Below are 115,343 nucleotides of genomic sequence, written 5' to 3'. Positions count from 1 at the left end.
CGCCGCGTGGCGGTATCTGGCGTGCTCATTGCCGCCATTACCGGCGTAGGCAGCTGGTTTTTCGGTTATCCGTTTTTGACCTCAACCTTCAGCCATATTCACTGGCCCATTGTGGGCGATTTTGAGCTGGCCTCAGCCATGGCCTTTGACACCGGTGTGTACATCACCGTGGTGGGCGCCACCATGCTGATTCTGGCGCACCTGGGTAAGCTGGCGCAAACCAGTCACTCGCCGCGCCCAGCCACCAGTAAAGTTTATAAAAACACCGAAGTGACCAGAGGAGAAGACTGATGGAAATTCTGGTAGCCGTGGTGATTGCCGTACTCACCAGCTGCGGGGTGTACCTGCTGCTGCGCGGACGCACCTTCCCGATTATTCTCGGCCTGACACTGCTCACCTATGCGGTGAATATCTTTATTTTTGTCTCAGGTCGTTTAAACCCGGGCAAAAGCACCATTATCGGTGTGGGTGAAGGCTATACCGACCCACTGCCCCAGGCGCTGGTGCTAACCGCCATTGTGATCAGCTTTGCCATGACAGCCTTCGTGATGGTGCTGGCCCTGCGCGCGCGGGCCGAGCTGGGCAACGACCATGTGGATGGACGCATTAAGGTGGAGGACGTGAAATCGTGAGCCACCTTATTATTGCTCCGGTATTAATACCGCTACTCACCGCCATTTTATTGCTGCTGGGCACAGGCCGCCCGCTGCGGGTGCAGCGCAGCATCAGTTTTTTAAGCATTATCGCGCAATTGGGTGTGGCCACAGCGCTGCTGCTAAGCGCCGCTGAAGGCAGCATTACCGTGTACGCCCTGGGCAATTGGGCACCGCCGTTTGGTATTGTGCTGGTGCTGGATCGCTTAAGCGCCCTCATGGTGTTTGTCACTGTAGTACTGGCCTTTTTCTGCCTGTGGTATGCCGTGCGCGGCAACGACAAACCCGCCGACAGCTTACACAGTGTGTTGCACTTTTTGCTCATGGGTGTGAACGGTGCCTTCTTAACCGGCGACCTGTTCAATCTGTTTGTGTTTTTTGAAGTGTTATTAATTTCTTCTTACACACTGCTGCTGCACGGCGGCGGCGCGGCGCGCATTAAATCGGGCCTGCACTATGTGTTGCTCAATTTAGTCGGCTCAAGCCTGTTTTTGATTGCCGCCGCACTTTTGTACGGCTTGACCGGCACCTTGAACATGGCCGACATGGCCGAGAAAGTGGCACAAACCACCCCCGCTGAAGCCCCGTTAATGAACGCCGCCGCCCTGCTGTTGCTGGTGGTGTTCGGCCTCAAGGCGGCCATGGTGCCTCTGTATTTCTGGTTGCCGCGCGCCTATGCCTCGGCCTCGGCACCGGTGGCGGCGATGTTCTGCATCATGACCAAAATCGGTGTTTACTCGATTATCCGCATGTACACTCTGGTGTTTGGCGATACCGCTGGCACGGTGGCGAACCTGGCCGAGCCCTGGCTGTGGCCGCTGTCGCTCATCACTCTGGGCTTTGGTGTGGCTGGCGCCTTGGCTGCGCGCGAGCTGCGTTTGCAAGTTGCCTACCTTGTGATTGTCTCGGTGGGCACCATGCTGGCCGGTGTAGCACTTAATACCGAGCAAGCCCTCAGCGCCACCATGTACTACTTAATTCATTCCACCTGGGTATGCGGCGCACTGTTTTTATTGGCCGATTTAATTGTGCGCCAGCGCGGCGCCACCTCTGACCGCATTATTACCGGCCCCGCCCTGCGCCAGCCGGTTAAATTAGGGGCGCTGTTTTTTATTGCCGCCGCCGCAGTTATTGGTATGCCTCCGCTGTCGGGTTTTGTGGGTAAAGTCATGTTGATGCAGGCGGCCACCACCGACGAGCGCACCTTCTGGCTGTGGTTTATGTTATTGGCGGCGGGCTTTGTCACCATTACCGCGTTAAGTCGCAGCGGCAGCACCATCTTCTGGCGTACCGAAAACCGAGTGGCCAAAGCCGAAAAAGCCGACCGTGGCGCACTGTTGGCAGTGATTACCATGCTGGCGTTATCGCTGGCGCTATCCTTTGGTGGCAACCCTGTGGTGCAGTACACCGATGCACTGGCCCAACAGCTGAAAAACCCGAGCGTTTACACCGAGGCCGTTCTTAACCATAAAGCCATTCCGGGGGTGCACCATGAGTAGTCTGGCCGGTAAAAAACTCTTTCCTCATAAATTGCTCAGCGCTTTTATGCTGGGCCTGTGGCTGTTAATAAACAACACCATTGCCCCCGGACACTGGGTACTGGGGTTATTACTCGCCTGGGCCATTCCATTTTTTACCCAGTCGTTCTGGCCACAGTCTATGGTGATTAACAGGCCCGTACTGGCGTTGCGTTTTTTGCTGTTGGTGCTGTGGGATATTTTAATTGCCAATGTGCAAGTGGCCTTTTTAATCATGGGCTCGCGGCAAAAACTAAACCCGGCGTTTATGCGCATCCCGCTGGAATTAAAGCAGGACTTCACCATCACCCTGCTGGCCAACACCATTTCGCTGACACCGGGCACCGTGTCGGTGGATTTGCAAATGGAAGAAGGTTACCTGCTGGTGCACGGCCTGCACATTGACGATATCGATCAGGCCATCGCGGACATCAAAACCCGCTATGAAAAGCCGTTAAAGGAGATTTTCGAATGCTCCAATCCGTAATTCAAATCACCATGTTTATTATCGGTTTAGCCTTGGTGCTAAACCTGTGGCGTCTGTGCATCGGCCCCACCATGACCGACCGCATCCTCGCGCTGGACACCATGTACATTAATTCCATCGCCATGCTGATTGTGTTTGGCATGCACGAGAAAAGCACCCTGTATTTTGAAGGCGCACTGCTGATCGCGGTAATGGGTTTTGTCGGCACCGTGGCGCTGTCCAAATACCTGCTGCGCGGCGACATTATTGAGTGAGGCAACTATGAGTTTTGCAACCGAAGTGGTTATTTCCCTGTTCTTATTCTTGGGCGCCTGCTTTGCCCTGGTGGGCTCACTCGGCCTCGCCCGCCTGCAGGACTTTTTTATGCGCCTGCACGGCCCCACCAAGGCCACCACCCTCGGTGTAGGCGGCATGGTCATCGGCTCCATCATCTTCTTCACCGCAGGCGAACACGAACTCAGCCTGCACGAACTGCTGATCGCCCTGTTTCTGTTTATCACCGCCCCGGTGAGTGCGCATATTGTGGGTAAAGCGGCACTGCACCGCCAGCTACCCTGTGAAGAACGAACCAAGAACGTACCCTGGGCAGAGGGCGAAAAGGATTCGGTGGATATTAATTGATTTTGGTTAATGGAAACGTCTGACGAGAGGGTGAAAGGGGCACGGGAAGCTCATGAATACAAAAATCAAAGTATATATTGATCAAAATGTAATCAGCAACTTTTACGGCAAACCTCTTGGCTTTACCGTTCCCAACACATTCCAAATTGTTTACTCACCAGCTCTTTTTGACGATTTTAGAGTCTCAAAAAATCCTGAATTTCACTTAAACACACTGAAGAATCTAGATGCCTGCATGGTTTATTTCGATGCTGGTGACACACCTAAATTCAATAAGGACGAGACTGTAGAGAAATTGTTTCAGAAGAACGAACAATGGCGTCAAGAGACGCTAGTTGATGAGTGCACATTAGATGAACTTCGAGCCATGTCATCTTCTGGCCGCGGATTTGAAAGCAGCAAAAAAGAGTGGGACCGTTATATTGCCGCGCAGCTAAAAAAAGCGGCAGCGAATAACAATCATTTAGGCGTTATGGCGCTTAAAGTGATAGACCAAAAAATGAACGAAAACTTCCAAACGCTAAAGAGAACTGGAGAAACAAAATTGGGAGTATCTCTTCCGGGCGTGGTCAACTCTGATAACTACACCCCCCCAGACGCCTTGAAAAAATTGTGGGAAGATACAGCAGATAAAAACTTACACCCAACCCCTGAAGATTATTTTGGCTTTGTATGGCCTAACGGCAAACCTTTCCCACGTCTAACTGCCTTTGATACTTGTTGCGGCATTTTTGACAGGTATGAATTTTTGGCTGAACCGAAAAGAAAAAAGCCTAAATCTCAGAAAAACGTTCAAAATGATGCTAAACATTTAGCGTATGCGACCACATGCGACTTTCTAATATCTTCAGACAAAAATTTAATAAAACGAGCATTAGTAATATATTCCCACTTTCAATATCATTGCAAGCCAGTATGGCTAGACCCAACAACCCCAATAGACTGCTCAACATTAGAGCAACTTGAAGAAAGTTAGATCGCACACAAATTCATTTCAACATCCATACTCAATAGAAACTGAAACAGCTGAATTCCGAGGGTCAAGTCTTTGACTTTTGACTTCACCCATCAGAAACACCCGTTTCTGATGGGTTTTTACAGTTGCAACGACCTACACCATAATCTACCAAACTCATCTAAAAGGACGTTTTATGAAATTATTGGTTTTTCTCGGTACTGTGCGCGATAGCACGCCTCCTAAACCTGCTCGTTTGGGTGCTCGGGTATCCGCAGCTGCGCTTGATTGTCTGTCCAGTCAGTACAGCGAGCATGAAGTGGAGTTAATTGATGCTTTGGATTATCCCCCGGAGCCGGTTTTTAAACCGCACTTTGCTTATGCCAAAGGCAGGGCCCCAAGCCGACTGGATGAATTGGCGCAAAAGATAGACGATGCCGATGGGTTTATTATGATTAGCCCTGAGTACAATCACTCTATGAGCCCGGCACTGGCAAATTTATTGAATCACTTTGGCAGTTCTTTGTTTGCCTATAAACCCAGCGCTATTGTCACCTACTCCGCCGGGCAGTGGGGCGGCATGCGTGCGGCGGTTGCAATGCGTACCTTTCTTTCTGAGCTGGGCTGCCTGCCGGTTTCGGCGATGATCCATGTACCTAAGGCGCAGGAAGTGTTTGCCCAGGATAGCAGACTCCAGGAAGGTGAAGAGAAAAACTCCTGGTACAAGTATTTTGGCCGAACGTTCAACCAACTTATCTGGTGGGCCCAGGCTGCAAAGACACAGCGCACGGAACTCGATCCTCATCAGATGATTGGCAACTTCACTAAGCAGCCTTCTGAGAGAAACGCGCCCTAATGCGAATTTGTTAGCCTTCTACTTGCGAGTTATGCCGTGTTTTACACGGCATTTTTCTGGCTGACTGTTAACCGCCGGGAGTCAACAGGTTCACCCCGGCGCTCATGTATAAATCGTCGTACATTAAGCCGCCATTACCATAGGGCGCGCGGTGCGGGCCGGTATTACAGTTCATTAAAAAGTGCGTTAATGGCTCTTCGCGTTTCATACGAAAATCCGCCTGGCGATACACCTGGGTCTGCTGAGGGAATTCACCACCTCGGATAAACACATCGTAGCTTTGACCTCCCAGGTTCTTAGGGGCGTTGTTAACCACATACCAGATTTCATACCAAGTGCCGGGCTTGAGGGGCTTGGCCTCCTCGGCGCTGGCGGGGTTGATAATATTGGCGTAGCCACCATCCACTTTCACCATTAACGCCCCGGTATTGACCAGCCCGGATGATTCCGTTTTATCGGTCACCCGCAAGGTGGGTTCAAAGGCGTTATAGTCGTTCTTTCTAATGCCCTCGGCGTTCATATTGCTGATACCGAAAGCGTGGTTATTGGGGAAGGACTCTACCTGAATACGGGTATAAAACGTGTATACCTCGCCCACTTTTACCTCACGGGGCAAGGGCTTAAAGCTCAGCGCTTTACGATTGCCTACAACGCCTTCGGCCGCGGGCTTTTTCAGCAAATAAGCATTTTTTGCTGTGCCTACCGATTCAGTGCGTCGCTCGGTAATCTGGGGGTTTTCGACATACGGCTCTGTCTCGTTCTTGGTATCGGCGTTACTCCACTGGCTTAACGCCTGGGGCGATTCAAAATCGTCAATAAGAATCCAGTCGGTATTTTCGCCATGGCTAAGGTGCGCAAACAAGGCGGCGCACACGCCGACCAAGGGTAATAAAGCTCTCATGACAACTCCTACTCGCAACGGTTGGATAAAACTAGGGAGGCGATGACAAGGTATTTAAAGCTGACTCTACCTCCACACCAATAAATATTTGCGGCTCGGAGTGCTCAAGGTCCTGTTCATCTTCCCAGATTTCAATATGCTTTTTCGCCACATCGAACGCCTGGATAAATCCGTTGCTATCGGGTAGCGCCTTTTCAAAGTAGGCGCGGCCAAAGTAGGTCATGGTATCGGCATCGCCGCAACCAAAGCTGGTGCGATCGGCGCGAGCGGCGGTCATAATCAGGTGGTGCGGCGCTTTTAACGGCTCGATAAAACCGCCGGAGTAACAGGCCGATATCATCAGGATTTTGGCGTGATCTTTCAACGGCGCTAAGGCATCGGACAAATCGCCGGGGGTGATATCCACAAAGTTATGTCCGGGTGCCTCAAGGGAGAGTTCGTGCTCTGCCGAACCGTGGCTGGTCAAATATAAAAGCAGCACATCTTCGCTTTGCATTTTTTCGGCTAAGGCTTTTATTGAATGCTGCAAGTTGCTCAGCGTTAGCAAGGCGGTCTCATCCATGGTGCCGGGATAGTTGCTGAGCATTAGCAAATGCCCCGGCGAGACTCTGTCAGCCTGTAAGGTTTTGGCGATGGTTTGCGACTCCAAGGAAAAAACTTTTTGCGTACCATCGCCGGCGCCGATTAACGCGAATAGATCAACCGTGCCGGGCTCAGAGGCTTGTAAGGTTTCAAGTTGTTGGCGCAAGCGTGCAGGCTGATCAAACAGCGCCTGCTCAATGGCCAGCTTCTGGCGGCGGCGTTCGGCCTTGCTGACCTGCTCGCCCACAAACCGGCCCCATTTCCACTGCCCTGCTTCCAGTACTTCGCCGGTGGCTAGATCCGTTCTCTCGCCATAACCGTGGTACAAGCCGGATTTAAATTCACCGGTGTAGCGAGTTTCGCCATCTTCCCAAATACCATGGCCCTCAAACCGCCAGGATTTAAATTCGCCGGCGTACTCTGTGCCATCGGCGCTTCTAAAAGTACCCAACCCGGTTAGTTCACTGTCTACAAAATCGCCTGCATAGGCACCCTCGGGGGAGGCGTAAACACCCTCGCCGTGAAATAAATCGTTTTTAAAATCACCCCGGTAACTAACCTCGTCCGGGCCCAGCCATTCGCCCGGCCCGTTCAGCAAACCCTGCTCAAACCGACCGCGAAACACCTCGCCCGATTCTGTCACCAGCTCGCCCTGGCCGTGAATAACCCCCTCGTGTAACTCGCCGGTATAAACATCGCCGTTCGGCCACTCAATGGTGCCTTCGCCATTCATCAAGCCGTCGCTAAGCTCGCCTGTGTAGGACGATCCATCAGGCAATGGGTAATCCTCAACACTGCGGGCGTTTAGATGGCTACAGGCGGTTAATACCAACAGCAAGGGGCACAACAGAAATTTAGACATTACTGACAGGGGACTCCGGTGAGTAGGCTGAGTGATTCTAACGCTTCTTCGGCCAGCTCGCGGCCGGGCAAGCTGTGGCTGATGTTTTTTTTGCCGCCACTGCGCAGCTCGGCTTTTATTTTGTAGTAAGTGGTGTGTTTGTTGCCGGTGCTGGATGAGTAGCTTTCATCGATAAACAATTTGGTAATTTCGCTGCGCGGAGTGTGCTTATTCCCCAGACTTACGCCCAGTATACGGCGGCGGGTAATCAGTTCGGTGCGGTCGATGCGTACATCCAAGCTGGAGCAGAGCGAATAGAGCCCGCCGAAAAACATTGGCAAACCGATAAGCGCAAAAATCCATTCGGGGAAACCGTCCGCATCTAGCCACAAGCCAATACCGGAAAATATTGCCCCCATTAAAATTAACACCAGCATAGTGCTTACGTTTCGAAAGGCCGGATAATGCAATATCACCCCGCCGGGTACCTGGCGAATATCAAATAAATCTTCCAGTAATTGCTCGCGCTGCTGCGCCATTTCCGGGTGTTGATTGCTGACAGTCACATCCCCCAATTGCTGGGCCTGGTCACCAGTGGCGAATACGGGTATTTCATAGTTGCGATCAAAGTCCGTGCCGGGAAGCTCGCATTTAATATTCACCCGCCACAAGTGGTAGCGCTTGCCCGGAGGTTCGGATTCGGGCAGTCCCTCATCCACCTCAAACAACCACTCTACGCGGGTGCCGTGAGCGCTGCGTGAGGTCTGAGCAATGCCCTCGCTCTGCCATACCATGGACTCGTGCCGTTTACGGTTTTTGCCCGAGCCCGTGTAATAACTGTGCAAGCACTGCAAAGTCACGGCAAAGCTATTATCCGGCTGGTAGGGCAAGGCCACCTCCAGCGCGCCGCCTACCTGTCCGCCGATAGCGCCAGGGTATGGGTCCAGGGTTACTGGCGCGGGGCCAAAACGGCGCCAAGCCAGGGTCAGTTTGATCGCCCAGAACACAATGCCCGCCCCCACCAGGGGAAATAAAAGTGCTAACCAGGCGGCATGATTACCCGCCAGGGCTTCACCCACCGCGCCAATGGCCGCCGGGAGGCTAATAAGATTCCAAAAGGCGGCAAACACCCACAGCCCCCACATGCCGGTTTTACCATCGCTTTTAATGGTCGGGCTCGCCCAATCATTACGCGACAACCAGGGTTGTTGCTGGGCTTCAACCTCAGAGACATCGGTTTTATCGGGCCGGGCGATAAAACCATAGGCCCACATGCCTAAACCCGCCCCGCCAAAGAGCAACACGAACAAGCCTTTAAATAAAATTAAGCTTAAGCGCAGTTCGCGATTCAGCACAGCCTGTTCGGGCTGTTGTGGGTTCACCCAGGCGGTGACGCTTGAGCCGTTGCGTTGGGCGCGCTTCAGCGGCCCGATCACCCGCTGGTGGTAATCGCCCACATTGTCCGAGCCCGAGCTAATACCCACACGATTGCCCGTGTAGCTTTGCCCCTGATACTGGTAGCGATACGTAGCGTGCAGGCTGTAAGTGGTAGAATCGTCGGACTGGTGGCTTTTGATTTCGGCGCTTACAATCTGCGCCTGCACTGGCTCCCAGCTTTTCATTGCCGTCCACTGGGCCAATTGAGGCACAATCCCCCAAAACAAAAAACCTAAACCCACCGCCGCAAAAGGCGCTCCAAACAGAAATAACACCCAACGTTCTTTTAATTTTTGTAGCATCCGTTTCCCCAAACTTGATCAATGTCGCGCAAGCCACCATTATGCGCAAAACCCTGTTATTGGAATAAGTTATGGCCCGCATTATAGCCATTGTTGAAGACGAACAGGCCATCGCCGACAACTACCGCGATGCCTTCACCCGCCTGGGCTACCAGGTGGAACACTATCTGGACCGCCCCAGCGCGCAAGCCGCCTTTCGCCACGCGCTGCCGGATTTGGCGATTATCGACGTGGGCTTGGGGGATGAAATTGAGGGCGGCTTTGAGCTGTGCCGCGATTTACGCAGCCTTGCCCCAGAGCTGCCCATTGTGTTTTTGACCGCCCGCGACGACGAATTTGATGTGATATCAGGGCTGCGCCTGGGAGCGGACGATTACCTGACCAAAGACATCAGCCAGGCCCACATGCTGGCGCGAATCCACGCGCTGTTTCGCCGCATAGACGCCCTGCGCCAACCAATCAATGAAGACGATACCGTCAAACGCGGCCAGCTAGCCATCAACCTGTCGCGCATGAGCGTGCACTGGCAAGATCACCCCGTCGATTTAACCGTTACCGAGTTTTGGATTTTGCACGCTCTGGCACGCCACCCGGGGCACGTCAAAAACCGCCAGCAATTGATGGACGCGGCCAACGTCGTGCTGGATGACAACACCATCACCTCGCACATCAAACGTATTCGCCGCAAGTTCGCCGCCATTGATGCCAGCTTTGATCGCATTCAAACAGCCTACGGCATGGGATATCGCTGGCAGGGCGAGGCGTGAAGCTCACCCGCCAACTGGCGCTGGTATCACTAGCGGCTTTAATTCTGCCCTGGGCAGCGCTGCAATCGCTGTTTATTTTTGACACCCTGCTGCGTGAGGGCCAGAGCGCCGCCTTGCAAGCAACCGCCAATGCGGTCGCCGCACGCTTGGGCGGCGACAACCAATTGCTTGAACGCGCAGGGCTTGGTGCGGGTACCGCAACCGATGCCAGTCATGAGCTATACCTGCATAGCCTGCCCGCGCCCCCCCAGCTGGATGGCAGCGCGGCAGATTGGTCCACTTATCCGCTGGCGCCGCTGGAGTTAACCTCAACCAACGGGCCTGAGGTAACATTCAGCGCGGGCCAGTACGGCGACAAACTTTATCTACTGCTGCAAGTGGCTGACGCCACACGACAGTTTCACCGCCAAAGCGACACCCAGCTGGCCACCGGTGATCACATCGCCTTGTTTATCGGTAACCAGCAAGAAGGCAGCGCTCGCTATTACGCCATTCGCGCCCAGTTACCGGGAGAGGTTCAGGCGCTGTATCGTGACAGTGCCGGCCTGGCGCAACGGGACTACCGCATTCGCGGCGTGTGGCGCGAAACAGAGCAAGGCTATGCCGTAGAGCTCACACTGCCAGCTGACTGGTCGCAGCAGTACTTCGCGCTCTCGGCGGTGGATAAAAGTGCAACGCAGATTCACCACACCGGCACCCTAGGCGATATAGCCACCATGGTAGGCGGCCCCGACCCGGGCGTACTGCCCGACACTTATGGGCGTCTCATTAGCCACTCGCCAGCCCTTAATAAAGCCCTCAACGCCTTCAGCAATAACAACCTGCGACTGAGCGTGCTGGATAAGCACGGTTGGCTCAGAGGGCAAAGCGGTGAGTTAACCGCTACCGCGAGCGCGCAAGCGACCCCATGGTATGTGCGAATATTAAACCCGCGCCGGACACTCCCGCCCTGGCAGGACGCTCGCTCGGGTCAGTGGCCCAATGTGAACGAGATGCACACCCACTGGTACCACCAAGGTAGCGCGGATATTGCCCAGGTGAGCGCCCCCCTGTATCGCGATTGGCCCGACGCAGGTGCCGTGGAGTCACAAAAGGCCGGGTTAGTTATTGTCGAACAGCGCATCAACCCCTGGCGCATGATCGACAACCGCGCCGCACTCAACTTGTTAGGCCTGACCCTCGGGGCGGGAGCGCTCTTGCTGGCACTATTGATTGGTTACGCCCTGTGGCTCAGCTTGCGCATTAGGCGTTTGTCGCGCGCCGCGCTGATGGTCGGCGACAACCGCGACGCACTGAGTCAGACCCTGAAGCACTGGCCGCGCTACCGGGTAAACGACGAGGTCGCCGAACTAGCCGGGCACTACCGGCGATTACTGGAACAGGTACGCGCCCACACGGATTACCTTAAAACCCTCACCAGCAAACTCGCCCACGAACTGCGCACGCCGCTGGCGGTGGTGAATAGCTCACTGGACAATTTGCAGCACACCCAAGAACAGCCGCACAGCGCAAGTCAGGCCCCCTACATCGAGCGCGCCCGCCAAGGCACTCTGCGCCTCAGCCGATTGGTCAGCGCCATGACCGAGGCCTCGCGTATGGAGACAAGCATCGCCAGCGCCGAGCGCGAAGAGATTCACCTAGATCAGCTACTGCGCGATATGAGCGCCGCCTACCGCGATGCGTATCCGTTGTACCGCTTCGAGTGCGAGATTCAGCCCGTTAACGATGGGGGCGGCCAAGAGTCCGCCTACAAAAATGCCGTGGCCCCCGAGCTGCTGGTGCAGTTACTGGACAAGTTGATTGATAATGCCGTCAGTTTCAGCCCCAGAGAAGCACCAATCACCCTAAGCCTAAGCCGGATTTACGCCGAGGCTGGCGAGCCCCAACTGTTGCTGTCGGTTCATAACCAGGGCCCGCCCCTACCCGCCGAACTTGAAGGGCAGCTGTTTAATTCGTTAACCTCTTCACGCCCACAAAGTGGCGATAAACAACTGCATCTGGGGTTAGGGCTTTACATCGTCGATTTGATCGCGCGCTACCACGAAGCACGAATTTGGGCCGAAAATACACACGAGGGTGTGGCTTTTCATCTGCTCTTACCCATAAAGTCACCCGAGCTTATTGCTCAACGAAAAGAAGATAGTTGACACAGGCTGCCAATCCGGTAGAATGCCGCGTCTTTTAAGGGGCCAGACAACCGTTTAGGCGGCCTCGAATAAACCAGATTTTTGAATTTTAGATAGGAGCAACACGGTGGCAAATTCACCTCAAGCCAAAAAACGTGCACGCCAGAACGAAAAAGCTCGCAAGCACAACGCCAGCCTGCGCTCCATGGTGCGCACCTACTTGAAAAAAGTGGATGCCGCCATTGCAGCAGGTGACGTAGAACAAGCCAAAGCCGCTTACGCAGCAGCCGTACCGGTTCTGGATCGTGTGGCAGACAAAGGCGTTTACCACAAAAACAAAGCCGCTCGTCATAAGAGCCGCTTGAACAGCAAGATCAAAGCACTGGCCTCTTAATGTAACGCCAAGCGCTTAAAAAAACCGGCTACGGCCGGTTTTTTTGTGTCCGTAAAACGCGCCCCTCCCCCTGAAATACCGCCCCTTTGCATTGCGGACTGTTTTCGCAAAACCGTCACGGCATTGCAACAGAATCTTCAAAAACCTCACGTATAACAGCCACATCGCCACTACTTGAGGGATTTTTATGCTGCCGCGTGAACACTACATCAAACAGCCCTTTTACGGCCTGGGCGATCTGGCCGATGCCAACAAGCTGACCAGCGAACAACAGCGCCTGATTAAAAAACACGGCGCTTTGATCACAGCACTGCTGAACGATGAAGTGCTTAACCCCAACCTGGCGGATATGCGCCTGGTAAAAATCGTAACGCAAAAAAGCGCCCCCACCACACCTGTAGAACAGGCCTGGCTCAAATTTGACTCACTGCGCGAACAAGAGACAACCAAGCCCACCAAGAAATTGAAAAAATCCGCTTAACCCACTCACCTGCCACAGCGCCCATACTGGCGCTGTGGATTATTTCTCCCGTCACCACGCACTTCTTGAGCTACACCTACTCTTCAGGGGTAGATTTTCTACGCTCAAGCCAATATGATAGCGCTATCATTTGGCGTAGCATCAGCGTCACCGCGATAACAACAAGTAACGGAGACAAACGTGACTCAAACAACGTCCACCGACAGGCTGGCAAAACTCACCTGGCGCGAGCGCATTGGCTACGGCCTGGGTGATGCTGGCTTTAATTTTTACTGGGCGATTATCGGCTCGTACCTCATTTTCTTTTACACCGATATTTTTGGTATCAGCGCCGCGGCCGCGGCCACCATGGTGACCGTTACAAAAATTGTCGACGCCTTTACCGACCCCGCCATGGGCGCGATTGCCGATAAAACCAACACCCGCTGGGGCAAGTTTCGCCCCTACCTGCTGTTTGGCACCCTGCCCATGATGGGCGCGGGCCTGCTCACAATGACCACACCCGATTTAGACGAAGGTGGCAAATTAATCTGGGCCTACGCCACTTACATGATTTTAATGCTCACCTACACCGTGCTGAATATGCCCTACAACTCGTTGTCGGGTGTGTTAACGGCCAACGCACAAGAGCGCAACACCCTTAACAGCACACGGTTTTTCTTCGCTTATTTCACCGGTATTATCGTCGGCGCCCTTACGCCCGATTTAGCCGAATACTTCGGCGACGGCGACCGCTACAACCCTGTGGGTTGGCAAATTACCATGAGCATATACGCGGTGATTGCCTCGGTTTTATTTGTCATTACCTTCGCCACCACCAAAGAGCGTATTCGCCCTCCGGCCGAGCAAAAATCCGAACCGTTAAAAGATTTAAAAACGCTGCTCACCTGCAAACCCTGGATCATTATTTTTATTCTCGCCATGGTGATCATGACCACCTTCACCCTGCGCGGCAGCTCGGCGACTTACTACTTTAAATACTTTGTGGAGCGGCCCGACTTACTGGGGCTGTTTGTCGGTCTGCAAGTGTTGGGATTAATGATCGGCGCTATGTCTGCCTCCACCCTGACGCGCTACATCGACAAAGTAAAATTGCTGATGATTTTAATGGGGGTTGTCAGCGTGCTGTGCTTTGCGTTTGCTTTCGTACCCAAACCCCAGGCACTGGGGGTTGTGGACATCAACGAAACCAAACAGACCCAGCTCAATGCCAGTGACTTACTTGGCGAACCCCACCAAAGCGGTGACACCTACACCTGGACACGCTACGAAAACGTTTTCTGGGTGATTAAAAACCGCATCGAGCTACCACAAACCAGCCCTCAAATTAGCACCGGCGCTTATGCCAGCGACACCCTCAGTGTGATTCGCACCCGTGCCGATGGCAGCGAGCTGGACAGCGCCAGCTGGCCCCCGGAATTAATTCTGATGTTTATTCTGAGCATGCTTATCAGTCTGGCGCTTGGCCCCAAGGCACCCATCACCTGGGCAATGTACGCCGATGTGACCGACTACAACGAATGGAAAACCGGCCGTCGCGCCACCGGCATGACATTTTCGGCCACCACATTTTCACAAAAACTGGGCAGCGCCGCCGGCTCGGCCATTATGTTGTCGGTATTGGCGGCGCTGGGTTATCAAGCCAATCAGGTGCAGTCTGACGCCTCTTTGGACGGCATTGTTTATATGCAAACGCTCGCCCCTGGCGTGTTTGCGCTTATCGCCATCATAGCCCTCGCTTTTTATGATTTAACGGGCGAAAAGCTCGAGCGAATTCAGCAAGAACTTGCCGAGCGACAGAGTTAACACGAAACATCCTTGACCGGTGACCACTGAGCAAATGGCACCCTGCTTGAGCGTCTGAGTTAGCGGCGCTCTTTTTTATTCTGCGTACACATTATTGAGGACACTATGCTAAGCCCCTCCACCGATGGTCATTACTACCACCTTAAAAGTCCGAGCCTGATGCCACGCGCGGCCGGTTTTTTGTGGAACAAAAAAATGATGATTCAAATGAACTGTCGCGGCTATGCCGTTGCGCAGTTTATGCAGCCGGAGCCGGCCAAGTACGCCTACGCCCCCAACCTGGAGGCGAAAACGTTTATGCAACCAGAGCAGCCTTATTACGCCCATCACCCAGGCCGCTTTTTTTACCTAAAAGACGAAGACAGCGGCAAAATTTTTTCTGCCCCCTTTGAACCCGTGCGCCGCCAAGACAGTGAATTTTGTTTTTCGCCGGGCAAAACCGACATTCAATGGCAGGTTACCTGCGACGAGATTGAGGTGAACCTTAACTTATCCCTGCCGGTAAACGATGTGGTTGAGCTGTGGCAGATCCAGGTAAAAAATTTATCGGGAAAAACACGCAACATCAGCCTTTACCCTTATTTTACGCCGGGCTACATGAGCTGGATGAATCAGAGCGCCGAGTACCGTCCCGACCTGCAGGGCGTGGTCGCAAGCTGCGTCACGCCTTATCAAAAATACCCGGATTACTTTAAGAACCAGCATTTTAAAGACAAAACCTATTTACTCGCCGAGCGCGAGCCAAGTGCCTGGCAAGTGCAGCGCGAAGCGTTTGAAGGCGAAGGCGGATTGCACAACCCCGATGCTCTGCAACGCACTACCCTCGCCTGCGACGATGCCCGCTACGAGCCACCGCTGGCAGCACTGCAGTACCGCTTTGCTCTCGAAGCGGGGCAGCATGAGAGTTACCGCTTTGCGTTTGGCCCGGCCAAAGACGACGCCGAAATAAAAACCATACGCGAGCACTATTTAAACGAAGCGGGCTTTAGCCAAGCGCAATCAGAGTACGCGAACTATATCGCCGAGGGCGCTGGGGTGTTGCGCATCAATACCCCCGATGACGGCCTGAACAATTTCGTTAACCACTGGCTGGCACGCCAGGTGTTTTACCACGGCGATGTCAACCGCCTGACCACCGACCCGCAAACGCGCAACTACCTGCAAGACAACATGGGTATGAGCTATATCAAACCCGAGGTTGCCCGCCAGGCCTTTGTGCACGCACTTTCTCAACAGGAGACCTCCGGTGCTATGCCCGACGGCATCCTATTGCACGAAGAGGCTGAACTGAAATACATCAATCAAATTCCGCACACGGATCACTGCGTGTGGTTACCGGTATGCCTGAAAGCGTATTTGGATGAGAGTGGCGATGCCGACCTACTGCAAGAACCCATACCGGGCACCGATGGCAAAACCCTAACCCTTGCCGAGCGCATCAGCCGCGCCATGCAATGGTTGCTGCAGGCGCGCGACGAACGCGGTCTGTCCTACATTGCTCAGGGCGACTGGTGCGACCCCATGAACATGGTGGGCTATAAGGGCAAAGGGGTGTCGGGCTGGCTGAGCCTAGCCACGGCCTACGCACTGAATCTATGGGCGGATATTTGCGAGCAAAACAAACTGGATACCCCAACGGATTTTCACGCGGGTGCTGACGAGATTAACAAGGCCGTTAACACTCATTTATGGGACGGAGCCTGGTACGGCCGCGGTATCACCGATGACAATGTCGTTTTTGGCATCAGCAAAGATAGCGAAGGCCGCATTTTTCTTAATCCGCAAAGCTGGGCAATTTTAGCGGGCGCCTGCTCGAGCGAGCAGCGTGAAAAAATGATTCACGCCATCGAAGAGCAGCTAGAAACGCCCTATGGGGTTGCCATGCTCGCCCCCGCCTTTACCGCCATGCGAGAAGATGTCGGCCGGGTGACACAAAAACATCCGGGCTCGGCAGAAAATGGATCGGTGTATAACCACGCCGCCATTTTTTATATTTACAGTTTGTACACCCTTGGCGAGGCAGACCGCGCCTATAAACTGCTGCGGCAAATGATTCCCGGGCCAGACGCCGCCGATTTTGAACAGCGCGGCCAGATGCCAATTTACATCCCCAACTACTATCGCGGCGCTTACTACCAATTCCCACGCACTGCTGGGCGCTCCAGCCAGCTGTTTAATACCGGCACGGTAAGCTGGGTGTATCGCTCACTGGTGGAGGGGTTATTTGGCTTAAAAGGTGACGGACCAGATTTACTGATTGAGCCCAACTTGCCCGCGCATTGGTCTGACGCTGAAGTAGAAAGACAATTTCGCGGCGCCACACTGGCGGTAAGCTACCGCCGCGATGCATCGTTAAAGCAGATGAGCATCTCGGTCAACGGTGTCCCGCTAAACGGCAACCGTATACCACAACCGGAAGCCGGAAAGACCTACAGGGTGAAGGTTACACTACCCTAATTGCTCGCCTCTAATTACTCGATCTTAATTACTCGAACCTAGTGACGGAGTGGACTGACGCATCATAATTTCGTAGCCGATGTCCACTTTGTTACGACTGTCATTACCGCCTTCAAGTCGGTCGAGAATCATCTGCGCAGCGGTCACGCCCATTTCATAACGCGGCACATGAACACTGCTGAGCGATGGATTGACGAACGCCGAGGTTTCAAAGTCATTAAAGCCGCACAACGATAAATCACCGGGCACTTTGATGTTCATGCGTTGGCTTTCAAACAGCGCACCCAATGCTAAATCATCGTTACAGCAAAAAATGGCATCAATAGCCCCGGAAGATGTGCTAATTAAACTGCGCAGCAACTCGCCCCCTAACGCAATCGACGACGGCTCGGGTGTCGTAACAATCCATTCAGGTTTATAAGCATTGCGTTCTTCTAGGGCTTTGACAAAACCGTGCATACGCTGCTGGGTGCGGGTATCCATGCGTGCACCAACAAACCCTAAGGATTTACAACCAGTCTGCAGCAGCCGCACAGCCACATCGTAACCGGCTTGATAGTGGGAAAAGCCCACATTCATGTCCAGGGGCTTATCTAAGATTTCCATCATTTGCACCACGGGAATCGCGGCACTTTCGAGCATGCGATGACAGGCGCGAGTTTGATCGCCACCGGTAATAATCATCGCCTCTGGGGATTGGCTCAGCAGCGTACGCACCATTTTTTCTTCTTCGAGCGGCGAATAATGGGTATCCACCAACAGCACCTTATAGCCGTTAGCATCTGCCACATCGTAAATACCGCGTAATACGTCGTTAAAAACAATATTCGACAAAGACGGTATCGCCACCCCGATCACTCGCGAGCGCGCAGAAGCCAGAGAGCTGGCCGACTGGTTGGGAATATAACCCAAGCTATCAATGGCTTCCTGCACCCGGCGCTTCAGGTCATCCGAGACTTTATCCGGATGATTCAAGACGCGCGACACCGTAATGGCGCTCACATTAGCCACCTGAGCCACGTCGGCCAAGGTAGCGCGTTTTGAAGAAGATTTTCGGGTGCGTCCAGCCATAGTTATTCCAGCTTATAAAAAGACGTTATGGTAGCACAATGGTAAATGTTTGCGCTATCATTAGGCGTTGACTAAAGAATCACGAGAGCCCCTATGAGCAGAGCGTCCAGCGCCCCACATAACCGCCCCCAACTTGCCATTGTTATGGGGGTTTCCGGTTCAGGCAAAAGCAGCGTCGCCAAAGCCCTCGCCGAGAAAATGGGCTACCAGTATCTGGATGCCGACGACTTCCATAGCGATGAAGCCAAAGCGTGTATGGCTGCCGGCACCCCGTTAACGGATGCCCAGCGCATCCCTTGGGTGCACAACATCTGTGCACACTTGAATCAGCGCGCCAAAAACGAACAAAGTTGCACCCTGGCTTTTTCTGGGCTGCGTCGCAGTCATCGGCAACAACTGCGTGAACTGCCCTTCGACGTGGTTTTTCTTTACCTCGACGGAAGCAAAGCACTGATTGCCGAGCGCATGAACACCCGCAACAACCACTTTATGCCCACGTCTTTACTGGATAGCCAATTCGACAGCATGGAAGAAAGCGCAACGGAACACGATGTAGTGAAAATCAATATCGACGCCGAGCTGCATGAAGTCGTGCAAAACTGCTTACAACACCTGCGGGCAAGACTTTCCTCGTCGACACGCTAGGCGGCATAGGTTTTGCGTTATAGTGAGCAAAGAGCTGCTATAGGGCCAAGCCAATGACCACCGATTTTCTCTCCATGGATGAACTCAAGCAAAAAATTCATGCACTCATCACCTCGCTGTACCCCCACAGCGACCCCGAAACTTTAACTCAAGCCTGCTTTGATGCCATAGGCCCGCGTCTGAATAAAGACGTAGTCGCGCCCGAACGGCTTTGGTCTGAGCGTGACTGCTTATTAATTACCTACGGTAATTCACTTCGTGAAGCGGGCCATAAGCCATTAGATACGCTGCAGAATTTTCTCCATCAAAAACTTCAAGACACCTTTTCGGCGGTGCATATCTTGCCGTTTTTTCCCCACTCGTCGGACGATGGTTTCGCGGTGATTGACTACACCCAAGTGGACCCAGAGCTCGGCGACTGGGATGACATAAACGCCCTGTCGCAAGATTTTAAACTGATGGCGGATTTGGTGATTAACCACGTTTCCAGCCAAAGCCTGTGGTTTCGTAACTACCAATACGGCAAAGACCCGGGGCGCGACTATTTTGTCGAGGCCGACCCCAACTACGACCTGTCGAATGTGGTCCGCCCGCGCACCAGCCCGCTGCTGCGTAAAACCGATACCGCCAATGGCGTTAAGCAAGTGTGGTGCACTTTCAGTCACGACCAGGTAGACGTAGACTTTCGCAATGAAAAAGTGCTGCTGGAATATCTGGGCATTATCGGCCGCTATCTGGATGAAGGGGCGCAGTGGATTCGCCTGGACGCCGTGGCTTTTCTATGGAAAGAACTGGGCACGCCCTGCATTCACCTGCAGCAAACGCACGATGTGGTAAAGCTGATTCGTTTACTGACCGAATACAAAAACGCCCACGCGCTGTTAATCAGCGAAACCAATGTGCCCAACCGTGAAAACCTCACCTACTTTGGTAACAGCAACGAAGCACACATCATTTATAACTTTAGCTTGCCGCCACTGGTTATCCACGCCCTGCTCGCCGGTGACTGCACCTACCTGAAAAGCTGGATGATGAGCATGCCACCGCCACCGGTGGGTTGCGCCTATTTGAACTTTACCGCCAGTCACGACGGCATCGGCCTGCGCCCTGCCGAAGGGCTGCTCAGTGACGAAGAGCTTGGGCAGATGCTCAGCACCCTGGAATCGTTCGGCGGAAAAATTTCCTCGCGCACCGATGCCGAAGGTAACGCTAAACCCTATGAAGCCAACATCAGCTTATTCGATGCGTTTAAGGGCACCTTAAACGGCACCGACCAATGGCAGGTCGAGCGGTTGATCATGTCTCAGGCGATTATGTTATCCGTGGAGGGGATACCGGCGTTTTATATCCACACCCTGTTCGCCACCCCTAACGATTACGACAAACTGGAAACCACCGGTCACAACCGCTCCATTAATCGCCGCAATTGGAGCCTAAGTGATTTAGACGCTCGCCTGAACAAGCCGGGTGGTCCGGGAGAACGGGTGTTTAACGAATTAACGCGGTTGATAAAAATACGCTCGGCCCAACCCGCGTTTCACCCTAACGCAACGCAATTTACCCTGCACATACGCCCAGAAATTTTCGCCTTCTGGCGTCAGAGCATACGCCGCAGTCAAAGTGTGTTCTGTATTTACAATCTGACCGACCAACCCCAAGAAGTCAGCTTGGCCGATTTAAATTTAATCAGCACCGAGCAATGGTTTGACTTAATCAGCGATCAAGCGATGGATGATTTGTACGGCAAAATCACTTTGCAACCCTACCAAAACGTATGGCTGACCAATTATTGTGGGAGGTGAAGGGTAAGATGCCGTAAGCCTGGCCTCTGATGGCGAACCTCAAAACTTCCAGACTACTCGGGCCAACAGGCGCACATCATCGTCATCGTCATCGCCCACCGTGTATTTGTTGTCCAAAGGCGCGGGCGGCGATGGCGCTCAGGTGCCAATGCCTACTGTTAAAGCACCACCCAGGCCCGCGCCGAACAGCTCACGGCCGTCGTCGGTTATGCTTTTCCAGGGGGTTTTGTTGATCATTACCTGGCCGCCGTCGGCTTTGATCAGGCCGTGGTTTTCGGCCAAGGCGTTCAGTGCGGACTCATCCAACTGCACATTCAATAACCCATCGCCGGCAAAATCCAGCGTAGAGGCCACCAAGCTGCCCACATTTACCTGGGCGTCTTGTCCAAACAGAATGCCATTGGCATCCAACACAAACACGCGGCCGTTCGCGTTTAACTGACCATTAATCTGTGTACCGTCAGCGCTTAACACTCGGTTCAACGCCAGAGATTGGCGGTTGGGCCGCAGGAAGTTAACCACCTCATTCACATCGATATCGAGGTTATCCCACAACACGATAATGTTCTGGCTGTACTGGTTGATATCGATAATATTAACGCCGTGATGAAGAGTGGCACTGCCGTCCCACCTTGTGTTGCTCAGCAGCGCTGCTGAGCAACACAAGGATCAGAGCCAGTGAATTTCTCTTTATTTAAACCAGAGGTTGTTGAGGCGAGTCGGCATTGGGGGGTACTCTTGACCAAATTTATTGGGGCACGGCTTAACTCGCAATTGTCGCAACTGTGGGGTACATTAAGTGACCTCTAAACAGAGGGGATCATTAAACTCGTTTTATAATTAACAGCTAGCTCCATATAAAAACGAAAAGCGTTTTTAATTTTTCACTTCAAACGGTTTGTAATCAGGTTTTCTATGCCTCAACCTCTTGTGCCCTACGACGTTAATAAAACCTCATTAACAGTGACTCCGTCGATGACACAAGTGTGGGACAAACTATTGGCCTTTGAGGCTGCCAACTGCGATGAAGCCCTGGATGTTTTACTGGATGAGTTGTGCGGATTAATCAACGGCACAGCGGCCCTGTGGGTAGGGGCCCTACGAGTCAATGCACACGACCCCAGGGACCCTCTGCGAGGGTGGCGGCCGCGCATTAGCCACAAATTAGACAGCAAGCCTTGTGATAAAGCCTTTGCCAAACAAATAATGAGCGATATAGATAACCTTGACCCAGACCCACTGGTTAAACACCATGTTGCAACGGCCGGTGCTTTTCGAGCCTATCGCTTGAGCGATGTGGTCACAGATGATTGGTACCAATCTCCCTTCTATTTACAAAAAAAAGAAAAATCGAGGCTGATTGATAGGCTTTATGTGATTACTCCACTGAACGCAGATATGGAGTGCTACATCACAGTTGATCGAGTGGAAGGTCAAGCGCCGTTTAACCACGACGACTGTTTACAAGCCGCCGCCCTATTACGGGGGCTTGCCTGGTTCCAACGCCAAGTGGCTTTGTCCCACGGTCTACACATCAGCACGGCGGCCATTACCCCCACCGAGCGCCGGGTACTGCAACAGCTGCTTACCAACCAGAGCGAGCGGGAAATCGCCACCAAGCTAGGCTTGGCTTATACCACGGTGCATTCTTACGTAACCACTATTTATCGTAAGTTTGATGTTAATGGGCGAACAGGGTTAACCGCGCTATGGCTGGGAAAAGGGCTGGAGGTTTGTTAAGCAAACGCGGGTTTATATTTACAGTACCGCCTAGACAAGCGTCTCTGCATTTTAAAGTGCTACCAAAAGTGGCAGGTACAGGGCTCGCCACTTTTTGCTTTGCGTTCCGCGCGATGCGGCTAATCATTCTATGTCTATCGTATCCTGTTCGCTCCTTAATAACTACTAACAACTACGATAAGTTGGAAACCACCGGCCACAACCGCTCCATTAACCGCCGCAATTGGAGCCTAATGGATGTAGAGGCTCGCCTGAACAAGCCGGGCGGGCCGGGAGAACGGGTGTTGAGCGAATTAACGCAGCTGATAAAAATACGCTCGGCGTAACCTGCTTTTCACCCCAATACAACGCCGTTTACTTTGCATATACGAGCAAAAATTTTTGCCTTCTGGCACCAAAGCATACGCCGCACCCAAAGCACTTTCTGTATTTACAATTTAAGCGATCAAGCTCAGGAAGTCAGCCTTACGGATCTAAACCTTATCATCACAGAGAGCTGGTTTGACCTGATGACCGATCAGCCTGTGGAAGATTTATACGGAAAAATTACGTTGCAATCGTACCAGAGCCTGTCGCTTATCAATAAAGCATCCCCTTAATATCGACAGGCAATCATTGCTGGCGTAAATAACATCGGTTATTCTGCCCCTGCCAAATTTTGTGGGCGGGGCAGTATTCCCAAGATTGGTCCAACTTTCACCGTACAATAATTACTTTAAGGATATATCCATGGCTGCTATTGTCAGGCGCGCAGCTATTATTCCTGCCGCGGGGTTCGGTACCCGCCTGGGCAAGGGCCCTAAAGGTTTTCTTAAACTTGGCGACCGGACATTAATCGAGTGGACGGCACACACCTTATTGCCAATTGTAGACCGCATTGTAGTGGCCGTACCCGAAGGGTTCGAGCAAGCCGCACAAAAATTGCTGCCAGATTGCACGATTATCTGTGGTGCAAACTCGCGCCATATGAGCTTAGTTAAACTCTTCGAGCAAAGTTTCGCTGAGACGGTGTTGATTCAGGATGCCGCCAGGCCGTTTGCCTCCCGAGCTTTGTGTAATGCAGTAATACACGCAGCCGAAATACACGGAGCCGCGGGTGCGTTTCTGGACCCAGTAGTCCCTGTGGGCACAATAGAAAACGATGCAGTAGGACAATTCTGGCACCGGCATGAAGTGGGTATCTTTCAGGCCCCTCAGGCATTTTCCCACGCGTTACTGGATGACGCCATGAGCCGCCCTGATGCGGAGCTCTTCCAATCTACCGCCCAACTTGTCATCGACTCCGGGCAGCCCTTATTCGCCGTTCAAGGGGAAGCCGAAAACATCAAAATCACCTCGCCATTAGACTGGGAAATCGCCGAAAAAGTGTTAGCCCCTAAACTTAAAAATTCTGGAATTTATTAAGATGAGCTCGGAAAATCTTAACTCCAATGATAATCACTTGTTTACATGGAATAACGACAACCGTGATGAATATTTATTCGCCACCTATCTAGTCACCACTCCATTGGCCGGCGAACAGGCCGCCTACGGTATCGCCAAAGAACAGAGTGTTTGCGCAACAGCACTGGCAACAATTGACATTTCCCGTGAAGTTAAAAACTTTTGCGCCAAGGTGGTTAGTGTTGAGACTCTGCCTGAGAGCATTACCGATGTCAGCTCGCTTTATTTTCTTAATACCAGCGTTTATGGCACGACTCACAGCTCCTTACAGCGTCACAGCTACCGCATCACCATCGCCTATCCGGTTAATTTATTTCAAGGCCGCTTAACGCGGGTCTGGAACAACGTGCTCGGTGAAGTGCATCGTCTTGGCTTTCTCAGCAGCGCGTTACTGTCGGATATTCAACTACCCTCTTCCGTCTGCACTCAATTTGCTGGCCCCCGTTATGGCATTGACGGTATTCGTCAAATACTAGGCGTCTCCAATCGACCCATTTACTGCCGCTCTATGCGCCCAGCCAATGGGCTGCGCACCGATACCATGCTAGAGATTAATCAACAGGTACTGAGCGGTGGATTCGACGTCATCAAAGATGATGAGCTCACGTACGATAGTGAACTTTCGCCCTTTGCCGACCGCATAGAACGAATGATGGCCATGAAGCGGCGGGTCGAAGATGAGACTGGCGAGAGAAAGTTGTATTTTGCCAACATCATTGACGATCTGGATACCGCTTTACCCATGTTAGAGCAAGCGCAAAAAGCAGGCGTAGACGGCGTACTGGTCAGCTCTTATGCCCAGGGATTATCGTTCATTTCCGAAGTTAAACGGAGGTCTGAGTTAATTATTCTGGCACACAACACCTGTGGAGACGTCATTACCCGATCTCCCCACTGGGGTGCAAGCGATGCGGTTATGGCTAGTTTACATCGCTTGGCTGGAGCCGACCTAGCGGTAGCTCCCGGACCTATTGCCACCCACTTTCAAGATACCCAAGCTAATCACGATTTTATCTCCGCTTGCTGTGGCCCCCTGGGGAACATGCCCTCAATGCTACCAATTATTCAAGGCGGAAAAGTCCCAAGCGAAATCAATCAGTACATAAAGGATATGGGATCAGCCGACTTTATGATCATTGCCGCTACCTGGTTGGATAACCATCCGAAAGGACTGGCACACGCAGCAGAATGCTTCCGAAATCAGACTTAAACTTATGAATTCGTATACGTACACCACCTGGCTAAAAGCGATGCAAAAAGGGTTAACAGCCTATGCAGAGCATCGTTTTAAAACCGCCTACAACTATTTTAGCCAAGCTGTAAAAATCGCTTCTGACAACCCAGAAAGCTGGATCAATTTAGCCGAAACAGCTAATCAGTTGCATCAATATCAAAAAGCCATCAATTTCGCGAAAACAGCTCAAGCCATAAATCCTAGGCTACCCCAGACATACCAAATAATCGGCGATGCATTGCTTGAAAGCGGAAGATATAGAGAAGCTTTAAGTTACTTTCAATCGGCGCTTAAATTAACCGTTAACGCGGGAACACTATACCGCTTAGCTAGATGTATGATTTTATTATCAAGAGACGAACAAGCTGAGCAATTGCTAAGTCGAGCGCTGTCACTGGACCCATACCTCACCCCGGCCTCCATACTATTGGCTACGACTAAACTAAAAACGGGTAAAGCAGATGAAGCGCTCGCCAGCTTGGACGCCATCAAAAACAGGCAAATTCCTGAAAAGGCCGCTAGCGAATGTCAGATGATGAAATCTCTCATCATAGAATATCAACGCTGCCAGCCTATAGTTGACAAGTTTTTAGCCAACCCATCAACAGAGAGCCTTTCACCGCTGGTGAGAAAAAACCATGCGGACAACACAGACAAAGACCATTCGACACTTTCTCGCCTCCGTAAGTACGCGTCAGCGCTTCAATCTTCAAAGATAGAGTTAAAACCTCTCGAAAAGCCACCTGAGCAATGGCCCGAATACGAAGCTTTTTTTATGATTCCTCTAACCGAAACAGCCACACAATTTTTATCGATTAGAGATGAAGTGATCCTCAACCGTGAACAAAAGCTGGAAAGCTTAGAAACTAAGAATATGATCAATGCCATTACTCACGCACAGAGTAAAAGAAACCCCTGCAACTGTGGCCAGGAAGCTCAAGTTACGCTGCGTGAAGTTCACGCTCTAGCGTCGACAGGACTTCCTCGACTCCATCCCGGACAATACAAGTTTAGCCAGAATGGAACAGTCGCATCTAAGGTGATTGAACGGACACCACCAATAAAAGTGAATGCCACTTTACATGCGTTTTATAATGAAATATATCCGTCTGTTGAAAGTGGATTTGTAAAATCTATTTTAGTGCTCATGGCTATAGCCGACATCCACCCCTTTACCGATGGTAATGGCCGGGTTGCCATTACCATGTTTAACCGAGAACTGGAATCAGCAGGCTTGCAGCCCGTCGTATTCACGAAAAAACTTGGCATTAAGGGAGCCCTGACCTCGGCCATGAATAACTTTCGGCTAAACCCTAACAGCTCTCCTAATGCCTTAATTGAAGTAATCAAAGAATCTCAAATCACCGCCATCAATTTTATTTCAGAGCTAACAACATTAAGAAATTCTGAAAAAACCTACCCATAAACTCATGACAATTTTGTGCAGACCGTACACAAGGTTAACCTATCTCCTTCGTATCCTGATCCACCGCGTCTAACAAGCGCTCATAAACATCCGGCACCGCACTTAACACCCTTGACCAGTTCGCCATAAAGGGGCGCTCAGTGGGATCGTTGAGGAATTTTTCGCCGGCGCGCATGATGCACTGGGTAAATTGCTCGACGGTTTCCTCCTCTTTATTTCGGTCCAGCGTCATACCATTAATAACGGCGTCGTTGTGATAGCGGTCAATCAAATCCAGCGCCAGGCGATAGTAGCTGGCTTTGAGGGTGCGAAATACTTCCGGAGTGAACACCACGCCTTTAATCGCAAGCTTGCGGAAGAAAGACTTGGAAATGTCGGTGCTCATTTTTGACAAGCCACCATCAGGGTTTTCGGCGGACAGGTCCTGATGCTTATGATCGTAAGCGTCGGCAATGTCCACCTGACACACACGTTCATCGGAATAGCGACGATTCACTTCCGACAACACACCTATCTCCAAGCCCCAGTCACTGGGAATACGGATAGAGCTCACTACATCCATACTCATGGAAAACTCACCGGCGAGCGGATAGCGAAAGCTGTCGATAAAGTCCAGGTAATCATTGTGGCCGCACACTTTCTGCAATGCGCGCACTAAAGGCGACACCAACAAGCGGCTTACACGGCCATTTAATTTACCGCCTGCGGCGCGGTAGTAATAGCCTTTACAGAACATGTAATTAAACGTGGGATGTGCGATGGGATAAAACAATTTGGCAACAATATCACGCTTATAGGTCACGATATCGCAATCGTGCAGGGCCACCGCGCGGGCGCGACCTTTGGCCAGCGCATAGCCCAAGCAGTACCATACGTTGCGCCCCTTACCCAACTGCTGCGGTGCCAATCCGGCTTCGTCCAGTACTTTATCCACAGCCATCAGGCGAGGGCCATCGTTCCACAAAATAGAATGCTTTTGCGGTAAGCGGGAAAAAAACTTTTTCGCTTTTTTGTATTGCTCTTCATCGGCGCGATCAAGACCGATGATAATTTCATCCAGAAACGGCACCTTGGAAAGCTCGTCAACAATATTTTCCATGGCCGGACCTTCCAGCTCGGAATACAAACACGGCAGCACCAAACACATGGGCTTTTGTTTGCCCCACTCCATTAACTCGGCTTCTAGCTCTTCAATTGGCCGGTCACCCAAATTATGCAAAGTGCCGATACGTCCATTTTGAAAAAAGTCACTCATGGTGCTTCCTCATTGTTAAATTAAGCGAGCTAACGCTGCCTCTACGCCCTCGCGCCAACCGCGAGCGCCCTCAAAAGGTGCACGAATAACGTTTTCCAAACCATCATCGTGCATGTACGTTCCATCAGGGTGCGGCATTAAAACGGGATGATCCGCCGCCTTGAGCATTTGCAGGTCATTCGGGCTATCGCCCAGCGCAATACTGACTACCCTTGCCCCATAATAGGACTCATATAAGCTCAGCAAATAGCGTACCGCGTCGCCTTTATCGCACGCCGCCATGACGTGGTAGAAGCGCCCACCTTTGAGCACTCGTAAATTATGCTTGCGCAGTTGTTGTGCAAACTCGTTTAAATCGGCTTCATCCTGATGCCATAAAAGCGGCTCGGAGGCAGAGCGAGTCATAGCGTTCACTGCGGCCTGCTCACTTAACCCAGTGCAATCTACGACGTCTTGCACACTCATATCGGCAAAACCGGTAAACGAAAACTGCTGCTTTAGTGCTGCCAGAATTTCTACAATGTCATCGCGATTCGCGCCGCGATAGATCAGGTAGTCATCGTCTTTGGTTTCGGCGCCCTCAAGCGTCGCCGACAGCCTCTGACACTCCACCCTAGGCATAACAATTAAGCTGCCGTTCTCACACACATAGGGGCTTGTTAACGCAAGTTCTGCACACAGCTCGCTCATCTCTGCCTGTGTTTTACTGGAAACCAAAACCAGAGGAATTTCACGCGCTTTAAGCTTTTCAATAGCCGGCAACGCCTGGGCGTACGAGTAGTCGTGATGATTTAACAGTGTGCCGTCGAGATCGGTAAATACGGCGATGGGTACAGTAGACAAAGCATAACTCCATGATTCAATTTTAGTTATCGATTCACATGACAGTGGATGTCTGCCACCTGATGGTTCTCAGCCAAATCCAAAACGATATCGGCGCGGGCTGGCATTTCGCTCAGCATCCAGCGGGTTAAGCGTTCGTAATGCGCAATAAAACGCTCAATGTCTGCAGCAGTCATAACTCGCGAGTGTTGCAATTGTTCGGTACTGAGTGAATCGCGCAGTTTTTGCTCTTGCAGCTGACGCCACTCAAGTACCTGAGTAAACGACGGTGCTTTGAGCATTACCAGCAGATCAATCTGCGCAAAAAGCGCTTGGTAATCCGCCAGCGCATCATTCACAAACTGGCGCCAGCGACCGTCAGCATCTTCTTCTTTTTCCAGTGTATTAACGGGCTCGGCCAAATCACTGCTGCGCTGAGCTCTGGCGCCTACGCACCAACCTTCAAATATAATAATATCTGGGCGCCCTTGGGCTTTATCCCAAAGATTTTCGTCTAAGCAGTCGTCCTGAGATTTATCAAACCGGGGAATAGGCGTAAGTTGCTGGGCACCAGCGGCTTTTAGTTGCGTGAAAGTGTCCAGCGCCAAAGCTAGGTTGTGCGTGCCCGGCACTCCGCGGGTTGCTAACAGTGGGTGAATATCGCGGGCAAGTTCGGCGCGGGCAGCGCGTGAAAGGTATAAATCATCAATGGACAGCGCGGTTACTGTCAAACCGTGGACAGATTCCAGCAGCAGCTTAAGGATACTGGCAGCGGTAGACTTTCCCGTGCCCTGTGCCCCATTCACCCCGACCACATAAGTGCTCTGCCCTTTACTGCTGGCGCAATGTGCTGCCAAAGGCTGATACAAATTGGATAGACTTTGCGCCAAAGGTTCCGATAGAGATAACTGCGCAGCAAGCTTGCGCGTAAGTTCGCTCTCATCAAATGAGGGCTGCGCGGCTAATTCCCGTGTAAAAAAATCAGGCCACAGAGCGGTGGATGTGTGACTGGCATCGGGCATAGCATGGCCTCCTGTTAAATCCTGCTGATTCACTCAGGCTTAACCGATGCACAAACTCTGCCACTCTAGCTGGTTACGCTACCGGCGCTCAGGCGCCAGTGGCCCGCGTACCAAACGCCGCATAAATTCCCAAGGAAGCGGCGATTCAGTTCTCCACGACTCAGACAAGAACGTTCCAGCAGCTGAGCCTTCGCCAGGCCACCACCGGTGGGTTTGGCTGCCAAAGTAAAGCGAACTCTGGCGTAACCGGCACGGCTTTTAGCGGCCCTCGACCAGGCTTGAGACAGGGCGGTTACGTAATCAAACATCACGTTAATTTCGATATCCACCGCTAGCGCTTGCAAACTTAACGTCAGAGCATCCCATTGGGCGCGATTAAAATGCAGTGCAGGGCGCTCCATCAGTACAGCAACAGGTGTGTCTGCAGAACAGATAATAGTGCGCAGCTGTGCGGCGAGATGGTCGGGTTGGTATTCTTGCAGCTGATAATTATCCACTGCCGGTAACAGCCCACGCTTGCAATTGCTGTATTCGGCCTGCTCTAAATCCCACCAGGAGAATCTGGGCCAATCGCTGGACTGACTTAAACGATGGAAGCGGGTATTTAACCCTGCGCCAATGCTGATAAAGCGCGTATTAGAATTACGTCGCAACAGCTCTTGGCAGCGCGCATCAAACCAGGCGCTATGCTGCACGCACTCTACATTGGCACGAGGGCAGTATTGCGGGCACTGTTGATAACACAACTGCCAAAGCTCATTGGCCGCCAGGTCGCGCAAACCTATTTCCGGCCAGCGAGTATCGGCTATGGCGTGGCTGTATAGGTTATCCAGCAGAACCGCTGGCACTGTCAGCGAGGCGCTCATTAAAGCCCCTCCTTTTTTGCCAGTTGTTCGCAGGTTCGCGCAGCGCACATCTCGGGCTGATAGTATTCGCGCATGCGCAAAGCAACGGATAACGCGAAACCTTGCATGTAGGTTTCCTGATTACCCACCTGAGCGAGCACTGTGCTTTGACTCATACGTTCCATCGTTTCATTGGCGGCGCGTGTGGCGAGCGACTGAGAACCCAACCGCGCCATCAAATAGTTACACAGGCGCTGTCGGATGGAGTCGTATTCTGATGTTTTGTCCTGCATAAGACCTCCCTTGTATCGAGAGGCCATATTAACGCTAATGAGAATTATTATCGAATAGCAAAAACCAATATATTATCTGTTTTTGATTGCTTAGACAGTGACGACCAGGTTGTCGCGATGAATCAGCTCTGCATCACCCTGATAACCCAATAATTGATCGATGTAAGCGCTGGGCTGACCGATGATTTTGGTTGCCTCAAAGGCATGATAATTCACCAGGCCTCGAGCCACCTCACGACCGCCGCTATCAACGCACACGACCAGCTCGCCACGGGTGAAGTCCCCTCGCACGGCTTTTACTCCAACAGGCAGTAAACTTTTGCCTTTTTCCACCAGCACTTTCACCGCGCCGTCATCCAAAACCAAGGTGCCACGGGTTTGCAGGTGCCCGGCTATCCAGCGCTTGCGCGCCGCCTGAGGTTGCTGATCAGCCCACAAATAGGTACCCAAGTTATCGCCATTGGCTAAGCGGGTTAAGACGCTGTCCTGGCGCCCGCCGACAATCACGGTATCGGCACCTGAGCGAGCCGCCACACGGGCTGCGCGTACTTTGGTGATCATGCCACCGCGCCCTAGGCTACCGCCATCACCGGCCATGGTATCCAGGGTTTTGTCGGCAGCGGCCACTTCGCTGATTAATGTGGCATCTGGGTTTGAACGCGGATCGGCGTTGTACATGCCGTTTTGATCGGTGAGGATGACCAACACATCGGCGTCTACCAAATTCGCCACCAATGCCCCCAGAGTGTCGTTATCGCCAAAGCGAATCTCATCCGTCACAACGGTGTCGTTTTCATTCACCACTGGCACCACGCCCAATTCCAGCAGCGTAGTCAGCGTGGAGCGCGCGTTTAAATAGCGCTCTCGGGAGGATAAATCATCGTGATCCAGCAGCACCTGGGCCGTGTGCAACTCAAAGCGGGCAAACTCGGCTTCGTAGTTTTGAATCAGCCCCATTTGCCCAACGGCGGCGGCGGCCTGCAACCGATGAAGCTCAGTGGGGCGCTCGCGCCAGCCCAGTCGAGTCATGCCAGCCGCGACAGCGCCTGAAGACACCAGCACCAGCTCGATACCCCGCTGACGCAACTGGGCCATTTGCTCTACCCAGTGAGAGATGCCGGCGTAGTCTAGACCTTTGCCGTCATTGGTTAACAGTGCACTGCCAATCTTTACTACCCAGCGGCGGGCGCGGGTTATTTCCTGACGTCTTGTCATTAAGTTACCAATCTCGGGCTAGACATTACGGCGCGTAGATAATTTCTACGTCATCGTCTTCGTCGTCATCATCCTGCTGCTGTTTTTGCGCTTTACGCGCCGCACGGTGTTGCTCACGCAGTGTTTCGATACGCTCACGCACTTCTGCTTGCATGGCTTCTTGGAAGTCATACTCAGCCTGACGGGCATCGTCATCTTCGCGCTCGGTTTGCCACAGAGCTTCCAAGTGGCTCATTAATGCCGAAGCCAGTGTGTCCGTACCTAAGCTGCTGGCAGCAGCAATATGATAGGCGGGGCCCTGCCAGTCTAACTCGTCGATGATGCTCTGACAGATTTGCTCGCGCTCTTCCAAAGGCAGCAAATCTACTTTGTTCAGCACTAGCCAGCGCTCGCGCTTGGCCAAATGAGGGCTGAAGGTTTCCAGCTCGCGGGCAATGGTGCGCACATTTTCCACCGGGTTGCTGCCATCGGGTGGCGCCACATCCACTACGTGCAGCAGTACGCGGCATCGGGTTAAATGCTTTAAAAAGCGAATTCCCAGGCCTGCGCCTTCGGCAGCGCCTTCAATCACACCGGGAATATCCGCTACCACAAAGCTGCGGTGCTCTTGCACTTTAACCACACCAAGATTGGGCACAAGGGTTGTAAAGGGGTAATCGGCCACTTTGGGCTTGGCCGAACTCACCGAGCGGATAAACGTACTTTTGCCTGCGTTGGGCAGCCCCAGCAGGCCAACGTCTGCCAGCACTTTCATTTCCAGCTTAATTTGCCTTACCTCGCCTTCACTACCGGGGGTAGTTTGGCGCGGGGCGCGGTTGGTGCTGGATTTAAAACGAGTATTACCCAGGCCATGGAAGCCGCCTTGGGCCACTTTGAGAATTTGCCCCGCCTCGGTCATATCACCCAGAGTCTCACCTGTATCGACGTCGATAATCGTAGTGCCTACAGGCACCGGCAAGGTTAAATCTTCGCCGCTCTTGCCCCGGCAATCTTTACCGCGGCCGGACTCGCCGCTCTCGGCGCGAAAGCGACGTGTGTATCGGTAGTCAACCAGCGTGTTGAGGTTTTCATCGGCGCGTAAAAATACGCTGCCGCCATCGCCACCGTCGCCACCGTCGGGGCCGCCCTTGGCAATGAATTTTTCTCGCCGAAAGCTCAGGCAGCCATTACCGCCTCGGCCGGCTTCTACAAAAATTGGTGCCTCATCAACAAATTTCACGGTCTGACCCCGATAAACAAAAATGTAAGTGTAACAACAAAAAAAGCCCCATCGCTGATCGACGGGGCTCTTTTGCATTCGGCGTTAGCCGAGTGGCCGCTACGCAGCCAAACCTGGGGCGTTACGCAGTTTCGATCGATACGAAACGACGGTTGTGCTCGCCTTTGGTTTCAAATTTAACAGTGCCGTCTGCCTTGGCAAACAAAGTGTGGTCTTTACCAACACCTACGTTTACACCGGCGTGGAATTTGGTGCCACGCTGACGAACAATGATAGAGCCGGCTGAAACAGCTTCACCGCCAAAGCGCTTAACACCAAGGCGTTTACTTTCCGAATCGCGGCCGTTACGTGTACTACCGCCTGCTTTTTTGTGAGCCATGAGTAAACTCCTGCTTAACCTTTGATACCGGTGATTTTAACTTCAGTGTACCACTGACGGTGACCCTGACGCTTCATAGAGTGCTTACGACGACGGAATTTGATGATTTTCACCTTGTCCGCACGGCCGTGGCTTACCACTTCGGCAGTCACGCTAGCACCGTCCACTACGGGCGCACCGATTTTTACGTCATCGCCGTTAGCGACCAGGTACACCTTGTCGAATTCGATTTTCTCGCCAGTGGCGACTTCGATTTTTTCGAGCTTCAGGGTTTCGCCTTCCACTACACGATGCTGCTTGCCACCGCTTTCAAAAATTGCGTACATATTTGCTCCAAATAGTCTTGGACGACACGAAGTAACACAGCCTTGCCGTGGGTTTCGAGGACTTGCGCCGTTTACAGGGGCCGCGATTTTAGGGGAAACCCCCTTGCAAAGCAACTACTTTAGGGCGTTTTTTCTTCAAGCAGACATGAATCCGTACTCCTCGCCCCTTGGTCTGACGCAGGCTACCCCCTATAATGCCGCATCTTTATTTTCATCCAACAACCGCAGGGAACTTCAGCCCACAATGCAAGAGCAATATCACCCCTCCGAGGTGGAGACTCAGGCCCAACAATACTGGGAAGAAAACCAGAGTTTCGCCGTTACCGAAGACACCAGCCGCGAAAAGTTTTACTGCCTGGCGATGTTCCCCTACCCCAGCGGCAAACTGCACATGGGCCACGTGCGTAACTACACCATCTCCGACGTTATCGCGCGCTTTCAGCGCATGCAGGGCAAAAACGTGTTGCACCCCATGGGCTGGGATGCGTTCGGCCTGCCGGCCGAGAACGCCGCCATCAAAAACAACACCGCGCCAGCCAAATGGACCTACTCTAACGTCGACTATATGAAAGGCCAGCTCAAGCAACTGGGCTTTGGTTTTGACTGGAGCCGCGAGTTGGCCACCTGCCAAAGCGATTACTACCGCTGGGAGCAGTGGTTTTTCACCCGCCTCTACGAAAAAGGCTTGGTGTACAAAAAAATGGCCACCGTCAACTGGGATCCGGTAGACCAGACGGTACTGGCTAACGAGCAAGTCATTGACGGTCGCGGCTGGCGCTCAGGCGCCGTGATCGAACGCAAGGAAATCCCCCAGTGGTTTATCCGCATTACCGCTTACGCCGACGAGTTGCTGCAAGACCTTAACAAGCTGCCAAACTGGCCCGAGCAAGTAAAAACCATGCAGCGCAACTGGATCGGTAAAAGTCGCGGCATTGAAATGCGCTTTGACCTTGCCAGCAAATACGCCGAACACACGGGCTTTGAGGTATACACCACTCGCCCCGATACGCTAATGGGCGTCAGCTACGTCAGCCTGGCCGCCGAGCATCCGATCGCTCAATCGCTGGCAGCCGAGCATGAAACCATTGCCAAGTTCGTCGCCGAGTGTAAAGAGCAGTCCGTGGCCGAGGCCGATATGGCCAACATGGAAAAGAAAGGCATGGATACAGGCCTTAAAGCGCTGCACCCCATCACCAATGAAGAAGTGCCGGTGTGGATCGCCAACTATGTTCTGATGGATTACGGCTCGGGCGCGGTTATGGCCGTCCCCGCACACGATCAGCGCGATTTTGAATTTGCGCAAAAATACAGCTTACCAGTGCAACAGGTTATTGCCCCCAAAGATGGCAGTGAGATTGACCTTAATAAAGAAGCCTTTGTCGACAAAGGCGTGCTGGTTAACTCCGGTGAATACGACGGCCTGGACTTTAAAGCCGCCTTCGACGCTATTGCACAAACCTTAAAAGCGGCCAAAAAAGGCAAGGTACAAACCAACTATCGCCTGCGCGACTGGGGCGTGTCCCGCCAGCGTTACTGGGGCGCTCCGATTCCCATGTTTAACTTACCTGGCGGTGGCGAAATCCCGGTACCGGCGGATAAGCTGCCAGTACTGCTGCCAGAAGACGTGGTTATGGACGGGGTGCAATCCCCCATCAAAGCCGATGCCGAGTGGCGCAAAGCCGAAGTCGACGGCAAACAGGTAGAGCGCGAAACCGACACCTTTGACACCTTTATGGAGTCTTCCTGGTATTACGCCCGTTACACCTGCCCCAACTACACCGAAGGTATGCTGGACTCCGACGCCGCCAACTATTGGCTGCCGGTGGATCAGTATGTGGGCGGCATTGAGCACGCCATTTTGCACCTGCTGTACGCGCGCTTTTTCCACAAGTTAATGCGCGACGAAGGCCTGGTGGAGTCGGACGAGCCTTTCGACCGTTTGCTGTGTCAGGGCATGGTACTGAAAGACGGCGCCAAGATGAGCAAATCCAAGGGCAATACCGTCGACCCGGCCGAGCTGATCGAGCAATACGGTGCCGACACCGTACGCCTGTTCTCGATGTTTGCCGCCCCACCCGAGCAGAGCATGGAGTGGAGCGACTCGGGCGTAGAAGGTGCCAATCGCTTTTTACGCCGTTTATGGAAAACCATCCACGCCCACCTTGCCGCCGGTCAACCTGGCGAGCTAAACCTGGACGAGCTGAGCGAACAGCAGCGAGATTTACGCCGTAAAACCCACGAGACCATCGCCAAGGTCAGCGACGACTACGGCCGCAGGCAAACCTTCAACACCGCCATTGCCGCGGTAATGGAGCTGATGAACGACGTGGGCAAACTGGCAGACCGCAGCAACCCGCTGGGTCTGGCCGTTGAGCGCGAAGCACTGGAAGCGGCCGTATTGATGCTTGCGCCTATCGTCCCTCACGTTTCACAAGCCTTATGGCAGCATCTGGGGCACAGTGAAATCCCGCTGGATACCCCCTGGCCCGCTTTGGATGAAGCCGCACTGAAACGCTCAAGCATTGAGATGGTGGTTCAGGTCAACGGTAAAGTTCGCGACAAAATTCAGGCTCCGGTGGATGCCGATCGCGCCGATGTCGAAGCTATGGCGCTGAATCAGCACAACGTACAGCGGTTTTTGGAGGGGGTTACGGTTCGCAAGGTAATCGTAGTGCCCAACAAACTCGTTAACATAGTGGCCAACTGATGCACGCCGTTAAGCTCTGCCTGACTCTGACACTGCTGGCCCTGCTCACTGGCTGCGGCTGGCAGCTGCGCGGCTCTCTGATGCCGCCTTTGGAGATCGACAATATCCGTATTGTCTCGGCAGAACAGCACACGGACTTACTCCGCGAGCTGGAAGATGCGCTGCTCAATCAAGACATTAACGTCGTAGAAAGTAGCGCTGATTACACACTGGCTCTGGGCGAGGAAGAGCTGCGCCGCCGCACTGTAGGTGTCGGCGCCGACAGCCTGGCCGCCGCCTTTGAGCTAAAGCTGAGCATTGATTACCAGGTGTTCAACGGCGAGGGCACGCTCATTAGCGCCCAGGAGCAGGCCAGCATTACCCGCTCTTACGATGCCAGCGACACCACCGGCCTTGAACGCGAGCAAGACTTATTGCTCGCCGATATGCGTCGTGATCTCGCGCAACAAATACTGCGTCGCATCTACTTTATTTTGCAAGAAAGTCAATCTTAACCCGTGGCCAGAATTCGCCCCGATCAACTGCCCCGCGCGCTCCAGGATCGCCTGGCGCCGGTGTATCTGGTCAGTGGTGACGAACCTCTACTGGTACAAGAAGCCTGCGACACAATTCGTCATGCCGCGCGCCAACAGGGTTTTAGTGAACGCGAACTGCACCACGTAGACCCAGGCTTTGACTGGGGCCAACTGCACGACGCCGCAGCCAGCTTGTCACTGTTTGCCAGCAAAAAGCTCATTGAAATTCGCCTGCCTACTGGCAAGCCTGGCGACAAAGGCAGCCGCGCACTGAGCGAGTACGCGGCTACCCCCAGCGAGGATAATCTACTGCTGGTGATCACCGGCAAACTCGACAGCGCCGCCACCCGCAGTAAATGGTACAAAGCGCTCGATGGTGTGGGTGCTCATGTTCCCATTTGGCCCATCGATCCACCACAACTGCCACGCTGGATCAGTCAGCGGCTGCAACAGGCGGGGCTAAACGCCGACAAAGGCGCAATCGATCTGCTGGTGTCGCGCATTGAGGGCAACCTGTTAGCCGCCACCCAAGAGATAGAGAAACTCAAATTGCTCGCCCCCGAAGGCCACATCAGCACCGAACTGATGGCATCAGTCGTGGCCGACAGCGCACGCTATGATGTTTTCGGGCTGGCCGATCGGGCGCTATCGGGCGATGCCCGGGGCGCGGTAAAAAGCCTGCAAGGTTTAAAAACCGAAGGCACCGAAGCGCCAGCAGTGCTTTGGGCCTTAACCCGGGATATTCGCCAGCTATTACAGGTGGCCAATCAAATCGACCAGGGTAAACACCCGGACTGGGCCATGAAGCAAGCGGGTGTTTGGGCCAAACGCCAGGGGTTATTTGGCACGGCACTGCGTCGCCTTAAACGCCCGCACTTAGAGTTGCTGCTGCGCCAAGCCGCCGGTGTCGACCGCGCCGTAAAAGGCATGCGCAACGCGGACCCCTGGGACGAATTACTGGATTTAGTGCTCGCCCTGGCGGGCACATCGAGCCTGCAACCTGCTAACATCCGCCTGAGCCTTAAGCTGTAAAGCGGTGATTTAACAGCCGTACACCTAACTCTAATAACTGAACAACACCAACCATAAGAGAATCAAAATGACATTGAGCCAAACTATTACCGCCCTAACGCTTGCCACTGTAACCGGTTTCTTTTCGCTGAGTGCAGCGGCCGAGCCCTTATCTGTTCAGCCCGTGCCTCGCACTAAACAATTCGACTGGATGAGCGTATCCGGTTGGTACGAACGCCATGCCGCGGATGTAGCCTTGGCTGAAAAAGGCGAGGCCCGAGTGGTATTTCTTGGTGACTCCATCACTGAAGGCTGGGACTACCATATTTGGCAGGATAACTTCGCACCACTGAAGGCTGTGAATTTCGCCATCGGCGGGGATTTAACGCAAAACATGCTGTGGCGCTTTGAGCACGGTAACGTCGAGCAATTAAATCCCGAACTGGTTGTGATGATGGCTGGCGTTAACAATTACCTGCACAACAAAGCCACGCCTGAGAACACTTTTGCCGGGGTGCAAAAACTACTACAAGAAGCTCTTAAGGCTTACCCCAATGCCCAAGTCATTTTGCAAGCTGTACTGCCCTTTGGCAAACAGCCAAACACCCCCGAACGCCAATGGGTAAAAGACACCAACAAACTACTCAAAACCCTAGCGGACAATGAGCGCGTCAGTTTTTACGATTTTGGTGATGTCTTTCTGCAGCAAGACGGGCGCATCAGCAAAGACATAATGGGCGATTACCTGCACCCCAATGCCAATGGTTACAGCCTGTGGATTAAAGCCCTGCTGCCCGTCGTAAAAAGCACTTTAGGTGAGGGCTAATTCTATGACAATAAAACTGAACCGCCACATCAGCCTTGCCGCAATAACACTATGCGTCGCGGCCTTATCGGGCTGTGCTCACTCGCCCGGCACAAATGACAACACAGCCAGCAGCACAGCTTCTATCGAGCCCACCAGCAAACCTATCCGCTGGAGCGGACGCCACGTGGTAGAAAACCATCGGGTAAGCTTTGGGTACCCCAGCGTCAGTGCCAACATGGCGATTTCCGGCGGCACGCTGACCATGACAGCACACAGCAACACCGGCAACAGCTGGATGGCCGTGACGGTTGATGATAAACCACCCGTGCGCCTGCAAATTGCCAGCGAACCTACCACCTACACCTTAGTCACAGACGCCCGTAGCGAACGCAAGGTGCGCGTCAGCCACGTGGGCGAAACCTGGCGCGGTATAGTGTCGGTAGACGGTTTCAACCTAACCGGCGGCGAATTTCTAACCGCCCCTAACCCGCCAGAACGCAAGCTGTTGGTTATTGGCGATTCGGTCACTTGCGGGGAAGGCGTTTATACGCCGACAACACTGGATTGCGAAAACAACCCACGCCAGCCCGACTCGGATCACAGCTACGGTATGCTTCTGGGCAAGGCACTGAATGCCGAAACTCAACTGGTGTGCTACGGCGGGCGCGGTGTCATTCGCAGCTGGAATGGCAATACCGACGAGCTGCAGGCGCCGCAGTTTTTCGACCTAAAAATTCCCGAACCAGGACAACCCCAAGCAGACCTACAGGCGTTTGTGCCAGACACTATCGTGATTTCGCTGGGCACCAATGACTTCAGCCTGGGCATTGGCCCCTTACCGCAACAAGAGGACTTCGTCGGCGCCTACGTGTCTTTTGTCGAGCGTTTACTGGCACTCTACCCCGAGGCCAAAATTGCCCTTACCGAAGGCTCTATCGTTAACGATCAGGCCGACCCCGCCCGACCGCAAAAAACGGTACTGCGTGATTACCTTTTAGCCACCGTAAACACCGTTAACAGCCCGCGAGTAAAAGCCATTGATTCGCCCTACTACCCGGGCGATAGCTGCGACGCCCACCCAACCGGCGAGCAACATAAAAAAATGGCCGAGGCTTTACTACAGCAACTCTAGGCGCTGATCTGGTATTGGAGCAAAGGCCCAATTAATGGGCAAAGTTTGAACCATAACGATAAATAACATTCCAACGCTTGTAATACCGGGCAGGGTTAAGCAAAGTCTGGTATTACAAGCAAAAACACACTAACTTTACTGGTGTGGAGAAATGCCCATTTCTATTTCAAGGAATGTATAGCTAAATCAGGTGCCGTTATGAGTAGCAACAAGTCGCCCAGTAACTCTCTGGTGATTGTCGTAGTACTGATTCTAATTCTGCTGTTAGGCGGGTTTATTTACTGGAACAGCACTCGCGAAGCCGAGCCAGAAACCCCTGTTGCCCCCATGCCACAACCTGTTACTCCAGCACCAGCTCCGGTGGCCCCGCCAGAGCCAGCACCTGAGCCCGAACCAGCACCGATCCCTGAACCAGAGCCAGAACCGGCCCCCGAGCCAGCGCCTGAACCAGAGCCCGAACCTGTGGCAGAGCTGCCACCGCTGAACGAAAGTGATGACTTTGTCGCCGGTGAGCTTAGCCAGGCCGCCGCCCCCGAGCTGATTAAGCTGGTTGTGCCGGAAGAGACCGTGCGTAAAACCGTGCGCGCTGTGATAGGTGTTTCCGAAGGCCGCCTGGTAAACCAGTACCGTCCTGTGATGTCACCACTGCCCACCATGGGCGTCACTCAAACGGCCGGTGGTGCCGACCCCGAATATCAACTCACCGAGAAAAATTTCGAGCGCTACGAGCAACACATTGCTTTGATGGAATCCATCCCACCAGAAAACCTGGCGACCATGTACACCAGCATGGCACCCATGTTTAACGAAGCCTATGCCGAACAGGGACTGGAAGGCGATTTTCGCAATGTAGTACTCGAAGCGGTCAACACCCTGCTCGCCACCCCCGACATCGACGAGCCACTGACACTGAAGCGCCCCACAGTAATGTACAAATACGCCGACTCAGAAATTGAGGCGCTGCCGGAGCCACAAAAGCTGATGCTGCGTATCGGGCCTGAAAACCGTGAACGTGTAAAAGCTTATTTGCGTGAGTTTAAGCAGGCTTTGGAAGAGTAAAACCACTAAAGCTTGGTAAATAAAAAGGCCGGATTATTAATCCGGCCAGACTGCTGACAAAGCCCTAGCCTAAACGCTGGGGTTTTTTCATAATGGGGCATGCTAAAAGATCGCCCCCAAACACAGTCCGAGCTCGAGTTTGTCAGCATTGACGCTTTGGTTCCTGCCGACCACCTACTTCGAAAGATCGAAGCTAAGGTCGATTTCACCTTCATCCATGACCTGGTTAGCCCCTATTACTGCCAAGATAACGGACGGCCTGCGCTCGATCCGACACTGATGTTTAAGTTGCTGTTCATCGGCTACTTGTTTGGCATTCGCAGTGAGCGGCAATTAATGAAAGACGTACAAGTCAACGTCGCCTACCGATGGTTTCTGGGCCTGAACTTGACCGATAAAGTCCCAGACGCCTCCACGCTGAGCCAGAACCGTATTCGGCGTTTCAACGAAGCGGATGTCTATCAGCAGATCTTTGATGAGATCGTTCTGCAAGCGATGAAGCGTAAGCTGGTCGGAGGCAAAACACTCTATACCGACTCCACGCATTTAAAAGCCAACGCCAACAAGAACAAGCACATTAAAGTGCGCGCTCAATCTGAGCACCAAGCGTATATGGACGACCTGGATAAAGCGGTTGAGGAGGATAGGCTAAGGCACGGAAAAAAGCCCTTAGCGCCGCCATCGAAGCGGGCACCCGAGCGTGAGATCAAACAAAGCTGCACAGACCCGCAGAGCGGTTACATGGTGCGGGATAACAAGCCGCAAGGCTTTTTCTACCTGGACCACCGTAGCGTCGATAGCCGCTGCAGCATCATCACAGACGTGCACGTGACCGCCGGGAATGTACACGATGCCGTCCCCTTTTTGTCCCGCCTAGACAGGCAGAAACAGCGCTTTGGGTTCACGTTGGAACATGTCGGCGTTGATGCCGGTTATTTTACGGCAGCGGTCTGTAAAGGCCTGGAAGACCGTGATATTTACGCCGTCATGGGCTACCGCCGTCCCACCCATAAAAGGGGCTATTTTTATAAGCGTGAGTATGACTACGACGCAAAACACGACCGCTACACCTGCCCACAAGGCGAACACTTAATGTACCGCACCACAAGCCGTGAAGGTTATCGGCACTACCAATCGACCCCCCTCGTTTGCCAGGACTGTCCTGTCCGTGAACAGTGCACCAAGAACCAACAACACGTCAAAACACTCACGCGGCATGTGTGGGAAGACAGTAAAGAACGCGTGAATGAACACCGTTATAGCGATAACGGAAAGGCCATATACGCCAGGCGGAAAGAAACGGTAGAGAGAAGCTTTGCCGATGCCAAACAATTACATGGTTATCGCTATGCGCGCTTCCGCGGTCGCGCAAAAGTACAAGCGCAGTGCCTAATGGTCGCTGCAGCCCAGAACATGAAGAAGATAGCGCTCATGGCCGCCTAGGGGCCGCATTTACCCTTCATTTAGCCCCTAGAGGCAGCTTTGAACACCTAAATCAGCCTCTCGAACTGTCACGAATCACACCGCTAAGATGCTTGTGACGTAAGTGCTCTTAAGCTCTATCGCCCCAAAAACGAATAAACCCCAGCGAAAATGCCGGGGTTTATCAACAGTCTGGCCGGATTATTAATCCGGCCTTTTTATTTACCACGACAATAATTTTGCTACAGTCTCTTCAGATCAGAGTTACCCCCCAGAAAACACTCACCTAAACTCTTAGCGTGTGAAACTTTGTTCAAATTCACCGGCAAATAACGGCAGCGCTCATAAAACTTAGCTGCTTCTCTCGAGTCCGTAAATAAAACCACTTGCTCAAAATAAGTAGACGCATACTCCTCTATCCTCTTCAGCAAGAGTTTGCCAGCGCCTACGCCCCTATATTTCTTAGCGATATACATTCGCCTAATCCGGCCATTCAGCTCTGGACTATAAGGGCATTGACTAACTCCGCCAACACCAATCAAATCTCTATTATTGAACACCGCGAACAAGGCTTCACCAGGCAAAGAAAAACGATTCGCTCCTGATTGAAACTCAACAGCCAATCGTTTTATAAATCGATAACCTTGCGAAGAACTCTCAGATACGAGCGCATCAATCTCAGTCGGGAGAGTGTCTATCCGATGTACATTCAACGGCTATCTCTCGCTAGTTTAAAAAGTGGATAAAACCTTGTTATCTGTTCAGATCTGCCTCTTTTCCAAAGGGTTTGCTCATCAACACCAATTTAGGCAACAACGTAAGCGAACCCAAAATCGCCGCAAACATTGCCAATGCGGTTAGCGCCCCAAAATAAATGGAGGGTATAAACTCCGACAGGGTCAAAATCAAAAACCCAACAATAATAATTACCGCCGTGTAATACATAGCGCGGCCGATGGAGGCGTGGGAACTGTGCATGGCTTCAACATAGCTACCGCAGCGAGCAAACTCGTCGCGAAAGCGGTAAAGGTAATGAATTGCATGATCCACACCCACGCCGACGGTAATAGCAGCGATGGTAATAGTCATCATATCCAGTGGTATACCCGCAAGCCCCATACCACCAAGCACCACACCTGCGGCAAGCAAATTGGGCAGCAACGAAATAATCGCAATAGTCAAGGAGCGAAACAGGATCAGAAACATCAGCATAATGCCAAGAAATACCGCCCCTAGAGTGACAATTTGCGATTTGAATAAACTTTGCAGCATGTTGTTATACAACACCAGCATACCGGTAAAGTTAACCTGCTCCGGCGCCAAACCGACATCGCCCTGAGCGTAGGTGCGAATCTGCTCAACCAGTTCGGCGCGTTTTAAATTTGGGCTCGTCTCTATCACTCGCAAAGTGATGCGGGTTTGGTTGTTGGCGTCATCCAAATAGGGATTGAGCAAGAAACCGCGAATGTCATCGGACAACATGTTGCGCATAACGCCCAGCTCAAAACTATTCAGTTTACCGCCGTTAATGTCTTGGGCTACCTCATACATGGTGCAGAGCGATTGCACCTTACCCACTTCGGGCAAAGATTCTAAATACTGATGCAACTCGCACACGGTTTGTAAGCCCACCGGGTTAAACCAAGCGCTCTCGCTCGCGGTCGTCTCGGCGTCTTCGGAATCGGCAAAGGGGTCACCACCGAAGGGGTCATCAAACTCACCGCCGGAATCACTCGCGCTGTCGCTGGCAAACGGCTCATCAAAACCAAACTCATCCTCTGCCACCGGTGCGGCCTCTTGATCTGCAGACTGATCCGGCTGCGTTTGCGCCTGGGTGGGAGCATCGAGCACAATATCCAAGCTGATGGTGCCACCCAACTGCTGGTCAATCACCGACATGCCTTGATAGATTTCCGTATCTTTGTGGAAATAGTCGATAAATTTATTTTCCACTTTTAACTGGCTCATGCCATACACGCTGACAATAGCCACAGCCAGCGCAAACATCACCACCAAGTTACCATGGCGTTCGGCAATGCGGGAGAAACGCAAGGTCGTGGCCGCCGATTGGTCGCCCTTGTCTTTGGACTCACCTTTAGGCAGCAACATCAAAGCCGCCGGTAAAATCAAAAAGGCCAGCACCAGCGCGTAGCTCAGGCCGATGGTCATCATCCAGCCAAAATCGATCACGGGGCGAATATCGCTGACCACCAAAGACACAAACGCCACAATGGTCGTGAGCGCCGTATACAAACACGGTTTGGCCATTTGCCCGGCAGTAGCCAGTACCAGTTCGCGCTGCTCCCAATCGGGATGTCGCGCGTGCAGCTCGCGGTAACGCACCACCAGATGAATGGTAATGGCGAGCGTCATAATCAGCAGCAAAGCGACAAAATTAGAAGAGATAACGGTTAAGCGCCAATCAACCCAACTCAGTAACCCCAGAACAGAGACCACCGCCATAACGCAAACACTGAGAGGCAAAACCACAAAACGCAACTGACGGAAAATAAACGCCAGCATTAAGACAATAAAAATAATAATGGCGCTGCCGAATACCACGAGATCACTGCGAATAAACTCGATCATATCGGCCGTGATCATACTTACGCCGCCTAAGAATACTTCGGCATTGTCATCGTATCGGCTGAGAATGGTGCGAATGGTTTCAACGCGCTGATGGCCTTGCGCCATCAGCTCGGTGCGATAGGCGAGAAATTCAGCGCTTATTTGCTCCAGCTGCTGCGCTTCCTCATTATTTAAGCCTTCACTGTTGCGCTTAGCACGCAGCGCATCGCGCTCGCGCACCATCTCGATGTAACGATTATTGACTTCTAGATTGAGTTGCAGCGCCGTGGTTTTTTCGTCGGGCGAGAGTAACGTATCGCGGTAGATCGGACTATGCAGAAACTCCTGCTTGGCCATATTCTTGTCGACGCCCGGTGTTAGCAAGGTACGGGTAGACTCCTGCTGCTCTGCGAGCGTTCGTACCGGGCTGTAAAGCAAAGGTACGGTCAAAATCGAGTTGATACTTTTAACCCCTTGAACGCCGGCCAGTTCATCCTGCAATTGCTGCAGCGTTTGCAGCGATTGCTCTGAAAGCATAGGCACCTTTGGGGTGTAGGTGACGACCAGAAAATCGCCGCTCTGATAGCGCTTATTGATTTGCCGAAAATAATCCAGCGAGGTATCACTTTCTAAGGTCAGTGAATCGGCCGAAGCATCCAGCTTAAAGTTTGGCAAGCCAAAAGCCGCGAGTACGGTTAACGCTAGCAAGGCCAATAATACCCAACGGGGGAATTGGGTAATCAGAGTTTGGTAAAACGACGTCAGTACCTTCATGGTGGTATTGCGGCTCCTTGAGTTCCGGCTTACGTTGAGGCGGCCATTATGGGTGATTTAAAGAGTTTTATCGATCTGAGTGGCCCAGGTTGCGCTCGGGGCTCACCAAATCACGGATTCGCTGCTTAAGTTCTTTTGCCTCGGGAAAGCCACCGTCACGCTGGCGCTCCCACACTAAGGAGTCGTTCAGCCAGACGGCAAACACCCCACCATCACCAGGCTGAAGACTGACCCGATCAATCTCATCCGGGAAGGTGCTCAAGAGTTCTTGAGCCAACCAAGCCGAGCGCAGCATCCAGCGGCAGAGGTTACAGTAATGGATTACAATTTGGGTGTGGGCTACCGGGGGCGCCGTAAAATCGTCAAAAGGCATAATAAGTCTCACTCTGGGCCGTACCAAACCCCGCTGTTAGCGGGTGTAATCTGACATAATGTGCAACAGTGTTAATGTTACTTCTTTTTAAGCGGTACGAATCATGCTGAAATTACAGCGCGAGGACAAGCAACAAAGCCCGATTGTCATCGTCGAGAAGCTATACACCCTCGGCAGCTCAACACATAATGATGTGGTCATTGAGGCCGTCGATATTGACCCTCAGCACGCCAAGTTAGTTCATGCCAACAAACAGGTAACACTTAAAGACAGCGACAGCAGCAGCGGTTGTTTTGTAAACGGCCAACGGGTAACACAAAAGGTTTTACAAGTAGGTGATCAACTCAGCCTTGGCAGCGCTAATTTCAGAGTTTTGCCGCTTTCAGCGACCGATACCCGACTGCAAGCTTTTAACCCTGGCTGGCAACTGATAGCCGACGGCAGCTGGCTTACCGGCCAAATTTTTACCGTTGAACCCAATAAGCGCTACATCATCGGCCGTGCCAGTGATTGCGACATCCCCATTAAAGGGTCGCACTTGTCGCGCCGCCACACCGAAGTAGCATTACTGGGCGGTTCGCTGCGAATCCGTGATTTAAATTCCACCAACGGCACCTTTGTCAATGAAAGGCCTATTACCGACGATTTAGCCCATCATGGCGATCACCTACGCGTTGATGTCTACAGCTTTCGCATTGTCAATCCAGAGCGAGAAATCGCCGCTGCGCGCGCGCGGCCCCAAGCACCTGTACCGAGCCCCTCTTTACGCAAGTCAGAAAGCGAGCCCAAGCGCTGGAAAACCAAACCTACCAGCCCCGGCAACCGCACGGAACCTACCTACCCTGCGCAGCGCTCTCACACTCATTGGGTATGGGCAGGTGTTGTTGTCGCCCTACTCGCCGCTCTGGCAATGGCCATCATTTACTGACACGACACTCGCCCATAGGGCCGTAACGGGGGTTATCCCTATAAAGATTGTGTTAGAATCCGGCGCGAATTGACAACCACACCGGAAAATTTGCTATGAGCTTCGACAAAGTCCCTTCTGGCAAAAGCCTGCCAGACGATATGAACGTCATTATCGAAATCCCGATGAACGGTGAACCCATTAAATACGAAGTCGACAAAGACAGCGATTGCGTTTTTGTTGACCGTATTTTAGGCACCTCCATGCACTACCCGTGCAACTACGGTTACGTACCTCACACCCTGTGCGGTGACGGCGACCCCGTTGACGTTCTGGTACTGCTGAACCACGCCCTGATGCCTGGCTCTGTGATTCGCTGCCGCCCGATTGGTGTTTTGAAAATGACGGACGAATCCGGTGAAGATGCCAAAGTACTTGCCGTACCTGTCGACAAGGTAACCCCACTGTACAGCAAAGTTAAATCGGTAGAAGATGTACCGGAAATCACCCTAAAAGGCATTGAGCACTTCTTCGAGCGCTACAAAGATCTGGAAGAAGGCAAATGGGTTAAGGTTGACGGCTGGGAGGGTGTTGAGTCTGCCCGCGCCGAGATCAACGATTCTGTAGAGCGCTACAACAAGGGTTAATCACCCACCCGGTAAAGATTAACCATTGGTACCCGAAAGCGGCATTGCTGAATGTAGCACTGTCGCTTTTTTATTGTTTTGGCATTCAACAGCGCTAATCTTGCAATTGCAAACCGCTAATATCCGGCACCACCGGTTCACGCACCTCTTTCTTTTGCCCCAAATCACTGCCCACCGGAGCCAAGTCCACCGACAGTTCAGCCACTGGCACAGGTTCCGTGCGTTGGCGCTCTTGAGGTTGCAGTAGATCGGCCCCCACCTCGGATAACTCCCAGTTCTCGGTGTCGATTTCCGGCAGTGGCAGAACACCACGCTCATCGGCCTGCAACAAGTCTTCACCCGCAGGCGCTACCGCAAACTCAGGCACGTTCACCAGTGGGCCAACATCAGCGGTACGCTCGGTTTGATCCAACAACAATTCGCCCGTTGGCCGCAGGCTGTAATTGGCCGCAGGTATGTCAGCATTCACCTGACGCTGACGCTCTGTGGGCCGCAACAGGTTAGAGCCCACGGGCGCTAAAGATAGGCCTCGCCTGGGCGCAGCAGCGGGCGCACTGGCTTGTTCAGCAGCAGAAGAGGCCACCAACCTCACTTCTGCCCCGGCTTTTTGCAGTACAGCCTGGTATTTAAGGGCGGTGGCTTTATCCAGTTTACGCTTTATAGACACGGGACGACCGGTAAAAAGCGCCTCGATCCGATTGGCGTCGGCCTTGAACAACTGCTGTAACTTTTGTTTTACCTCGTCGAGGTTATGGCCCAGCACAATATCGCCGCGAAACACCAGATTAAATAATGCGTCATTTTCCATTACAACTACCTATGAACATTTTTTCTTATGTTAGCACGCGACCGAGACACTAAACCGACCCCAAACCCGCGACATTACTGGCTCATGCCAAAAGCACTATTTATCAACTTGTTAATGTGAAAAAACAATCTGGATAAGCTACAAACCGCCGCCCATACTGAATGGCCCAGGTAAACAAAGCAATATGGATGTGAGGGTAAACCTATGCGCCACGCAACCAATCATTGGCCTCAAGACCCGGCTCGATTAGCCATTAAAACTCGAGTCAAGAAAGATATTGCTTCATTAAAACGAAAAATTCTGTTGCTGGAAAGTGAGCCCCGCCGCAATACTCAGCTACTCGCCGCTTACCGGCTTATGCTCGAGACCCGAACCGAAGTGCTGGAGTGCCTAAATCAGCGAGAGAAGCACGCATCAGTCATCAATTGAATGATTCATGTCCTGCGCCGGGGTTTCTGAGGCAGCGCGACCAATGACTTTAGCAGGCACACCCACTGCCGTTGAGTGCGCAGGCACAGGTTCTAATACCACACTACCTGCACCAATTTTGGCGCAATCACCAATGGTGATATTGCCCAATATTTTCGCTCCGGCACTGATCAGAACACCACGCCCCACTTTCGGGTGACGATCCCCTTTCTCATTGCCGCTACCACCAAGACTGACGGCATGCAGCATTGAAACTTCATCGCCCACCACGGCCGTTTCACCAATAACCACCCCTGTTGCATGGTCAATCATAATGCCGCAGCCGATGCGAGCCGCCGGATGAATATCCACCCCAAAGGTTTGTGAAATACGGTTTTGTAAGTAAAGCGCCAGGCAACGCCGCTCCTGCTTCCACAGCCAATGAGCAAAGCGGTAAGACTGCAATGCCTGAAAGCCTTTAAAGTACAGCAATGGCATCAGGTATTGATTACAGGCGGGATCGCGCTCGCAATAAGCTTCTATGTCGCGGCATAACGACAACTCAATCGAAGCATCCGATGCCATGGCCTGAGAAAAAACTTCACGCAGCGACATTGCCGGTAAGGCTTGAGAGTCGAGCAAGCTCGCCAGATGGTAACTGACGGTGTCAGCCAAACGCTGATGATTGAGGATGCTGGCGTGATAAAAACTTGCCAGAGCTGGTTCTCGTTCGGCAAGCTCCTGCGCCTCTAGGCGTATTCCCTGCCAAATAAATTCTGGTTGCTGCGCTGGTTGAGACAAAACAAACCTCTGAACAAACGATAGACGTTCATAATCTCATAATTTGTGCTGCAATTCATGCATACGGGAGATCAGCGTAGCGCCCTCAGCCAGGAGTTGCTCGCGCGTGTGTTTATCCGTTTGCTCGGGACAATAACCGTAGAGTTTCATACCCGCCAGACGCGCAGCTCGAGCGCCACTGGGAGAGTCCTCAATGACCACACACTCAGAAGGTGCGACGCCCATGGTTTTTGCAGCCAGTAAAAACAAATCTGGAGCAGGCTTGCCCTCAGCGACATCCGTCGCGCTGAATCGATACTGAGGGAAATATTTTGCCAACCCCGCCTGCCCTAACGAAAGCTGCATTTTTTCATGCTTTCCATTGGAGGCCACGCAAAAAGGAATGTGTGCGTTTTGCAGATACTGCAACAACGACTCCACCTCTGGGATAGGCGCTACGCCGTTTTCAAAAGCACGCAGTGTTTCAATTTGCACTTTCGACCAGAAATCGACCGCAAAGTCTTCACGCTCAACCTCAGGCCAACTGCAATAGGGCTCAATATCAGCAATTAAAGCGGCTACCTGTTGCACACACACTGAAATAGACTTGCCTCGAAACAGAGCGAACACTTCTTTGACGCTCACATGAACGCCTAAGGGCGCCAAACAGTCACATAACACCTGCGCACCAATAGTTTCGGTTTCCACCAGCACGCCATCGCAATCAAAGATAACCAACATATAATCTTTCACCTTAGGGGCGAATCCATCGCCGTACTCGCCGGATAAATACAGGTTCAAATATCAATAGCGAAACTATTATGACCGAGTGCATCCCAGCGGTAAGGAGAAAAAAGTGTGGAATTGTAAAGTTCAATACACCTAAAAAAACAATGGCAGAAATAGAGCCCGCCACCATAAATAAGGCGTTAACAACGTTGTTGGCACCAATAATTTGTGCACGGCATTCGTTGGGGGATTCTCGCTGCATCAATGCCTGCAGAGGTACTGAGTAAAGCCCACCCGCAACCCCCAACAGCAATACATCAATAAGAATTCGCCAAAACCCGGGCAATGTTAATAAATCAGAAAGCGCGTACAAGCTTTCATCTAACGGGGGATGATTGACGGCAAAAGACTGCCCCGCAAGCGCCAGCTCAACACCAAACACCAGCACCATCAACCCACCGAGAGGCACTATCGCAGGCTCAACTTGCCCTCGACTTAAACGATTACAAAGCAAGGCCCCAGAGCAAACCCCCAAAAGAAAAGCCACAAGCAAGCAGCTCACCACACTCCCTTCACCATTGATCAGCTCACGACTGAAATTGGGCAGCTGAGTTAAATACACCGACCCTAAAAACCAGTACCACGAGAAAGCCAATACGCTCACCAGGACCAGCCGATTACGACGAACATAAGAAAAGCTACGTACGATCTGGCGCAGTGGGTTAACAACATACCCGGGGGCATTGGGTGCCGGTGGTGCGGGCGCAATACGCCTACTGATACGCCAACCCAAAAAGGCAATCAACAATGCAGTGCAGGCCACCAGATAAGCGCCAAAAGAAAACTGCATCGCTACCGTACCCGCAATCAGACCACAAAATACCGCCAACGAGGTCCCAGCGTGGAGCACGCCATTGGCACCGGTAAGCTCAGCTGGGGTCACGTGTTGCGGAAAAATTGCGTACTTTACGGGACTAAAACAAGCCGACTGTATACCCGTACCCAGCACCACCAACAGAAGTAACGCCGGACTTTGCACCCAGAAAGCAAACACCCCCAGCAACATAACACCTATTTCCGCCAGCTTGAGTGCACGAGCCATGGCGGCCTTGTCGAGCCTATCGGCAAATTGACCGGCCACTGGCGCAAATAGCAAAAACGGAATAATCAGCGCGGCGGCAACCAGGTTATTTAACACATCTACACCCTGCCCCCATAAGGTGACACCACTGTAAGTAAACAACATCATGAGCGCGCTTTTATAAAAATTATCGTTAAAAGCACCGCCAAACTGGGTCCAGAACAAAGGATAAAAACGAAGGTCCCGCAATAATTTAAACTGCGTTATAGCGTTATTATTTTTCACTGCATGACTCCAACTGCACGAAGCGTCGGTAAATATCGTCCAAGTGACGCATAACAACAGGTTTTAACGCCAAGTCGGCACATTGCAGGCAATCTCCTAGCAGGTCGCGCGTTAACACCTTTTCGTAAGCTCGCGCTAAAGGTGCATAACTCAAGTGCCAAGGCTCAGGGGCAATAGCGCCTAAATCCCGTGCATAAGGCCGATAAAATTCGCTGTGAGGTAAGTGCTCATCCAACAGCCTGTGCAGTGCGCCAAACACCCCACCCTCTTCACATTCAGCCATTGTCAGTTGGACTTGATAACCAGCTGGCATCGCCATTGGGTCAAAAACATCCATATCACTGCCCCAGTGATGGCGGGACGCGCCGGGTAAAGCGGAAAACCGTAAAATAGCGAATAACTGCTCTCGCACACTTAGGCACTTTAAATCCACCGCACAGCCACGATCGTCCAATACCTTGCGCTCACCTCGAGCCTTGGCATTGAAAATAGCCAGCTGCCGCTCAAAACTGCGATAACCACTAGCGATCCCTAAGCCGCTACCAGATTGGCCACAGATCGATGTCAGCGACTGCAACGCCGGCAGCGCGGTTGGATGAATTTTGCAATTACCCTCCACAACCACCAGATGGCGATCATCCAGCCCAAGGGCTTGCTCTTCGGTCACCGATAATTCACTGGGCATATTGCTCCATCCCGCCAATAGATTCAGATGTGCACTGGTGCAAACTTTAACACCTCCGAATTACGAAACCCTGCTAAGTATTTGCAGTTGCAAGTTAAGGCTGTAATATAACCCGAGGCTATAAATGGATGCTAACAGTGGCATTGCGAAAATAACAAATCCGCTATCACAGGAGTCTTAGGGCATGGGGACCGAGCAAAGCGAATTGCTGCAGCTAAAAAATTTAGGCATGGCTTCCGTCAACATTTTACGCGCGATTGGCGTCAATACGCACAGCGACTTACAAGAGCTGGGGGCGGTAGGAGCCTACCTTCGCATTAAAGACCGAGACATAAACGTATCAAAAGTAATGCTGTATGCGTTACAGGGTGCCTTGATGGATGTGCACTGGAACGATTTAGCCCCAGAACTGAAATCCCAATTGGTAGCCGAGGCAGATAAATTAGCCGTTGAAAACGCCTGACTTATATAGTGCTGGCCAAATGCATTCGCTATAGTAGGCCTCCAAACGCAACACCATAGACACACTCAGAGAATTACCAGCATGCATTTAGCAGCGCATGAATCCGACAGTTTGACAGAGCTTGGGTTAAAAATAACGAGCATTGCACAAAGTCTCCATGACGGCTTAAAGCTTGACGCTACGACAGTCTTTAAACAAGCCAGCACGGACCTTTTCGCCAATACCCCAACATCGCAACTGTACCTTGTTCGCTCGGGTCAGATTTATTTCAGCATTGAAAACAAGCCGACGTTAATATTCAGCCGCGGCGATATTATCGGCCTCACGCGTATGCTCAGCCTACCTGGCGGTACTTACCACTGTGATGAGACCGTAGAGTTACAGCCTTGTGACCGCGATACACTGATACACCACGTCTGCAGCGACGAAAGCCTGCAAAAGCTATGGAGTTATTTTCTTGTCGCCCAGCTAAGCTGGCTGCAACAAGCGCTCGCACAGGAAATACGCAAGGAGTTTCAGCCAAACGCAGGCTTTTTACGCTACAGTGCCGGTGACACCATTATTCAGCAAGGCGACGATGCGGACCTGGTTTACACGCTTTTGGAAGGCAGTGCCCAGGCAGTATGCGATGGTGTTATTGTCGGCGACATTCTTCGCGATGAAATCTTCGGCGCCTTAGCCGTTTTTACCGGGCAAAAACGAATCGCCAGTGTGACAGCCAAAACCGACTGTACAGTGCTGACGGTTAAGAAAGAGGAATTTATTCAGCTGGTCGAGCATCAACCTCATATCTGTATTGGGCTTATCGAAGAAATGGCTCAAAAAATCAAATCCCTCAACAACCAACTCTCTGTGACCGACAGCCCATAACCTGCCAAAGCAGTACAAGTTTAAAAAAATAAGCAACTCAACAGTTGACAACGGTAATGATAATAATTATCGTTAAGTTACTGGCTTGATTCGCTAAGGCGAGTCACCGGTGGTCGGTCAATTTTCCTGCAAGTCAATTGCCTGATCTTCTCCTCCGGTTTTACCCCACAAGGGTGAAACCAAAGGCACCTCGGTGCCTTGGCTAATCACGGTTGCTTGGGCCGCCTATGGGCGGCCATTTTTCTTTTTACGGCTATTGAAAAATCTCCTACTGACGGCATATATCTGTCGATATCACTGCATCCCTCTGAGGAGTATTAACCGTGTTGCGAATTGGCCTTTTTCTTTTAACCAACCTGGGCGTTTTGGTTCTGGCAAGCGTTACCCTGAATCTGCTCGGGGTAAACCAAATTCTGGACGAGTCAGGCACCGGGCTGAATTTAACCAGTCTGCTGATTTTCTGTGCCGTGTTTGGTTTTTCTGGCGCGTTTATCTCGCTTTTTCTCTCTAAGTTTATTGCCAAGAAAACCACGGGCACTCAACTTATTACCAGCCCGCAAACACCGGACGAGCGCTGGCTGGTTGAAACCGTAAAAGACCTGTCGCAAAAAGCCGGAATCGGTATGCCCGAGGTCGGTATATTTCCTGCGAATCAAGCCAACGCCTTCGCCACAGGCTGGAATAAAAATAACGCGCTGGTGGCGGTCAGTGCCGGTTTGCTACAACGCTTTGATCGTGAGGAAGCCCGCGCGGTGATGGCGCACGAAATTGGCCATGTTGCGAACGGCGATATGGTAACCCTGACGCTGATTCAGGGAGTGGTAAACACCTTTGTTATGTTCTTGGCTCGCATTATTGGCCATACCGTTGACAGGGTCGTTTTTAAAACCGAGCGCGGCCTGGGCATGGGCTACTACATTGTCACCATCGTGGCCGAAATCATTTTGGGGTTTCTCGCCACCATGATTGTTATGTCGTTCTCCCGCTACCGCGAATACCGCGCAGACGCCGCAGGTGCACACTTGGCCAGCCGCGAGGGCATGATTCGCGCCCTGCAACGGTTACAAGCCGAAACCCAAGCAGGCGCCCCCAGCCCCATGCCCAAAAGTATGCAGGCCTTCGGCATATCCAGTGGCTTTCAGCAATCGCTGGGAAAACTGTTCGCCAGCCATCCCCCGCTTACTGATCGAATTGAAACGTTACGCAAAGGCTTATGAGGTTAAATTTCAATACCCTCTTTACCTGGCTCTGTCTACTGCTGTGCGTTTCGCAGGCGCAGGCAGAGCCGCCCGCGTTCGCCACTGACGACGAGCGCAACACCATTGAAGTTTTTGAGTTTGCCAGTCCCGCGGTGGTGTACGTCAATCGACTCCAGGTGGTGCGCGACCGGCGCTCTTTCGACTTGCTGTCCATTCCCAGTGGCGCAGGCACCGGATTTATCTGGAGCGAAGATGGCTATGTAGTGACCAATTACCACGTAGTAGAAGGGGCACAGCAGGTTCAGATCACTCTGCCCGATCAGTCCAGCTGGCCCGCCGAAGTGGTCGGCCTGGCGCCGGATAAAGACTTGGCCGTGTTAAAAATTGACGCCCCGAAAGACAAGCTGCACGCCCTGCCCCGTGGCGATTCTGACCAGTTGGCGGTGGGCCGAAAAGTGCTGGCCATTGGCAACCCTTTTGGTTTGGATGCGACCCTGACAACAGGTGTGGTCAGCGCATTGGGCCGGGAAATTGAAGCGCCCAATCAGCGCAAAATTCGCAACGTTATTCAAACGGATGCAGCCATTAACCCCGGAAACTCTGGCGGGCCTTTGCTTAATTCGGCAGGCGAGCTTATCGGGGTAAACACCATGATTTACAGCCCCAGCGGCGCCAGCGCGGGCATTGGCTTTGCCATTCCCGTCAATATTGTAAAAGAGATTGTGCCGCAACTGATTGAATACGGCCGATTGATACGCCCGGTATTTGGGGTGGAATTTGCGCCCGCTTACTGGGCTCAGCGGGCGGGCGTCGATGGCGTGCCTTTGTTACACGTAGCGCCAGGGTTACCTGCGGCCAAAGCCGGGTTGATTGGTGCGCGGCGCGGGGCCTGGGGCCGAGTGGAACTTGGAGATATTATTATCGGCTTAGATAACACCCCCACCCGCAATCATGATGATTTTCTCACCCTGCTAGAGCAGCACAAACCCGGTGACACCCTATCTGTGCAGTTTGTGCGTAACGGCAAGATCCGACGCACCACGGTGACCTTAGCCGAACCCCAATTATGAGCGAGATGACAAGTCTATGCGCCAGTAAAGAGGTAGCTGAGGGGCGCAGTCGAGGCTATAAACTGACGCGTGAAAGCACCGACTTATCCCTACTGCTGGTTCGCAAGGGCGGTCAAATTTATGCCTATCGCAATCGTTGCCCGCATATTTCAATTCCTCTGGAATGGGTTGAGCATGAGTTTCTCACCCACGACGGCAGCCTCATACAATGCGCTAACCACGGCGCACTGTTTGTCATTGAAACCGGACAGTGTGTCAGCGGCCCCTGCCCCGGACAATCGTTAGAGAGATTACCCGTTATAGAATCAGGCGGCATGATTTACTTACAAAGCTGACGCTATAAACGAACCGGCATTGGTTCCGCTAAGCGAATCAGACTGTTAGTCGGGTCAATAAGGGCTTTATAAGCCAGTATCTCTACGCCTGCAGCGACGGCTTCACGTAGAGTTTTCCCATACAAGGGGTCAATATCGTCCGCCGGAGCTACGGTTTCAATGCCCGTATGCTGCACACAAAACAGCAACATGGCGCGGTGCCCCTGCTGGACCATACTCATCAATTCCCGCAGATGCTTTGTACCTCGGCTGCTTACCGCATCCGGAAACAGGCCTTGGCCGGCCTCTTCCATTAACGTAACGTTTTTGACCTCGATGTAGCAGTCTGGGCCGCCACCGGTGAGTAAAAAATCGATGCGGGAGTTTTCGGCACCGTATTTGACTTCGGCTCGCAAAGCCTCATAACCAGCTAAAGGTTGTATGACCCCGGTTTCCAGCGCTTCGCGAACAAGGTGATTCGCGCGGCCTGTGTTGATACCAGCCAAATGACCGATTGGCGTCGTGGCCACCTCCCAAGTGTGCGGATACTTGCGGGTTTTACTATCAGAATAGGAATACCAGCAGGGTGATCCCTCGCTGATGCAATGACGCATCGACCCCGTGTTGGGGCAATGAATGGTAATTTGCTCGCCAGTTGCGGTGATTACGTCCGCCAAAAAACGTTTATAGCGCCGAACCAATGTGCCCTGCTGCCACTGATGCTTAGCCGTCACTGCATGCCTCCGCCCAAAAACGAGGCATTATAACCAGCAGGACGGATAACGGGCATAAAAGTGCAAAAAACACTGGAACGGTAGTTGCGAATCTGGTAGCTTCGCTTTCCTTCCGTTTTAGCACCCCCGCTGGCGGTAAGGGAAGATTGGCGAAGCGTCGTGATGACGCGACAGTAACCATAAGCTGGCAGGCAAAAGCCTGGCAGGTTCTTCAGGAGATGAGAGGCGTAACCTATGCCCAACAGTTCAGCTCAAGCCGAAAGCTATACGCTGCGCACCTTTGCACCCTACAAAGAAAAGAAGGGTGAAGAGTACATGAATGAGAAACAGCTGGAGCACTTTCAACAGCTGTTGCTGGCCTGGCGTAGAGAGTTGATGGAAGAAGTCGACCGCACCATGAGCCACATGAAAGACGAAGCAGCCAACTTTCCCGATCCGGCCGATCGCGCCAGTCAGGAAGAAGAGTTCAGCCTGGAACTTCGCACCCGTGATCGTGAACGCAAGTTAATTCGGAAAATCGACAGCACACTGGAGCTGATCGAAAACGAAGACTACGGCTTTTGCGACGCTTGCGGCGTTGAAATAGGCATTCGTCGCCTGGAAGCGCGTCCAACCGCCACTTTGTGCGTTGACTGCAAAACCCTGGCTGAAATCAAAGAAAAACAAGTGGGCGGTTAAACGCCCGGTTAAGCCGGCCGGGTAAAACCGGCCGATATCACCTTGGCACTCACCCACACTTCATACACTGGTCGTTTTGCCCCCTCACCTTCCGGCCCTTTACACGCTGGATCGCTGGCGGCCGCATTGGCAAGCTACCTGGATGCACGTCATCATCGGGGCCGCTGGCTCGTTCGCATTGACGACATAGACCCTCCACGAGAGCAGCCAGGTGCCGCTGACCACATCCTGACTACGCTTGAAGCGCACGGCTTACACTGGGACGGCGAAGTTCTGTGGCAAAGCCAGCGCACTGCGGCCTACCTAGAGCTGTTATCCAGACTGGAACAGAGCGACCTAACCTACCCTTGCGATTGCACCCGGCAAGATGTGAAAGCCATGGGCGGGGTTTATAACGGCCACTGCCGAAATACTCGCCCAACCAACAAGGGTCAAACGGCCTGGAGACTGAAACTTTACGGGCTGCCTGAGCCTGTTTCACACCTACCCCACTTGTTACATTTTTCAGACCTATTTGCCGGACCACAGGAGCAAAACCTTGCTCAAGAGGTGGGCGATGCGATCGTGGTGCGTAAAGACGGGCTTTTCGGTTATCAACTGGCTGTTGTTGCCGACGACATCTATCAAGGGGTCACTCATGTGGTGCGTGGCAATGACTTGCTTCCTGTGACCGCACGCCAGATTCGATTCTTTGAGTTACTGCAGCAAAAGCCCCCCCTATACGGCCACATACCCACGGTTTGTGGTGCCGATGGGCGCAAGCTAAGCAAACAGAACCAGGCACCGGCATTAGACAACCGCAAAGCCAATGCAAACCTCTGGCAAGCACTGGTGCATCTAAGGCAAAATCCCCCCCTTGAACTTGCGCACAGCGATTGCGCCAGCCTGTTACACTGGGCCACTCATCACTGGCGGCGCGATGCTTTGGCCGGTGCCCCCTTGACTACAAGCATGGACAATACATGAACAATCAGCGCCTGGTGATCTTGCTGTTGCTGATCGCCTATATATTTTCACCGACGCTGTTCACCTGGATCGTCAACCCCGAGGGCGCTTGGTACCGGCCTTACATTATGTGGGTATTGGTTATTGGTATCGCCTACGCAGTACAAGCCCGAAAGAAACCCTCATGACCTTTGAACTTACCCATGTTGCCCTGATAGGCCTTGGCTATCTGCTGCTAATTTTCGGTATTGCCACCATTACCGAACGCGACTGGCTGCCCCGGAGCATTACCGAACACCCTGTTACCTATATTTTATCCTTGGGTATTTTCGCCAGCGCCTGGGCTTTTTACGGCGTTATCGACCTCGCCTTCCAGTTTGGTTACGGTGCCCTCGCCTATTACCTCGGTACAGGTGCCCTGTTTCTATTTGCGCCTGTCGCTCTAGGCCCCATCACTGAGCTGGCTCGACGCCACCAAGTGCATTCACTGGCTGATTTACTGGTTTTTCGCTATCACAGCCACGGCATAGGGGCGCTGACCAGTTTGTGTATGCTGCTGGGGATTTTACCGTTGATGGCCCTGCAGATTCAGGCTATTGCTGACACCATGCACATTCTTACAGTCAGCCGCGATCCCGCCATTCCGTTAGTGGGCACAGGCTTAACATTCAAAGATTTAATGGCGCTCACCTACTGCGGTATTTTGGCATTATTTACCGTTCTATTCGGCTCTAACCGCGAACGCCATCGCGGCCTCATAACCGCCATGGCGTTTGAATCGCTGCTTAAAGTATTTGCCTTGTGCGCCATTGGTTTATTAGCCGTGTACGGCGTCTTCGATGGCTTCAGCGGCCTGGATGAATGGCTAGAGCGAAATCCTGAAAACCTTGCCCTGCTGCACTCGCCTATTCGCGATGGTGCCTCGCACACCTTGCTGCTCGTCTTTGTGGCCACCGCTGTCACCATGCCGCACATATTTCACATGGGCGTTGCCGAAAACCCTATTTTGCGAAATACCCGCACCGTCACCTGGGCGTTCCCTCTGTTTTTGCTGTTTCTGGCCCTGCCAATTTTTCCAATCTTGTGGGCGGGCTTCGAACTGTCCGTTCCTTTGCCTGCACAATACTTCACTCTCGGAGTGCCTATTCTGGCAGAGTCCCCGAGCCTGACCATTCTCGCCTTTATTGGTGGTTTATCAGCCTCAACCGGTGCCATGGTGGTGATCACCCTGGCTCTTTCCACAATGGTAATGAATCACTGGCTGCTACCGTTTTTGCGCCTGCGTCGCCGCCAGGATATTTACTCGCAGCTGGTCTGGTTGCGCCGTATTGTAATCGCAGCCTTGTTTTTAGGCGGCTATCTCTTTTACTGGATGCTGGACAATCGTCAGAGCCTATTCCATCTGGCGCTGGTCGCTTTTATTGAAACCCTGCAATTTGTACCCGGTATTTTTGCCATCGTTTTCTGGACCCGAGGCAACCGCCGGGGCGTGATTGCGGGCTTAACCGTGGGTACATTGGTGTGGTTTATTGGCCTGCTCATTCCTATGTTAACTGGCCTGGAACACATAAATGTGCCTTTCGGGGATGGCTCATTGAGCGTAGGCATTAGCCACTGGAGCGAAATTACCGTCATTTCGCTCGGCCTTAACACGCTTATATTTATCGGTGTTTCCCTACTTACCCGCCAGACCGAAGAAGAAGCCTACAGTGCCGAACTGTGCGCTGCAGATGAACTGTCCCACCCTGTGCGTCAGGCACTGGACGTACACTCTGCAGCCGAATTTAAAACCCGTCTGGCCAAACCTTTGGGGAAAGTCACCGCCAGCCGAGAGGTAGATTTAGCTCTGCGGCAGCTAGGACTGGGAATTTCCGAGCGCCGCCCCTACGCATTGCGCCGCCTACGCGACCAACTTGAAGCAAACCTATCGGGCCTGATGGGGATACACGTAGCGGGCGAGATTATGGACAATCACCTTCCCTATAAACTGGCTGAGGCCCGTGATACCGTCGACATTAACCTGATTGAAAACCGCCTCTCTCAATACCGAAGCCACTTGACCGGGCTTTCAGCGGAGCTTAACAATCTACGCCTGTATCATCGTAAAACTCTGCAAGAATTACCTATGGCGGTTTGCTCCCTGGGGCGGGACAAGGAAATTCTGATGTGGAACCGCGCCATGGCCAAGCTTACCGGCATTGAAGCGGATGATGTACTGGGGTCTCACCTAGACGATCTCGTACAACCCTGGTGCGATCTGCTGGTAAACTTCTCTGGCGGCGACGATGCTCATCTATACCGCCATGAAATCACACTCAACAAACGCCCCCACTGGATCAGCCTGCACAAAGCTGCCATTAAAGGCCCTGCCAATCATCGCCGAGGAAGCACTATAGGGCAGGACGATCAAGTCATATTGCTCGAAGATGTAACTGAAACTCAGCTGCTTGAACAAGAACTGATTCACTCTGAACGATTAGCCTCTGTGGGTCGTCTGGCCGCTGGCGTAGCTCATGAAATAGGCAACCCAATTACGGGGATTGCTTGCCTGTGCCAAAACCTGCGCTACGAATCTGACAACCCAGAAGTACTGGAAACCGCTGAGCAAATTCTCAGCCAGACCGACCGCGTCACCCGAATAGTGCAATCACTGGTTAGCTATTCCCATAGTGGGCACAACAAGAAAAGCGCTTTTGAAGCAGTTAGGTTAAGAGAATGCGCTCAAGAGGCCATCGCCCTTTTGTCGCTACAAAAAGATAAAAACCCGGTAACTTTTAGCAATGACATAGCTGAAAACGCCATCGTTGCTGGAGATCAGCAACAGATGATCCAGGTTTTTATTAATCTGCTGAGTAACGCCAGGGATGCCAGCGATCCCGAAGGTCGTGTTATGCTAGAGAGCTTTGAAGATGAGGACAACATCACCCTCACGGTTACCGATGAAGGGGAAGGCATAGACCCTGACTACTTAGACCAGATTCTCGAGCCATTTTTTACCACGAAAGATCCCGGCGAAGGTACTGGTCTTGGGCTTGCTATGGTGTACAGCATTGTCGACGATCACGGCGGCACACTGGATATTATCAGCCCCGCCAACCCATCGACTGAGCGCGGAGCGCAAATCGTTATCAAATTGCCGCGTCACCTGGACTCTGTGTTATCACACATCGCCACCGACGCCCCAGAGAAGGCCGATTGACGAGTTATGACGAAAATTCTGGTTGTTGAAGACGAAGCTATTATCCGTACCGCCCTGCGCAAACTGTTAGAGCGCAACAAATACGAAGTCAGCGAGGCACCTTCGGTACGAGAAGCCACCTCAAAATTTAACTTGACTGACTATCAACTAATCATCAGCGATTTACGCCTGCCGGGAGCCCCTGGCACAGACCTGATCAAGCTCGCCGGCGATGTACCTGTATTAATTATGACCAGCTACGCCAGCCTGCGCTCGGCGGTAGACTCTATGCGTATGGGGGCGGTGGACTACATCGCCAAACCTTTTGACCACGACGAAATGGTCAGCGCGGTAAAGCGTGTCATCGGCAAAGCGTCAATGAAGGGTAAAGCTCAGAGTGCCCCGAGCGACAGCAAAGTGACAGGCATGATCGGCTCATCGGATGTGATGCAAAAGCTTTACTCGCGCATCGCCAAGGTAGCCCCCACCGACGCTACAGTGCTAGTGCACGGTGAAACAGGTACGGGTAAAGAATTAGTCGCCCGCTCGCTGCACGAACAAAGCAAACGCCACAAAGAACTGATGATATCGGTCAACTGCGCCGCCATTCCCGAAACCCTGATCGAATCAGAACTATTCGGTCACGAGAAAGGCGCTTTTACCGGGGCTGCCAGCACTCGGGAGGGTTTGGTAGCGGCGGCCGATGGCGGCACACTGTTTTTAGATGAGATCGGTGAGCTGCCCCTAGAGGCACAAGCCCGTCTGCTGCGTGTACTGCAAGAAGGCGAAGTTAGACCGCTCGGCTCGGTGGAATCACGTAAAGTGGATGTACGCCTAGTAGCAGCCACTCACAGAGACCTCCGCGCCCTGGCTCGTGAAGGTAAATTCCGAGAAGACCTGTACTTTCGCATTAATGTAGTTCAGCTCGAGCTGCCACCTTTACGCGAGCGTGGCAAAGATATTTTAAATTTAGCCGAAAGCTTACTGGGCCGCTATTGCCACCAATTCAACAAACCCAACTTAAAGCTCTCACCCGAAGCTATTCAGGCCATCACCACTTACACCTGGCCCGGTAATGTACGCGAGCTTGAAAACGCCATGCAGCGTGCGGTCATTCTGTGTGAAGACGACCGTGAAATCGGCCACGAGCTATTGGCAATTGATCTGGACCTGGTTCTGCTTGACGACACCGTTGACGACAACCCTTATGCCCAAGCGGTGAGAGAGGCGGCCAACAATCAACCACGGCACATCGATCCCTCAGAAGACCTGTCACTTGAGGATTATTTCCAGCGGTTTGTTCTCGAGCATCAAGACACCATGAGCGAGACCGAGCTGGCAAAAAAACTCGGCGTCAGCCGCAAATGCCTGTGGGAACGTCGTCAGCGCTTTGGCATTCCCCGCCGTAAATCAACCAGCAAGTAACACAAACGTCAAACATTCCCTACCCCTAACCACCCGCGTGACGTCTTCGTCACTGCGGGTGTGCGGCACCTCTCGCTAAGTATCGAAGCCAATCACACTTTTTGAGCAAAATTCCACCAAAAGACATTTGATGCGCCAAAGCGTTACTGCGCGCACATATCCGTTACCCGTAGAAGTTGTTACCTCGCACACACGGACGTAACAAAAACCCTAAAAGTCTGTAACCGAGAGAAATAACAAAAAAGAATATAACGCCCAGCCAAAAAGTTAAGTCTTTGTTTTTTATGTTTTTTTCAGTTTTGGCACGGGCAGTGCTTTATAGCGCGTACATAACAACAACAAACAATAAGAAACACCAACACAATAACAACAACAAACAATAAGAAACTGAAGCTTTAATAACAACAATAAACAATTAGAAGACGCATAAGTTCAATAATAAGAACAACAAATAATAAAAAACGAAAACTGGATAAAAATAACAACAAACAATAAGAAACTGAAAAGTAAAACAACAACAAATAATAAGAACGACGTTTGAACAATAAAAATAAGACGATAATAAAAAGCGGAATGACTGACTAGGCACCGGAAAGGAACGCACGTAATTTGGACTGGGCACGGACGCAACGCCCTTGATTTTCAGGGTACTTTATTGTGCCGCCCACTCCAACGGGAAAGCGTAAGCTTTCCCGTTTTGCTTTCCGGCCCCGAAAAAGCCAACCCCGCAGGCTGCTCGCTGCAATTTACCGCAACTTTCACGCCAGTAAGCACCATGCTAAACTCTGCTCATACTTTATTTACGCTTGCCAGCGCAACCACACATTTTGTAGAACTCTCTATGCTAAAACGGCTGTTTAAACTGATCTCCCCTAAGGGCTCCAACTCCAATACCACGCAACAGCCGATTATCATCCCCCGCGATCAGCACAATGTATCGCGCAAACTCATCAGTCACGCCGCCATTAAGGTCATGAGACAACTTAATGACCACGGCTACGAGGCATACCTGGTAGGCGGCGGAGTCAGAGACCTGCTGCTTGGCGCTCACCCCAAAGACTTCGACGTTGCCACTAACGCCAAACCCGAACAAGTAAAAAGCCTTTTTCGTGGTGCCCGTATCATCGGCCGCCGTTTCAAAATTGTTCATGTACGTTTTGGCCGTGAAATCATTGAAGTGACCACCTTTCGGGGTCACCACGAGGCTGCCCGCAATGAACATGGCATGGTGCTGCGCGACAATGTGTACGGCAGCGTGCAATCAGACGCCGTGCGCCGCGATTTTACGGTTAATGCGCTTTACTACTCACTGGATGGTTTTGCCGTCCACGATTTCACCGGCGGTATCCACGATCTGGAAAAGCGCACTTTGCGCATTATTGGCGATGCCACAACTCGCTACCAGGAAGATCCGGTGCGCATGCTGCGTGCCGTGCGTTTTGCGGCCAAACTGGGTTTTACCATTGCCCCCCAAACCGAAGCGCCTATCCGTCCGCTCGCCGATTTACTGGCCAACATCCCGCCAGCACGGTTGTTTGAAGAAGTACTGAAGCTGTTTCTCGCAGGTTCAGCCACAGCAACGTTTCATCTTCTGCGCGAATACAATTTGTTCGGTCAGCTGTTTCCGGGCACCGAAGCGCAACTAGCCACTGGCGATCCGATTGCTATGGCGTTGGTTGAACAGTGCATGTGCAATACCGACAAACGCATACGGGCGGGTAAATCGATCACCCCTGCGTTTATTTACGCGGCGCTACTTTGGCCGGTACAGCAGGCCAAGTTAAAACAACTGCAAGGCTCCATGCCTCAGGGGCAGGCCTTTGCTGAGGCAGCCAGCCAGGCTGTAGGGCAGCAGTTGGCGCGCACCTCTATACCTAAGCGTTTTCTGATTCCCATGCGCGAAATCTGGGATATGCAACACCGTCTCACGCTGAGAAGCGGCGGACGCGCTTTTAAATTAGTAGAGCACCCACGCTTTCGCGCCGCTTACGATTTCACCCTGTTGCGCGAAGATGCCGGAGAAAAGCTCGGCGGTCTGGGGCAGTGGTGGACCAAATTTCAAAGTGCCGATGAAGCTGAACGTCAGACCATGGTTAAAAGCCTCAAATCTGGCGGAGGCAACAGCGGCCGTCGTCGCCGCGGCGGGCGTAAAAAAAACACACCTAAGCAGGGTTAAGCGTGAACAAAAGCGCGTTTTGCTATTTGGGTTTGGGCAGCAATCTGGACAATCCCCAGCAGCATATTCGTCAAACCATTATCGAGCTGGACCAGTTGCCGCACTCCCAGCTGATCAATGTCTCCGCGCTCTACAGATCCAAACCTGTAGGCCCGCAGGACCAAGATGACTTTGTGAACGCCGTCGCCTGCCTGCAAACCGAACTCCCCCCACTAGAACTGTTAGACGCCTTGCAAGCACTGGAACAGAAGCATCGAAGGGTCAGGGAACGCCACTGGGGGCCGCGCACTCTCGATTTAGATATTCTTCTTTATGGCGAGCAACAGATTCACAGCGAGCGACTGACAGTCCCCCATCCGTTTATGTGTGAGCGGGCTTTTGTTCTGGTACCACTGGCAGATATAGCCCCTGGGTTAACCCTGCCTGGAGGTCAAAACCTTAACGAACTGGCCGCGAATTGCGAGCGCAATGGCTTGGCGGTTATCCCTCATCACTAATAGAATAAGCCCCGGAGTTTAAAGGAGCGACAGCGTGGCTGAACTGTTCGAAAAATTACCGCTGGATCTCAGCAGCGTTGATATCCCCCGCTATATCGCTGTAGAGGGCCCCATTGGCGTCGGTAAAACAACCCTAAGCCGTAATCTGGCAAGCCTGTTTAATTACGACTTACTGCTCGAACAGCCTCAGGAAAACCCCTTTTTAGAGCGCTTTTATCAAAACCCAAAGTCCGTAGCCTTGCAAACCCAACTGTTTTTCTTGTTTCAGCGCGCCGGTCAAATTCAGCAACTGCGTCAGGATGACCTCTTTCGCCAGGCCCGCGTTGCCGACTTTATGATTGAGAAAGATCAGCTGTTCGCCCAAGTCACACTGGATGATGACGAACTGGCGATTTACCAACAGGTGTATGAAAAACTCACCCTGGACGCCCCAAGGCCAGATCTTGTTATTTACTTACAGGCCCCTCAGGATGTGCTCCAAGCGCGGGTAAAGCAGCGCGGTGTTGGCTACGAACAGTCCATCAGCGACGAGTACCTGCAGGTGCTTAACGAGGCCTATACCGAGTTCTTTCATTACTACGATGCCGCACCTTTGCTGATTGTGAATGCGCAAGATTTAAATCTGGCCGACAATCGCGAGCACTTTAAACAGCTGGTGGAATACATTGTCACCATCAAGAGCGGCCGCCACTATTACAACCCCACACCCGTGCTGTAAACGCAGCGGAGTCAAATCATGCCCTATGTACAAGCCGACAACACCGGCGGACTGGAAAAGAAAGTCACCGTCCACACCCTGAAAAAAATGCGCGGCAACGAGAAATTTGCCATGGTTTCGCTGTACGACGCCCCCATGGCCGCCATGGCGCAAAAGTGCTCGGTAGAGGCCGTATTGATTGGCGACTCGCTGGGTATGACCGTTCTTGGCTACGACAGCGTGATCCCCGTGACCATGGAACAGATGATTTACCACGTCGAGGCCGTGGCCCGTGGCAATGACAAATCGCTCATCATCAGCGACTTACCCTTTATGACCTACGCAACGCCTGAGCAGGCTCTGGTTAATGCCACCCGCATCATGCAAGCGGGCGCCCACATGGTAAAACTTGAAGGCAGTGCCTGGCTCGTCGAAACCGTGCGCATGCTCACCGAACGCGGCATACCGGTCTGCGCCCATATTGGGCTCACACCTCAGTCGGTACACAAATTCGGCGGTTTTAGAGTTCAAGGGCGTGAGCAGGAGCGTGCCGATACTCTGGTGGAAGACACAAAGCTGTTTTGCGAAGCCGGTGCCGACTTATTGCTGGTGGAATGCGTACCCGCCTGGTTAGGCACTGAAATCACCAAAGCGTCCACCATACCCGTGGTGGGCATTGGCGCTGGTAACGAGACGGACGCTCAGGTACTGGTCATTAATGACATTCTGGGCCTTACACCACAACCGCCTAAATTCTCAAAAAACTTTCTAGAAGAGACGGGCAATATCGCGGGTGCGCTGCAAAAATACCGCGACGATGTAAAAAGCGGCCAGTTTCCCAGCAGCGAGCATCAATTCACTTAAAGCCAGTTGCCTGCAGTGCTGGCCTACAGCGGGTGCCCTAAAAAGCGCGCTACGAATCCGGCGCTTTCGCAAGCTTAAGCAGCTGTCGGGCGGCGGGCGTTTTGGGGTAAACCTTTAACGTATAAGCGGCAAGAGCGCGCGCTTTGGCGGGTTTGCCTAACGGGCCCGCCAAGGCTTTGGCCAAGCGAGTATAAATTTCTGCCACCGCCTCATCCGGCTCTACCCGCTGATGTAAGTTGGCCATTACCGTTACCATCGAGCGAAAGCGACCCGCTTTTTCCTGTGCTTTCGCTAACGCACTGGCCGTAGGTAAATGGGCAACACGATACTGCGGATGCTTGGCCAGTGTTTGCTCCACCAGGTCTACGGCTTCTTTTTTGTTACCTGCCTCAAGTAATAAATTGGCCAGATAATCCGTGTGCTTAGCCAGAGCATCGGTATCGTCTGTGTGCAGTAAAATATCTTGATACCGACGGTGCAGGGTTACGTCATCCCGATAGATATCCAGCAATTCTCGCAGCGCCTGACGCGCCCGAGCATAATCACCGGATTTTTCCAACACTGTTATCGCACCAAGGCCTCGGGCTCGAACAAACGCGTCCTCTTCCAGGTGGGGCTCTTCATCGGCCAGCGGCGCGCCTAACTCATCACCATACTGGAACAAGGCATAGCCCATCAGCGCATGAATGACGATGGCAAAATAGCACCCCACTCCAACCGCCGCCGGTAAAAGCCAGGGCGCCGGAATGTGCGGATACAGAAAATACCCGACCAGTGACGGCCCCAAACTGATCAGCGCCGTTAACACCCACAGCGCCACATAAGGCCCCACTCCCATAGCCGCCATTACGCCTAAGATCGTTATAGGGTTAATGGCCTGCAACAGATTTTTCTCACTGGCCAGCACAATGGTACTGGCGGGATAGGCCGCCGCGATAAATATCGCCACTCCAACGGCAGCGTATGGGTGCAGCATCGCAGCTCCCACGATCGCCGCCGCAAAAATCACATACACCACCAGCGCCTGCAAAAATAGCCAATAGGGGTCCGGGCGAATAAAAATGAGCAGACCCGGTGGCCAGCGCCGCCCCCTGCCTCGTTCGGTAATCACCGAGAACAAATATTTGACCGACACCACCCCATAAACAAACGCAAACACCAGCGACGGTAAGCCACCCCCAAGCACATACATACCAACAACCCCTAGAGCTAACACGGCCAGGGCATAGGGGTGTAACGGGTAAATCAGTAAATAAGGCAACACCTGCCAGAAAGGCAACTGCAAACTGGGGTCGTTAGCGGGCGTCAGGGGAGAATGGCATAGCACACACACCGGCCCCGCCCTGCCCCACATAGGGTTATAGCCATCGGGAATACAGGCATCGCTGTAATGGGTGTCGCAACTGCTGCAAAACCAGGCGGATTTAGCACCGTTAACAAAATGACAGGATGGTCGCGCCATAATCCGTTACACGCAAAAAGTGAAAGTTGGTCGGAGCGAGAGGATTCGAACCTCCGACCCCCTCGTCCCGAACGAGGTGCGCTACCAGGCTGCGCTACGCTCCGACAGTTAGATGGCACAAACACCGCCAGGGCGCGCGATTATAACCCGCCATTTTTTTTGTTGTAAATGCCCGTCCCATAAACAAAAAAACCGACGCCTTGGGGGAAGCGTCGGGAAAAAAGACCATTCTAGGAGTAACTAAAAGGAAAGATCCTATCGGCCCAGAGGCCGACCGGAGAGCGAATCGGGACAATCGCGCTCCAGTAAATTAAGTATCGCTCAAGTACGCCAAACTTCCAGCGCAGCGATGGCCTCACTTAAACCAATTAGAGATAGCGCAGTACCGACGAATGCCTAATTGATATATCGGTGCCAAACACTCCCTTTTTGGTCTACCCAATAAGAAAAAATCAGCACAAAAAAACACCAAAGCCACACAAAACTGCCTTACCAAAAATAATGCCAACCAAAAATAAAAAGTTAGCCTCAACGACACAATAACGACAATCACGCCAAACATAACCAAAAACAGCGAAAACCTCTCAAAAAACATCATTTGGCTTTACAAAAAACAAAAGAAAGACTAAATTGCCTTACCAATCAGGCTTTACCAATAATAATTGGCCTGGTGAATAAGTTAGCAGTACCTCAAATGTGCGCAGTACGCACAGGTTAAAGTCAGGTGTTCTTGGCTGCGTTACAGCGGATTAAAAAACGTAATGCATGCCGGATGGGCTTTAACTCTCTCCGCAGACAAAAAGTGATAGATGCGATTGGTCGGTATGCCCTTACCAGCTGGTAGCCGATTGCGACATCAACCCATATAACTCATAAAACGGTAATGTCCAATGAAAGTCTCTATGCGTAACATGCTCAAACCCAGTGCTCTGGCGTTGGCAGTCGCGGCAACCAGTGCTCCCGCACTGGCCGTAGACGGTTTTGCCACGCAAAACGGCGGTACCACAGGCGGTGCAGGCGGCGATGTCGTCTATGCCTCAACAGGTACCGAAATTCATGCGGCTCTGTGTAACCGCGCCTCAAGCGATACCCCTATTATTATTCATGTAGAAGGTACTATTAACCACGGTAACACCAGCAAAGTGTCTGGCGACAGCTGTAACACCGCCGACGATAAAATCGAGATCAAAGAAGTCAGTAATATCTCGATCATCGGTGTGGGCTCCGGCGCTCTGTTCGATGAGCTGGGGATTCACCTGCGCAGCGCCTCCAACATCATTTTGCAGAACCTGCACGTGCGCAATGTGAAAAAGTCCGGCTCGCCCACCTCTAACGGCGGCGATGCAATCGGTATGGAAAGCGACGTGTACAACGTTTGGGCCGACCACCTGACGCTCGAAGCCCAGGGCGGTGAAAGCGCCGGTTACGACGCCCTGTTTGATATGAAAGCCGACACCAAATATGTGACGCTCTCGTACAGCATTTTGCGCAACTCGGGCCGCGGCGGCCTGGTGGGCTCAAGCGACGGCGACACCAACAATGGTCCGGTCACTTTCCACCACAACCTGTACGAAAATATCGATTCACGTACGCCACTGCTGCGCGGCGCCACGGCACACTCGTACAACAACTATTACAAAGGGCTGGCTAAATCCGGCATGAACCCGCGAATTGGCGGGCGCATTAAAGTCGAACACAACTACGTGCAAGACTCTAAAGACCCCCTGGGCACTTTCTACACCAACGATATGGGCTACTGGGAAGTCAACGGCAATATTTGGGACAACGTAACCTGGAGCGCCGACGGCGACGACAACCATCCCGCCGGCCCCAACCCTACGTCGACAACCAGCATCAGCATTCCCTATAGCTACAGCCTGGATGACGCCAGCTGTGTACCGCAAATCATTCAAGCCACTGCGGGTGCCAATACCGGTCTTGCGGTGTCCAATGGCAGTTGCGAAATTACCAGCAGCAGCTCCAGCGCCTCTAGCGTTCCCAGCTCCAGCAGTTCTAGCTCGTCCGAGCAAAGCAGCTCAAACGGCGGCGGTGGCGATCCGGGCGTCAACCTGTCCATTGGCGCAGGCTCTGATGGCTCAAGCAAAGGAAGTGGCAGCTACGGCAACGTGCGCGATGGCGACACCTCCAGCTACTGGCAGCCAAATGGCACCTCCGATGAACGCATTTCCGTTAAATGGGGTACGGCAACCAGCTTTAACACCGTTGTTATCCGTGAGCTGAACAATGCGACCAACGCCTGGCGTCTGGTGAACGACGACACAGGCGCGGTCCTGGCATCCGGTAACGGTTTAGGCAACGAAGCGGTCATTACCTTTGCCGACACCATCGCCACTAAAGTAAACCTGCTGATCGACAGCGCCAGCAGCGCGCCACAAATCAGTGAGTTTGAGGTGTACAACGGCACGGTTGCCAGCAGCTCCAGCTCGTCGCAACCGTCGTCTTCATCATCGTCCTCTGCGGCGGCGGGTGAAGTGAACTTGAATGTGACAAGCTCGGGCGATTCCGCGCAATTGTCGTGGAACACTGAAAACATTGATGTTCGCAACCAGGAAGTGTATCGCGACACCGACCCTGATCCCTCTGGCCGATTGCGTATTGCCACCAGCGTTGTGGGTAATACCTACACCGATGCTGGCCTTGCCGACGGCACTTACTACTACTGGATCAAGGTTACCGATCAAAACAATGTAGTGACTAACTCCAACGGCGACGACGCCACCATCAGTACCGCCACCTCAACACTGACCATCGAAGAGTCGGCCGGCTTCTGTAATGTTGAAGGCACCATTGACAGCAATCACGCAGGCTTTGCTGGCAGCGGTTTTGCTAACACCGACAACGTTCAGGGTGCAGACATTAACTGGTCTGTTGAAGTCCCCACTACCGGCACTTACCAGCTCAACTGGCGCTACGCCAACGGCAGCGATAACCGCCCCGGTAACGTGTTGGTCAATGGCAGTAATCAAGCCTATGTTGACATGAACCCCACCAGCGCCTGGAATGACTTTACTGGCACCGGTACGGTTTCTGTTTACCTGAACGCGGGTTACAACGAGTTGCGTTTGCAAGCAGCCGGTGGTTCTGGCCTTGCCAACGTCGATAGTCTGAGCATTACCGGTAGCTCTCCTCAAGCGGGCGACTGCAACGGCGCAAGCACTAGCTCAAGCAGCGTTGCCAGCTCCTCGGAAGCGTCCAGCTCGGCTCAGTCCAGCGCCTCCAGCGAACCCGTACAACTGGGCGACAACAAAGCCTCGGGCGCCGACGGCAGCAGCAAAGGCGGCGGCACCAGCTATGGCAATGTTGTCGACGGCGATAACAGCTCTTACTGGCAGCCAGGCTCGTCAAGCAATGAAACCATTTCGGTCAAAGGGCTATCGGGCAGCTTTAACACGGTGATCGTGCGCGAGCTAAACAATGCTACCACTAGCTGGTCGCTGGTGAACCACGACAATGGTGACGTTCTGGCTACCGGCGGCAGTTTAGGCAGCGAGGCAGTCATTACCGGTTTTGGTGATGTTTCTGCCAGCAAAGTGAGCTTGGAAATTCACAGCGCCAGCAGCGCGCCGCAAATTGCCGAAATTGAAGTGTACAACGCCAGCGGCAATTACGACGGCTCCAGCAGCTCTGCACAATCAAGCTCATCGAGCGTGCAAAGCTCAAGTAGCTCTGTGGTATCCAGCTCGTCTTCGTCTAACGCTTCACAGGTACCACCAGCGGACTCTAACCTGTCCGATGACTGTGTTGCCATTGCTACCGACCCCAACGTGAACTGGCGCTCTACCTCGCTGCAAAGTGATCAAGAGATTGTCGAGTGTTTGTCAAACTCGCTGGGTCGCGCAGTGGGCTACGGTGAAAATGCACTGGGCGGTTACGATCCTAACGGCAATAGCCAACTGACTGTAATTACCAAAAACGACTCGCAAGGTCGCAGTGTTGAGCAGCAGATTTTGGACGCAGTAACCGGCGACGACCACAACTGGATTGTGTTCGATAAGTACGACTTCGCCAACGAAACCGAAATCTCTATGCACCGCAATCACTGTTCAAACGCGGATGTGCTCAGTGCCATTGGTGGCAACGAAGCGCAGTGTATTGATTACCGCCAATGGTGTGACGACAAAGGCATTTCTGACTCTAATTGCGCCGTTGAGTTTTACAACGACCGCTTGAACGACAAAGACTTGCCGATTCGCAACACCAAAATTGGTTCGCACAAAACACTGGATGGACGCATGAGCAATGGCTACTTCCGTTTCAACGGTTTTGCCATTGGTAGCGACAGCTCGGGTCAGCCGGTGCAAACCGCCGAGAGCGTGATTCTGACTCATCTGGACTTCCGCGGTGCGGGCCACACTGAAGACCATGGTCTGGACCCCGATATGATCCGCAACACGGGTGCATCGCACGACATCTGGATTCACAAAAACACCTTCGACACCACCGGTGACGCTGCGTTTGATGTGAAAGTGGGTGCCTATGACATCACCATCTCGTTCAACAAGCTGATCAACGTCAAGCGCGCCGCGCTGCATGGCTCCAGTGACAGCCGCGAAATTAACGCACAAATCACCACCACCATGCACCATAACGCGTTTATCACCACTGATGATCACTACGACGATCTGGGTAACACCTTGCGCCGCATTCCGCTGATCCGTCGCGGTACCTCGCACATGTTTGAAAACTTCTTTATGAACTACCGCAAAGACATTTTAAGTGTACGTGTCGGCGCCACCGTTCTGTGGGAGGACAACATGGTGTTAATGAACCGCATTCACCAGGAAAAAGACGATGTGTACCGCGCTCTGGAAGAACGCGTTGAAGAACTGGCCCGCGATGTAGACGGCGGTAACTTCCGCAGCGAAAACACCCGCGTATGGTTCTCGGATGCGAGCTGTAACCTGGACCCATCACTGGAGTTCCTGATCACAGACTCTTCCGGTAGCGTGCCCGACCTTGCGCAGAACTATTCGCAAGCATCGCGCGATACCATCAGCGCTAACTACTTGGGCTCCGGCCAAGAGCTGGCCGACTATGTAACCGCTACCGCGGGTAAAGATGGCCGCGCGCCGTTTAACTCGCCGCTCGGTTACGACCCTCTGTACGTGCTGGGCTTGGGTAAGGTCGCCTGCCAGTAACCTAGCATCATTGTTCCTCGACCTACTTAGCCGGCCCATTTGGGCCGGCTTTTTTATATCGAGCCACTAAAGCTCTATATCCACCCATACCAAGCGGTGATCGGAGCTGGCCGCTCGATTCACCACCAAACTTGCATCCGGTTCGTTTTGCGCGGGCCAGTACACGCCGGCATTCAGCACACGAAGGTTACTCGACGGCAGCACGTAATCTGCGCGCATGCCCCACCCCGCCGTGTGATAACGACTGTGAGGATTATTCGCTCGGGCCTCTGCCCCGCCGTGGCTGGCAGGTTTAGGGTCCGTTACACGGTCGCTTTCCAGCAACGCTGAAATGGCACCCTTATGCCCGTCGCCTTCGACGGTCGAACTGTTCAAATCGCCCACAATTACGAATTTTTCGCCTTCGCTTAAGCCGCCGTATGCACCGTTGTCGTCGTACAAGTAATTGGCATCACCGGAAATATAATCCACCCATACACGCACCTCGTCGTGGTTGCGCTTGCCGTTACGATCTTCTTCGCCATCGAATACCGGAGGCGTTGGGTGGCTCGCCAATAGATGCAAGGTGTCGCCGTTTATCTGCACCGGCACATCCCAATGGCTTTTTGACGATAAGCGCAGCTCATTCCAGGCGCGCTGCGAGTAGTAGGTGGATCCATTTGGGTTTAAAGGTTGCAAAGCGCCTGGCATGTGTCGCCATTTAAACGTCTGGAAGGTGCGAACCGACGGTTTATCAATGGGGTATCGGCTCAGCAATACCATGCCGTATTGACCGGGGTAATAACCAAAACCGTAAGTATCAACCGGCGCAGAAATTGTCCCGTCGCCATTCAAATCGTAAGGAAAAAGAACACCGGTATTCACCGGGGCTGAATACACAAAGGGGTAATGAACCGCTTCTTTCCCCTGCTGCGGTTTGGTTAAATAATGCTCTTGAAATAACGCTACCGCCTGCTCGTAGTCATCAGTGTAGTCAAACTCGTTGAGCAAAATAATATCCGGCCGCACCGACTGAATAATCGAAGCCACTGCCTTTATTTGAGGGTTATCACCTCGTTCAAGCTCTTCACGCAACCGCTTTGCCGAGTGGGCATCGGGCGCTGTACCGCGCGGCAAATAGTTGCTGGCGTCCATACTGACATTAAAAGTGGCCACCCTCACCGCGTCGGACTCTGTGTGACTACCATCGTTCACCATTGTTTTATTCTCCATCACAGATGCCGACTGGCACGATACCAATAAGCAAAGCGCACTGTAGAGCCCTACTAAAGCCAATTTAGACATACCTACCCCCTCAAACATTCAAGCCCCCTAGAGTAGTGAGGAAAAATGACGAAGGAATGAATCTGGCGCAAAGATACTCCTGTCACATTAGTGTCAGCAAGTCGTCACGATTCGGTCACTTAACTTTCGCATATTTGCGTTAGTGTCCTCGGGCCTAACGACAAACACCTCAAATAATAATTCCAAAGAATTCCAGACACAGACGCCAAAGACATCGTCAAGACGATGGGCTTAACTGTGCACTTAATTTTCTGTTTGTCGTTTAGCCAAAGACCATGGAGAAACCAAACGGGAAACTATGCCATGAAAAACAATTTTACTAAGCACACGTTAACTTTAGCTGTCGCAGCCGCACTGGGGGGCTCATTGCCTGCCGTTGCTCAGCAAACCAGTTCCGCCATTCAAGGTGTCGTTCTCGACGCCAGCGGCGCGCCAATTGATGACGCCAACATTGTTATTATTCACGAACCCTCCAACAGTCGCAGCGAAGTAATGGCTGGCGACTCTGGTCGATTTGCGGCCCGCGGCCTGCGTGTGGGCGGCCCCTACACCGTGGAAGTAACCTCTGAAGACGGTAACCGCACGGTTCAAGACCTGTATCTAACACTAGGCGACGCCTACCAGCTGGAAGTCATTGTCGGTCAAATACAAACCGAAGAAATTCTGGTAATGGGGAATTTACAGGCGCAAAACTACGCCGTTGTTGGCCCAAACGCCGAATTCAGTCTGCATGACCTGGAAACCGCACCGGCCATTAACCGCGACCTGAAAGACGTGGTACGCATCGATCCCCGTATTTACATCGACGAAAGCTTCAACGACTCTATTCAATGTGCTGGCGCCAACCCGCGCTTTAACAGCTTGACCGTTGACGGCGTCCGTCTGAATGACAACTTCGGCTTAAACAGTAATGGCTACCCCACCGAGCGCATGCCATTTTCTTACGATGCCATTGAACAGGTAGCCGTAGAGCTGGCGCCCTTTGATGTACAGTACGGCGGCTTCAGTGCCTGTAACATCAACGCCGTTACCAAATCCGGTGACAACGAATTCCACGGCTCGTTCTTCTACGACTACACCGATGACTCGATGAAGGGTGACTCGCTGGAAGGCGATAGCATTGATATCGCACCCTACGACGAGCAACGTTACGGTTTCACTTTCAGTGGGCCAATTTTAAAAGATAAACTCTACTTCTTTACCGCCTACGAAAAGCTCGACGGTGTAGAAACCTTTGATCGCGGCACTGCCGATGCCAACGTTGCCACTCCGGTACAAGGTGTTTCAGCCGCTCAAATGGCGGAGATTGATCGTATTGCTCGCGAAGTCTATGACTATGATCCGGGCAGCCTGCCTTCAAGTCTGCCGGTTGAAGATGAAAAGCTGTTGGTTAAAGTGGACTGGAACATTACCCACAATCAACGCGCGTCTTTCACCTACAATTACAACGATGGATTCTCCATTGCCCAATCAGACGGCGACTCAAACGAATTGGAATTCTCCAATCACTACTACGAGCGCGGCGCTGAGTTAAACGCTTATGTGGCTCAGTTGTTCTCTGACTGGAGCGACAACTTCTCTACCGAAGTAAAAATCGGCTATCAAGAGTTGGACAATCGCCAACTGTCCCTGGGCGGCACTGATTTTGGTGAAGTTCAAATCAGAACACAAAATGATCACGATAATGACGGCAGCCCATCCAGCGCCACCGTATACCTCGGCTCGGACGATTCACGTCACGCCAACAAGCTGACTTACGAAAGCCTGAACCTGAAGTTTGCGGGTACCTACCGTCTAGATCATCAAACACTGACGTTTGGTTACGAGCGTGAAAGTTTTGATGTATTCAATATGTTTATTCAAGAGTCCGAAGGGGAATACCGCTTCAGCTCTATTGAAGACTTTGCCGCTGGTACACCGAACACCATCATTTACGAAAACGCCGCTGGCACCAACGTTAAAGCCGACGCCGCCGCGTCTTTCGAATACGCCATAAATACGTTGTACGTACAGGATGAGATTTTCCTTCAAGGCGGTGACTTGCAAATTGTGGCCGGCTTACGCTACGACTGGTACGAAAGTGATGACGAGCCCGCGCAAAACTACGACATTCTGGCCAGTTACAATATTGATAACCGCCAAAACCTGGATGGTGTAGATTTAATTCAGCCGCGTTTAGGTTTTAACTGGAATTTGACCGACGCCTTCGAAATTCACGGTGGTGTAGGCCTTTACTCCGGCGGTAACCCTAACGTCTGGATTTCAAACAACTACTCAAACGACGGTGTAACGCAAATTGAAGTTCAAGACACCAGCGGCACCTCGGTGTTTGATATGGACTTTAACGGCGAAGGCCGTCCCATCTACGACATTCCGCAAGATTTGTATAATGCGGTAGCGAACAATCAGGGACGCAATGGCGGCGTTAACCTGATGGATCCAGACTTCGAAATTCCTTCTTCTTGGAAGTATGCACTGGGTACCAGTTATTCGTTTACCAATGACTTGGTACTGTCGGCAGATGTGCTTTACAGCCAGTTTCAAGATGCAGCCATTATCTCCGACATCTCTCGTGTGCAAACCGGCACTGCCGTTGATGGCCGTCCCATCTATGGCAGCATTGATGGTCGCAGCCAAGACTTTATGCTGACCAACGCGAAAGACTCATACGACTCTCTGACTCTGTCTATGGGCGTAAGCAAGTACTGGGATTTTGGCTTAGAAACGGCATTCGGTTACGCGTATTCTGACGCTGAAGACATTAACCCAATGACCAGCTCGGTCGCCTACTCTAACTACACAAACTTGGCTACCGCCGACCCAGAAAACCCCGGCGCCTATACGTCAAACTATAATATCCCGCACCGTTTCACCTTAAAGCTGGCCTACGAGCACGCCTTTTTCGGTGACTACAACACTCGCTTTACCCTGTTTGGCAGTGCCAATGAAGGCCGCCCCTACAGCTACACCTTTGCCAGTGGTTCAGCCTTTGGGGATTCTACCAGCTGGGTGTCGCGCCACCTTCTTTACGTACCTACAGGTGTAGAAGACCCCAATGTTATTTATGGCGAAGGCTTTGACGTTGAAGGATTTTACAACTGGGTGGATGCCGAAGGCTTAGACCGCGGCGAGATTATGGAGCGCAACGAACTCAACAGCGACTGGTGGGTGAAGTTCGACCTGAAAATCGAACAACAACTGCCGGGTATTATGGATGGCCACAAATCCTCGCTGTACATGGTGTTTGAGAACATCGGCAACATGTTGAACGACGACTGGGGTGTGCAGTACGAAACCAGCTTCCCGCGTTCACAACCTGCCGTGAACATGAGCGTGGATGACCAGGGTCGCTACGTATTTAACGAGTTCCAAGACCCAACAGGCCAAACGCGCGTAGGCAGCCCTTCACTGTGGCAAGTACGTGTCGGCTTGCGTTACGAGTTCTAATCAATCACCCAATGATTGATTCTTCAGGCGTGTAAGATCAGACGTCTGACGAAAAAGCTCGATAACATTGCCTGCCATTTAAGAAAAGAAAGACGGATTCTTAAATGGCAGGTTTTTTATTTTCCTCAGTCTCAGCCGTCAAGCACCCACTCCGCCACAGCAAATACAACACCGGCAGCACCAAAAGCGTCAGCACCATTGTTGATATAATGCCACCCATCATCGGTGCGGCTATACGCTGCATAATATCAGCCCCTGCCCCGCCACTTTGCATAATCGGCACAAGCCCGGCAAACAACGTACACGCCGTCATCACAATAGGCCGCAGCCTTCGTCCGGCATTGTCTTTTATTGCGGCGATCAACTGCGTTTTGCTTGGCGTTGCAGACTCTTGCAGCAATTGTTGCCAGCCTTGCTCTAAATACGTCAGCATCAATACGCCAATTTCAACCGCCACTCCGGCAAGCGCAATAAAACCCATCACCACTGCCACAGACCAGTTATAGCCCAACGCCAGCATCAGCCAAACGCCACCCAGCAAACCAAAAGGCAGGCTGGCTAAAATAATCAGCACCGGGACAAAGCGGCGGAAATTGAGATACAACAGCAATACAATCAGCGTCACCGTAACGGGAACAACCAGCGTTAAACGCTCTGCCGCGCGCTGCATGTATTCATACTGCCCACCCCAGCTGATGGAATAACCCGCGGGCAAGGCCAACTGCTCGTTCAACAATTTTTTAGCGCTCGCCACATACCCGCCTAAGTCTGTTTGTTGCGTATCCACAAACACCCAGCCGTTTAAGCGGGCGTTCTCGCTTTTTATCATCGGCGGGCCGTCTTCAATTCGCACCTCTGCGACATCGGCCAGTGCAATTGTCGCTCCCGATTCAACGACTAAAGGCAGGCGCGCAATGGACTCTGCCGAATCACGATACGACTGAGGAAAACGCAAGCTGACCGGGTAACGGGCTTCACCGGCGACAGTTTCGGTAATTTGTTCACCCCCAATCGCGGTGCGTACCACTTGTTGAATATCGGCAATGTTTAGCCCAAAGCGGGCAGCGGCCGCACGGTTGATATCAACGGTAATATAACGCCCGCCCGTCACTCGCTCGGCGTACACCGATTGCGTACCCTCAACCGTTTTGAGCAACGTTTCAATATTTTCACCCAGTTGGTTGATAACGTTTAGGTCTGGCCCCGCAATTTTGATTCCCACGGGTGTTTTGATGCCGGTAGAGAGCATGTCGATGCGCGTTTTAATCGGCATAACCCAAGCATTGGTTAACCCGGGCAGCTGTATTCGCTGGTTCAACTCGCGCTTTATATCCTCCAACGTTATACCCCCACGCCACTCGCTTTGCGGCTTAAACTGAATAACGGTTTCAATCATGGTTAAAGGCGCGGGATCGGTAGCGGTATCGGCGCGACCAATTTTGCCAAAGACCGTGTCCACTTCCGGGATGCTTTTAATCAGCTTGTCGGTTTGCTGTAGCACCCGACGGGCCTCACCCACCGACAACCCCGCATAGGTGGTGGGCATGTACATCAAGTCCCCTTCATCCAACGGCGGCATAAATTCACTGCCAATAAATTTGGCCGGATAAAGCCCCACCGCCATTAATAAAGCAGCGAGCACTAAAGTGGTTTTTGGAAACCTCAACACACCATCAAGCAGCGGCCGATAGCAGGCCACCAAGACACGGTTAAGCGGATTTTTCCGTTCACTGACAATATTTCCCCGAACAAAGTACCCCAACAGAACCGGCACCAGGGTAATGGCCAAACCCGCCGCAGCGGCCATGGCATAGGTTTTGGTAAAAGCCAGCGGCGTAAACAGCTTTCCCTCTTGTGCTTGCAATGCAAAAACGGGCAGAAAACTCACGGTAATAATCAACAGCGAAAAAAACAGTGCCGGGCCAACTTCGCTCGCCGCCTGCGCCACCAGTTGCCAGCGTTTTTCGCCTTTGGGGTTTTGGCCGGCTAAGTGTTTGTGCAAATTTTCAATCATCACCACAGCGCCATCTACCATTGCGCCAATGGCAATAGCAACGCCACCCAACGACATAATATTGGCATTGATACCCTGAGCGTGCATCACCATAAACGCCGCCAGCAGCCCCAGCGGCAAACTCACCAACACCACCAACGCCGAACGGAGATGAAACAAAAAGACCGCACACACCAAGGTGACCACCAAAAATTCTTCGCCTAACTTTTGGTACAAGTTGTTGACCGCGCGGTAAATCAAGGCAGAGCGATCATAGGTGGTAATCACCTCAACGCCCTCGGGCAAGCTGCCGGCCAGAGTATCCAAGCGCGCTTTTACCCGCTCAATCACCTGGGCTGCATTTTCACCACTGCGCATCACCACAATGCCGCCTACTACCTCACCCTCGCCATTAAGCTCCGCCACGCCGCGTCGCATGCTGGGCATAAGTTGAACATCCGCAACGTCCGCAAGCGTTAAGGCGGTGCCCGTGTCGCTCACACCTAAAGGCACTTGGCGCAAATCCGCCTCCGACTGGATATAACCGGTGGTGCGTACCATGTATTCCGCCTCGGCCATTTCCACCACCGAGGCACCGGCTTCACCATTGGCGCGGGCAATCGCGGTGTGCACTTGAGCCAATGGCACGGCATAAGCGCGAAGGCGTGCTGGGTCCACCTGCACCTGGTACTGCCTGTCCATGCCGCCGATGGTGGCCACTTCGCTGACGCCGCTGACCGCTTGCAATTCGTATTTTAAAAACCAGTTTTGCAGCCGCGTTAAGGCTTCAATATCGTTTTTCCCGGTGCGGTCCGCCAGCGCATAATTAAATACCCAACCCACCCCAGTGGCATCCGGGCCCAGCTCAATGGAAGCCGAGTCGGGCAGACGGCTACTGACTTGATTCACGTACTCCAAAACCCGCGAACGGGCCCAATACAAATCCGTACCCTCATCAAAAAGTACGTACACGTAGGAATCGCCAAAAAAAGAAAAGCCGCGCACCGTTTTTGCCGCTGGTACCGCCAGCATCGCCGTAGTGATGGGGTAAGTGACTTGATCCTGTACAACCTGCGGCGCCTGCCCCGGGTAACGGGTTTTAATAATCACCTGCACGTCAGACAAATCCGGTATCGCATCCACCGGAGTCTGCTTTATTGAATACAGACCACCCGCAAGCAATAGCAGACTCAGCAAAAGCACCAATATGCGATTGCGAATAGACCAGACAATAATCGCTTTAATCATGGCGGTGCTCTCCATGATGTTTGTCATCATCGTTCATCGGCTCGTGCTCAATAGGATGATGGCCTATATGCGAGTGATTCATCTGGCCGTGATTCCCCCCCTCTTTTGACGATGCATCGCCCGCCTCTGAGGAATGATCCACCGAATGCGGCGTGGTTTTTTCGCCATTAAGGCTGCCGCTCTCAATGTTATTGGGCTTAACCTCATCGGCGTTTAAACGGTCAAGTTCGGCCGCAACGTTAGATTCAGAATCAATTAAAAACTGCGCCCGCGTCACTACCTTGTCGCCTGCGTTTAACCCGCTCACGATTTGCGTAAAGCCACCCGCACTTTGGCCCAGCGCAACGGCCGCCGAACGGAACACGCCCGGCCGAACTTCACGCACCACCCGATCACCGGCACCGGTGCGAATCACAGCGTTATCAGGTACCACCAGCTGCGGGCTAAGCGCGTCAGCCGTTACCCGGATATCCATTAACATATTGGGCTTGAGCAACCTGGCGTCGTTCGCCACCACAATGCGTGCACGGGTGGTACGGTTAGCGGGGTTTAACACCGGATACACATAGTCCACGGTTCCCTGCCATTTGCGTTCGGGATAGGCTCGGCTGCTTAAGCTAACCTGCTGCCCCGCAGCCAGCAGCCCGGCCTGGCGCTCGAACACCTCGGCAATCACCCACACCTGCTCCAGTGGGCCGATGGACAGCGCATTCTCCTGCAGGGTCACGTAACTGCCGTTGGCCACGCTTAAACTTGCCACCACCCCAGACTTTAAGGCGTAGTAAGAAATCTCAGACTTAATTTGGCGGGACTTTTCAATGGCGGCAATTTCAGATTCGGGCACCCCTTGCGCGCGCAGCTTTTCGCGCGAAGCACTCACCAAACGCGGATTATCCCCCGCCAGTGCCTGCAAAAATTCCTGCTGAGTATTGCGAATATCCGGCGAATAAAAATCAAATAGCTTTTGCCCCCGGGTGACAGGGTCGCCTAAAGAATTAACCGCAAGGCCAGATACCCAGCCGGTAGCGCGCAAATGTAAGTGCACCAACGCCTGTTCATCAAAGCTGACAAAACCCACCGCATCAATGCGCGGTGTCAGTGATTGACGCTCAACAGTGAAGGTACTCACGCCCAATTGCTGAACCACATTTGGCGCAATGACTACGTCGCCAGACGAAGCCTGCTCGCTCTCGGCATATACCGGCACCAGGTCCATCCCCATTGGGGATTTGCCTGGTCCGTTGCGCCGGTAGCTGGAATCCATGGGCGCCACCCAATACAAGGGCTGCTTGGTTTCACTGGCGCTTTGTTTTTGCTCTGCAATACCCAATGGCTGCGCAAACAGCAGCCATCCGGCCACTAAGCCTAAGGCCGCTGCGAGCACAACGGCGAATAAAGTTTTCATGATGCTTACACCTGTTCACAAACAAAAAGTTACCCGATTAACGGGCGCAACTGTCTTGTGTCAGGCGAAAATGGGCGGGCGATATAGACGGGAAATTGGGTTGGAAACTAACGGCGAGGCTAACTCACTCACGACGGTAATCGGGTGGTAAACCCCACCAAACGGTTCATTTGGTAATGCCAGGGCAGCGTTGCACACCCCAGGGCAGCAGCACTGTTCGGTACAGTGCTCAGCGTTCATCGCTGTGTCGGGGGTATTTTCAGCAGCCTCCTGATGGCACTCAGGCATAGCGGCCATAGATGGGGCAGGCACCGACATTTCGGGTGCAGCCACTGGCGCCGCAAAGGCCATCAGCCCCTGCGCAACCAGTACTGCAATAATAAACACCCGAAATATCATGTGATGTCACTCAAACGGTTTTTGTTCGTTAAAACAGAGTATAGCCTCAGTGCTCTTTCGCTTTAACAAACTTAAGGGTCATGCGGTCGCTTTCACCGATGGCCGCGTACTTGTCCCGGTTTTTCTCACCGCCGCGCAGCGACGGAGGCAGGGTCCAAACGCCGTGCTCATATTTGGCCTTGTCTTTCGGGTTGGCGTTTACCTCACTTTCAGCGGCCAGCACAAACCCGGCCTTCTCTGCCGCAGCAATGACGGTGCTTTGTTTGATATAGCCGCTGCCTTCTTGCTCGTCATCATCACGATCTTCGGGCAAACGATGATCCACCACCCCTAAAATACCGCCCGGTTTCAAGGCACGGTAAAACGCCGAGAAGGCCGACAGCAGTTTTTCATCACCGCCGCCACGCATGTACCAGTTGTGAGCATTGCGAAAAGTCAGCACCATATCGGCACTGCCAGCCGGGGCAATATCGTACTCATCCGGCGGGTTGAATACAGAGACTTTGGTTTGATCGTACAACTCTGGGTTGGCAGCCAGCTTTTCACCGTAGTTTTCACGCGAGCGCTTAAAATATTCAACTTCGCTGTCAGGGTTGAAATGAGCGGCGTAAAACACCCCTTCGTCCCGTAGGTAAGGCGCGAGAATTTCGGTGTACCAACCACCGCCGGGCCAAATTTCCACCACCGTCATATCCGACTCAAGGCCAAAAAACGCCAGGGTTTCGCCTGGGTGGCGAAAATCATCACGGGCACTGCTGGCGGCGCGGTGTTCACCGGCCAACACATCTTGCAAAGCCTCGTCGTCTGCGGCCGCCCAACTGCTGGCAGTCACGGTTAATACGGCCAGTGCCGTTTTTATCCCATTTGCTATTCCCATGTTCACTCCTCAACCAGTGTTCTTAACCTGCTCATGCAGCCTAGCTGTCTAACCTACCACACCACCATGAGCCGACGGACGTTTTTTCAGTGAATAATAGTTAATCGGTATGGCGTCGCTATGGCTTTCCAGATCAAAGCCCGCTTCGTAAAAGAGGGCCTGCTTATCCAGCTCGTGCCAGGCATTAATAAAGGGCTCATGCATTCTCAGCGCCATCACTTTAAAGTAAATATGCCGCCACGCTTGCTTTTGCCACAGCCGCTTCCAGCAAACAGGCGCCAGCTGTCGGGCCGAAGGTTCCGCCACCAGTAATCTTCCCCCTGGGCGCAATACCCGTTTAACCTCACTCAACGCCTGACGAATGTATTTTGGGGGCATTTCATGAAATAAAAAGCAGGCCGTCACCGCGTCGAAACGCTGGTTAGAAAATGGCAGGCTCTCAGCACAAGCCTGATAAAACTGAACTTGCGGGTAGTCCTGAGCGGCGTGTTGCAATAAATAAGGCGACACATCCACCCCCCATACCTCCTCTGCACCCGCTTGGTGCAGGGCCCAAGCCAACTTCCCGCCGCCAGTGCCTATATCCAAAACCGCTCGCGCATCCCCAACCGACTCGGCCATTATTTTCCGCTGCTGTGTCATGCATCCCAACATAGCTTTGTCAAAGCCGGTAATGTAACCACGGGAAATTCGGCGAGAATAATTACCGTTTGGCAGGTTGTGAAACTCCTGCAACGCGTATTTAGGAATTGTGCGAATTAAAGGGTGCGAGCGATCGAGCTGAACCTGCTTAGGACAGCTAAGCAAAGAGCGAAAAAAACGATATAAACCACCGGGCCTATTTAGGCGAAGTTCATCCGCCCAGGTGGTTTCTAGCTCCATATTGGCCCAATCCGGCGGCACTGGATCTGAGGCTAAAGCGCCTCTACAATTACTGGTCATTATTCGGCGGGGCTCCTGTTGTACGCAGCGCAGAATAATGTTGTGGCACAGAAAAATCCAGCGTGTAGCCATTCGCTGTGTGCCCGCCTTAGGTTAGAAACCACAATTTACTTTTAACGCTATCTTTATTAACGTACCGAGAAGGACACTCCAATGCGAAAACTCTGCCTTGCACTTACGCTCTGCACCTTGCCCCTTACCCTGCCTGCTGCCCAGGCCGATGAAATTACAGACGCCGTCGACGAAGCCATGAGCGCCTATAAAGAGGGCGAGCTGTCAGAGGCTGTCAGCCAGCTGGACTATGCCGCTGGTTTGATTCGCCAGCAAAAAGCCGAAGCGATTAAAGCCGTCTTTCCTAAGCCTTTAAGCGGCTGGGACGCCACCGACATTGAAAGCGAAGCCACCGGCGGCATGATGATGGGCGGCGGCATCAGCGCCGAACGTGAGTACAGCAAAGGCGATGCCTACATCACCATCGAGCTGGTCACCGACTCCCCCATGCTGCAAAGCATGATGGGCATGCTGAACAATCCGTCACTGGTCACCATGAACGGCGGCAAGCTCACCAAAATCCAGGGCCACAAAGCCATCCTTAACGATCAGAACGGCGACCCTGAAATCATCCTGATCATCGACTCCAACGCTATGTTCACCCTGCGAGCCGACGGCGCCACCACCAAAGAGTTAAAAGCCTACGGTGAAGCCCTGAATCTGGAAGCGCTTTAACCGAAGAGCGCCTAACGGATCACAGGAACGACAACAAACAGGGCTCGCACACGCGTGCCCTGTTCCCTGCATCGCGCACTCCGCCCCACCAACCCCTTGTAACCATCCGCCCTCGGCCCTACAATAGCCGGCCCTGTGGAACTTGGCTGTCATAGCCTTGTCACACAGAACGAGTTTCGCGGCTACCGCCGCACCCGGTTACGGGGGCGATTTGGATTCGACGCCGGTGACAAAACTCAAGGTGCATGTCGTGATGGTAGCGAATCACGTAAATCCCAAGCTGCATTTTATTAGTTGCCAACGACGACAACTACGGTGCCCAATTAGCTGCGTAAGCAGTTGATGAAGCACTTCTAACGGTACGCCGTTAGCGGTCTGTAACAAGGTGCCAGTACCGCGTTGCAGACTGTCAGATAGAACTGGATAGCCTTACTGTTCGGATCGTGGCAGTACTGCGAAACCTAAAGCGAACTCGCTCGTCGCACCCTGCCCGTTGGGTCGCGGATGAGTTAAATTAATTAACGGAAACTAAGCATGTAGATCCGCGAGCGGAGCGCCGGCGGACGGGGGTTCAACTCCCCCCGCCTCCACCAACCACCCTTTGTAAATCAATGACTTACAAAGTTGCAATGTCAAAAATCGGGGCTGATTTAGGCTATATTGGCCCCGTTTTGACAGCATTTTGACAACATTGCCGATTACCCCCTGATTACACAATGAGCAAATGACTGTTAATCATTGGGTCGCTGGTTCGAGCCCAGCAGGCGGAGCCATATATAAAGGGCTGCACAGCAATGTGCGGCCCTTTTTTGTTGAATTGTCTAATATCTGTCTAATAGAATTATCAATACCACGCCCCACCAAACACCCTGACCGCCCAATAGATCGGCAACCGGTATCGCTTACGCACCCCTTCCCATTCCATCGTTTTTAGAAAAAGATCGTCAGCCTTTTTGCGCCCTACTCTTTCTCGATAACAGTAATCGTGGACTACGGCCCCGAGTATCGTTCTACCCTTAAACCACGCATACAGCGGCCCCAGGTGGCGGGGCACGGTATCGAGGTCGCAGGTAAAGCCGATGGGGATAATGCCGTGGTCAGTAATAATGGGCTGCAGGAGTGTAGCGGTTTTGCTGGTTGGGTTATGACGTAACGCAATGCCGGAATAACGCCCGGCAAATAGCTCTACGATACCCACTTTACAGCTAACGCATCCACCGGTGATTCGGCATCGATAATGAGTTTACGTTTGCCGTTACGCTGCAAGAATGCCGATTGATAGGCAATGCCGATAGCGGCGCTTACCAGTTTGGCATCTGCCAGGGTGTAAGTGTGCTGATTATAGTCAGCGTCCGTTAGCTCTATTGTTTGTGCGCCGTGAAGCTCGGCCATTTCCGCTGCATCACGAATAACGGCTGCGCTTGAGTGGCCGGGCTTCCATGGTTTTCCGTCGTAGATCACAGGGGGCAAACTAGCATCAAAGTCGGAGTCAAGCTTGTTTAGTGCAAAAGTCTTTGCATCGTCGAGCGATGGCACCACAACTTCCCATGCTTGCGTCCAAGTCTGCCCCACTTTTTCGGGCTCAATCTCCCTCACAAAATATGGCTTTTCAACTTCTGGCGCTGGCGTTCTGACGTACTCAATGAGGGTTACCCCGTAATTAGAAAGAAGCTCATTATCCCAAAATTCAGCGCTTTTCAATCCAACGGGCGCTGCCCGCTCTCGCACGTCCGACTCACTTAATACTTCATTTGTCGCAATGTCGATTAATACTTCGTTTGTCGTAATATCGGTAGACATGGCTAACCTCAGTCTAAAAATTGAATAAAGAGTCTGCTGTTCTGCCCAGGCTGGCCAGATTGCAACGCAGTAGAGGCGTTATCCCAATCGCCACCAAAGCCGCCGCGCCCCGCGTCTGAACCATCAGGATTCGTTACGCTTGCGGCATTCCGATTAAATCCAGAGCCATCAAAACCGCCTTCGCCACCGCCACCGCCATTTGCAGTAAGCCCAGCAAATGTGGCGTTACTTGCATTGCTTCCGTCGCCGCCTTCGGTTAGCGGGTTTGTCGTTGTCTCCCTTGCCCCTCCAACAGCGCCACTTGGAAGTACTGCGGTTGCTCCGGTAATAGCTATTGAGCTGCTCACCAGCTGCCCAGCCGAACCGCGCTCACCATCTTCCTGAAAGTAAGTTTTAGCACCGCCGCCACCACCGCCGGGCGCTCTTAGCTGCACACTGACATAGGCGACTACGCTTATTGGCCCGGATGAGGAATAAACGTCGAAGACTGAATCAGCAATAAGTTTCCGGTTCTTAATTTCACCATTAACACTGAGTTGAGGTGTTTTCATGCCAAGCTGCATATCAAGTCCTCGCGTCAATTCGGCTAAAGAGCAAGCGATTAGGGTCGCTGGAAACGTAGCGGATTTCGTACAAATCAAAATCACCCGCACCGCTCTGATAGGTGGCCGTGCCAATTCGAGACTCCGTTACCGAGCCCGGTAGCGTGAAGACGACATTCTTGCGCCCCGCTCGGTTGAACTGGATATGCCACACTTTGACGAAATCGTCTGTCGCGGTATTAGGGAGGTTCGTGATGGTGATATTGATAGTGCCCGATGTGGTTATAAGCGGCGTAGTGTCGAAATCCAGCGTAAAGAATTTGTAGATTCCCGTGAAATCAAGACTTATCGCAATATTGCCCGAGCCGTCTTCATCTGCACTGGTATATTCTTGGGGGCCCGCGTAGGTTATGCTGCTGGAGCCCGCTTCCTGCCACCCCGCCCAAGAGCCCGAAATCATTTCATTCGTGTATCGCCTCCCTGAATCCGGAACATAAACTTCAAGGCTCTCAAATGACGATGAGTGGAAAATTCTTCTTACGTATCCGCTTGCGCTTTCCTCGGGAGGGTTCGAAGGCACTGAAGCCGACGAATATTTGTATTGCGCAACCTCCCCCGGATTCAAGTCAGGGAGGTTGTAGAGGTCATCCCCACTGTTCAGTAGGATAGGAACGCCTTGCCCCATCCACCCAACAGTAGGAACAGCATCTGATGTAGTGTCTGTGGGGGATGATACTTTTTGGAGGTTATGTGTACTCCACAGCTCGTTCCAAGAACTGAAGTTTCCGTTTAAATTAGACCCTCGGAAGAACAGAGAGGAGCCATTGATCCGCCCGGCGATCTGTATGCCCAGAGTTTGACCTGCGGTTTGATTAATATTAACACCTACGGAAAAGTCTGCAGGAGAATCGCTAGTGGCAGCGGTCTGGGCATATATAAATCTAGTATCAGTAACATCTGAAAAATCTGTATCAGGGATAGCGGCTCCGCCCAACCCCCACTTCTTAACCATAGCATGTCCACCAGCAGCATCGAGAATCTTCCCTGCGGTTCCCGCTTGAGCCTCGGCCTTTGAAGCCAAGTTCGCAGACAGCAAAAAATCCGCCGCGTGTTGCCCGTCCAGTAAATCAGCATCAAGGCCAGAGCCTGGGCCGTCTACGGTTTTCAGCCTTGCGAGAATTTCCGCTGCCGTCATATCGGCCGGATCTTCCCACTCAGGGCCGGTGCCTGGCTCGTTATTCAGGTTGTCATCTTCTGCTGACAGCCAAATGCGGTCGTTATGAGTCACTACCTTGCCTTGGGAGTACTCAACAAACTCATTCCACACGGTAATGAATTCAAGTTGCTCCCAGTATTCGGGCGATGTAACCGGATCGTGCCCTGTGTTATTGCTGTCGATGGATCGGTAGTAGTTGCCATCCGAACCGCGCACGATTTCGTTTTGGCGGTAGCGGGTAATACTCGACCAGTCCTCAAACTGTGAGCTGTCCTCGGTTGAACCCACATTATCGCGCGACCATACCTGAACGTCGTTTTCGTCGGTATAGACAACGGTGTACAAGCCCTCGCCGAAAATGTCAGGCAGGTAAGCGCTTGACGTTAAAACGATGGGCTGTGTGTGCGCCACGGTCATAAGCGGGTCAGAATAGACCATTTTAGGCACCGGGGGCGTGGTTTCGTTTTCGTAAAAGTACAGCTTCCCGCCCGAGGCAACAGAGCCGTCCGGCAGCGTCATTTGATTGGCTGGCAATACAAGTCTAGGCATGGTTTTTCACCCAATAGGAGGCCGCCACGGCCATTTCTGGCTGTGGTATAATGGCTAAATAATGGTCAGGAGAGTGCTATGGCTGCTGTTGTCTTTGTTCTGTTTGCTGCTGTTGTTCTTTGGCAGCCTGCAATTCCGCTACGAAAGCGGTCGTGGCCGCATCAAGAAGTCGTTTTTCTTGGATGCTGCCTTTTTGGCTATTGCCTATTTTCAGCATTAGGTTTCTGAACGGAACGCTTTCATAGGCTTTCGCAACAGCAGACAAGGTGCCCGCCGTCGCCATGGTCGGGATTGCTCCAAAGGCTGTAGCCCCGGCAGCCCCTAAACCACCACTTATCAAAGGAACTGTCTGGACGCCGGTTGGCGGCGCAACTGACGCCCTCTGAGCCTGGCGGGTCGAGTCCAGAAGCCTGCGCAACCCCTCAATTTCACGTCGCTCCCTACCCTCAAAAAACGTATTGATCGCTTTCATCCGGTTTGACTTTCCCATGCTTGTAGCCAGGCGATCTGGATTCACATCGCCACGAAAGAAACCGGATTCGTCCAGCATGTCGCGAACCAGGGCGGCCTTTGCGGATTTAATGCCGTCTTCAGTAAGGCCAGATTTTAGGCGTTTTAATTCGCTTGCTTTCCCGCCCCGTAAAATGGGCAACACCTTCTCTGGTGTCACATCACCGCTATTAAGTACGCGCTTCAGCTCTGAGTCTCTGGCGCTACTTAGGGTTTCGGCAAACTTACGATTGGATTGCGTCCATTCTGCGGCCGCTCTACGGTCGTTTGCTTTTGCAAAGTCCATAAGATCGTCGTCAATGGCAGACTTAACCGACTGAACAGACGAAAGAGCGCGCTGATCTTCAGACCGGGCCAGCGCCTTAATGTCGTCAATAACTTCGGTTCGAATATCCTTCACCAAAGAGAAGTTGCCGTTCTCAAGCGCCGATTTAGTCCTCGTTAACTTCTCAACAAGTGCACCATCTGCACGAGCTCCTAATCGCTCTTGACGGGCCAACTGACGGTCTATTGCTGCCACCGTTTTGGTGAGAGGGACCTGGCCATACTGATCCAGTTTTTCAACAGCTGACTTTCGGATTGCGGCGGCTTCAGCCATATCTTGCGCATGCTTAGACTTTAATGACTTAACCATTTCGTCCGCAAAGGGACTATTTAGCTCCGCATTAAACTCTTTCGCGAGAGACTCAACAGCCTCTTGCCGCGCCGCCTGCTGGCTAGCCCTTGCCGTACCGCTGCCGAGCGGCCCCATTTTCTCGGAAAACGACTGCATGACTTTTCCAGAGAATGTTTTTGGAGGGTTTACGTCCGTATTCATTACGGGAACATCCCAGCGCTTACCAGCATCAAGAACTTGCTGGGCTTCTGCCGCCGGCGTGGCTTTTGCGATATTCCGAACCGAATCAGCCGCCCTGGCCCCGCGACGCACCGCACCAAGCCCCGCCAATTCCATTGCAGCAGTGGGCGCAGCTGTGCCAACCGCACCGCCAATTGGCCCCGCCTGATCGTAACCAAAATCACCCGATGCCTGCTCTACGCCTGCAATGGCATCGGTCACTGGCGCAAGCTCATCCGCCATCTTTCCTACGTACTCTTGGCCCGCCTCGCTTCTCGGCTGGTAGGTCATGGCGTCTCTTACAGACTCAACCATTTCACCGCCGGTCTTGCCGCCCGGCATAACAGCAGCACCAATTCCCGCAAGGCCTGCCACGGGCTCTGCGATCATTCCTGACGCCATCGTTAATGCCGCTTCTCGACTGCCCTTGTAAGCGTCATAAGCATCACCGGCAAAACCCTTAACCCGATCAACAAAGCCTCGCTCCTGCTCCGGCGCTTGCTGCTGAGTAGAACTGGGAGCGCCGCCGAAGTCCGCCTCGGTAGCCAACCCCGCCGCTATAGCCTTTCGCATTATCTGGCTTTTAGTTGCTCCATCGGGAACGCCTTGAATGACAACACCGTTTGGCAAGGTTACATTCATTCTGGCAAATCCTCCCAGTTAAATGTTTTGGTATTCGCCGCCTGCGAAGAGCCCCCTTGCCCTGATTGCTGCGTACGCTGTTGTTGTAGTCCTGCCAAGGTTCCACCGTTACCCAGGTACCGAATGGCGCCATTAACGTAATTGGCAAGTTTTTGTTGCGCCGCTTTTTTACGCGTGAGCCAATCTTTTAACTCAGGGCCTTGGAGGTTGCGAGGAATTGCCGAATCAAGCGCAAAACCCAATTCACTTTCGGAGAGTGCGCCAAAGGTGGTATTGCCGATCACATCAAGGCCAAGGTTATTAACCGCGTTGTCGAGCTCAATGGAGGCGGCTCGAACACTGGGCAATCGACTCGCTATTGCGCCCGTGTCAGCGCCACGGTCAATCAACCCTATAATTTCATCGTAAGAGCTAATCGTGTTTTGAATGCCCTGATATTGATTAAAAAGCTCGCCAATTTTTGTCTCGGCCTGTTCAGCTGATTTTTTCGCGCGCGTGACCCGGTCTTCAACCTCGGGGCGCTTCTCAATCTGAGTGTCCAGCTTACCGCCCTCACGGGCTCCATATATCCGGTTTTCCAGTTCAACGCCATAATCGTAAGCACTGCGCACCGCGTCTACAGCCTCTTGGCCTGAAAGAGTTTCTCCTGATGGAGATTTAACCTGCACCGAACCATCAGACATAACGATCTTGGTGTATCCGCCCGGCAGGTTTTCCGAAGATTGCGCTCGCACGGATTGGGCACCGTCAGGCAATACCGCTCGCATTTGAGCTTGCAGCCCCTGCAGCCCCCGGTCAGTGAGCGACTCTGGTTTTATTTCGCTTAGGTCAATGCCCAACTGTTGCAGCATTCCGCTCTGGGCCCACTGGCTAACTTGCCCCATGCGTTGCTCAGGAGGCAGCGACAACAAATGGTCAGCTGCCCGCACGTAGAACCGCGCCCTGGTATTGGCCAGCTCCAAGTCAGGCCGTGAGGGTGCATTCATGGCCTGTTCGTTTTGCTGAATAGCCTGATCGTTCATGCGAATGGCTTGCTCGTTCATTTGCTGGCGCTGTTTGCCCATCTGCATGTCTTGATTAAACGCCATGGCGCCCATCAGCTGGCCTGCAAAGTCAGGGCGAGGCGAACGGACGCCCGCTAAAATTGAACCCTGTGAAGCAACCATACGGCCTCCTACATCATCATCGCGTTGTTTAAGTTACGGTCGAACGTGGCCTGCGAGCCCGAATTTTGTGCTGGCTGAGTGCCACCCAGCATTGACCCCCAGCCACCGCCGCCACCCATGTACATTTGCGCCCCCGCCATAATGCCCTGAGCCCATGGGTCAGTGTTGTTCGCGCGGTACAGGTCACCTCCGGCCAACGCATTGCCGTAGTTCTGCGCAAGCTGAGCTTGGTTATTGGCACTGCCGGTTTCGATGTTGCCGATAGCGTTACCTTGGTTAGCCTGCATGTTCGCAACGTTGCTGGCGTTGTTGGTGGCAAGACCGGCCAGTGCATTGCCGTAATTCGTCGCCATGCCGGAAAGCTGTTGCCCTTGATTCAAGAATAGGTTGCTTTGATCGTTCGCCTGACTTAAGCCAAGCCCTGCCATAGTGTTGGCTTGGTTCATGCCCAGGTTTGCCATGTCGTTAGCCTGCCCCATATCCAAACCGGCCATAGTTTCGCCCCGGCCAAGGTTTAAACCGGCCAATGCGTTGCCATAGTTTTGGTTTAGGCTGGCCGTGGACTGAGCCTGCTGCGCACCCAAGTTGGCGGCGGCGTTGCCGTAGTTCTGGTTGATGCTGGACAGCTGGCCACCGCGCCACATGCTGGCGTTGCCTAAGTTGTTGCCAAGGGCCATATCAAGCCCAGCAATAGCGTCTGCCTCGCCCGTGGTCAGACCTGCGATGTTGTTTGCTAGCGAAGTATCAAGCCCAGCCAGTGCGTTACCTTGGCGCTCTGATAAGCCGCTAAGCGCTTGCGCCATGGCCTGCTCAATGTTGCCACCAGACTGAGCCAGTGATGTTTGCAGGTTTGCCAATGCGCCGGACGCGGTCGCACCACGGTCACTGATCTGGCCAAGGCGGTTAAAGTGGTTGTCAAAATCGGTTTGCGCACGACCAAAGGCCTGATCTTGTAGCGCGGTCATTACTCGGCCATCTGCCGACAGCCCACCGCCTAACGCGGCCTGATTGCGCAACAAGGCCTGCTCTTGTTGATTGCGCAAAAACTCTTGCCCGGGTGAAGCTGTCCATGCATCGATTGCCTGTTGCTGGGCCTCTGGACCGCCCGCCCCTGCAAGCGCCGCCTGAGCTTCGTTTGACTGTATTCCCGTTTCAATCCAGGGGTTCAGCGTGTTTTGCGCATCGGCTCTTCCCTGGTCAATTTGGGCCATAGCGTTGTCGCGACCCGTGTTTAAATCGTCACGCGCTACGCCGTATTGATCGACCAACTGCTCACGGGTAGCGCCGTAGTCATTGGTTAGCTGATCGCGCGCGGCGCCGTAGCCTTGGCGGGTTTCATCGGTGGCGGATTGATGCGCTTGATTGAAGTCGTTGCGGGCCGTGTTGTAACTGCTGTTGACGGCGCTTGATGCTGCCCCTCTGGCAGAACCTAAATCACCCCTTGCCTGATTAAATCCACCCTCAAGGCCTGCCAGCGCATTACCAAAGGCGTCGTTATAATTCTGCTCTGCCGCGTCAAACCCTTGGGTGTAGTTGTTGCGGGCGCCGTCATAACCTTGCGTTAACTGGTTCTCGGCATTACCAAAACCTTGATCGTATTGGTTGCGGGCTTCGCTGTATCCGGCACCAATCAAGTCATTGGCTGCACCAAAGCCCTGATTGAGAAAATCCACCGAATCGGCTTGCGCACCGCTGAGGATTTGCCCAGCTTCGGCCGTACCTGCGTTTAGCGAATCGATTGCATCGTCGTAGCCTTGGGTGACCGCCGGTAACGCGCGCGCGCGGCCTAACGCCTCAGCGTCTTGCGCATTTGCTACGCCTTCAGCCTGCCTATCAGCCGCGCGTTGCGCTGCTTTTTTCTGCTCATTTGCAGAGTAAACGGTTGCACCGGCAACCACTGCCGCCGCTGTAATTGCTGCCATGTCATAGCACCTTTGTGTAGCTGGTTTCTGCTTTCGAATAACCAAGGCGCTCGTACATTTTGCGAACGGTGTCGGGCATGGAGGATTCCATGTACAACATCGTCCAGTACTTAACGCCTTGAGCTTTGGCCAACTGCTCCATGTGCTTGAGCAGCGCTACACCGTTTCGTCCCCCTCGGTGCGCGGGGCTGACGTACCACGCCAGTTCTGTTGCAACCTGGGCTTTGGTAGAGCCCATTAAAGGCGAGCGGATGGCAGCACAAAAGCCAACCACCTCACCGGAAATTTCCACCACCGCTAACAGCCCGTGGTCGTGCGCCATTTGCACGTAAAGCCGCGTATGCTCGGGCTCGAACGGCTCTTCGAACTGGGTGTGCTGCCAAAAACTTTCGGACAGGCGCAAGATGGCCCCGAAGTCTTCAGGCTTCGCGTTTCGAATCATTGGATTAACCGTTTAGAGTGGTGCGGATGTCTTACGAAAAAGAGCAGATAAGCGCGATTCGCGAATCTGATGTTTCTGTGCCAAACCCATTGATTGGCAGTGCGCAATGGAATTGGCCGGAGTCAAACGCAATGGCGCGGTTTTCTTTCATTTTTACCAAGTGGCGAATGGCCCACTTCTCAGGGTTGTTTTGGTCGCCTCGCGCCACATTGACGAAAGTGTCGCTTTCGGGCGCATAGCACATTCCGGTTTCGCGGTGGCGCAGTAGCGCAGTACCCGCATCTTCGCGGTCATTTAGGTACAAAATAAATGTGAAGGCGCCCATGCATAGGTCATGATGGGCAATTTGCGGGGCTTTCACTCCCTCGGGGGATTTACGCAAAAACAGGTAATTGATCTTTGCTTCGCGGCCAAGAATTTTATCCAGGCGCTCTTTGACTTCAGTTTTTACACTCTCCGGAACATCGACACAAATATACGGATACGTCACGCCGTCCGCCGGGCTCTCTACACCAGGGTAGTCAGCCTTAAGGGCATGCTCTTTTAGCTCATCATAGCTTTCTAAAAAGTTTTCGTAGACGTTTATCATGAGTCCTCACTGTTTAAACGGCAGACCAACCGGTGTTACCCGTTTCGGTGGTTTTGATGTACAGGGCTGGCCCTGATTCATCGATGTAGAATTTGCCCTTGGTGGCGGTTACCGCGCCCTCTGGCGTTCCGGCACCGGTTGCCACATCAGACTTATTGGCTTGCTTGGTGACGTCTTCCAGCCACGCGAAAAACACCTCAGTGGGCCGACCATTTGAGTCGACCAGCACATCACTTTTGAGCGGGGGAATAATCACAGCGCGTTCGCCATTAGCTTGTTGAAGGCGCAAGGGTTAGCGCCGGTGTATTCGAACTTCAAAACTCGAAGGCGGGGGAATGAGCCGAGGCGATACCACGTTACACGACGACCGTACTCACCCAAGGCGCCCAATCCGCGCAGTAAGGGGTTTGACCAGGTATAGCCGCCATCGTCTGACCACGACAGCGCCACGCGATCTGCTGAGTCATTACCGGCATCGAAATAGGCTTCGATTTGCGATACTCGAGTACGAACGCCCGCTTGTTGAAATGGAACCGTGGTAATAACTCGGTGAATGTTGATGCCGTACTCGGTGTAAACGTCATCATCCAGCCGACCAATGCGGCCATCTAAAATGTCGTTAACAAACACGCGGTTGTACGCCTGCACAACGCTCGACACCCGCCATTGAATAGAGAATTTATCGGCGCCCACGGGAATTCGGGAGCTGCGTTCGTGCCACACTTTTTGACCGGACAAACCCGAGGCCACAAAGTCATACACCAAGGTTCGTTTGCCTACGGTGAAGGCCACAAAGTCTGCCCCGCCCTGTGAATGGCGAATCGCATACGCCTCTTGGATTTCTTCGGCAGTGGCGTTCTGCAGCAGGTAATCAATGGATTCATCACTGATTTTCGCCGGTGATCCGCCGTTAAACACCCACACGCCCAGCTCTTCGTTTTCACCACCACCGATGTAAACGAACGAACCGCGGCTGGCTGATTTTGCGTGAACCGCTGCAATGCCCGAATCCACTACGGCGCCCGGCTGTGGGTCAAAAGCAAACTCTGACGCGCCCACGTTGCGGTAAGGCACCATCACGTTGCGGCCCAAGGCAATCAGCTGGTTTTGATACACCTGCAAGCCAACCACTTCGGACGCCTGATTAACGGCGGTTCGATCAAGCGCGCTGTAGTCACCACCCTGGTTAATCTGCGAATGGAATATTTCATTGGTCCCGGTCTTACAGAACACAAAGTACGAATCGACCGCCACTACATCATTCGCCGGGCCGTTAAAGTCAGGGTCGGTGATTTCGTCTAACGTGCCACCCTCGGTGTACAGGTAAGACTTGCCGCCGGGCACTACGATAACCAGCTGGTTTTTAATGCTGGCCATGCTGACGCGAACATTGCCGTCAATATCCCCGATTTCCACACGGGTTAACGACTCCGCACCGCCGGCATCAAATGCGCGATCAATGCGGTACAGCTTTGTATCGCTCACAAAGTACGGCACACCGTTCATTACCCAAGCGCCCCGCCCTACACCGCCGCCAGCATCGGGGAATACTTCCTCAATGCCGGGGGATGGGTAAAGGTTCACTTGGCTCAGCGCATCGCCCTCGGCGTAGTTTGGGTACCAGTTGGTGCACTGCTGCGCACTAAACTGGCGAGAGCGGGACATAAAAAACCCGCCACCCAAGGGCAGCTCAATGCGGCCGGTACGCTTAGCCATTTACTCTTCCTCGGGGCCGGGGTAAAACGTGGGATCGTACAAACGGCCAACACCGGTATTACCCGAGCCGGTTGGCAAAGTGGGTGGGTAGCTCATAGGCTCAATCGTCTGGTTTTGCAAAAGCATGTCTTGCTTGGCAATGCGCAAACGATCTTTAAGCAGCGCGTAATCTTCGGCAGGAGCAAAGTCGGGGGCCAGCCTTAAAGCCAGCTCCAAAACCGCCCACTCTTGCGCGTAATCGGGAATGGTCACATCGTCGCTATTATGCTCAAGCGGCGTATAACCGAGCTCCAAGTACGCGAAGGTGCCGAACATGCGATTGCACTCGCGCACAGCTACGGCGAAGTCGTCAGGCTCCACCGGCTGATTGGCAGCGCGTACCCCGAGTTTCCCCAGGGCATCACCGATTAACTCACTCGCTTTCATTCTGCTTTGCTCGCGTGGTTCGCTTGGTGGTTTTCTTTTCTGCCTCAGCGTAGGTTCTAGCCCACCCTTCAGCCTCGAAAGCTTTTAAATTCTTGCTGTGGACCATGCACGGCAAAATCTCGCCGCCCATCTTCTTGAACAGCTGCAGTATTTGATCTTGCATTGTTGCCACCTGTAAAAAAGGCGCCCCGAAGAGCGCCATAAGTTGATTTTTAGGATTCGCCGAAAGCGTTACCAGCCCACTGAGGGTTGAGGCAAGCAAACACCGGCACCAGGTCAAAGCGGATTTTCTGAACGTTTTTGATCGCGTCGGCAAACTTGGTAACGCGAATGGTAAGGCCACCTTTAGTGATGTACTTGGTGTCCGCACTGCCTTCAAGCTTGGGCGGCTTGATAGAGGATACGGCGAACGCATCACGGTGGAAGAACAGGTTAGGCTTGTACGCGGTGTCAGCACTACCCAGCAATGAGAAGGTGTCACCCGCCTCAATAGCGGTGCTGATGTTGTTGTACGCGCCGTCGGTTTCATTAATGGCGGCAGCCGAAACGGTTACCGTAACGTTTCCAGAAGCGTCAGTGTCGCCACCGGTAACCACCACATAGGTGTACTGGATTGCATCACCATCCGCATCAAAGATGATCTCTTTGGTGTGCGGATTGATGCGGGTGCGTCCAGCCTGGGTGATGCGAATCAAGTCACCAGCGCGAACCGCGTCAGTGGTTGAGGCGTCCAAACCGGTCAGCGCCAGAGTCTGCGTCATGGTGTCTTTGGCGGTAACGTAGGTTTGGTCTGGTGCAGACGCCACGGTACCGGTACGAGTGGTACAAGCGCCAGCGGTGTAAGCCTTCAGCGCGTTAGACGAAAGCGCTTGAATGCCGCCAAAGTCTTTCGCGATTAAAGCTTTACGCCATGCCTGATTCACCAGCTCTTCACTGCCAGAGGCTAAACCGTTTTGCGCGTCGGCCAGCTTTTGACGGGTGAAAGGGTTCATCACGTAATAGGCGTTTTCCAGGGTAGGAATGCCCATTTCTTCCATCATGCTATTGGCGGCAGCCACATCGCTCCACTTACTTACAGGAGTATTGGGCGCACCCACCAGAAGGCCTGAATTCTTCTGCATAAATGCAGCAAGGTTCAACTCCATCTGGGTAACAAGGCGAGTGGCGTAAGGCTTGAGGTATTCGCTCAGCTCATCCAGCTCCAGCATTTCTTCTTTGTTGGTCCAATCCGCATAAGTGGTAATGTACGGCTGTACCTTCGCGGCGGCGCGACCGGCGATGATTGAGTCAGTCACACCGGTAAGGTCACCGCCTGCGGTTTCGTGGGCCAAGGCCTCGACAGAACGTTTCAGGTAGACGGTATCGCCGGTGGATGCATCAACTTCGCCAGCAACTAAACTGGTGTTAACGGTTTTGGTCAATACCTGGGAAGACTCAAAGCCTTTCGCCAAGCCTTTGACCACTTTGGTCATAGTGTTACTTGAAAGATTGTTAGCCATGATTTAGCTCCAATAATTACTCGATGGTCCAGCCATCCGGCGTCGACTTTCCAGCCGGGCGCGATCCACTTACTTTCGTAGGCGGCGGAGGCGCGGACGATTTGCGTTTTGGGGTTGGGTTCAGGCCGCCGAATCGACGTTCGATTTCAACGGTTGCGCGGTGCGCAGGCAGATCACGCAGCGAGTAAAGTGCTTCAGGGTCTTTGCCCAGCTCAGCAACAATGGCGGGGCCCTTGTCGTGCTCTAACAGGTACTGCATAACATCGTTATTCAACCCTGCATTGGCGACGAACTGGCCTGCCTGCTGTAACTCGGCGGGGTCAATCTTTAGCTCTTGTACGCGCTTGTTATATGCCTGCGCTGCCTGCTGCATCTGCTGTTGCTTGGCGGCTTGCTTTTGCTGCTCAAGCTGTTTTTGCTGATGCTCGTGCACGGCCTGATTGCGCAGATAGGCCTGATGACTTTCCAGCTGCTTTCGGTAAGCATCGGGATCATCAATGGCCAAATCTGCAGTGGGCGCTTCGACAGGTTTCGGTGCGCTGCTTTCGGACTGTTTGCGTTCCAGTTCCTCAAGTCTGCGCTTAAGTTCGTCTGCCTCTCGTTTCGCCTCGTACTTCTCGCGAGTCAGCTGGCCTAAACGGGCTTTAACCTTTGGGTCGTCCGTCTCGACATAGCCTGAATCGCTCTCCTGCTCACCCTCATCGCCCGCTTCGGATTGCTCCGGTTCATCATCGGGTTCACCCTCTTGCTGTCCCTCAGCCTCGGGTTCGGCCGGTAAATCCTCGGTGTAATCGTCGTCGGTATCGAATTGGTCGCTCATGTGCTTAACCTCTCGGTCGCTAGGTAATACAAAGCCGCCGCCCTGCTTTGGGCGGTAGCGGTTTAAAAAATCGGGGGGTTAAATTTGCTCTTGCGCTTGGTCGATCATTTCCGCTTGCTGTGCGTAAGACTCAACTGCTGGCCGTGTGACCATGGCGTCGGCGCCGACGGCCTCTTTGATCGTTTTCAGGGTTTCAGCCATGGTTTTGATGTTTTCAAAATACTCTTTCTGACTGTTTTGCTGTTGCTCGAACTGCTCCCGCATCAACTTCAATTCGCGCTCAGCATGATCAAAGTTGTCGTTATCCTGACTCTGGCGAAGCTTGGCGATCTCAAGTTGCGTTTGAACTTTTTTCGATTCGTAGTCAGCCTGCGCGCGCTGTGCCTCGGCCTGAGCTTTGGTGGCCTCGGCCTGAGCAATGATCTGCGCGGGGTCAGGAGGTGGTGGGTTTTGCTGGGCCTGTAGTCGCGCCCGCTCGATTTGCTCGCGCTCTTGCTCTGTCCACTGGCTTTCCGGAATTTGACCGGCCTGCAGCAATTGCCAGCGCGCCCGCTCGGCAGCGTCTTTCATGCCGGGTAGCTCTTGCGAGGCCAGAAGCAGGTCTTTGTTTTGTTGGATAATGGTTGGGTCCAGCTGGCCAAATACCGCCAATTGCTCGGCAGTCTGATCGCGGCGTGAAGCGAAGCCGGGGCCAATGTCGCAGGTAACGTCGTAAATGCCTTTGCTCAAATCGTTGAGCACAATCGCTTCGCCATTGGGTCCCTGAATGCGCTCGTACAGCTTCACAGTAGATGAATCGCCGTCCTCGGCAATCATCATCGCCTCGCGTTCTTCGTCGTACACTTTTGGCAGCGCGTGAACAATTACCTTGCCCGTTTGCGCGATAGCCACCTCAACCGCTTTGAAATACTCAATGGTGCCGAGGTCGCCCTTGTGCTGTTGTTTCGCAATCGCAACACCTGACTGAACGCCTTCGTTTTTAGCGAGGTTGGGGCCGAACAGACCGGCACTCTCTTCAATGCCCTGACCAGCCAAGCCGATCACTTCTGATAGGCCTTGGTTGTGGCCTGGCACTTGCGGGTAGTACGGGGCGGGATGGCCTTCAACGTGCTTATACACAAACGCCGGGTCATTGTTGTTGTTCATCGTGGCCAGCTTGCGCTCATAGCCCGCCACCTGTTCGGCAGTGGTCATCAACTTAGGCTTGGGCGATAGTGCAGTATCCTCAACCTTCCGGCTTACGGCGTAGTTCAACACCCGCTGCTCATCCATCAGCAACTCGATAGCGCCACGACTAAGCGGCTTGTTCTGCAGTATCTCGAAATTGGGCAGAACGGGAATTACCGGCAGGTGATCGAATACCGTCTCTTCTTCATCGGTAATAAATCCCTCAGCATCGAAGTAGCGCACACAGACCTTAAACGTCTCGCGCTTGCGGCTTCGCCATTCTGATGCATCAACACCGGCGGCCTTAATTTCCTCGATGTCGTCTTCGCCAAAAATTTCACCATTGGGGCTTTGGTACAGCGTTTTAGTGACAGGCTTTTTGTAAATCAGCTCGCCAATTCGCTTACCTTCACGCTTGTAGTTGAATGTTTCCGATGCATTGGTACAGCCCAGGCCCACGATAGAGCGATCAACTGTTTTGATTTCGTCAGCTTCAGCTTCGCTTACCGTGTGCTCGATAATGACACCATCAGCATCTTCGGCGGTTTGCTCCTGGTAGTTGCCGAGGAACCACACGCGATCAATGGCGTCGTGAATGGGGCGAATAAATAGGTCTTGGTCGAAGCTGTCAACGTCTGCCCAATCCTGCTCTAAACGCCAACAGGCGAAGCCCGTCTTAATCGCCGCCTTGGCGCAATGACTGTAAACGGTGCGAGCATTTGAGCGCTGCTCAATACCGCGAATCAAACCTGCATAAGTCTTGGCGGTGTCTTCGTCCGCACCCTTGCCCGCAGGCGTTACGCGAATAGAGAATTCGTTATCAGCCAGCTCACCCCAAATCGCCGCAACAATCGGGTTTACTTTGTCAAAGGTGTACTTGGGGCGGCGGTAATCGTCAAACAGCCGACCAACATCGTCTTCCCACTGGCCACCGTCGACGGACAGAAAGACAGCGACTTCCATCATCTTCTCGCGGCGGTCGCTTTCAACCTCCTGAGCCGATGTGCGCGCCGTTTTCAGCGTCTCAAAGTTGGATAAATCCATCATTAGCGGTAACCATCAAAGTTGATTATTACGGGACCGGCGTCGACCTTCCCGCCCTCTTCCGACATCATCACGCAATCGGCAAGGTTGGGACTCGGGATTCCGAGGCGTTTCATTTCGGGCTTGCTGAGTATTTGAATTAGGCCTTGGCCGTTATCCTTCAAAGGAATGCGGCAAAGCTCTGTGCGTAACTGACTCAGGCACTCCATATCAGAGCTAAAGCTGATCATGTCCGCCGGGTCGGTGTATTTCTTCTGAGTCACCGCGAGGAAGGTGCGGTAAATTTTGTCTCGCAGGCCCCAGTAGCGCTGAGCCCGTCGATTCTTAAAGGTTTGCTTGTTGGTCTTAGGCTTCGATTGCTCGTTAGCCACAGGCTGGTAAATCTCTTCGGGCTTATCCACGGCACCCGAGCCGTTAAACGCGGTAAGCGTTACTTTCTTGCCCTTGAACGCTTCACCCACTTGGCGCTTGAGCGGGTTACCAATGCCGTCAGCGTCCCAAACGAATTCATCAGCCTTGACCTGGTTGGCGTAACCCGTTGCCCAGTCGCAGGCGCTGTTAACGTCGCCATCATTCTTTTGCTTCGCTTCTTTCACTACCGAGCCGTGGCGATACACCAAGCCTTTCGCGTCACCACTGTCTGCCGGGTCGTGAATAACCTGCTCAACACCCAGCGGCTCAAAGCCAAGCTTCTTATGTGCATCCACACACGCATCGAACCATTCAGGCTGAATGATGGCGTTGTCGATGGTTTCCAAGTATTTGCCAAGCCACTTGTGATCGTATTGCTGGCGAGTCATATTCAGCTCATCATCAGCGCGCTCAGCTTCAAGGCCGGACGCCAAAAACCAGCTTCGGGGAATGTCCGAATAGTTGGCCTCGACGATCATCACACCATCGTCTTCGTAGTAACCGCAGCGCTCCAATTCAGGTTCGGCCCGCTCCAAATACTTTTTGGCAATCGGGTCAGACCGTGAGCCCCGGTTCATCGTTATCCAGATTTCCGGCGTCTTCATCTGATCGATGGGAATGCCAAGCTTTTTCGCCTGATCAAACTCTTTCGCCGTTGTCCGAACCGAGCCGGTCATTACACGAAGAGTGTCAGCGCTTAAACCCTCACCCTCTTCAATCCATAACCCATCAACCCCGGACAAAATGCCCTTGAGCGATAGAATGTTTCGGCCTAAGCCTTTGTAGAAGTTGCGCCCGCCGGAGACGTGACTAATATCGGTTTTGTTGATCGTGAAGCCCGCGACCTCTAACCGCTCGATTTCATCAGCAAGCAATCGGTGTACAGACTCATCAATACTGTTCTGGAACTCACGACCACAGCACCACAACTGGCCATTCGCCATACACGCAGCAACATAGTCAGCAACAAAGGTGGACTTGGTTGAAGCCCTCCCCCCGACCAGTATCTTTACGCGCTTTTTTTTGATGATCAGTGGCTTGAACTTATCCAGGCACTTAATCTGAATCTGCATTGACGCCAATGAATTGGAATGTGGTGTTGGTTTGGATGGGCTCACCATCCTTGCCGGTGTGCTCGTGCTTCTCGACGTATAAGCCTGAGGCTTTACCTCGGTTAGTCTCAGCCGTCACAGCCGCAGCAAATTTTCCCTCTTGCTCAGCCTTATCCCTTAGACGCTTAAGGTCTTCCAGATGCTGCTCAAGCGTTAACTGAGCCTTTTCGCGCACCGGTGCGCGTAGCTCATCGATTCTTGATGCGATCTTGATGTTGTCCATGAGCGCCTTTGCAAGTCGATTCACGGACGATTCAGAGCTGTTTGAGCAGTCGTAACTACGCCGATAAGCCTCACTCGCATTGCCTGTTTCGATGTAAGCCAGACAAAAGCGCTCTTGCTTCTCGGTGAGCTTGGCCATTACTTCTTCTCTTGCCACGTACGAATAGCGCCATTCACACCAGCGGCGCCGAAGTAGAAGACCATGACCAGATAGAACGGTGAGTTGATGTGCTTGGTCAGCTGATTGTCGATAGAGGCTGCTGCCATTGCTGCTCGGCACACCTCGGCATCGGGTGCACATATGACTACTGCGAGCATGTACAGCACCGTGCTAACAATTAGGTGAATGGCCCAGATGCCACCGACGATAAAAGCCAGTGCGCGCATGGCCACGTTAAACGGCTGCATTGCTCCGAGTAGTTTTATGTACCACTCACGCATCTGAGCGCGGCCCGCCTCTTTCTCTTCCTCGGTGTAAAACAGCGCATCACCAGAATCGATAGCGGCCTTCACCAGAGAGTCAGCGCTCTTAGTGCTTGGGAATATTTTGCTCCACCAGCTCACTTTGTGGCGTCCCGTAAATAGTTTTCGATGTTGTCCAGCTTGGATTCCACACGGGTTAGCTGCTCTCGAACCAATCCGCGTATCTCATCCTGGCGACGGTCGCTGGCCACCTGCAGCTCACGCACATGCTCTACCTCACGAGTAAGACGCATGCTTGTGGCAGCGTTTGCACTGATTAGCGTGTTCTGCGCCTGTTGGTCTTTGTTGTAATACGCATAGGCGCCGCTAACCGTGGTCAGTACCGTAATGGCAAAAACTCCAAGCGTGAGCGGGTTTATGCTCTTGCTTAGATGCCAGCGCTCTTTGTCATCGTATGGCGTGTATTTATTGGTCATACTGCGTAGCGTCTCGCGTTCTCAATGTATTGTTGGGGTGTGCCGTGACCGGCCTCGCTGTTGTAGTGGGCCTTCCAGTAATAGGCGCGCCCTACTACGTCACGAGGGAATGGCTCAGGCACTAGAATGTAATGCAGGCGGCAAAAGATCATGCTCAGCATTGGGCTGTGATCTAACTGTTCGTGAGTAACCGTGTGAATGTCGATGTTGAACGCTTCAAACACCTTTCCTACGTTTTCTTCTCGGGTGCGAGCCTGAACATCTTCAAACGCTATCGGGTCGATCTGGCATAGGCCTCTACCCGCTCCCGCTGTTGGGTCGCGGTACCGGCCGCCGTGGGTTTCCTGTGCTGCGGTCTCTACCAGCATGTTGATGGCGGTGGCGTTTACGCCGTTACCCAGCACATCACACACACGTCGGGCGTACTCCCGTACATGACCGGGAGATGCTAAGCCGTAGTAGACCATTCAATACTCAATAAAAAAGCGACCCCGCAAGCCTGGGGGACCTTCGATTGTCGAAGTGAGTGATTTCGGAGTCGCGAAAACGAAAAAGCCCCGACCGAGTGAACGATCGAGGCTGAAATTCGAGGCCCGCTGAGCTTACACGGGCGATATTAAAGCTCCTAGTATTCTCGGCCAACTGATTGACAAAAGGCTCGCCACACCTACCGACCACTCTTCTCAAGATGGCCACCATTGCTAGGCAGCCCTCACACCCTTGGCGGTACGTTCATATCAAGGGCGTTAACCAATAGCCGTCGCCGGGAACTTCCAACGCTTAATATCGCCCGCGAATGCGCAGACCGAACGGCTAAAAGAAAAAAGCCCCGATCCGTTAAGATCAGGGCTTTGGAATTGGCTTGGCAACCGCTATCAAATTGGTGTGTTGGTTTCGCCGCATCGTCATGCAGCGCGATTGCCACAAAAAAGGCCACCTCACTGGGCAGCCTTTCGAGTAGAGCGCACTATCGCACCCTGCCTAGACTGTACCCAAACCCTGGCGCCAAAGCAAGAATTTTCTGTATTTTCGTACAGTTATCCATTTGCGGCCTCGGCAATTCCAAAATAGAACCCCTCAAACCAACTTTCCCCGGCAGACACCAGCGCGCTTACCCCTTTTCGGTTCAGGTTCGCACCCTTCACTTTTCGATTAACTCTCTCGGCCAATGCCTGATAGCTTGCGCCGGTCAAGTAATAGAGCGCGGTTAAAACCCCGGTCGTTTCATCCCGGGCGATCATTGATGCGAGTATGCGATCGGCAACCAGCGCAGCTTTATCATCAATCACGGGCGGCGATATTTCCCCAGGAACCGAATACATTCGCCGGTATGGCTCTGTGCTTGGATAGCACAAAGAGTTGATCGGGCTCTTGCTTGCCCATATCCCCCAGTTGATTAACAGCGTCTTGGTATCCAGCTCGGTGTGATTCATATCGCCTCCGGTATTGGCGCTGCCACCCAAATAGGTTTTGCCTCACCAGGAATATCAACCAGCGCAGCACAGCACCACTGACCGGCCTCAAGCTCTCTGTACTTGCTAACCATGGTGGTACCGTAAGTACCTCCGTCTTGCGGTGGTATTTTTACGTGAATCATTCCCGCCGGCGCTTTACTATCCACCAGTGCGCGAGTGGCCACCTTATGAACGCAGCCGGTGTAACCCACTATTGAACGTACCGCGTCTATTACTTCGCCTTGCTCTACAGATAGGATTGTCATAGCTGCCGCCTCTTCTGATCGTCTCGCCAACCGGCCTTTTTGCGTACTTGGTTACCCAGAACAATGGGCCATGCGAAAAGCAGTAACAGGACTTCACCAGCACCTTCGGCGGTGTAATTCAGCCGGTCAAGGCACAGCCCCATAGAAAAAAGGAACCCGATAACCCAAATAAAAAGCATCATTCACCTCTCCTGTTTGCGGTATCCGGCTTTGTGCAAAGCCTCACAGTCGATACGCGTTGACTCACTGGCAGGATAGGGACATGCGGAAATCATCGCCGCAACTTCACGCTCCGCCTTGGTTTTTGGTGGCTTCAGGTCTTGATACTCAACCAACCCAACCTTCCCGCCCTTATATTTCACGCAAGCCAGCATTTTCTTGCGGTTTAGTGCAACAACCGTTACCAACCCCCTTGAGGTGCTATAGCTTTCACCAACGACAATTGACCGCTTCAGAAGCCATAGACGATAAAGCCTATCAAGAACCAAAAACCACATCACTCACCCATCCCCTTGATTAACTCTTTGCGCAGCGCTTTAAAGTGCGCCTCGATTTGCTTTAAATCTTCTATCCGGTACCGCTTGGGTTCGTGCGGACCCTCCAACCACTCCAAGTTTTCGGCGCCAATGCGGTTAATCAAGTTGATGCGATACTCAACCACGTTGCCGGATAGCTGGTTGTTGCACTGCTTGCATTGCTTGTGAGCGTTCAGCGGCTCGAATCGAAGTTCAGGGCAAGCCCCTGTTGAGCGGTAGTGGCCGCAATCCCAGTACCCGCCAGTCAGCGCCTCGATAGCATTCGCAGGCTTACTGCAGCTAATACAGCCATGCTCGCGGTCGCGCTCTCGCACATAAGCGTTAAAGGCCTTCTGCGCTTTCTTGACCCAATCACTCAGCGTTAAAAGCGCCTGCTTCCGAGCCCGAGCATCGCGCCGCTTGCGCTTCTCATCTTCAGCCTTATCTTTGGCCAGCTGCTTCTTGGCCAGCGCGATAGAGCAAGGCACCGAGCAAACAACCTGCATAGAATTCATGGGCTGGAAGCGCTCAGGGCATACGCGGCACTTTTTCAGCTTTGGCTTTTTGGTTTGCAGGGCCATATCAACTCCACATCCAGAAATCGATAACCACCAGAACGGCTGCGCAAATCAGCCAGAGCCCCAAGCAAAGGCCAGATGCTAATGCCGTGTCTTTGTGACCATGTGGCCAGGGGCGGTTTGTTTCGTTGTCGTTATTCACTGATTCTGCTCCCTCTGTAATTGCGAATATTCTTCATAAGCTGCCAATGCAGGCTCCGACCAATTCACACCCTGCTCTGTGCCGAACGCATAAATTATTTCAACAATGTCAGCGAACTCTCTTGGCGCGACAGTGCTTGTGCTTGCAGTAAGCACACAAAACCCGCTGGAAATTGCAGGAACCAGTTGCTGAGGCTTCCACTCGTGACAGATGAGGTCTTTCCATTCCTCTTTAGTCATTCGGCGCCCATACCAAACAAGCTGTTTCTCCAAGTCAGTGAGCATTGCCCACATCTTTGAATTTTGCTTATTGCTTCGCTTTGGCTCTTGCATCATTCCCATAACCACCTCTTGAATTGGAGCCCCGTACGACCACCGTGGGGCAACCGGCTACGATACCCAGTAAGCTAGGAGGCTGACTGACTACGGTCTAACTCCGCCAAGGGTGCTGAGGCCTTGGCTGCTGGAGTGTTCTGGATGAAATCTGGTACGCGATCGCTATCACTCTCAGCGGTCAGGAATTCGCTAACGGAGATACCCAGGGAACGGCAACAACGCTCCACATAAACTGCCCGGTTCATGTCCTGCGCGATTCTCTCGCTAGTTATTTCACTATTTTTCACGCCGCCGCCCCCGCTTCCTCGTTTACGTACAGCCGGTAACAGCTCTTGCCGCTTACCGAGTCACGCTTTAAGCCACGCTCGACCAGAGCCTTGCTTGCCAGTAGTTCATTTACCCGGGGGCAGCAAACATTGATCGGGATTCGCTTGAAGTGCCGTGATATTTCCTGGCGGGTGCAGCCTGGGTTCTCTTCGACAAAATCAAGAATATCCATGCGGTCGCGTGTGGATTTGTTCGGGTCTTTTTGCGCGTATGCTTGTCGGCTGGTGGATTTCATGGTCATACCCTCACTGCGCCCAAGAGCGGTCGGTTAAGTCTTCTGCCAAAGTTGTGTCGCGCGTGCTTGGTGGTTCCATGCCGAACATTCCAAACATGTTGCGGCGCGCTTCTTCTGCTGCCTTAGGGTCACAAGGCTTTGGCGTTTCAGGTGCCTCAACATCCTCAGGCTTTGGCAGGCAGGACGAAAAATTAAACCCATCCCTTGCCATCTTTCTTGCCTCCACCCAAAGCCCGGAAAACTCTTTTTGCATTTCCTTGGCTGTCATATGCATCCAGTCAAACGTGGATATTTGGCTGTAAACCCAAAACACGGCAGGATGGTGAGCCGTCCAATCCTTGGCGTATGACGGGGCGCTAATAACGCTGGAGAACGCTCTGTAGGCAGCCGACTCGCTCGGCAGTCCCGCTGCGTTTTCCGAAACCTCGTTGCACCACTCGACAAACTGACCAATGCTTGGCAGGAATGGCGAGTTGTGAGAGCGGCAGCGAGCAAGACCGGCGCGAATCTTCTCTTCGCTATCAATGCGGTTTTCCAGCAAGCCTTGCAGCCATTGGCGACGCGCCTCAGCCTCCAGCTCCGGTGTTTTGAGGGCTGCTGTCCAGGCGGGAAAAATCGCCTTCAATTGGTTGATCACATGGTTCACTGCTCGGGCCGTCCACTCCCGATCCGAATGTCCCGTTTTCGTAGAGTTCGTTGATCCAGCTGGTGTCGTTTGGGTCAAGGCCTGGCTGGTTAGGTTGTTTATGTGCTGCATGATTTGGTGCCCTCATCTTGGCTTTGAGCTGGTCGTATTTCTCGCGGAGCTTTCCGGCGGACAGGATGTTTTGCTGCCAAAAGCTATCGGCTCTTGCGAAGCTCCACACTGCGCGAATGTCATCGGGTGATCGGTTGTCACGCTCTCGCATCAGGCGAACAGAATCTGCCCAGCTCTCAAGGTTTGGTTTTTTAAGATCGGGCTGAACAGTGAGAATGGTTTGATAAAAATACTCGGCTGTTTCGAAATCCCAATCAGAATATTTTTTTGCCTTCGGTGCGTTCGGTTCGCCAGAACCGGACTTAGGTTTTTTATTTCTCTTATCTTTGTCTTTATCTTCTTCTTTATCTGTCGTGACTTTGCGTGACTCTGCGTGACGTTGCTGTGACTCCTGCTCTAGCTTGGCAATTCGTTCTCTTTCACGCTGAGCCCGCTTCCTCTCCGCAGCAGACATGGCGCCGCCTTCAGGGCTTCCAGAGTCTTCGCGCTTAACCTGCCTCTTGTCCCAGCCGGTAAGCTTTCCACTTTCAACAACACGGCCATCCATTGCATCAAGAACAGCCTCTATTTGACTTTCGTCTGCATCAAGAGCACTTGCCAAATCCTCCGCCGTGACATCGACGTGACCGCGCGTGACATTCTGTGACGCATCAACAAGTAGGTGCAGATAAACAGCAAGCACAAGCGAGACAGGCTCACCAGAGCGGCGCGCAATGGTTCGCCACTTAGGGTCGTTAGGCATGTCATGCCAAAGCCTTAGCCACTGATTGGCCATGATTACGCCGCCTCACGCTGCGCTATAAACGCATCAATGTTGCAGTGGTGTACTTTGAATTCGATTACCCATACCCAGGGGTTGGCGTCCCAGTTTTTGTATAGAGAATCCCAGAGGCCTTTAAATCCAGCACGGTACGATTTTGGAAGCTGCGCACATGGGAATGGATAGCCGGTACACGGAGCCGAGCAAGCCCCTTCCGCTTTAGCATCGCTCTCGCTAATATCCTGCAAGCGCTCTACGCGAACGCTGGTGATTTCAAGCGTTAGGCGTGAAGCCCAGCGGGGCATGTGGATTGATGGGCGCGGGATTTCCCAATCGCCATGTTCAGGGCTGCCGTCAGCCCAGTACCATGTTTCAGGTGTGAGTGATGCAAGTCGACCAGGGTGCGGCACTAAAAGCCTTTCAGACGGCTTTACGTCAGATAGCCAATACTCACCGCTGAAAGTCTCGCGCACCCAAAGCAGTGCTCCAACGCCACCAAGCGGACATAAATCTAAAGCCCGGCCGGATTGATTTACCTCGCCCGCTATCTCGCAAGGCGCTAAGTCAACGTCAAAGCCTTTATCGTAGGCAGGCTTAACTTCGCGCCGCGTCTGAGTCTTACGCCCATCCAAAATGGCGCGCACCATTTCAGCGTTGAATAAAATCGGTTTTGTGTTCATAATTACCTCACTCACTTTGTTGTTTGATTAAGCCCCGGTGGTTGCAGCCACTTAACGGGGCTTTTTCTTTATGCGGCTTTGCGCAAATTTCCGTTGCCGTCGTACTTGTTATTCAGCCCGTAAAAACGAGCCACACGGCGGCGCATAGCTTTAAGCGCACACTCCAAATCGATAGTTCCCGGCACAAAGCTGTAAGGGCTTCCGCCGGACGCAATGTGAGCTGCACGGGCAGCCTGGTTGTTTTGGTTAATGTCTTCGGTAAGCATCTTGGTCTGCTTTTTAACGTCGCTGAATTCGTAACTCATGACCTTCTCCTAGTGAAATAACCCGCGCTGACGAGTCTTGTATTTACGGTTTTTTCTGTACCGGTCTGGATGGGTGCACTCGACTACCCCCCCTTCGCCAGCATGTGCAAATAGCGGCCGGCATCTTCCTGCTTGATGTGACACTGAGCCGCTATATCTTCTGGTGAGTATTCGCGGTCGAATGTCATTGACGATAAAACGCGGTCTGCAATGCTCATGGTCGTTACTCCACTGCTTTCAGTTTTTGCTTTCCCAAACGCTCAACTACTGCGATAGCGTTTTGCATAGCCGCCACGGCTTCACTTAATTCGCGAACGGCAGCGCCTTTACCCTCGGGGTTTGATTTGAGCAGTAGGAACGCCGCCTGGGCTTCGCTGCACTCTTTGATCATCTGGCCCAGGGTCATATCAAGGCAGTCGCCCGCGCCCTGCTCTACGCTCGCCACAGCCAGCCCAGTGCCAGATAAAATTTCGTTACCGCAGGCAGCGCGAATGTCGCCGGGCATTGCATTCAGAATTACCGGCAACAATTCAATAATCCGCGCTGAATCTTCGTGAGCACCGTCCTCGGCAATACCCAGCCAGCGGAATAACTTCTGCGCGTTGGTGCGGCCTATGGCGTAAGTGTCACCGGTATCGCGAAAGCTAATGTCTGCCTCCGCTAACAGCTCGGTCACACCCATGCGTTTAATCGCTTCCACCAGTTCCATTGCCACGGTTTCGCGGCTAATGCGGTGGGTGTTAATCCACTCGCGCACGTGCTTTCGGATAATGTCCTTCACTTGAATCTTGCGTTTCATGACGCCTCCCAGGCTTTGATTTAATCTGTCGTTGTATTGTGGGAATCCTGATTCCCGAAAATCACTGATAAAAAATGCCACTCCCGGCGTTGGCTGGGGTGGCAGTGGAGTTAGGCGGTAGCTTTTTCGACTAAAAGCAGGTCAGTGAATCCGAGCCGGTTTTCTGAGGCGTCAACCAAACGCTTCGCCAAATCAACAGAGGGTCTGCGATGGCCATAAGCAATTTGTGAGAAATAGGCGTAGTTGGTGTTTGCTTTTTGGGCTACCGCCCTTGCCTCATCACAACCAAACCGGTCGATAAACTCTTTTGCTGTCATGTCTATTTCCGAATAGCGCTTAGATAGCAAAAGGATAGCGTTTAGCTATCCGTAGGTCAATAGCTGTTTGCTTGTTTGTTGGGGTAGCAATTTGCTATTTAATAAGGAGATGGACATTAAAGAAATCAGACGACAACACTTGCTGCGATCTATAAGCCAATTCGGCTCAATAGAGGCGCTGGCAGACCGCACTGGCGCCAATTCAAAGCATGTTAGTCAGTTAAAAAATGGCACTCGCAATATTGGTGACCGGTTCGCCCGAAAGATGGAGGCCGCTCTTGGTTTGAGTGTCGGCGATTGGGACAAATCCCCCTTATCGGTGGCGGAGCCGTCCGGTGAGTACAGCGCAGGCAAGATGGACTCTATAAGCATACCCAGGCTGGATGTTGCAGGGTCTATGGGCTTTGGGGCGGCCGCACCAGCAGGCCACATTGATGTAGTAGAAAGGATTACGGTGAACATGGAGTACCTAAGAAGGAACTTAGCAATCAGTAGCCCCGCAAATCTCGCCATGATTACAGGGTATGGCGACTCCATGGAGGGAACATTCAACGATGGCGACCTGTTGCTGGTTGACCGAGGCGTAACAGAAATCAAAGTTGATGCCGTCTATGTGCTATGCCTGGGTGACGAGCTTTACATTAAAAGAATACAGCGGCGCCCCGGCGGAAGCTTTTTAATGCTTTCCGACAACGTCAAATATCCTCCTTACGAGATTACAAACAGTGAGGCAGATAACTTTCAAGTACTAGGGCGAGTGCTTTTGGCATGGAACGCCCGCAAACTCTAGGAGAGACCAATGAAAATACATCTTGCTCTTGGATTGACCGCCATTTTTTTAGCTGGTTGTTCAGCCAAACCGCTTAAGCCTGAGGCGCAGTCGGTATGGATTACCGAGGATAAGCCTGCGGATGAATGCGAATTCGTAAAAGAGCTGTACGGTGGCCAGGGCAACTGGTGGACGGACGACATTACCAGCACCAAAGCGCTTACCGAGGGCTCGCGCAACGACCTGCGCAACCAGGCTTATGACGCGGGCGCCAATTACGTCCAGATTCAGCAGGTAGAACGCAACGAATCGGCACTTGGCGGCGGCAAAATGGCCATGGTTGGCCATGCTTACAAGTGCCCCTAATAACCCTCTATTTTCCAAGGCGTGATTGGCAGATCATAATAGTCAATCACACTGTTTAACTGTATCCAGTACCGGTAATCGCCCTTGTCCCGCAGTATCAGGGCGATGCCAGCCTTCTTATTCGTCTGAAAAGCGTAGTTAAGCGCCTGCCCTATCCCGTCTTTCCACTTATTGGCAAACTCCACCTCTATTGCGTACCGATCTGTAACGCAGTCTGCACGGCTCCTATCCGGCATAACCACCTCGGTTTCACCCTTGCACCATTCCTGCTGGTAATCAGCCTCTGACTTAGACGCCACTCCCTCTGAAGCCAACAATAAAACCACTGCAAATGCTTTTCTCATAACTCCCCACTCAAAACGCGATGCACCTCTAAATATTGCTACCCTAAAAATCTAGCATTTTGCTATTGACAGGAAATAGCCTTTTGCTATTATGCTATCCATCAGCAACGCAAACGGAGCGGGACAATGGGACACGACGAACTGAAAGAAGTAATCGCAAAGCACCAACTCTGGCTGGATGGCGAAGAAGGCGG

Annotated in this window: 116 protein-coding genes, 2 tRNA genes and 1 other RNA gene (1 of these 119 cut by a window edge); 52 read left to right on the top strand and 67 right to left on the bottom strand. The window is 52.7% G+C overall.

Annotated features, from left to right (window positions below; translation table 11 throughout):
• From D568_RS0104435 to D568_RS0104400, 8 genes are all read left to right on the top strand, one after another.
• On the top strand, positions 1-291 hold the 3' portion of the coding sequence (locus D568_RS0104435) for a monovalent cation/H+ antiporter subunit A (RefSeq protein ID WP_020208372.1). Its footprint begins 2,547 nt before the window's first position; 291 of the gene's 2,838 nt are visible here — the last part of the coding sequence; its start codon lies beyond the left edge, outside the window; the stop codon is at positions 289-291.
• The gene (locus D568_RS0104430; RefSeq protein ID WP_020208371.1) at positions 291-632 is read left to right on the top strand and encodes a Na+/H+ antiporter subunit C; all 342 of its coding nucleotides are present in this window, start codon (positions 291-293) and stop codon (positions 630-632) included. Before D568_RS0104435 ends, D568_RS0104430 begins: the two co-directional genes overlap by 1 nt.
• Positions 629-2,152 (top strand): monovalent cation/H+ antiporter subunit D, encoded by a 1,524-nt coding sequence (locus D568_RS0104425; RefSeq protein ID WP_020208370.1) that lies wholly within the window; start codon positions 629-631, stop codon positions 2,150-2,152. The genes D568_RS0104430 and D568_RS0104425 overlap by 4 nt, the downstream gene beginning before the upstream one ends.
• Entirely contained in the window at positions 2,145-2,657 is a 513-nt protein-coding gene (locus D568_RS0104420) for a Na+/H+ antiporter subunit E (RefSeq protein ID WP_020208369.1), read from the top strand. Before D568_RS0104425 ends, D568_RS0104420 begins: the two co-directional genes overlap by 8 nt.
• A complete protein-coding gene (locus D568_RS0104415) occupies positions 2,642-2,911 on the top strand; it encodes a K+/H+ antiporter subunit F (RefSeq protein ID WP_020208368.1) in 270 nt (89 codons plus the stop codon). The genes D568_RS0104420 and D568_RS0104415 overlap by 16 nt, the downstream gene beginning before the upstream one ends.
• Positions 2,912-2,918: 7 nt before the next feature.
• Complete coding sequence (locus D568_RS0104410; RefSeq protein ID WP_020208367.1) at positions 2,919-3,278, top strand: Na+/H+ antiporter subunit G; 360 nt, start codon at positions 2,919-2,921, stop codon at positions 3,276-3,278.
• A gap of 52 nt (positions 3,279-3,330) precedes the next feature.
• On the top strand, positions 3,331-4,254 hold the full coding sequence (locus D568_RS0104405) for a hypothetical protein (RefSeq protein WP_020208366.1): 924 nt from the start codon (positions 3,331-3,333) through the stop codon (positions 4,252-4,254).
• Positions 4,255-4,429: 175 nt separating this feature from the next.
• The gene (locus tag D568_RS0104400) at positions 4,430-5,089 is read left to right on the top strand and encodes an NADPH-dependent FMN reductase (protein WP_020208365.1); all 660 of its coding nucleotides are present in this window, start codon (positions 4,430-4,432) and stop codon (positions 5,087-5,089) included.
• Positions 5,090-5,156: 67 nt separating this feature from the next.
• Here the strand turns inward: D568_RS0104400 and D568_RS0104395 are convergent, their stop codons facing one another.
• From D568_RS0104395 to D568_RS0104385, 3 genes are read right to left on the bottom strand one after another with little or no spacing between them, the layout of a single operon-like run.
• The gene (locus tag D568_RS0104395) at positions 5,157-5,990 is read right to left on the bottom strand and encodes a hypothetical protein (RefSeq protein ID WP_020208364.1); all 834 of its coding nucleotides are present in this window, start codon (positions 5,988-5,990) and stop codon (positions 5,157-5,159) included.
• Positions 5,991-6,021: 31 nt separating this feature from the next.
• On the bottom strand, positions 6,022-7,434 hold the full coding sequence (locus D568_RS19260; RefSeq protein WP_020208363.1) for a C13 family peptidase: 1,413 nt from the start codon (positions 7,432-7,434) through the stop codon (positions 6,022-6,024).
• Positions 7,434-9,152, bottom strand: coding sequence for a DUF3592 domain-containing protein (locus D568_RS0104385; protein WP_020208362.1), 1,719 nt, complete (start codon positions 9,150-9,152; stop codon positions 7,434-7,436). The genes D568_RS19260 and D568_RS0104385 overlap by 1 nt, the downstream gene beginning before the upstream one ends.
• 71 nt (positions 9,153-9,223) lie before the next feature.
• On the opposite strand from D568_RS0104385, the gene pdsR reads away from it, so the two are divergent.
• From pdsR to D568_RS0104355, 6 genes are all read left to right on the top strand, one after another.
• Entirely contained in the window at positions 9,224-9,919 is a 696-nt protein-coding gene (gene pdsR / locus D568_RS0104380) for a proteobacterial dedicated sortase system response regulator (protein ID WP_020208361.1), read from the top strand.
• Positions 9,916-12,066: an ATP-binding protein gene (locus tag D568_RS0104375; RefSeq protein ID WP_020208360.1), complete on the top strand. Its 2,151-nt coding sequence runs from the start codon at positions 9,916-9,918 to the stop codon at positions 12,064-12,066. Before pdsR ends, D568_RS0104375 begins: the two co-directional genes overlap by 4 nt.
• A 106-nt stretch (positions 12,067-12,172) precedes the next feature.
• Entirely contained in the window at positions 12,173-12,439 is a 267-nt protein-coding gene (gene rpsT, locus D568_RS0104370; RefSeq protein WP_020208359.1) for a 30S ribosomal protein S20, read from the top strand.
• A gap of 187 nt (positions 12,440-12,626) precedes the next feature.
• Positions 12,627-12,920 (top strand): DUF413 domain-containing protein, encoded by a 294-nt coding sequence (gene maoP / locus D568_RS19255; protein WP_020208358.1) that lies wholly within the window; start codon positions 12,627-12,629, stop codon positions 12,918-12,920.
• 180 nt (positions 12,921-13,100) lie between these two features.
• Complete coding sequence (locus D568_RS0104360) at positions 13,101-14,726, top strand: MFS transporter (protein ID WP_020208357.1); 1,626 nt, start codon at positions 13,101-13,103, stop codon at positions 14,724-14,726.
• A gap of 105 nt (positions 14,727-14,831) precedes the next feature.
• Positions 14,832-17,183, top strand: a complete 2,352-nt coding sequence (locus D568_RS0104355; protein ID WP_020208356.1) for a GH36-type glycosyl hydrolase domain-containing protein — start codon at positions 14,832-14,834, stop codon at positions 17,181-17,183.
• Between the two features lie 24 nt (positions 17,184-17,207).
• Here D568_RS0104355 and gntR read toward each other — a convergent pair whose 3' ends face one another.
• Positions 17,208-18,254, bottom strand: a complete 1,047-nt coding sequence (gene gntR / locus D568_RS0104350; RefSeq protein ID WP_020208355.1) for an HTH-type transcriptional regulator GntR — start codon at positions 18,252-18,254, stop codon at positions 17,208-17,210.
• 93 nt (positions 18,255-18,347) lie between these two features.
• Between gntR and D568_RS0104345 the strand changes: the two genes are divergently transcribed.
• Both D568_RS0104345 and D568_RS0104340 read left to right on the top strand, forming a co-directional pair.
• Entirely contained in the window at positions 18,348-18,899 is a 552-nt protein-coding gene (locus D568_RS0104345) for a gluconokinase (RefSeq protein ID WP_020208354.1), read from the top strand.
• 53 nt (positions 18,900-18,952) lie between these two features.
• A complete protein-coding gene (locus D568_RS0104340; RefSeq protein ID WP_020208353.1) occupies positions 18,953-20,701 on the top strand; it encodes a sugar phosphorylase in 1,749 nt (582 codons plus the stop codon).
• Positions 20,702-20,839: 138 nt separating this feature from the next.
• On the opposite strand, the gene D568_RS0104335 is transcribed toward D568_RS0104340, so the two are convergent.
• Positions 20,840-21,367, bottom strand: a complete 528-nt coding sequence (locus D568_RS0104335) for a two-partner secretion domain-containing protein (RefSeq protein WP_020208352.1) — start codon at positions 21,365-21,367, stop codon at positions 20,840-20,842.
• A 249-nt stretch (positions 21,368-21,616) separates the two neighbouring features.
• Here D568_RS0104335 and D568_RS0104330 point away from each other — a divergent pair, with 249 nt between their 5' ends.
• From D568_RS0104330 to D568_RS0104305, 4 genes are all read left to right on the top strand, one after another.
• Positions 21,617-22,441 carry a helix-turn-helix transcriptional regulator gene (locus D568_RS0104330; protein WP_051084001.1) on the top strand — a complete coding sequence of 275 codons (825 nt, stop codon included), beginning with the start codon at positions 21,617-21,619 and terminating at the stop codon, positions 22,439-22,441.
• Between the two features lie 729 nt (positions 22,442-23,170).
• Entirely contained in the window at positions 23,171-23,845 is a 675-nt protein-coding gene (locus D568_RS0104315; RefSeq protein ID WP_020208348.1) for an IspD/TarI family cytidylyltransferase, read from the top strand.
• 1 nt (position 23,846) lies between these two features.
• Positions 23,847-25,094 carry a RuBisCO large subunit C-terminal-like domain-containing protein gene (locus tag D568_RS0104310; protein WP_020208347.1) on the top strand — a complete coding sequence of 416 codons (1,248 nt, stop codon included), beginning with the start codon at positions 23,847-23,849 and terminating at the stop codon, positions 25,092-25,094.
• Positions 25,095-25,098: 4 nt separating this feature from the next.
• Positions 25,099-26,544: a Fic family protein gene (locus D568_RS0104305; protein ID WP_026286845.1), complete on the top strand. Its 1,446-nt coding sequence runs from the start codon at positions 25,099-25,101 to the stop codon at positions 26,542-26,544.
• A 34-nt stretch (positions 26,545-26,578) separates the two neighbouring features.
• Here D568_RS0104305 and D568_RS0104300 read toward each other — a convergent pair whose 3' ends face one another.
• From D568_RS0104300 to rplU, 9 genes are all read right to left on the bottom strand, one after another.
• Positions 26,579-27,799, bottom strand: coding sequence for a glycosyltransferase family protein (locus tag D568_RS0104300; protein ID WP_020208345.1), 1,221 nt, complete (start codon positions 27,797-27,799; stop codon positions 26,579-26,581).
• Between the two features lie 15 nt (positions 27,800-27,814).
• Complete coding sequence (locus D568_RS19245) at positions 27,815-28,642, bottom strand: HAD-IIB family hydrolase (RefSeq protein WP_020208344.1); 828 nt, start codon at positions 28,640-28,642, stop codon at positions 27,815-27,817.
• Positions 28,643-28,668: 26 nt separating this feature from the next.
• Complete coding sequence (locus tag D568_RS19240) at positions 28,669-29,643, bottom strand: hypothetical protein (protein WP_020208343.1); 975 nt, start codon at positions 29,641-29,643, stop codon at positions 28,669-28,671.
• A gap of 65 nt (positions 29,644-29,708) precedes the next feature.
• Positions 29,709-30,509 carry a hypothetical protein gene (locus D568_RS0104285; RefSeq protein ID WP_020208342.1) on the bottom strand — a complete coding sequence of 267 codons (801 nt, stop codon included), beginning with the start codon at positions 30,507-30,509 and terminating at the stop codon, positions 29,709-29,711.
• The gene (locus D568_RS0104280; protein ID WP_020208341.1) at positions 30,509-30,781 is read right to left on the bottom strand and encodes a hypothetical protein; all 273 of its coding nucleotides are present in this window, start codon (positions 30,779-30,781) and stop codon (positions 30,509-30,511) included. Before D568_RS0104280 ends, D568_RS0104285 begins: the two co-directional genes overlap by 1 nt.
• A 90-nt stretch (positions 30,782-30,871) precedes the next feature.
• Positions 30,872-31,996 carry a glutamate 5-kinase gene (gene proB / locus D568_RS0104275; RefSeq protein ID WP_020208340.1) on the bottom strand — a complete coding sequence of 375 codons (1,125 nt, stop codon included), beginning with the start codon at positions 31,994-31,996 and terminating at the stop codon, positions 30,872-30,874.
• Between the two features lie 25 nt (positions 31,997-32,021).
• Positions 32,022-33,215, bottom strand: coding sequence for an Obg family GTPase CgtA (gene cgtA, locus D568_RS0104270; protein ID WP_026286844.1), 1,194 nt, complete (start codon positions 33,213-33,215; stop codon positions 32,022-32,024).
• 121 nt (positions 33,216-33,336) lie between these two features.
• Positions 33,337-33,594, bottom strand: coding sequence for a 50S ribosomal protein L27 (gene rpmA, locus D568_RS0104265; RefSeq protein WP_020208338.1), 258 nt, complete (start codon positions 33,592-33,594; stop codon positions 33,337-33,339).
• 14 nt (positions 33,595-33,608) lie between these two features.
• Positions 33,609-33,920, bottom strand: coding sequence for a 50S ribosomal protein L21 (gene rplU, locus D568_RS0104260; RefSeq protein WP_020208337.1), 312 nt, complete (start codon positions 33,918-33,920; stop codon positions 33,609-33,611).
• A 244-nt stretch (positions 33,921-34,164) separates the two neighbouring features.
• Here rplU and leuS point away from each other — a divergent pair, with 244 nt between their 5' ends.
• From leuS to D568_RS0104225, 7 genes are all read left to right on the top strand, one after another.
• Complete coding sequence (gene leuS / locus D568_RS0104255) at positions 34,165-36,627, top strand: leucine--tRNA ligase (RefSeq protein ID WP_020208336.1); 2,463 nt, start codon at positions 34,165-34,167, stop codon at positions 36,625-36,627.
• Positions 36,627-37,121 carry an LPS-assembly lipoprotein LptE gene (locus tag D568_RS0104250; protein ID WP_020208335.1) on the top strand — a complete coding sequence of 165 codons (495 nt, stop codon included), beginning with the start codon at positions 36,627-36,629 and terminating at the stop codon, positions 37,119-37,121. Before leuS ends, D568_RS0104250 begins: the two co-directional genes overlap by 1 nt.
• A 3-nt stretch (positions 37,122-37,124) precedes the next feature.
• On the top strand, positions 37,125-38,174 hold the full coding sequence (gene holA / locus D568_RS0104245; protein ID WP_020208334.1) for a DNA polymerase III subunit delta: 1,050 nt from the start codon (positions 37,125-37,127) through the stop codon (positions 38,172-38,174).
• A gap of 67 nt (positions 38,175-38,241) precedes the next feature.
• Positions 38,242-38,979, top strand: a complete 738-nt coding sequence (locus D568_RS19235) for a GDSL-type esterase/lipase family protein (RefSeq protein WP_020208333.1) — start codon at positions 38,242-38,244, stop codon at positions 38,977-38,979.
• A 4-nt stretch (positions 38,980-38,983) separates the two neighbouring features.
• Positions 38,984-40,093 (top strand): SGNH/GDSL hydrolase family protein, encoded by a 1,110-nt coding sequence (locus D568_RS19230; RefSeq protein ID WP_020208332.1) that lies wholly within the window; start codon positions 38,984-38,986, stop codon positions 40,091-40,093.
• Between the two features lie 198 nt (positions 40,094-40,291).
• The gene (locus D568_RS0104230) at positions 40,292-41,152 is read left to right on the top strand and encodes a DUF3014 domain-containing protein (protein ID WP_020208331.1); all 861 of its coding nucleotides are present in this window, start codon (positions 40,292-40,294) and stop codon (positions 41,150-41,152) included.
• Positions 41,153-41,251: 99 nt separating this feature from the next.
• On the top strand, positions 41,252-42,595 hold the full coding sequence (locus tag D568_RS0104225; protein ID WP_020208330.1) for an IS1182 family transposase: 1,344 nt from the start codon (positions 41,252-41,254) through the stop codon (positions 42,593-42,595).
• Between the two features lie 221 nt (positions 42,596-42,816).
• Here D568_RS0104225 and D568_RS22220 read toward each other — a convergent pair whose 3' ends face one another.
• The 3 genes from D568_RS22220 to D568_RS0104210 all read right to left on the bottom strand — a co-directional run bounded on the left by D568_RS22220 (position 42,817) and on the right by D568_RS0104210 (position 46,289).
• Positions 42,817-43,197 carry a GNAT family N-acetyltransferase gene (locus D568_RS22220; RefSeq protein ID WP_425401956.1) on the bottom strand — a complete coding sequence of 127 codons (381 nt, stop codon included), beginning with the start codon at positions 43,195-43,197 and terminating at the stop codon, positions 42,817-42,819.
• Positions 43,198-43,327: 130 nt separating this feature from the next.
• The gene (locus D568_RS0104215) at positions 43,328-45,916 is read right to left on the bottom strand and encodes an efflux RND transporter permease subunit (RefSeq protein WP_020208328.1); all 2,589 of its coding nucleotides are present in this window, start codon (positions 45,914-45,916) and stop codon (positions 43,328-43,330) included.
• Between the two features lie 67 nt (positions 45,917-45,983).
• Entirely contained in the window at positions 45,984-46,289 is a 306-nt protein-coding gene (locus D568_RS0104210; RefSeq protein ID WP_020208327.1) for an Rdx family protein, read from the bottom strand.
• 103 nt (positions 46,290-46,392) lie between these two features.
• Here D568_RS0104210 and D568_RS0104205 point away from each other — a divergent pair, with 103 nt between their 5' ends.
• Positions 46,393-47,217 carry an FHA domain-containing protein gene (locus D568_RS0104205; protein ID WP_020208326.1) on the top strand — a complete coding sequence of 275 codons (825 nt, stop codon included), beginning with the start codon at positions 46,393-46,395 and terminating at the stop codon, positions 47,215-47,217.
• A 95-nt stretch (positions 47,218-47,312) separates the two neighbouring features.
• Positions 47,313-47,843: an inorganic diphosphatase gene (gene ppa, locus D568_RS0104200; protein ID WP_020208325.1), complete on the top strand. Its 531-nt coding sequence runs from the start codon at positions 47,313-47,315 to the stop codon at positions 47,841-47,843.
• Between the two features lie 94 nt (positions 47,844-47,937).
• Here ppa and D568_RS0104195 read toward each other — a convergent pair whose 3' ends face one another.
• A complete protein-coding gene (locus tag D568_RS0104195) occupies positions 47,938-48,651 on the bottom strand; it encodes a hypothetical protein (protein ID WP_020208324.1) in 714 nt (237 codons plus the stop codon).
• Between the two features lie 204 nt (positions 48,652-48,855).
• Here D568_RS0104195 and D568_RS0104190 point away from each other — a divergent pair, with 204 nt between their 5' ends.
• Entirely contained in the window at positions 48,856-49,080 is a 225-nt protein-coding gene (locus D568_RS0104190) for a hypothetical protein (protein ID WP_020208323.1), read from the top strand.
• Here the strand turns inward: D568_RS0104190 and cysE are convergent.
• Genes cysE through D568_RS0104170 form a run of 4 tightly spaced genes read right to left on the bottom strand, consistent with a single transcriptional unit; the run spans position 49,066 to position 52,619 of the window.
• Positions 49,066-49,860, bottom strand: coding sequence for a serine O-acetyltransferase (cysE, locus tag D568_RS0104185; protein WP_020208322.1), 795 nt, complete (start codon positions 49,858-49,860; stop codon positions 49,066-49,068). The genes D568_RS0104190 and cysE overlap by 15 nt on opposite strands.
• 36 nt (positions 49,861-49,896) lie before the next feature.
• Positions 49,897-50,580, bottom strand: a complete 684-nt coding sequence (locus D568_RS19220) for an HAD family hydrolase (RefSeq protein WP_020208321.1) — start codon at positions 50,578-50,580, stop codon at positions 49,897-49,899.
• Between the two features lie 13 nt (positions 50,581-50,593).
• Positions 50,594-51,934: an MFS transporter gene (locus D568_RS0104175; protein ID WP_020208320.1), complete on the bottom strand. Its 1,341-nt coding sequence runs from the start codon at positions 51,932-51,934 to the stop codon at positions 50,594-50,596.
• On the bottom strand, positions 51,924-52,619 hold the full coding sequence (locus D568_RS0104170; protein WP_020208319.1) for a M15 family metallopeptidase: 696 nt from the start codon (positions 52,617-52,619) through the stop codon (positions 51,924-51,926). Before D568_RS0104170 ends, D568_RS0104175 begins: the two co-directional genes overlap by 11 nt.
• 184 nt (positions 52,620-52,803) lie before the next feature.
• Between D568_RS0104170 and D568_RS0104165 the strand changes: the two genes are divergently transcribed.
• The 5 genes from D568_RS0104165 to D568_RS0104140 all read left to right on the top strand — a co-directional run bounded on the left by D568_RS0104165 (position 52,804) and on the right by D568_RS0104140 (position 56,556).
• Positions 52,804-53,082, top strand: coding sequence for a TfoX/Sxy family protein (locus D568_RS0104165; RefSeq protein ID WP_020208318.1), 279 nt, complete (start codon positions 52,804-52,806; stop codon positions 53,080-53,082).
• An 81-nt stretch (positions 53,083-53,163) separates the two neighbouring features.
• On the top strand, positions 53,164-53,952 hold the full coding sequence (locus D568_RS0104160; protein WP_020208317.1) for a Crp/Fnr family transcriptional regulator: 789 nt from the start codon (positions 53,164-53,166) through the stop codon (positions 53,950-53,952).
• 323 nt (positions 53,953-54,275) lie between these two features.
• Positions 54,276-55,169, top strand: coding sequence for a protease HtpX (gene htpX, locus D568_RS0104150; protein WP_020208315.1), 894 nt, complete (start codon positions 54,276-54,278; stop codon positions 55,167-55,169).
• Positions 55,166-56,221, top strand: a complete 1,056-nt coding sequence (locus D568_RS0104145) for a S1C family serine protease (protein ID WP_020208314.1) — start codon at positions 55,166-55,168, stop codon at positions 56,219-56,221. The genes htpX and D568_RS0104145 overlap by 4 nt, the downstream gene beginning before the upstream one ends.
• Positions 56,218-56,556: a Rieske (2Fe-2S) protein gene (locus D568_RS0104140; protein WP_020208313.1), complete on the top strand. Its 339-nt coding sequence runs from the start codon at positions 56,218-56,220 to the stop codon at positions 56,554-56,556. The genes D568_RS0104145 and D568_RS0104140 overlap by 4 nt, the downstream gene beginning before the upstream one ends.
• A gap of 2 nt (positions 56,557-56,558) precedes the next feature.
• On the opposite strand, the gene sfsA is transcribed toward D568_RS0104140, so the two are convergent.
• Entirely contained in the window at positions 56,559-57,269 is a 711-nt protein-coding gene (gene sfsA / locus D568_RS0104135) for a DNA/RNA nuclease SfsA (RefSeq protein ID WP_020208312.1), read from the bottom strand.
• Positions 57,270-57,503: 234 nt separating this feature from the next.
• Between sfsA and dksA the strand changes: the two genes are divergently transcribed.
• The 9 genes from dksA (at position 57,504) to panB (ending at position 67,729) form a co-directional block, all read left to right on the top strand.
• Positions 57,504-57,947 (top strand): RNA polymerase-binding protein DksA, encoded by a 444-nt coding sequence (gene dksA, locus D568_RS0104130; protein ID WP_020208311.1) that lies wholly within the window; start codon positions 57,504-57,506, stop codon positions 57,945-57,947.
• A gap of 42 nt (positions 57,948-57,989) precedes the next feature.
• Positions 57,990-58,913 carry a tRNA glutamyl-Q(34) synthetase GluQRS gene (gene gluQRS, locus D568_RS0104125; protein WP_051083998.1) on the top strand — a complete coding sequence of 308 codons (924 nt, stop codon included), beginning with the start codon at positions 57,990-57,992 and terminating at the stop codon, positions 58,911-58,913.
• Positions 58,910-59,080: a hypothetical protein gene (locus D568_RS21820; RefSeq protein ID WP_020208309.1), complete on the top strand. Its 171-nt coding sequence runs from the start codon at positions 58,910-58,912 to the stop codon at positions 59,078-59,080. The genes gluQRS and D568_RS21820 overlap by 4 nt, the downstream gene beginning before the upstream one ends.
• On the top strand, positions 59,077-62,091 hold the full coding sequence (locus D568_RS0104115) for an ATP-binding protein (RefSeq protein WP_020208308.1): 3,015 nt from the start codon (positions 59,077-59,079) through the stop codon (positions 62,089-62,091). Before D568_RS21820 ends, D568_RS0104115 begins: the two co-directional genes overlap by 4 nt.
• Before the next feature lie 6 nt (positions 62,092-62,097).
• Entirely contained in the window at positions 62,098-63,495 is a 1,398-nt protein-coding gene (locus D568_RS0104110; protein WP_020208307.1) for a sigma-54-dependent transcriptional regulator, read from the top strand.
• 841 nt (positions 63,496-64,336) lie between these two features.
• On the top strand, positions 64,337-65,671 hold the full coding sequence (pcnB, locus tag D568_RS0104105; RefSeq protein WP_040516306.1) for a polynucleotide adenylyltransferase PcnB: 1,335 nt from the start codon (positions 64,337-64,339) through the stop codon (positions 65,669-65,671).
• 2 nt (positions 65,672-65,673) lie between these two features.
• Positions 65,674-66,168, top strand: a complete 495-nt coding sequence (folK, locus tag D568_RS0104100; RefSeq protein ID WP_020208305.1) for a 2-amino-4-hydroxy-6-hydroxymethyldihydropteridine diphosphokinase — start codon at positions 65,674-65,676, stop codon at positions 66,166-66,168.
• 34 nt (positions 66,169-66,202) lie between these two features.
• A complete protein-coding gene (locus tag D568_RS0104095) occupies positions 66,203-66,886 on the top strand; it encodes a deoxynucleoside kinase (protein WP_020208304.1) in 684 nt (227 codons plus the stop codon).
• An 18-nt stretch (positions 66,887-66,904) separates the two neighbouring features.
• Complete coding sequence (panB, locus tag D568_RS0104090; protein ID WP_020208303.1) at positions 66,905-67,729, top strand: 3-methyl-2-oxobutanoate hydroxymethyltransferase; 825 nt, start codon at positions 66,905-66,907, stop codon at positions 67,727-67,729.
• A gap of 49 nt (positions 67,730-67,778) precedes the next feature.
• On the opposite strand, the gene D568_RS0104085 is transcribed toward panB, so the two are convergent.
• On the bottom strand, positions 67,779-69,191 hold the full coding sequence (locus D568_RS0104085) for a tetratricopeptide repeat protein (RefSeq protein ID WP_020208302.1): 1,413 nt from the start codon (positions 69,189-69,191) through the stop codon (positions 67,779-67,781).
• Positions 69,192-69,218: 27 nt separating this feature from the next.
• Positions 69,219-69,295 (bottom strand) — tRNA-Pro (locus D568_RS0104080).
• A 786-nt stretch (positions 69,296-70,081) separates the two neighbouring features.
• On the opposite strand from D568_RS0104080, the gene D568_RS22000 reads away from it, so the two are divergent.
• Complete coding sequence (locus D568_RS22000) at positions 70,082-74,350, top strand: pectate lyase family protein (protein ID WP_020208301.1); 4,269 nt, start codon at positions 70,082-70,084, stop codon at positions 74,348-74,350.
• A 66-nt stretch (positions 74,351-74,416) separates the two neighbouring features.
• On the opposite strand, the gene D568_RS0104070 is transcribed toward D568_RS22000, so the two are convergent.
• Positions 74,417-75,634: an endonuclease/exonuclease/phosphatase family protein gene (locus D568_RS0104070; RefSeq protein ID WP_245551592.1), complete on the bottom strand. Its 1,218-nt coding sequence runs from the start codon at positions 75,632-75,634 to the stop codon at positions 74,417-74,419.
• Positions 75,635-75,937: 303 nt separating this feature from the next.
• Here D568_RS0104070 and D568_RS0104065 point away from each other — a divergent pair, with 303 nt between their 5' ends.
• Positions 75,938-79,081, top strand: a complete 3,144-nt coding sequence (locus D568_RS0104065; RefSeq protein WP_020208299.1) for a TonB-dependent receptor — start codon at positions 75,938-75,940, stop codon at positions 79,079-79,081.
• Between the two features lie 100 nt (positions 79,082-79,181).
• Here D568_RS0104065 and D568_RS0104060 read toward each other — a convergent pair whose 3' ends face one another.
• Genes D568_RS0104060 through D568_RS20955 form a run of 5 tightly spaced genes read right to left on the bottom strand, consistent with a single transcriptional unit; the run spans position 79,182 to position 85,945 of the window.
• Positions 79,182-82,322: an efflux RND transporter permease subunit gene (locus D568_RS0104060; RefSeq protein WP_020208298.1), complete on the bottom strand. Its 3,141-nt coding sequence runs from the start codon at positions 82,320-82,322 to the stop codon at positions 79,182-79,184.
• Entirely contained in the window at positions 82,315-83,727 is a 1,413-nt protein-coding gene (locus D568_RS19200; protein ID WP_020208297.1) for an efflux RND transporter periplasmic adaptor subunit, read from the bottom strand. The genes D568_RS0104060 and D568_RS19200 overlap by 8 nt, the downstream gene beginning before the upstream one ends.
• A gap of 60 nt (positions 83,728-83,787) precedes the next feature.
• Positions 83,788-84,126, bottom strand: coding sequence for a hypothetical protein (locus D568_RS0104050; RefSeq protein WP_020208296.1), 339 nt, complete (start codon positions 84,124-84,126; stop codon positions 83,788-83,790).
• Positions 84,127-84,172: 46 nt separating this feature from the next.
• Positions 84,173-85,003 (bottom strand): class I SAM-dependent methyltransferase, encoded by an 831-nt coding sequence (locus D568_RS0104045; protein ID WP_020208295.1) that lies wholly within the window; start codon positions 85,001-85,003, stop codon positions 84,173-84,175.
• Between the two features lie 48 nt (positions 85,004-85,051).
• Positions 85,052-85,945 carry a class I SAM-dependent methyltransferase gene (locus D568_RS20955; RefSeq protein ID WP_169334784.1) on the bottom strand — a complete coding sequence of 298 codons (894 nt, stop codon included), beginning with the start codon at positions 85,943-85,945 and terminating at the stop codon, positions 85,052-85,054.
• A 153-nt stretch (positions 85,946-86,098) separates the two neighbouring features.
• Here D568_RS20955 and D568_RS0104035 point away from each other — a divergent pair, with 153 nt between their 5' ends.
• The 3 genes from D568_RS0104035 to D568_RS21635 all read left to right on the top strand — a co-directional run bounded on the left by D568_RS0104035 (position 86,099) and on the right by D568_RS21635 (position 87,444).
• Positions 86,099-86,671: a hypothetical protein gene (locus tag D568_RS0104035; protein ID WP_020208293.1), complete on the top strand. Its 573-nt coding sequence runs from the start codon at positions 86,099-86,101 to the stop codon at positions 86,669-86,671.
• 202 nt (positions 86,672-86,873) lie between these two features.
• Positions 86,874-87,264: a transfer-messenger RNA gene (gene ssrA / locus D568_RS21360) on the top strand.
• A gap of 72 nt (positions 87,265-87,336) precedes the next feature.
• A tRNA-Asn gene (locus D568_RS21635) sits at positions 87,337-87,444 on the top strand.
• 71 nt (positions 87,445-87,515) lie between these two features.
• Here D568_RS21635 and D568_RS22215 read toward each other — a convergent pair.
• Positions 87,516-87,725, bottom strand: coding sequence for a DUF1353 domain-containing protein (locus D568_RS22215; RefSeq protein WP_425401955.1), 210 nt, complete (start codon positions 87,723-87,725; stop codon positions 87,516-87,518).
• On the opposite strand from D568_RS22215, the gene D568_RS21995 reads away from it, so the two are divergent.
• Positions 87,657-87,824, top strand: coding sequence for a hypothetical protein (locus D568_RS21995; RefSeq protein ID WP_245551591.1), 168 nt, complete (start codon positions 87,657-87,659; stop codon positions 87,822-87,824). The genes D568_RS22215 and D568_RS21995 overlap by 69 nt on opposite strands.
• A gap of 32 nt (positions 87,825-87,856) precedes the next feature.
• On the opposite strand, the gene D568_RS0104025 is transcribed toward D568_RS21995, so the two are convergent.
• The 34 genes from D568_RS0104025 to D568_RS0103860 all read right to left on the bottom strand — a co-directional run bounded on the left by D568_RS0104025 (position 87,857) and on the right by D568_RS0103860 (position 113,670).
• On the bottom strand, positions 87,857-88,471 hold the full coding sequence (locus D568_RS0104025; protein WP_020208291.1) for a hypothetical protein: 615 nt from the start codon (positions 88,469-88,471) through the stop codon (positions 87,857-87,859).
• An 8-nt stretch (positions 88,472-88,479) separates the two neighbouring features.
• Entirely contained in the window at positions 88,480-89,022 is a 543-nt protein-coding gene (locus D568_RS0104020) for a hypothetical protein (protein ID WP_157497614.1), read from the bottom strand.
• 13 nt (positions 89,023-89,035) lie between these two features.
• Positions 89,036-90,778: a hypothetical protein gene (locus tag D568_RS0104015; RefSeq protein ID WP_020208289.1), complete on the bottom strand. Its 1,743-nt coding sequence runs from the start codon at positions 90,776-90,778 to the stop codon at positions 89,036-89,038.
• Between the two features lie 76 nt (positions 90,779-90,854).
• Positions 90,855-92,765, bottom strand: coding sequence for a hypothetical protein (locus D568_RS0104010; RefSeq protein WP_020208288.1), 1,911 nt, complete (start codon positions 92,763-92,765; stop codon positions 90,855-90,857).
• On the bottom strand, positions 92,762-93,931 hold the full coding sequence (locus D568_RS0104005) for a polyadenylate binding domain-containing protein (protein ID WP_020208287.1): 1,170 nt from the start codon (positions 93,929-93,931) through the stop codon (positions 92,762-92,764). Before D568_RS0104005 ends, D568_RS0104010 begins: the two co-directional genes overlap by 4 nt.
• 8 nt (positions 93,932-93,939) lie before the next feature.
• Positions 93,940-95,853, bottom strand: a complete 1,914-nt coding sequence (locus D568_RS0104000) for a hypothetical protein (protein WP_020208286.1) — start codon at positions 95,851-95,853, stop codon at positions 93,940-93,942.
• Position 95,854: 1 nt separating this feature from the next.
• Positions 95,855-96,295 (bottom strand): GNAT family N-acetyltransferase, encoded by a 441-nt coding sequence (locus tag D568_RS0103995; protein WP_020208285.1) that lies wholly within the window; start codon positions 96,293-96,295, stop codon positions 95,855-95,857.
• Positions 96,296-96,326: 31 nt separating this feature from the next.
• Positions 96,327-96,884 (bottom strand): DUF6445 family protein, encoded by a 558-nt coding sequence (locus D568_RS0103990; protein ID WP_020208284.1) that lies wholly within the window; start codon positions 96,882-96,884, stop codon positions 96,327-96,329.
• Between the two features lie 13 nt (positions 96,885-96,897).
• The gene (locus D568_RS0103985) at positions 96,898-97,140 is read right to left on the bottom strand and encodes a hypothetical protein (protein WP_020208283.1); all 243 of its coding nucleotides are present in this window, start codon (positions 97,138-97,140) and stop codon (positions 96,898-96,900) included.
• Positions 97,137-98,600, bottom strand: coding sequence for a packaged DNA stabilization protein (locus D568_RS0103980; protein WP_020208282.1), 1,464 nt, complete (start codon positions 98,598-98,600; stop codon positions 97,137-97,139). The genes D568_RS0103985 and D568_RS0103980 overlap by 4 nt, the downstream gene beginning before the upstream one ends.
• Complete coding sequence (locus D568_RS0103975; protein ID WP_020208281.1) at positions 98,601-99,026, bottom strand: packaged DNA stabilization gp4 family protein; 426 nt, start codon at positions 99,024-99,026, stop codon at positions 98,601-98,603.
• Complete coding sequence (locus D568_RS21630; protein ID WP_157497612.1) at positions 99,013-99,189, bottom strand: hypothetical protein; 177 nt, start codon at positions 99,187-99,189, stop codon at positions 99,013-99,015. Before D568_RS21630 ends, D568_RS0103975 begins: the two co-directional genes overlap by 14 nt.
• 49 nt (positions 99,190-99,238) lie before the next feature.
• Entirely contained in the window at positions 99,239-100,525 is a 1,287-nt protein-coding gene (locus tag D568_RS0103965; RefSeq protein ID WP_020208279.1) for a P22 phage major capsid protein family protein, read from the bottom strand.
• A 16-nt stretch (positions 100,526-100,541) separates the two neighbouring features.
• Positions 100,542-101,345 carry a hypothetical protein gene (locus tag D568_RS0103960; RefSeq protein ID WP_020208278.1) on the bottom strand — a complete coding sequence of 268 codons (804 nt, stop codon included), beginning with the start codon at positions 101,343-101,345 and terminating at the stop codon, positions 100,542-100,544.
• A gap of 78 nt (positions 101,346-101,423) precedes the next feature.
• Positions 101,424-103,559, bottom strand: coding sequence for a portal protein (locus tag D568_RS0103955; protein WP_020208277.1), 2,136 nt, complete (start codon positions 103,557-103,559; stop codon positions 101,424-101,426).
• Positions 103,559-105,040 carry a phage terminase large subunit gene (locus D568_RS0103950; protein WP_020208276.1) on the bottom strand — a complete coding sequence of 494 codons (1,482 nt, stop codon included), beginning with the start codon at positions 105,038-105,040 and terminating at the stop codon, positions 103,559-103,561. Before D568_RS0103950 ends, D568_RS0103955 begins: the two co-directional genes overlap by 1 nt.
• Positions 105,024-105,440, bottom strand: coding sequence for a terminase small subunit (locus D568_RS0103945; protein WP_020208275.1), 417 nt, complete (start codon positions 105,438-105,440; stop codon positions 105,024-105,026). Before D568_RS0103945 ends, D568_RS0103950 begins: the two co-directional genes overlap by 17 nt.
• Positions 105,440-105,865 carry a hypothetical protein gene (locus tag D568_RS0103940; protein ID WP_020208274.1) on the bottom strand — a complete coding sequence of 142 codons (426 nt, stop codon included), beginning with the start codon at positions 105,863-105,865 and terminating at the stop codon, positions 105,440-105,442. Before D568_RS0103940 ends, D568_RS0103945 begins: the two co-directional genes overlap by 1 nt.
• Positions 105,862-106,200, bottom strand: a complete 339-nt coding sequence (locus D568_RS0103935) for a hypothetical protein (RefSeq protein ID WP_020208273.1) — start codon at positions 106,198-106,200, stop codon at positions 105,862-105,864. The genes D568_RS0103940 and D568_RS0103935 overlap by 4 nt, the downstream gene beginning before the upstream one ends.
• Complete coding sequence (locus tag D568_RS0103930) at positions 106,197-106,667, bottom strand: hypothetical protein (protein ID WP_020208272.1); 471 nt, start codon at positions 106,665-106,667, stop codon at positions 106,197-106,199. The genes D568_RS0103935 and D568_RS0103930 overlap by 4 nt, the downstream gene beginning before the upstream one ends.
• Positions 106,668-107,237: 570 nt before the next feature.
• Positions 107,238-107,633: a hypothetical protein gene (locus tag D568_RS0103925; RefSeq protein ID WP_020208271.1), complete on the bottom strand. Its 396-nt coding sequence runs from the start codon at positions 107,631-107,633 to the stop codon at positions 107,238-107,240.
• Positions 107,630-107,920: a hypothetical protein gene (locus D568_RS0103920; protein ID WP_020208270.1), complete on the bottom strand. Its 291-nt coding sequence runs from the start codon at positions 107,918-107,920 to the stop codon at positions 107,630-107,632. The genes D568_RS0103925 and D568_RS0103920 overlap by 4 nt, the downstream gene beginning before the upstream one ends.
• Positions 107,917-108,102 (bottom strand): hypothetical protein, encoded by a 186-nt coding sequence (locus tag D568_RS0103915; protein ID WP_020208269.1) that lies wholly within the window; start codon positions 108,100-108,102, stop codon positions 107,917-107,919. Before D568_RS0103915 ends, D568_RS0103920 begins: the two co-directional genes overlap by 4 nt.
• On the bottom strand, positions 108,103-108,420 hold the full coding sequence (locus tag D568_RS0103910) for a hypothetical protein (RefSeq protein WP_157497610.1): 318 nt from the start codon (positions 108,418-108,420) through the stop codon (positions 108,103-108,105).
• Positions 108,417-109,016 carry a recombination protein NinG gene (locus tag D568_RS0103905; RefSeq protein WP_020208267.1) on the bottom strand — a complete coding sequence of 200 codons (600 nt, stop codon included), beginning with the start codon at positions 109,014-109,016 and terminating at the stop codon, positions 108,417-108,419. Before D568_RS0103905 ends, D568_RS0103910 begins: the two co-directional genes overlap by 4 nt.
• Before the next feature lie 135 nt (positions 109,017-109,151).
• Positions 109,152-109,496, bottom strand: a complete 345-nt coding sequence (locus D568_RS19185; RefSeq protein ID WP_051083997.1) for a recombination protein NinB — start codon at positions 109,494-109,496, stop codon at positions 109,152-109,154.
• 277 nt (positions 109,497-109,773) lie between these two features.
• Positions 109,774-110,052, bottom strand: coding sequence for a hypothetical protein (locus D568_RS0103895; protein ID WP_020208265.1), 279 nt, complete (start codon positions 110,050-110,052; stop codon positions 109,774-109,776).
• 10 nt (positions 110,053-110,062) lie between these two features.
• Complete coding sequence (locus tag D568_RS20950; RefSeq protein ID WP_020208264.1) at positions 110,063-110,689, bottom strand: replication protein P; 627 nt, start codon at positions 110,687-110,689, stop codon at positions 110,063-110,065.
• Entirely contained in the window at positions 110,619-111,584 is a 966-nt protein-coding gene (locus tag D568_RS21815) for a hypothetical protein (RefSeq protein WP_020208263.1), read from the bottom strand. The genes D568_RS20950 and D568_RS21815 overlap by 71 nt, the downstream gene beginning before the upstream one ends.
• Before the next feature lie 2 nt (positions 111,585-111,586).
• Positions 111,587-112,249 carry an ASCH domain-containing protein gene (locus tag D568_RS19170; RefSeq protein WP_020208262.1) on the bottom strand — a complete coding sequence of 221 codons (663 nt, stop codon included), beginning with the start codon at positions 112,247-112,249 and terminating at the stop codon, positions 111,587-111,589.
• A gap of 68 nt (positions 112,250-112,317) precedes the next feature.
• Positions 112,318-112,554, bottom strand: a complete 237-nt coding sequence (locus D568_RS0103875; RefSeq protein ID WP_020208261.1) for a hypothetical protein — start codon at positions 112,552-112,554, stop codon at positions 112,318-112,320.
• An 83-nt stretch (positions 112,555-112,637) separates the two neighbouring features.
• Complete coding sequence (locus D568_RS22135) at positions 112,638-112,772, bottom strand: hypothetical protein (RefSeq protein WP_020208260.1); 135 nt, start codon at positions 112,770-112,772, stop codon at positions 112,638-112,640.
• A gap of 5 nt (positions 112,773-112,777) precedes the next feature.
• Complete coding sequence (locus D568_RS0103865; RefSeq protein WP_020208259.1) at positions 112,778-113,353, bottom strand: toxin YdaT domain-containing protein; 576 nt, start codon at positions 113,351-113,353, stop codon at positions 112,778-112,780.
• A 110-nt stretch (positions 113,354-113,463) separates the two neighbouring features.
• Entirely contained in the window at positions 113,464-113,670 is a 207-nt protein-coding gene (locus tag D568_RS0103860) for a hypothetical protein (protein ID WP_020208258.1), read from the bottom strand.
• A 91-nt stretch (positions 113,671-113,761) separates the two neighbouring features.
• Here D568_RS0103860 and D568_RS0103855 point away from each other — a divergent pair, with 91 nt between their 5' ends.
• Positions 113,762-114,460 carry a LexA family transcriptional regulator gene (locus D568_RS0103855; RefSeq protein WP_020208257.1) on the top strand — a complete coding sequence of 233 codons (699 nt, stop codon included), beginning with the start codon at positions 113,762-113,764 and terminating at the stop codon, positions 114,458-114,460.
• Positions 114,461-114,469: 9 nt separating this feature from the next.
• Entirely contained in the window at positions 114,470-114,805 is a 336-nt protein-coding gene (locus tag D568_RS19165; RefSeq protein ID WP_020208256.1) for a DUF4156 domain-containing protein, read from the top strand.
• On the opposite strand, the gene D568_RS0103845 is transcribed toward D568_RS19165, so the two are convergent.
• On the bottom strand, positions 114,802-115,149 hold the full coding sequence (locus tag D568_RS0103845; RefSeq protein WP_020208255.1) for a hypothetical protein: 348 nt from the start codon (positions 115,147-115,149) through the stop codon (positions 114,802-114,804). The genes D568_RS19165 and D568_RS0103845 overlap by 4 nt on opposite strands.
• Between the last annotated feature and the right edge of the window lie 194 nt (positions 115,150-115,343).

The organism is Gilvimarinus chinensis DSM 19667, assembly GCF_000377745.1.
Taxonomy (GTDB): domain Bacteria; phylum Pseudomonadota; class Gammaproteobacteria; order Pseudomonadales; family Cellvibrionaceae; genus Gilvimarinus; species Gilvimarinus chinensis.
This window is presented reverse-complemented; position numbering and strand designations above follow the sequence as displayed.

What these genes read in the sequence shown, in the direction of transcription:
- D568_RS0104430 (WP_020208371.1), top strand. Translation starts at nt 291, where the DNA reads ATGGAAATTCTGGTAGCCGTGGTGATTGCCGTACTCACCAGCTGCGGG.
- D568_RS0104420 (WP_020208369.1), top strand. Translation starts at nt 2,145, where the DNA reads ATGAGTAGTCTGGCCGGTAAAAAACTCTTTCCTCATAAATTGCTCAGC.
- D568_RS0104415 (WP_020208368.1), top strand. Translation starts at nt 2,642, where the DNA reads ATGCTCCAATCCGTAATTCAAATCACCATGTTTATTATCGGTTTAGCC.
- D568_RS0104410 (WP_020208367.1), top strand. Translation starts at nt 2,919, where the DNA reads ATGAGTTTTGCAACCGAAGTGGTTATTTCCCTGTTCTTATTCTTGGGC.
- D568_RS0104405 (WP_020208366.1), top strand. Translation starts at nt 3,331, where the DNA reads ATGAATACAAAAATCAAAGTATATATTGATCAAAATGTAATCAGCAAC.
- D568_RS0104400 (WP_020208365.1), top strand. Translation starts at nt 4,430, where the DNA reads ATGAAATTATTGGTTTTTCTCGGTACTGTGCGCGATAGCACGCCTCCT.
- D568_RS0104395 (WP_020208364.1), bottom strand. Translation starts at nt 5,990, where the DNA reads ATGAGAGCTTTATTACCCTTGGTCGGCGTGTGCGCCGCCTTGTTTGCG.
- D568_RS19260 (WP_020208363.1), bottom strand. Translation starts at nt 7,434, where the DNA reads ATGTCTAAATTTCTGTTGTGCCCCTTGCTGTTGGTATTAACCGCCTGT.
- D568_RS0104385 (WP_020208362.1), bottom strand. Translation starts at nt 9,152, where the DNA reads ATGCTACAAAAATTAAAAGAACGTTGGGTGTTATTTCTGTTTGGAGCG.
- pdsR (WP_020208361.1), top strand. Translation starts at nt 9,224, where the DNA reads ATGGCCCGCATTATAGCCATTGTTGAAGACGAACAGGCCATCGCCGAC.
- maoP (WP_020208358.1), top strand. Translation starts at nt 12,627, where the DNA reads ATGCTGCCGCGTGAACACTACATCAAACAGCCCTTTTACGGCCTGGGC.
- D568_RS0104355 (WP_020208356.1), top strand. Translation starts at nt 14,832, where the DNA reads ATGCTAAGCCCCTCCACCGATGGTCATTACTACCACCTTAAAAGTCCG.
- gntR (WP_020208355.1), bottom strand. Translation starts at nt 18,254, where the DNA reads ATGGCTGGACGCACCCGAAAATCTTCTTCAAAACGCGCTACCTTGGCC.
- D568_RS0104345 (WP_020208354.1), top strand. Translation starts at nt 18,348, where the DNA reads ATGAGCAGAGCGTCCAGCGCCCCACATAACCGCCCCCAACTTGCCATT.
- D568_RS0104340 (WP_020208353.1), top strand. Translation starts at nt 18,953, where the DNA reads ATGACCACCGATTTTCTCTCCATGGATGAACTCAAGCAAAAAATTCAT.
- D568_RS0104330 (WP_051084001.1), top strand. Translation starts at nt 21,617, where the DNA reads ATGCCTCAACCTCTTGTGCCCTACGACGTTAATAAAACCTCATTAACA.
- D568_RS0104315 (WP_020208348.1), top strand. Translation starts at nt 23,171, where the DNA reads ATGGCTGCTATTGTCAGGCGCGCAGCTATTATTCCTGCCGCGGGGTTC.
- D568_RS0104310 (WP_020208347.1), top strand. Translation starts at nt 23,847, where the DNA reads ATGAGCTCGGAAAATCTTAACTCCAATGATAATCACTTGTTTACATGG.
- D568_RS0104305 (WP_026286845.1), top strand. Translation starts at nt 25,099, where the DNA reads ATGAATTCGTATACGTACACCACCTGGCTAAAAGCGATGCAAAAAGGG.
- D568_RS0104300 (WP_020208345.1), bottom strand. Translation starts at nt 27,799, where the DNA reads ATGAGTGACTTTTTTCAAAATGGACGTATCGGCACTTTGCATAATTTG.
- D568_RS19240 (WP_020208343.1), bottom strand. Translation starts at nt 29,643, where the DNA reads ATGCCCGATGCCAGTCACACATCCACCGCTCTGTGGCCTGATTTTTTT.
- D568_RS0104285 (WP_020208342.1), bottom strand. Translation starts at nt 30,509, where the DNA reads ATGAGCGCCTCGCTGACAGTGCCAGCGGTTCTGCTGGATAACCTATAC.
- D568_RS0104280 (WP_020208341.1), bottom strand. Translation starts at nt 30,781, where the DNA reads ATGCAGGACAAAACATCAGAATACGACTCCATCCGACAGCGCCTGTGT.
- proB (WP_020208340.1), bottom strand. Translation starts at nt 31,996, where the DNA reads ATGACAAGACGTCAGGAAATAACCCGCGCCCGCCGCTGGGTAGTAAAG.
- rpmA (WP_020208338.1), bottom strand. Translation starts at nt 33,594, where the DNA reads ATGGCTCACAAAAAAGCAGGCGGTAGTACACGTAACGGCCGCGATTCG.
- rplU (WP_020208337.1), bottom strand. Translation starts at nt 33,920, where the DNA reads ATGTACGCAATTTTTGAAAGCGGTGGCAAGCAGCATCGTGTAGTGGAA.
- leuS (WP_020208336.1), top strand. Translation starts at nt 34,165, where the DNA reads ATGCAAGAGCAATATCACCCCTCCGAGGTGGAGACTCAGGCCCAACAA.
- D568_RS0104250 (WP_020208335.1), top strand. Translation starts at nt 36,627, where the DNA reads ATGCACGCCGTTAAGCTCTGCCTGACTCTGACACTGCTGGCCCTGCTC.
- D568_RS19235 (WP_020208333.1), top strand. Translation starts at nt 38,242, where the DNA reads ATGACATTGAGCCAAACTATTACCGCCCTAACGCTTGCCACTGTAACC.
- D568_RS19230 (WP_020208332.1), top strand. Translation starts at nt 38,984, where the DNA reads ATGACAATAAAACTGAACCGCCACATCAGCCTTGCCGCAATAACACTA.
- D568_RS0104230 (WP_020208331.1), top strand. Translation starts at nt 40,292, where the DNA reads ATGAGTAGCAACAAGTCGCCCAGTAACTCTCTGGTGATTGTCGTAGTA.
- D568_RS0104225 (WP_020208330.1), top strand. Translation starts at nt 41,252, where the DNA reads ATGCTAAAAGATCGCCCCCAAACACAGTCCGAGCTCGAGTTTGTCAGC.
- D568_RS0104215 (WP_020208328.1), bottom strand. Translation starts at nt 45,916, where the DNA reads ATGAAGGTACTGACGTCGTTTTACCAAACTCTGATTACCCAATTCCCC.
- D568_RS0104210 (WP_020208327.1), bottom strand. Translation starts at nt 46,289, where the DNA reads ATGCCTTTTGACGATTTTACGGCGCCCCCGGTAGCCCACACCCAAATT.
- D568_RS0104205 (WP_020208326.1), top strand. Translation starts at nt 46,393, where the DNA reads ATGCTGAAATTACAGCGCGAGGACAAGCAACAAAGCCCGATTGTCATC.
- ppa (WP_020208325.1), top strand. Translation starts at nt 47,313, where the DNA reads ATGAGCTTCGACAAAGTCCCTTCTGGCAAAAGCCTGCCAGACGATATG.
- D568_RS0104195 (WP_020208324.1), bottom strand. Translation starts at nt 48,651, where the DNA reads ATGGAAAATGACGCATTATTTAATCTGGTGTTTCGCGGCGATATTGTG.
- D568_RS0104190 (WP_020208323.1), top strand. Translation starts at nt 48,856, where the DNA reads ATGCGCCACGCAACCAATCATTGGCCTCAAGACCCGGCTCGATTAGCC.
- D568_RS19220 (WP_020208321.1), bottom strand. Translation starts at nt 50,580, where the DNA reads ATGTTGGTTATCTTTGATTGCGATGGCGTGCTGGTGGAAACCGAAACT.
- D568_RS0104170 (WP_020208319.1), bottom strand. Translation starts at nt 52,619, where the DNA reads ATGCCCAGTGAATTATCGGTGACCGAAGAGCAAGCCCTTGGGCTGGAT.
- D568_RS0104165 (WP_020208318.1), top strand. Translation starts at nt 52,804, where the DNA reads ATGGGGACCGAGCAAAGCGAATTGCTGCAGCTAAAAAATTTAGGCATG.
- D568_RS0104160 (WP_020208317.1), top strand. Translation starts at nt 53,164, where the DNA reads ATGCATTTAGCAGCGCATGAATCCGACAGTTTGACAGAGCTTGGGTTA.
- D568_RS0104145 (WP_020208314.1), top strand. Translation starts at nt 55,166, where the DNA reads ATGAGGTTAAATTTCAATACCCTCTTTACCTGGCTCTGTCTACTGCTG.
- D568_RS0104140 (WP_020208313.1), top strand. Translation starts at nt 56,218, where the DNA reads ATGAGCGAGATGACAAGTCTATGCGCCAGTAAAGAGGTAGCTGAGGGG.
- dksA (WP_020208311.1), top strand. Translation starts at nt 57,504, where the DNA reads ATGCCCAACAGTTCAGCTCAAGCCGAAAGCTATACGCTGCGCACCTTT.
- D568_RS21820 (WP_020208309.1), top strand. Translation starts at nt 58,910, where the DNA reads ATGAACAATCAGCGCCTGGTGATCTTGCTGTTGCTGATCGCCTATATA.
- D568_RS0104115 (WP_020208308.1), top strand. Translation starts at nt 59,077, where the DNA reads ATGACCTTTGAACTTACCCATGTTGCCCTGATAGGCCTTGGCTATCTG.
- D568_RS0104110 (WP_020208307.1), top strand. Translation starts at nt 62,098, where the DNA reads ATGACGAAAATTCTGGTTGTTGAAGACGAAGCTATTATCCGTACCGCC.
- pcnB (WP_040516306.1), top strand. Translation starts at nt 64,337, where the DNA reads ATGCTAAAACGGCTGTTTAAACTGATCTCCCCTAAGGGCTCCAACTCC.
- panB (WP_020208303.1), top strand. Translation starts at nt 66,905, where the DNA reads ATGCCCTATGTACAAGCCGACAACACCGGCGGACTGGAAAAGAAAGTC.
- D568_RS0104085 (WP_020208302.1), bottom strand. Translation starts at nt 69,191, where the DNA reads ATGGCGCGACCATCCTGTCATTTTGTTAACGGTGCTAAATCCGCCTGG.
- D568_RS22000 (WP_020208301.1), top strand. Translation starts at nt 70,082, where the DNA reads ATGAAAGTCTCTATGCGTAACATGCTCAAACCCAGTGCTCTGGCGTTG.
- D568_RS0104070 (WP_245551592.1), bottom strand. Translation starts at nt 75,634, where the DNA reads ATGTCTAAATTGGCTTTAGTAGGGCTCTACAGTGCGCTTTGCTTATTG.
- D568_RS0104065 (WP_020208299.1), top strand. Translation starts at nt 75,938, where the DNA reads ATGAAAAACAATTTTACTAAGCACACGTTAACTTTAGCTGTCGCAGCC.
- D568_RS0104060 (WP_020208298.1), bottom strand. Translation starts at nt 82,322, where the DNA reads ATGATTAAAGCGATTATTGTCTGGTCTATTCGCAATCGCATATTGGTG.
- D568_RS19200 (WP_020208297.1), bottom strand. Translation starts at nt 83,727, where the DNA reads ATGAAAACTTTATTCGCCGTTGTGCTCGCAGCGGCCTTAGGCTTAGTG.
- D568_RS0104050 (WP_020208296.1), bottom strand. Translation starts at nt 84,126, where the DNA reads ATGATATTTCGGGTGTTTATTATTGCAGTACTGGTTGCGCAGGGGCTG.
- D568_RS0104045 (WP_020208295.1), bottom strand. Translation starts at nt 85,003, where the DNA reads ATGGGAATAGCAAATGGGATAAAAACGGCACTGGCCGTATTAACCGTG.
- D568_RS20955 (WP_169334784.1), bottom strand. Translation starts at nt 85,945, where the DNA reads ATGACCAGTAATTGTAGAGGCGCTTTAGCCTCAGATCCAGTGCCGCCG.
- D568_RS0104035 (WP_020208293.1), top strand. Translation starts at nt 86,099, where the DNA reads ATGCGAAAACTCTGCCTTGCACTTACGCTCTGCACCTTGCCCCTTACC.
- D568_RS0104025 (WP_020208291.1), bottom strand. Translation starts at nt 88,471, where the DNA reads ATGTCTACCGATATTACGACAAACGAAGTATTAATCGACATTGCGACA.
- D568_RS0104020 (WP_157497614.1), bottom strand. Translation starts at nt 89,022, where the DNA reads ATGAAAACACCTCAACTCAGTGTTAATGGTGAAATTAAGAACCGGAAA.
- D568_RS0104015 (WP_020208289.1), bottom strand. Translation starts at nt 90,778, where the DNA reads ATGCCTAGACTTGTATTGCCAGCCAATCAAATGACGCTGCCGGACGGC.
- D568_RS0104010 (WP_020208288.1), bottom strand. Translation starts at nt 92,765, where the DNA reads ATGAATGTAACCTTGCCAAACGGTGTTGTCATTCAAGGCGTTCCCGAT.
- D568_RS0104005 (WP_020208287.1), bottom strand. Translation starts at nt 93,931, where the DNA reads ATGGTTGCTTCACAGGGTTCAATTTTAGCGGGCGTCCGTTCGCCTCGC.
- D568_RS0104000 (WP_020208286.1), bottom strand. Translation starts at nt 95,853, where the DNA reads ATGGCAGCAATTACAGCGGCGGCAGTGGTTGCCGGTGCAACCGTTTAC.
- D568_RS0103995 (WP_020208285.1), bottom strand. Translation starts at nt 96,295, where the DNA reads ATGATTCGAAACGCGAAGCCTGAAGACTTCGGGGCCATCTTGCGCCTG.
- D568_RS0103990 (WP_020208284.1), bottom strand. Translation starts at nt 96,884, where the DNA reads ATGATAAACGTCTACGAAAACTTTTTAGAAAGCTATGATGAGCTAAAA.
- D568_RS0103980 (WP_020208282.1), bottom strand. Translation starts at nt 98,600, where the DNA reads ATGGCTAAGCGTACCGGCCGCATTGAGCTGCCCTTGGGTGGCGGGTTT.
- D568_RS0103975 (WP_020208281.1), bottom strand. Translation starts at nt 99,026, where the DNA reads ATGAAAGCGAGTGAGTTAATCGGTGATGCCCTGGGGAAACTCGGGGTA.
- D568_RS21630 (WP_157497612.1), bottom strand. Translation starts at nt 99,189, where the DNA reads ATGCAAGATCAAATACTGCAGCTGTTCAAGAAGATGGGCGGCGAGATT.
- D568_RS0103965 (WP_020208279.1), bottom strand. Translation starts at nt 100,525, where the DNA reads ATGGCTAACAATCTTTCAAGTAACACTATGACCAAAGTGGTCAAAGGC.
- D568_RS0103960 (WP_020208278.1), bottom strand. Translation starts at nt 101,345, where the DNA reads ATGAGCGACCAATTCGATACCGACGACGATTACACCGAGGATTTACCG.
- D568_RS0103955 (WP_020208277.1), bottom strand. Translation starts at nt 103,559, where the DNA reads ATGATGGATTTATCCAACTTTGAGACGCTGAAAACGGCGCGCACATCG.
- D568_RS0103950 (WP_020208276.1), bottom strand. Translation starts at nt 105,040, where the DNA reads ATGCAGATTCAGATTAAGTGCCTGGATAAGTTCAAGCCACTGATCATC.
- D568_RS0103945 (WP_020208275.1), bottom strand. Translation starts at nt 105,440, where the DNA reads ATGGCCAAGCTCACCGAGAAGCAAGAGCGCTTTTGTCTGGCTTACATC.
- D568_RS0103935 (WP_020208273.1), bottom strand. Translation starts at nt 106,200, where the DNA reads ATGACCAATAAATACACGCCATACGATGACAAAGAGCGCTGGCATCTA.
- D568_RS0103930 (WP_020208272.1), bottom strand. Translation starts at nt 106,667, where the DNA reads ATGGTCTACTACGGCTTAGCATCTCCCGGTCATGTACGGGAGTACGCC.
- D568_RS0103925 (WP_020208271.1), bottom strand. Translation starts at nt 107,633, where the DNA reads ATGAATCACACCGAGCTGGATACCAAGACGCTGTTAATCAACTGGGGG.
- D568_RS0103920 (WP_020208270.1), bottom strand. Translation starts at nt 107,920, where the DNA reads ATGACAATCCTATCTGTAGAGCAAGGCGAAGTAATAGACGCGGTACGT.
- D568_RS0103915 (WP_020208269.1), bottom strand. Translation starts at nt 108,102, where the DNA reads ATGATGCTTTTTATTTGGGTTATCGGGTTCCTTTTTTCTATGGGGCTG.
- D568_RS0103905 (WP_020208267.1), bottom strand. Translation starts at nt 109,016, where the DNA reads ATGGCCCTGCAAACCAAAAAGCCAAAGCTGAAAAAGTGCCGCGTATGC.
- D568_RS19185 (WP_051083997.1), bottom strand. Translation starts at nt 109,496, where the DNA reads ATGGGAATGATGCAAGAGCCAAAGCGAAGCAATAAGCAAAATTCAAAG.
- D568_RS0103895 (WP_020208265.1), bottom strand. Translation starts at nt 110,052, where the DNA reads ATGAAATCCACCAGCCGACAAGCATACGCGCAAAAAGACCCGAACAAA.
- D568_RS21815 (WP_020208263.1), bottom strand. Translation starts at nt 111,584, where the DNA reads ATGGCCAATCAGTGGCTAAGGCTTTGGCATGACATGCCTAACGACCCT.
- D568_RS19170 (WP_020208262.1), bottom strand. Translation starts at nt 112,249, where the DNA reads ATGAACACAAAACCGATTTTATTCAACGCTGAAATGGTGCGCGCCATT.
- D568_RS0103875 (WP_020208261.1), bottom strand. Translation starts at nt 112,554, where the DNA reads ATGAGTTACGAATTCAGCGACGTTAAAAAGCAGACCAAGATGCTTACC.
- D568_RS22135 (WP_020208260.1), bottom strand. Translation starts at nt 112,772, where the DNA reads ATGAGCATTGCAGACCGCGTTTTATCGTCAATGACATTCGACCGCGAA.
- D568_RS0103865 (WP_020208259.1), bottom strand. Translation starts at nt 113,353, where the DNA reads ATGAAACGCAAGATTCAAGTGAAGGACATTATCCGAAAGCACGTGCGC.
- D568_RS0103860 (WP_020208258.1), bottom strand. Translation starts at nt 113,670, where the DNA reads ATGACAGCAAAAGAGTTTATCGACCGGTTTGGTTGTGATGAGGCAAGG.
- D568_RS19165 (WP_020208256.1), top strand. Translation starts at nt 114,470, where the DNA reads ATGAAAATACATCTTGCTCTTGGATTGACCGCCATTTTTTTAGCTGGT.
- D568_RS0103845 (WP_020208255.1), bottom strand. Translation starts at nt 115,149, where the DNA reads ATGAGAAAAGCATTTGCAGTGGTTTTATTGTTGGCTTCAGAGGGAGTG.